The 111,635-nt window shown below is 54.9% G+C and carries 114 protein-coding genes, 1 tRNA gene and 1 riboswitch (1 of these 116 running past the window's edge); of the genes, 59 read left to right on the top strand and 56 right to left on the bottom strand.

What is annotated here, in order from left to right; translation table 11 throughout:
* From ACHUEV_RS12080 to ACHUEV_RS12055, 6 genes are all read right to left on the bottom strand, one after another.
* Positions 1–994, bottom strand: partial view of a class III lanthionine synthetase LanKC N-terminal domain-containing protein gene (locus ACHUEV_RS12080; RefSeq protein WP_394180162.1) — the 5' portion only. Its footprint begins 371 nt before the window's first position; only the first 994 of its 1,365 coding nucleotides appear in the window; the start codon lies at positions 992–994; its stop codon lies beyond the left edge, outside the window.
* Between the two features lie 55 nt (positions 995–1,049).
* Positions 1,050–1,406: a hypothetical protein gene (locus ACHUEV_RS12075; protein ID WP_394180160.1), complete on the bottom strand. Its 357-nt coding sequence runs from the start codon at positions 1,404–1,406 to the stop codon at positions 1,050–1,052.
* 810 nt (positions 1,407–2,216) lie between these two features.
* Positions 2,217–2,293 (bottom strand) — tRNA-Arg (locus ACHUEV_RS12070).
* A 61-nt stretch (positions 2,294–2,354) separates the two neighbouring features.
* The gene (locus ACHUEV_RS12065; protein WP_394180158.1) at positions 2,355–3,755 is read right to left on the bottom strand and encodes a sensor histidine kinase; all 1,401 of its coding nucleotides are present in this window, start codon (positions 3,753–3,755) and stop codon (positions 2,355–2,357) included.
* 9 nt (positions 3,756–3,764) lie between these two features.
* On the bottom strand, positions 3,765–5,183 hold the full coding sequence (locus ACHUEV_RS12060; RefSeq protein WP_394180156.1) for a dihydrolipoyl dehydrogenase family protein: 1,419 nt from the start codon (positions 5,181–5,183) through the stop codon (positions 3,765–3,767).
* A 3-nt stretch (positions 5,184–5,186) separates the two neighbouring features.
* Entirely contained in the window at positions 5,187–5,915 is a 729-nt protein-coding gene (locus ACHUEV_RS12055) for a TVP38/TMEM64 family protein (RefSeq protein WP_394180154.1), read from the bottom strand.
* Positions 5,916–6,194: 279 nt separating this feature from the next.
* On the opposite strand from ACHUEV_RS12055, the gene rpmH reads away from it, so the two are divergent.
* The 3 genes from rpmH to yidD are packed head-to-tail and all read left to right on the top strand — an operon-like array spanning position 6,195 to position 6,953.
* The gene (gene rpmH / locus ACHUEV_RS12050) at positions 6,195–6,329 is read left to right on the top strand and encodes a 50S ribosomal protein L34 (RefSeq protein ID WP_008231458.1); all 135 of its coding nucleotides are present in this window, start codon (positions 6,195–6,197) and stop codon (positions 6,327–6,329) included.
* A gap of 22 nt (positions 6,330–6,351) precedes the next feature.
* Entirely contained in the window at positions 6,352–6,735 is a 384-nt protein-coding gene (rnpA, locus tag ACHUEV_RS12045) for a ribonuclease P protein component (RefSeq protein ID WP_394180199.1), read from the top strand.
* Positions 6,732–6,953 (top strand): membrane protein insertion efficiency factor YidD, encoded by a 222-nt coding sequence (yidD, locus tag ACHUEV_RS12040; protein ID WP_106357984.1) that lies wholly within the window; start codon positions 6,732–6,734, stop codon positions 6,951–6,953. Before rnpA ends, yidD begins: the two co-directional genes overlap by 4 nt.
* Here the strand turns inward: yidD and ACHUEV_RS12035 are convergent.
* The gene (locus tag ACHUEV_RS12035) at positions 6,950–7,321 is read right to left on the bottom strand and encodes a winged helix-turn-helix transcriptional regulator (protein ID WP_394180151.1); all 372 of its coding nucleotides are present in this window, start codon (positions 7,319–7,321) and stop codon (positions 6,950–6,952) included. The two genes, yidD and ACHUEV_RS12035, sit on opposite strands and share 4 nt — an antisense overlap.
* 100 nt (positions 7,322–7,421) lie before the next feature.
* On the opposite strand from ACHUEV_RS12035, the gene ACHUEV_RS12030 reads away from it, so the two are divergent.
* The 4 genes from ACHUEV_RS12030 to ACHUEV_RS12015 all read left to right on the top strand — a co-directional run bounded on the left by ACHUEV_RS12030 (position 7,422) and on the right by ACHUEV_RS12015 (position 11,454).
* Positions 7,422–7,817 (top strand): MAPEG family protein, encoded by a 396-nt coding sequence (locus tag ACHUEV_RS12030; protein ID WP_394180149.1) that lies wholly within the window; start codon positions 7,422–7,424, stop codon positions 7,815–7,817.
* A 42-nt stretch (positions 7,818–7,859) separates the two neighbouring features.
* Positions 7,860–8,753, top strand: a complete 894-nt coding sequence (gene ttcA / locus ACHUEV_RS12025; protein WP_394180147.1) for a tRNA 2-thiocytidine(32) synthetase TtcA — start codon at positions 7,860–7,862, stop codon at positions 8,751–8,753.
* Between the two features lie 339 nt (positions 8,754–9,092).
* A complete protein-coding gene (locus ACHUEV_RS12020; RefSeq protein WP_394180146.1) occupies positions 9,093–10,685 on the top strand; it encodes a substrate-binding domain-containing protein in 1,593 nt (530 codons plus the stop codon).
* Between the two features lie 163 nt (positions 10,686–10,848).
* The gene (locus ACHUEV_RS12015; RefSeq protein ID WP_394180144.1) at positions 10,849–11,454 is read left to right on the top strand and encodes a LolA family protein; all 606 of its coding nucleotides are present in this window, start codon (positions 10,849–10,851) and stop codon (positions 11,452–11,454) included.
* Positions 11,455–11,506: 52 nt separating this feature from the next.
* Here the strand turns inward: ACHUEV_RS12015 and ACHUEV_RS12010 are convergent, their stop codons facing one another.
* Both ACHUEV_RS12010 and ACHUEV_RS12005 read right to left on the bottom strand, forming a co-directional pair.
* On the bottom strand, positions 11,507–12,094 hold the full coding sequence (locus tag ACHUEV_RS12010) for a transglycosylase SLT domain-containing protein (RefSeq protein ID WP_394180143.1): 588 nt from the start codon (positions 12,092–12,094) through the stop codon (positions 11,507–11,509).
* Between the two features lie 75 nt (positions 12,095–12,169).
* Positions 12,170–13,051: an AEC family transporter gene (locus ACHUEV_RS12005; protein ID WP_394180141.1), complete on the bottom strand. Its 882-nt coding sequence runs from the start codon at positions 13,049–13,051 to the stop codon at positions 12,170–12,172.
* A gap of 67 nt (positions 13,052–13,118) precedes the next feature.
* Here ACHUEV_RS12005 and hspQ point away from each other — a divergent pair, with 67 nt between their 5' ends.
* Together hspQ and yaaA are read left to right on the top strand one after the other, a co-directional pair.
* The gene (hspQ, locus tag ACHUEV_RS12000; protein ID WP_394180139.1) at positions 13,119–13,445 is read left to right on the top strand and encodes a heat shock protein HspQ; all 327 of its coding nucleotides are present in this window, start codon (positions 13,119–13,121) and stop codon (positions 13,443–13,445) included.
* Between the two features lie 59 nt (positions 13,446–13,504).
* Positions 13,505–14,278 carry a peroxide stress protein YaaA gene (gene yaaA, locus ACHUEV_RS11995; protein WP_394180137.1) on the top strand — a complete coding sequence of 258 codons (774 nt, stop codon included), beginning with the start codon at positions 13,505–13,507 and terminating at the stop codon, positions 14,276–14,278.
* A 55-nt stretch (positions 14,279–14,333) separates the two neighbouring features.
* On the opposite strand, the gene ACHUEV_RS11990 is transcribed toward yaaA, so the two are convergent.
* Complete coding sequence (locus ACHUEV_RS11990) at positions 14,334–15,509, bottom strand: acetyl-CoA C-acyltransferase family protein (RefSeq protein WP_394180135.1); 1,176 nt, start codon at positions 15,507–15,509, stop codon at positions 14,334–14,336.
* A 138-nt stretch (positions 15,510–15,647) separates the two neighbouring features.
* Here ACHUEV_RS11990 and ACHUEV_RS11985 point away from each other — a divergent pair, with 138 nt between their 5' ends.
* The 6 genes from ACHUEV_RS11985 to selD all read left to right on the top strand — a co-directional run bounded on the left by ACHUEV_RS11985 (position 15,648) and on the right by selD (position 22,902).
* Positions 15,648–16,142, top strand: a complete 495-nt coding sequence (locus ACHUEV_RS11985; RefSeq protein ID WP_394180133.1) for a VOC family protein — start codon at positions 15,648–15,650, stop codon at positions 16,140–16,142.
* A gap of 64 nt (positions 16,143–16,206) precedes the next feature.
* A complete protein-coding gene (locus tag ACHUEV_RS11980; RefSeq protein ID WP_394180131.1) occupies positions 16,207–16,863 on the top strand; it encodes an ABC transporter ATP-binding protein in 657 nt (218 codons plus the stop codon).
* Positions 16,860–19,244, top strand: coding sequence for an ABC transporter permease (locus ACHUEV_RS11975; RefSeq protein WP_394180129.1), 2,385 nt, complete (start codon positions 16,860–16,862; stop codon positions 19,242–19,244). The genes ACHUEV_RS11980 and ACHUEV_RS11975 overlap by 4 nt, the downstream gene beginning before the upstream one ends.
* A complete protein-coding gene (locus ACHUEV_RS11970; protein ID WP_394180127.1) occupies positions 19,234–20,259 on the top strand; it encodes a lipocalin-like domain-containing protein in 1,026 nt (341 codons plus the stop codon). The genes ACHUEV_RS11975 and ACHUEV_RS11970 overlap by 11 nt, the downstream gene beginning before the upstream one ends.
* The gene (locus tag ACHUEV_RS11965) at positions 20,252–20,809 is read left to right on the top strand and encodes a pyridoxamine 5'-phosphate oxidase family protein (protein WP_394180125.1); all 558 of its coding nucleotides are present in this window, start codon (positions 20,252–20,254) and stop codon (positions 20,807–20,809) included. Before ACHUEV_RS11970 ends, ACHUEV_RS11965 begins: the two co-directional genes overlap by 8 nt.
* Entirely contained in the window at positions 20,806–22,902 is a 2,097-nt protein-coding gene (gene selD, locus ACHUEV_RS11960; protein ID WP_394180123.1) for a selenide, water dikinase SelD, read from the top strand. Before ACHUEV_RS11965 ends, selD begins: the two co-directional genes overlap by 4 nt.
* On the opposite strand, the gene mnmH is transcribed toward selD, so the two are convergent.
* Entirely contained in the window at positions 22,889–23,941 is a 1,053-nt protein-coding gene (mnmH, locus tag ACHUEV_RS11955; protein ID WP_394180121.1) for a tRNA 2-selenouridine(34) synthase MnmH, read from the bottom strand. The genes selD and mnmH overlap by 14 nt on opposite strands.
* A gap of 100 nt (positions 23,942–24,041) precedes the next feature.
* Here mnmH and ACHUEV_RS11950 point away from each other — a divergent pair, with 100 nt between their 5' ends.
* On the top strand, positions 24,042–25,580 hold the full coding sequence (locus ACHUEV_RS11950) for a hypothetical protein (RefSeq protein ID WP_394180119.1): 1,539 nt from the start codon (positions 24,042–24,044) through the stop codon (positions 25,578–25,580).
* Here the strand turns inward: ACHUEV_RS11950 and ACHUEV_RS11945 are convergent.
* The 3 genes from ACHUEV_RS11945 to ACHUEV_RS11935 form a co-directional block, all read right to left on the bottom strand.
* Positions 25,577–26,365 (bottom strand): metallophosphoesterase family protein, encoded by a 789-nt coding sequence (locus tag ACHUEV_RS11945; protein WP_394180117.1) that lies wholly within the window; start codon positions 26,363–26,365, stop codon positions 25,577–25,579. The two genes, ACHUEV_RS11950 and ACHUEV_RS11945, sit on opposite strands and share 4 nt — an antisense overlap.
* Positions 26,366–26,423: 58 nt before the next feature.
* Positions 26,424–28,016 (bottom strand): phosphoglycerate dehydrogenase, encoded by a 1,593-nt coding sequence (gene serA, locus ACHUEV_RS11940; RefSeq protein ID WP_394180115.1) that lies wholly within the window; start codon positions 28,014–28,016, stop codon positions 26,424–26,426.
* Positions 28,017–28,093: 77 nt separating this feature from the next.
* Positions 28,094–29,236: a phosphoserine transaminase gene (locus ACHUEV_RS11935; RefSeq protein WP_394180113.1), complete on the bottom strand. Its 1,143-nt coding sequence runs from the start codon at positions 29,234–29,236 to the stop codon at positions 28,094–28,096.
* 154 nt (positions 29,237–29,390) lie between these two features.
* Between ACHUEV_RS11935 and serB the strand changes: the two genes are divergently transcribed.
* The 3 genes from serB to ACHUEV_RS11920 all read left to right on the top strand — a co-directional run bounded on the left by serB (position 29,391) and on the right by ACHUEV_RS11920 (position 31,935).
* Positions 29,391–30,266, top strand: a complete 876-nt coding sequence (gene serB / locus ACHUEV_RS11930; RefSeq protein WP_106357963.1) for a phosphoserine phosphatase SerB — start codon at positions 29,391–29,393, stop codon at positions 30,264–30,266.
* A 168-nt stretch (positions 30,267–30,434) separates the two neighbouring features.
* Positions 30,435–30,713, top strand: a complete 279-nt coding sequence (locus ACHUEV_RS11925; protein WP_394180111.1) for a glucose-6-phosphate isomerase — start codon at positions 30,435–30,437, stop codon at positions 30,711–30,713.
* A gap of 100 nt (positions 30,714–30,813) precedes the next feature.
* Positions 30,814–31,935 carry a trans-sulfuration enzyme family protein gene (locus ACHUEV_RS11920; protein WP_394180109.1) on the top strand — a complete coding sequence of 374 codons (1,122 nt, stop codon included), beginning with the start codon at positions 30,814–30,816 and terminating at the stop codon, positions 31,933–31,935.
* Between the two features lie 144 nt (positions 31,936–32,079).
* Here the strand turns inward: ACHUEV_RS11920 and ACHUEV_RS11915 are convergent, their stop codons facing one another.
* Positions 32,080–33,036, bottom strand: coding sequence for an OmpA family protein (locus ACHUEV_RS11915; protein ID WP_394180107.1), 957 nt, complete (start codon positions 33,034–33,036; stop codon positions 32,080–32,082).
* A 355-nt stretch (positions 33,037–33,391) separates the two neighbouring features.
* Positions 33,392–34,078: a response regulator transcription factor gene (locus tag ACHUEV_RS11910; RefSeq protein ID WP_106357960.1), complete on the bottom strand. Its 687-nt coding sequence runs from the start codon at positions 34,076–34,078 to the stop codon at positions 33,392–33,394.
* Positions 34,079–34,234: 156 nt separating this feature from the next.
* Between ACHUEV_RS11910 and ribA the strand changes: the two genes are divergently transcribed.
* The 5 genes from ribA (at position 34,235) to ACHUEV_RS11885 (ending at position 37,713) form a co-directional block, all read left to right on the top strand.
* Positions 34,235–35,311: a GTP cyclohydrolase II gene (gene ribA / locus ACHUEV_RS11905; RefSeq protein ID WP_394180105.1), complete on the top strand. Its 1,077-nt coding sequence runs from the start codon at positions 34,235–34,237 to the stop codon at positions 35,309–35,311.
* Between the two features lie 99 nt (positions 35,312–35,410).
* The gene (locus ACHUEV_RS11900) at positions 35,411–36,007 is read left to right on the top strand and encodes a pyridoxamine 5'-phosphate oxidase family protein (RefSeq protein WP_394180103.1); all 597 of its coding nucleotides are present in this window, start codon (positions 35,411–35,413) and stop codon (positions 36,005–36,007) included.
* Between the two features lie 79 nt (positions 36,008–36,086).
* Positions 36,087–36,581, top strand: coding sequence for a L,D-transpeptidase family protein (locus ACHUEV_RS11895; protein ID WP_394180101.1), 495 nt, complete (start codon positions 36,087–36,089; stop codon positions 36,579–36,581).
* A gap of 64 nt (positions 36,582–36,645) precedes the next feature.
* Positions 36,646–37,128 carry an RNA pyrophosphohydrolase gene (locus ACHUEV_RS11890; protein WP_394180197.1) on the top strand — a complete coding sequence of 161 codons (483 nt, stop codon included), beginning with the start codon at positions 36,646–36,648 and terminating at the stop codon, positions 37,126–37,128.
* A 99-nt stretch (positions 37,129–37,227) separates the two neighbouring features.
* Positions 37,228–37,713 (top strand): hypothetical protein, encoded by a 486-nt coding sequence (locus ACHUEV_RS11885; RefSeq protein ID WP_394180099.1) that lies wholly within the window; start codon positions 37,228–37,230, stop codon positions 37,711–37,713.
* On the opposite strand, the gene ACHUEV_RS11880 is transcribed toward ACHUEV_RS11885, so the two are convergent.
* Positions 37,693–38,835, bottom strand: coding sequence for a lytic murein transglycosylase (locus ACHUEV_RS11880; protein ID WP_394180195.1), 1,143 nt, complete (start codon positions 38,833–38,835; stop codon positions 37,693–37,695). The genes ACHUEV_RS11885 and ACHUEV_RS11880 overlap by 21 nt on opposite strands.
* A gap of 177 nt (positions 38,836–39,012) precedes the next feature.
* Here ACHUEV_RS11880 and ACHUEV_RS11875 point away from each other — a divergent pair, with 177 nt between their 5' ends.
* Positions 39,013–39,408: a DUF1801 domain-containing protein gene (locus tag ACHUEV_RS11875; protein WP_394180097.1), complete on the top strand. Its 396-nt coding sequence runs from the start codon at positions 39,013–39,015 to the stop codon at positions 39,406–39,408.
* Here ACHUEV_RS11875 and rnr read toward each other — a convergent pair.
* Entirely contained in the window at positions 39,405–41,660 is a 2,256-nt protein-coding gene (gene rnr, locus ACHUEV_RS11870) for a ribonuclease R (RefSeq protein WP_394180095.1), read from the bottom strand. The genes ACHUEV_RS11875 and rnr overlap by 4 nt on opposite strands.
* A 183-nt stretch (positions 41,661–41,843) precedes the next feature.
* Here rnr and ACHUEV_RS11865 point away from each other — a divergent pair, with 183 nt between their 5' ends.
* Positions 41,844–42,080, top strand: coding sequence for a DUF6966 domain-containing protein (locus ACHUEV_RS11865; RefSeq protein ID WP_394180093.1), 237 nt, complete (start codon positions 41,844–41,846; stop codon positions 42,078–42,080).
* Positions 42,081–42,130: 50 nt separating this feature from the next.
* Here the strand turns inward: ACHUEV_RS11865 and ACHUEV_RS11860 are convergent, their stop codons facing one another.
* From ACHUEV_RS11860 to ACHUEV_RS11845, 4 genes are all read right to left on the bottom strand, one after another.
* A complete protein-coding gene (locus ACHUEV_RS11860) occupies positions 42,131–42,784 on the bottom strand; it encodes a DUF4332 domain-containing protein (RefSeq protein ID WP_394180091.1) in 654 nt (217 codons plus the stop codon).
* A gap of 76 nt (positions 42,785–42,860) precedes the next feature.
* Positions 42,861–43,274 carry a GNAT family N-acetyltransferase gene (locus ACHUEV_RS11855; RefSeq protein WP_394180089.1) on the bottom strand — a complete coding sequence of 138 codons (414 nt, stop codon included), beginning with the start codon at positions 43,272–43,274 and terminating at the stop codon, positions 42,861–42,863.
* Positions 43,271–44,419 (bottom strand): succinyl-diaminopimelate desuccinylase, encoded by a 1,149-nt coding sequence (gene dapE, locus ACHUEV_RS11850; RefSeq protein WP_394180087.1) that lies wholly within the window; start codon positions 44,417–44,419, stop codon positions 43,271–43,273. The genes ACHUEV_RS11855 and dapE overlap by 4 nt, the downstream gene beginning before the upstream one ends.
* A gap of 15 nt (positions 44,420–44,434) precedes the next feature.
* Positions 44,435–44,887, bottom strand: coding sequence for a tellurite resistance TerB family protein (locus ACHUEV_RS11845; protein ID WP_394180085.1), 453 nt, complete (start codon positions 44,885–44,887; stop codon positions 44,435–44,437).
* A gap of 219 nt (positions 44,888–45,106) precedes the next feature.
* Between ACHUEV_RS11845 and ACHUEV_RS11840 the strand changes: the two genes are divergently transcribed.
* Positions 45,107–46,162, top strand: coding sequence for a transporter substrate-binding domain-containing protein (locus ACHUEV_RS11840; protein WP_394180083.1), 1,056 nt, complete (start codon positions 45,107–45,109; stop codon positions 46,160–46,162).
* Positions 46,163–46,176: 14 nt separating this feature from the next.
* Here the strand turns inward: ACHUEV_RS11840 and ACHUEV_RS11835 are convergent, their stop codons facing one another.
* Genes ACHUEV_RS11835 through dapD form a run of 3 tightly spaced genes read right to left on the bottom strand, consistent with a single transcriptional unit; the run spans position 46,177 to position 47,630 of the window.
* Complete coding sequence (locus ACHUEV_RS11835) at positions 46,177–46,521, bottom strand: hypothetical protein (protein WP_106357956.1); 345 nt, start codon at positions 46,519–46,521, stop codon at positions 46,177–46,179.
* Entirely contained in the window at positions 46,518–46,802 is a 285-nt protein-coding gene (locus tag ACHUEV_RS11830) for a hypothetical protein (RefSeq protein WP_106357955.1), read from the bottom strand. Before ACHUEV_RS11830 ends, ACHUEV_RS11835 begins: the two co-directional genes overlap by 4 nt.
* A complete protein-coding gene (gene dapD, locus ACHUEV_RS11825) occupies positions 46,803–47,630 on the bottom strand; it encodes a 2,3,4,5-tetrahydropyridine-2,6-dicarboxylate N-succinyltransferase (protein ID WP_394180080.1) in 828 nt (275 codons plus the stop codon).
* A gap of 84 nt (positions 47,631–47,714) precedes the next feature.
* On the opposite strand from dapD, the gene ACHUEV_RS11820 reads away from it, so the two are divergent.
* Together ACHUEV_RS11820 and ACHUEV_RS11815 are read left to right on the top strand one after the other, a co-directional pair.
* On the top strand, positions 47,715–48,560 hold the full coding sequence (locus ACHUEV_RS11820; RefSeq protein ID WP_394180078.1) for an LOG family protein: 846 nt from the start codon (positions 47,715–47,717) through the stop codon (positions 48,558–48,560).
* Between the two features lie 3 nt (positions 48,561–48,563).
* Complete coding sequence (locus tag ACHUEV_RS11815; protein WP_394180076.1) at positions 48,564–49,049, top strand: gluconokinase; 486 nt, start codon at positions 48,564–48,566, stop codon at positions 49,047–49,049.
* Here ACHUEV_RS11815 and ACHUEV_RS11810 read toward each other — a convergent pair.
* On the bottom strand, positions 49,032–50,075 hold the full coding sequence (locus tag ACHUEV_RS11810; protein WP_394180074.1) for a LacI family transcriptional regulator: 1,044 nt from the start codon (positions 50,073–50,075) through the stop codon (positions 49,032–49,034). The two genes, ACHUEV_RS11815 and ACHUEV_RS11810, sit on opposite strands and share 18 nt — an antisense overlap.
* Positions 50,076–50,280: 205 nt before the next feature.
* On the opposite strand from ACHUEV_RS11810, the gene ACHUEV_RS11805 reads away from it, so the two are divergent.
* The 7 genes from ACHUEV_RS11805 (at position 50,281) to ACHUEV_RS11775 (ending at position 58,813) form a co-directional block, all read left to right on the top strand.
* The gene (locus ACHUEV_RS11805) at positions 50,281–51,510 is read left to right on the top strand and encodes an ABC transporter substrate-binding protein (protein ID WP_394180072.1); all 1,230 of its coding nucleotides are present in this window, start codon (positions 50,281–50,283) and stop codon (positions 51,508–51,510) included.
* A gap of 197 nt (positions 51,511–51,707) precedes the next feature.
* Positions 51,708–52,535, top strand: a complete 828-nt coding sequence (locus tag ACHUEV_RS11800; protein ID WP_394180193.1) for a carbohydrate ABC transporter permease — start codon at positions 51,708–51,710, stop codon at positions 52,533–52,535.
* Complete coding sequence (locus ACHUEV_RS11795) at positions 52,528–53,469, top strand: carbohydrate ABC transporter permease (protein ID WP_394180070.1); 942 nt, start codon at positions 52,528–52,530, stop codon at positions 53,467–53,469. Before ACHUEV_RS11800 ends, ACHUEV_RS11795 begins: the two co-directional genes overlap by 8 nt.
* Before the next feature lie 6 nt (positions 53,470–53,475).
* Positions 53,476–54,555: an ABC transporter ATP-binding protein gene (locus ACHUEV_RS11790; RefSeq protein WP_394180068.1), complete on the top strand. Its 1,080-nt coding sequence runs from the start codon at positions 53,476–53,478 to the stop codon at positions 54,553–54,555.
* A complete protein-coding gene (locus tag ACHUEV_RS11785) occupies positions 54,552–56,924 on the top strand; it encodes a beta-mannosidase (protein WP_394180066.1) in 2,373 nt (790 codons plus the stop codon). Before ACHUEV_RS11790 ends, ACHUEV_RS11785 begins: the two co-directional genes overlap by 4 nt.
* Positions 56,925–56,938: 14 nt before the next feature.
* A complete protein-coding gene (locus ACHUEV_RS11780) occupies positions 56,939–57,685 on the top strand; it encodes a sugar phosphate isomerase/epimerase family protein (protein ID WP_394180064.1) in 747 nt (248 codons plus the stop codon).
* Positions 57,686–57,694: 9 nt separating this feature from the next.
* On the top strand, positions 57,695–58,813 hold the full coding sequence (locus tag ACHUEV_RS11775; RefSeq protein ID WP_394180062.1) for a Gfo/Idh/MocA family protein: 1,119 nt from the start codon (positions 57,695–57,697) through the stop codon (positions 58,811–58,813).
* A 41-nt stretch (positions 58,814–58,854) separates the two neighbouring features.
* Here the strand turns inward: ACHUEV_RS11775 and ACHUEV_RS11770 are convergent, their stop codons facing one another.
* The 3 genes from ACHUEV_RS11770 to ACHUEV_RS11760 all read right to left on the bottom strand — a co-directional run bounded on the left by ACHUEV_RS11770 (position 58,855) and on the right by ACHUEV_RS11760 (position 60,930).
* Positions 58,855–59,061, bottom strand: a complete 207-nt coding sequence (locus ACHUEV_RS11770; protein ID WP_394180060.1) for a hypothetical protein — start codon at positions 59,059–59,061, stop codon at positions 58,855–58,857.
* A 34-nt stretch (positions 59,062–59,095) separates the two neighbouring features.
* Positions 59,096–60,274 carry a dual-specificity RNA methyltransferase RlmN gene (gene rlmN / locus ACHUEV_RS11765; RefSeq protein ID WP_106357945.1) on the bottom strand — a complete coding sequence of 393 codons (1,179 nt, stop codon included), beginning with the start codon at positions 60,272–60,274 and terminating at the stop codon, positions 59,096–59,098.
* A gap of 125 nt (positions 60,275–60,399) precedes the next feature.
* Positions 60,400–60,930 (bottom strand): invasion associated locus B family protein, encoded by a 531-nt coding sequence (locus tag ACHUEV_RS11760; RefSeq protein ID WP_394180058.1) that lies wholly within the window; start codon positions 60,928–60,930, stop codon positions 60,400–60,402.
* Between the two features lie 197 nt (positions 60,931–61,127).
* On the opposite strand from ACHUEV_RS11760, the gene ACHUEV_RS11755 reads away from it, so the two are divergent.
* Positions 61,128–62,117 (top strand): asparaginase, encoded by a 990-nt coding sequence (locus ACHUEV_RS11755; protein ID WP_394180056.1) that lies wholly within the window; start codon positions 61,128–61,130, stop codon positions 62,115–62,117.
* 43 nt (positions 62,118–62,160) lie between these two features.
* Here the strand turns inward: ACHUEV_RS11755 and ACHUEV_RS11750 are convergent, their stop codons facing one another.
* Positions 62,161–63,027, bottom strand: a complete 867-nt coding sequence (locus ACHUEV_RS11750) for a delta-class carbonic anhydrase (protein WP_394180054.1) — start codon at positions 63,025–63,027, stop codon at positions 62,161–62,163.
* A gap of 265 nt (positions 63,028–63,292) precedes the next feature.
* On the opposite strand from ACHUEV_RS11750, the gene ACHUEV_RS11745 reads away from it, so the two are divergent.
* Both ACHUEV_RS11745 and ACHUEV_RS11740 read left to right on the top strand, forming a co-directional pair.
* Positions 63,293–64,081: an exodeoxyribonuclease III gene (locus ACHUEV_RS11745; protein ID WP_394180052.1), complete on the top strand. Its 789-nt coding sequence runs from the start codon at positions 63,293–63,295 to the stop codon at positions 64,079–64,081.
* Between the two features lie 9 nt (positions 64,082–64,090).
* Positions 64,091–65,116: a zinc-binding dehydrogenase gene (locus ACHUEV_RS11740; RefSeq protein ID WP_394180050.1), complete on the top strand. Its 1,026-nt coding sequence runs from the start codon at positions 64,091–64,093 to the stop codon at positions 65,114–65,116.
* Here ACHUEV_RS11740 and ACHUEV_RS11735 read toward each other — a convergent pair.
* The 3 genes from ACHUEV_RS11735 to ACHUEV_RS11725 all read right to left on the bottom strand — a co-directional run bounded on the left by ACHUEV_RS11735 (position 65,113) and on the right by ACHUEV_RS11725 (position 67,332).
* Positions 65,113–66,042, bottom strand: coding sequence for a type IV pili methyl-accepting chemotaxis transducer N-terminal domain-containing protein (locus ACHUEV_RS11735; RefSeq protein WP_394180048.1), 930 nt, complete (start codon positions 66,040–66,042; stop codon positions 65,113–65,115). The genes ACHUEV_RS11740 and ACHUEV_RS11735 overlap by 4 nt on opposite strands.
* A 61-nt stretch (positions 66,043–66,103) precedes the next feature.
* Complete coding sequence (locus ACHUEV_RS11730) at positions 66,104–67,030, bottom strand: type IV pili methyl-accepting chemotaxis transducer N-terminal domain-containing protein (RefSeq protein WP_394180046.1); 927 nt, start codon at positions 67,028–67,030, stop codon at positions 66,104–66,106.
* A gap of 89 nt (positions 67,031–67,119) precedes the next feature.
* Positions 67,120–67,332 (bottom strand): hypothetical protein, encoded by a 213-nt coding sequence (locus tag ACHUEV_RS11725; RefSeq protein WP_394180044.1) that lies wholly within the window; start codon positions 67,330–67,332, stop codon positions 67,120–67,122.
* An 86-nt stretch (positions 67,333–67,418) separates the two neighbouring features.
* On the opposite strand from ACHUEV_RS11725, the gene rsfS reads away from it, so the two are divergent.
* The 6 genes from rsfS to ACHUEV_RS11695 all read left to right on the top strand — a co-directional run bounded on the left by rsfS (position 67,419) and on the right by ACHUEV_RS11695 (position 73,718).
* Complete coding sequence (rsfS, locus tag ACHUEV_RS11720; RefSeq protein WP_394180042.1) at positions 67,419–67,874, top strand: ribosome silencing factor; 456 nt, start codon at positions 67,419–67,421, stop codon at positions 67,872–67,874.
* Positions 67,874–68,344, top strand: a complete 471-nt coding sequence (gene rlmH / locus ACHUEV_RS11715; protein WP_394180040.1) for a 23S rRNA (pseudouridine(1915)-N(3))-methyltransferase RlmH — start codon at positions 67,874–67,876, stop codon at positions 68,342–68,344. Before rsfS ends, rlmH begins: the two co-directional genes overlap by 1 nt.
* 103 nt (positions 68,345–68,447) lie before the next feature.
* The gene (gene gpmI, locus ACHUEV_RS11710; protein ID WP_394180038.1) at positions 68,448–69,962 is read left to right on the top strand and encodes a 2,3-bisphosphoglycerate-independent phosphoglycerate mutase; all 1,515 of its coding nucleotides are present in this window, start codon (positions 68,448–68,450) and stop codon (positions 69,960–69,962) included.
* Entirely contained in the window at positions 69,959–71,035 is a 1,077-nt protein-coding gene (locus ACHUEV_RS11705) for a murein hydrolase activator EnvC family protein (protein WP_394180036.1), read from the top strand. Before gpmI ends, ACHUEV_RS11705 begins: the two co-directional genes overlap by 4 nt.
* Positions 71,036–71,049: 14 nt before the next feature.
* Positions 71,050–72,396: a S41 family peptidase gene (locus ACHUEV_RS11700; protein WP_394180034.1), complete on the top strand. Its 1,347-nt coding sequence runs from the start codon at positions 71,050–71,052 to the stop codon at positions 72,394–72,396.
* A gap of 119 nt (positions 72,397–72,515) precedes the next feature.
* Positions 72,516–73,718, top strand: a complete 1,203-nt coding sequence (locus ACHUEV_RS11695; RefSeq protein WP_394180032.1) for an aminotransferase-like domain-containing protein — start codon at positions 72,516–72,518, stop codon at positions 73,716–73,718.
* Here ACHUEV_RS11695 and ACHUEV_RS11690 read toward each other — a convergent pair.
* The 4 genes from ACHUEV_RS11690 to ACHUEV_RS11675 form a co-directional block, all read right to left on the bottom strand.
* Entirely contained in the window at positions 73,715–76,159 is a 2,445-nt protein-coding gene (locus tag ACHUEV_RS11690; protein ID WP_394180030.1) for a GcvT family protein, read from the bottom strand. The genes ACHUEV_RS11695 and ACHUEV_RS11690 overlap by 4 nt on opposite strands.
* Positions 76,160–76,273: 114 nt before the next feature.
* On the bottom strand, positions 76,274–77,158 hold the full coding sequence (locus tag ACHUEV_RS11685; protein ID WP_394180029.1) for a homocysteine S-methyltransferase family protein: 885 nt from the start codon (positions 77,156–77,158) through the stop codon (positions 76,274–76,276).
* Between the two features lie 20 nt (positions 77,159–77,178).
* Positions 77,179–77,745, bottom strand: coding sequence for a helix-turn-helix domain-containing protein (locus ACHUEV_RS11680; protein ID WP_394180027.1), 567 nt, complete (start codon positions 77,743–77,745; stop codon positions 77,179–77,181).
* A 97-nt stretch (positions 77,746–77,842) separates the two neighbouring features.
* The gene (locus ACHUEV_RS11675; RefSeq protein ID WP_394180025.1) at positions 77,843–78,295 is read right to left on the bottom strand and encodes a GAF domain-containing protein; all 453 of its coding nucleotides are present in this window, start codon (positions 78,293–78,295) and stop codon (positions 77,843–77,845) included.
* A 122-nt stretch (positions 78,296–78,417) separates the two neighbouring features.
* Between ACHUEV_RS11675 and ACHUEV_RS11670 the strand changes: the two genes are divergently transcribed.
* Both ACHUEV_RS11670 and ACHUEV_RS11665 read left to right on the top strand, forming a co-directional pair.
* Positions 78,418–79,992 (top strand): gamma-glutamyltransferase family protein, encoded by a 1,575-nt coding sequence (locus ACHUEV_RS11670; protein ID WP_394180023.1) that lies wholly within the window; start codon positions 78,418–78,420, stop codon positions 79,990–79,992.
* A gap of 152 nt (positions 79,993–80,144) precedes the next feature.
* Positions 80,145–81,137, top strand: a complete 993-nt coding sequence (locus tag ACHUEV_RS11665; protein ID WP_394180021.1) for a hypothetical protein — start codon at positions 80,145–80,147, stop codon at positions 81,135–81,137.
* Between the two features lie 2 nt (positions 81,138–81,139).
* Here ACHUEV_RS11665 and ACHUEV_RS11660 read toward each other — a convergent pair whose 3' ends face one another.
* The 8 genes from ACHUEV_RS11660 to cobN all read right to left on the bottom strand — a co-directional run bounded on the left by ACHUEV_RS11660 (position 81,140) and on the right by cobN (position 88,925).
* A complete protein-coding gene (locus ACHUEV_RS11660) occupies positions 81,140–81,535 on the bottom strand; it encodes a hypothetical protein (protein ID WP_394180019.1) in 396 nt (131 codons plus the stop codon).
* Between the two features lie 76 nt (positions 81,536–81,611).
* Complete coding sequence (bluB, locus tag ACHUEV_RS11655; protein WP_394180017.1) at positions 81,612–82,235, bottom strand: 5,6-dimethylbenzimidazole synthase; 624 nt, start codon at positions 82,233–82,235, stop codon at positions 81,612–81,614.
* The gene (locus ACHUEV_RS11650; protein ID WP_394180015.1) at positions 82,236–82,598 is read right to left on the bottom strand and encodes a Lin0512 family protein; all 363 of its coding nucleotides are present in this window, start codon (positions 82,596–82,598) and stop codon (positions 82,236–82,238) included.
* Positions 82,595–82,939, bottom strand: a complete 345-nt coding sequence (locus tag ACHUEV_RS11645; protein ID WP_394180013.1) for a Lin0512 family protein — start codon at positions 82,937–82,939, stop codon at positions 82,595–82,597. The genes ACHUEV_RS11650 and ACHUEV_RS11645 overlap by 4 nt, the downstream gene beginning before the upstream one ends.
* Positions 82,940–82,984: 45 nt before the next feature.
* Positions 82,985–83,662 (bottom strand): YrbL family protein, encoded by a 678-nt coding sequence (locus tag ACHUEV_RS11640; protein WP_394180011.1) that lies wholly within the window; start codon positions 83,660–83,662, stop codon positions 82,985–82,987.
* A 109-nt stretch (positions 83,663–83,771) separates the two neighbouring features.
* Positions 83,772–84,389, bottom strand: a complete 618-nt coding sequence (gene cobO / locus ACHUEV_RS11635; RefSeq protein WP_394180009.1) for a cob(I)yrinic acid a,c-diamide adenosyltransferase — start codon at positions 84,387–84,389, stop codon at positions 83,772–83,774.
* A gap of 85 nt (positions 84,390–84,474) precedes the next feature.
* Positions 84,475–84,984: a lipoprotein gene (locus tag ACHUEV_RS11630; RefSeq protein WP_394180007.1), complete on the bottom strand. Its 510-nt coding sequence runs from the start codon at positions 84,982–84,984 to the stop codon at positions 84,475–84,477.
* 239 nt (positions 84,985–85,223) lie between these two features.
* Entirely contained in the window at positions 85,224–88,925 is a 3,702-nt protein-coding gene (gene cobN, locus ACHUEV_RS11625) for a cobaltochelatase subunit CobN (RefSeq protein WP_394180005.1), read from the bottom strand.
* 47 nt (positions 88,926–88,972) lie between these two features.
* Between cobN and ACHUEV_RS11620 the strand changes: the two genes are divergently transcribed.
* Complete coding sequence (locus ACHUEV_RS11620; RefSeq protein ID WP_165793368.1) at positions 88,973–89,128, top strand: hypothetical protein; 156 nt, start codon at positions 88,973–88,975, stop codon at positions 89,126–89,128.
* A gap of 2 nt (positions 89,129–89,130) precedes the next feature.
* Here the strand turns inward: ACHUEV_RS11620 and ACHUEV_RS11615 are convergent, their stop codons facing one another.
* From ACHUEV_RS11615 to ACHUEV_RS11605, 3 genes are all read right to left on the bottom strand, one after another.
* Complete coding sequence (locus ACHUEV_RS11615; RefSeq protein WP_394180003.1) at positions 89,131–89,580, bottom strand: GNAT family N-acetyltransferase; 450 nt, start codon at positions 89,578–89,580, stop codon at positions 89,131–89,133.
* A complete protein-coding gene (gene cobW / locus ACHUEV_RS11610) occupies positions 89,577–90,644 on the bottom strand; it encodes a cobalamin biosynthesis protein CobW (protein ID WP_394180001.1) in 1,068 nt (355 codons plus the stop codon). Before cobW ends, ACHUEV_RS11615 begins: the two co-directional genes overlap by 4 nt.
* A gap of 81 nt (positions 90,645–90,725) precedes the next feature.
* Positions 90,726–91,400 carry an energy-coupling factor ABC transporter permease gene (locus tag ACHUEV_RS11605; RefSeq protein WP_394179999.1) on the bottom strand — a complete coding sequence of 225 codons (675 nt, stop codon included), beginning with the start codon at positions 91,398–91,400 and terminating at the stop codon, positions 90,726–90,728.
* 36 nt (positions 91,401–91,436) lie between these two features.
* Positions 91,437–91,655: riboswitch (cobalamin riboswitch) on the bottom strand.
* A 201-nt stretch (positions 91,656–91,856) separates the two neighbouring features.
* Here ACHUEV_RS11605 and smc point away from each other — a divergent pair.
* Positions 91,857–95,312, top strand: a complete 3,456-nt coding sequence (smc, locus tag ACHUEV_RS11600; RefSeq protein ID WP_394179997.1) for a chromosome segregation protein SMC — start codon at positions 91,857–91,859, stop codon at positions 95,310–95,312.
* A 52-nt stretch (positions 95,313–95,364) separates the two neighbouring features.
* On the opposite strand, the gene ACHUEV_RS11595 is transcribed toward smc, so the two are convergent.
* Genes ACHUEV_RS11595 through ACHUEV_RS11565 form a run of 7 tightly spaced genes read right to left on the bottom strand, consistent with a single transcriptional unit; the run spans position 95,365 to position 100,953 of the window.
* A complete protein-coding gene (locus ACHUEV_RS11595) occupies positions 95,365–96,528 on the bottom strand; it encodes a dipeptidase (protein WP_394179995.1) in 1,164 nt (387 codons plus the stop codon).
* A 10-nt stretch (positions 96,529–96,538) separates the two neighbouring features.
* On the bottom strand, positions 96,539–97,702 hold the full coding sequence (locus ACHUEV_RS11590; protein WP_394179993.1) for a lytic murein transglycosylase: 1,164 nt from the start codon (positions 97,700–97,702) through the stop codon (positions 96,539–96,541).
* A 59-nt stretch (positions 97,703–97,761) separates the two neighbouring features.
* A complete protein-coding gene (locus ACHUEV_RS11585) occupies positions 97,762–98,346 on the bottom strand; it encodes a DedA family protein (protein WP_394179991.1) in 585 nt (194 codons plus the stop codon).
* Positions 98,339–98,704 (bottom strand): hypothetical protein, encoded by a 366-nt coding sequence (locus ACHUEV_RS11580; RefSeq protein ID WP_394179989.1) that lies wholly within the window; start codon positions 98,702–98,704, stop codon positions 98,339–98,341. The genes ACHUEV_RS11585 and ACHUEV_RS11580 overlap by 8 nt, the downstream gene beginning before the upstream one ends.
* A gap of 49 nt (positions 98,705–98,753) precedes the next feature.
* Positions 98,754–99,650, bottom strand: coding sequence for an adenosylcobinamide-phosphate synthase CbiB (gene cbiB / locus ACHUEV_RS11575; protein ID WP_394179987.1), 897 nt, complete (start codon positions 99,648–99,650; stop codon positions 98,754–98,756).
* Complete coding sequence (locus ACHUEV_RS11570) at positions 99,647–100,582, bottom strand: threonine-phosphate decarboxylase (RefSeq protein ID WP_394179985.1); 936 nt, start codon at positions 100,580–100,582, stop codon at positions 99,647–99,649. Before ACHUEV_RS11570 ends, cbiB begins: the two co-directional genes overlap by 4 nt.
* Entirely contained in the window at positions 100,579–100,953 is a 375-nt protein-coding gene (locus ACHUEV_RS11565) for a DUF1636 family protein (protein ID WP_394179983.1), read from the bottom strand. The genes ACHUEV_RS11570 and ACHUEV_RS11565 overlap by 4 nt, the downstream gene beginning before the upstream one ends.
* A 209-nt stretch (positions 100,954–101,162) precedes the next feature.
* Between ACHUEV_RS11565 and ACHUEV_RS11560 the strand changes: the two genes are divergently transcribed.
* Complete coding sequence (locus ACHUEV_RS11560) at positions 101,163–101,561, top strand: hypothetical protein (RefSeq protein ID WP_394179981.1); 399 nt, start codon at positions 101,163–101,165, stop codon at positions 101,559–101,561.
* Here ACHUEV_RS11560 and ACHUEV_RS11555 read toward each other — a convergent pair.
* Complete coding sequence (locus ACHUEV_RS11555) at positions 101,518–102,492, bottom strand: glutathione S-transferase family protein (RefSeq protein WP_394179979.1); 975 nt, start codon at positions 102,490–102,492, stop codon at positions 101,518–101,520. The genes ACHUEV_RS11560 and ACHUEV_RS11555 overlap by 44 nt on opposite strands.
* Positions 102,493–102,650: 158 nt before the next feature.
* On the opposite strand from ACHUEV_RS11555, the gene ACHUEV_RS11550 reads away from it, so the two are divergent.
* The 9 genes from ACHUEV_RS11550 (at position 102,651) to cobM (ending at position 111,547) form a co-directional block, all read left to right on the top strand.
* On the top strand, positions 102,651–103,442 hold the full coding sequence (locus ACHUEV_RS11550) for an HAD-IIB family hydrolase (protein WP_394179977.1): 792 nt from the start codon (positions 102,651–102,653) through the stop codon (positions 103,440–103,442).
* Between the two features lie 16 nt (positions 103,443–103,458).
* Complete coding sequence (locus ACHUEV_RS11545) at positions 103,459–104,679, top strand: glycosyltransferase family protein (RefSeq protein ID WP_394179975.1); 1,221 nt, start codon at positions 103,459–103,461, stop codon at positions 104,677–104,679.
* 204 nt (positions 104,680–104,883) lie between these two features.
* Entirely contained in the window at positions 104,884–105,105 is a 222-nt protein-coding gene (locus tag ACHUEV_RS11540) for a DUF6732 family protein (protein WP_394179973.1), read from the top strand.
* Positions 105,102–106,337, top strand: a complete 1,236-nt coding sequence (locus ACHUEV_RS11535) for a sirohydrochlorin chelatase (RefSeq protein ID WP_394179971.1) — start codon at positions 105,102–105,104, stop codon at positions 106,335–106,337. Before ACHUEV_RS11540 ends, ACHUEV_RS11535 begins: the two co-directional genes overlap by 4 nt.
* Before the next feature lie 65 nt (positions 106,338–106,402).
* Entirely contained in the window at positions 106,403–107,038 is a 636-nt protein-coding gene (locus tag ACHUEV_RS11530; protein ID WP_394179969.1) for a precorrin-8X methylmutase, read from the top strand.
* A complete protein-coding gene (gene cbiE / locus ACHUEV_RS11525) occupies positions 107,031–108,233 on the top strand; it encodes a precorrin-6y C5,15-methyltransferase (decarboxylating) subunit CbiE (protein WP_394179967.1) in 1,203 nt (400 codons plus the stop codon). The genes ACHUEV_RS11530 and cbiE overlap by 8 nt, the downstream gene beginning before the upstream one ends.
* A complete protein-coding gene (gene cobI / locus ACHUEV_RS11520; protein ID WP_394179965.1) occupies positions 108,230–108,931 on the top strand; it encodes a precorrin-2 C(20)-methyltransferase in 702 nt (233 codons plus the stop codon). The genes cbiE and cobI overlap by 4 nt, the downstream gene beginning before the upstream one ends.
* Positions 108,922–110,727: a precorrin-3B C(17)-methyltransferase gene (cobJ, locus tag ACHUEV_RS11515; protein WP_394179963.1), complete on the top strand. Its 1,806-nt coding sequence runs from the start codon at positions 108,922–108,924 to the stop codon at positions 110,725–110,727. The genes cobI and cobJ overlap by 10 nt, the downstream gene beginning before the upstream one ends.
* A gap of 52 nt (positions 110,728–110,779) precedes the next feature.
* Positions 110,780–111,547, top strand: a complete 768-nt coding sequence (gene cobM / locus ACHUEV_RS11510; RefSeq protein WP_394179961.1) for a precorrin-4 C(11)-methyltransferase — start codon at positions 110,780–110,782, stop codon at positions 111,545–111,547.
* Positions 111,548–111,635: the final 88 nt, after the last annotated feature.

Genomic DNA, 111,635 nt, shown 5'->3' with positions numbered 1-111,635 from the left:
TGCAGTCGCGCCATACAAGCCCGGCGCCGTGGATGTCGCGAACAGTCCCAGCGATCAACCGGCATAGCTTCAGCTCCGTTTCGAATTCCGACGGTGGATCGGACTGGATGACCGACTGCAGGGTCTCCCCGTCAACGTATTCCATAACGAGAAAGCGCGAGGTGTCAGTCTCGAAATGCGTATAGACCTCGGGAACCGCGACCGAAGCACGTCTCAGGGCCTCGTTCCGCAACCGCTCCTGTTGGATTCGCCATCGTCCGTCCCGGCCCGACCACTCGACCTCGCCTTCCGCGCGGCCTTCTTTGATGACGCAGCGGCGGGCGGTCGTGAGGGAGAGGTCGAGCCCGAGATAGGTCCCGCCCTTGCCCCTCTGGCTCAGCACGTCGTAGGCCTTGTAGGTCGTCGAAATCGGCGTTCTCGGCCTCAGCCTCTCAGAGCGGGTCTCGGACCGCTCGAAGGGGTTCGCAAGCCAATCCGGAACCGCGTGACCTGGCGCTCGGACATCGGCGACCAGCTCCCCGTCGGGCCGCTCGATCATCTGTGCCTCTTCGCCCTCTCCCGTGGGCGACGACCCGAGAAAGATACCGTATCGATAATAGATGTTGGAGCCCGGGCGCAGCCGGGCGTCGAAGGGAACGATTGGATGGGGTAACCCGTCACAGCCCCGATCTAAGAGGTGAGCGAGTTCGACGGCCTCGCCGTCCGTTTTCGGATAGACTGTCATGACCTTGCCGATCTGGGCATAACCATAAATGAGGCCGGAATTCAGCTTCTGGACGATCTCGATCGTGGCGCATGCTTTGTAGTGCACGCCTCGCGCGTCAAGGATATCCGCCGCTATTTGGAAGACCCGTTCCGCCGAGAGGATCGTGGCGGAGACATGCAGTTTCCATCCCTGGCGCGGAAGCGTGCCCGTTCCACCGAGGGAGGATCTCCAGATGCTGTCCTTCGTCGCGGCACCAAGACGGCCCTCGACCAGACGAGACCAGTCCATTTCCGCACGCGCAGCTGCGACATGGGACGGAAGGTGCGCCGATGCTGTCTCCCGGTCAGAAATCAGGGCAGAAATCACTGGTCGTGGTGGTCGTAGTGGTGGTCGTGGTGGTGGTGCAGGCGAGCGTCGAGTTCGTGGTGAACGTCAGGATCGTAGTGATCGTCCCATCGCCCTCGGTACCGCCACCGCCTCCAATCATCAGACGCAAGTCATCCTCGTTATCGGCGAAAAGGGCGACCAGTTCCTTGAACTCGGAGCTTTGGCGGCCCCGGTCCGCAGCTTCGCCAGAGAGTCTACGAAGGGTTTCACTGAACTCCCGGTCGGTCAACGCGCGATTGACGACATCGTTGACTTTGCGCGTCAAATCGGTGCGTTCAGGCCGCGCGCGGAATTCGTTTTCGTTTTCGGGCATGGCAAAACCTCTCTATAGATTGGTAAACTTGTCTAAGATCTTCGAGTCCCTACAAACGCAACGAGTTTAACATGGATAGTCGTTTCCGCATAGTGCGTGGCTTAATGTAAGATCCTACCCCTCCTACACTCCAACCCATTTGCAAAAGGGTGACCAAGGGTTGCCCTTGTCTTAATCAATACAAGCCAGTTAGCTTACCTTCCTTTGGTTGAGGGGATTTAGGCGAAAACGGTCCTTTCTTGGTCGCCGACGGTGCGATGCCCAAAAAAGCTGAACATTCGGATACCACAAACTCTTGAAAAAGCATCGTTTGGTTTTGACAGGTGTTTGACCACCTATTGAGACCCGGACGTTCGTGCGAAGCGCAGAATCAAGTAAAATGGGCTCTTTCCAGTCCTTCGCTGCATGTTAGACGAGCGGCAGCTTTGGTCCACTTATCGATCATGTAAATGAGACGCGGTTAAATCCGCGTCGCTAGATCCTCATTGGCTCAGGGGATTTGGACAAGCCAAACGCCCTTCACCGTCAGGGTGGAGGCGCAGCCTCCCCCCTCGGACAAGACAAATAGACAAGGCCGTGTCCTCGCTGCGCTGCGGGCCGCACCAACCTTGTCGATTTGTCCTGTCTCGCCCCCCCCTCCGCGTTCGCCACGTGGCAGATCAGCAGGAACAGGCGCCTACGGCGTCTGACCTGCAAATCAGCCCTGATTTTCCGGAAAGGGAAGTCAGCTCAACGGAACAGGTCAAACGGGGTTTGGGTCAAAGTCATGACGAAAAGGTCAAATTCATCTGACGTTCGACATGTGGTAAATGGCGGACTGGGGAGGATTCGAACCCCCGACCCCTTGATTCGTAGTCAAGTACTCTATCCAACTGAGCTACCAATCCGCGTTAGGGGGGATTTAGACGTGCTGGCGGTTGGGCGCAAGGCCCAATTTCGATTATTTTGTCATTCATTTACTTCCGTAAGGGCAAGGTCGGCTTTGGGCAGTTCGATGACGAATGTTGTGCCTGCCTCGCCGGTGCTTTCCAGTCGTAGCCGTCCGCCGTGTCCTCGGATCAGGTCGCCTGCGATGACAAGGCCCAGTCCGGCCCCGCCTTTTCGTACGCCGCCTTGGAAAGGTTGGAATAGGTGTTCTTGTGCCTTTGGTGGCAGGCCTGGCCCGGTGTCGGAAACTGTAAGGTGCCAGCGGTCATCGTCTTCGTGGGCGTGAAGGCCGATTTCGCCGGGTTTATTGGTGGCCATGATGGCCTGACGTGCGTTGCGGACGAGGTTCTGAATGACACGATACAATTGTTCACCGTCGGCGCGCAGTGTCATCGAGGCAGGAATATCCTCGGAGAATGATAGTGAGTAATCGCCTGCTGCTAGCCGTTCGCTGTCGATCACGTCACTTACGATTTGCGCAAGATTAACGCGTGACAGTGATGGGGCAGGTTCTTCGACGCGTCCGAAGGCAAGGGTCGTTTCGCATAGGTGCACGGCGCGTGTGATTGATCCGACCAGCTTTGGCGCCATGCGTTGAACCAGCGGGTCTTCTGACCCTTCAATCCGGTCCGTGAATAACTGCGCGGAGGTCAGGATGTTACGCAGGTCATGGCTGACCTTGGCAACGCCGCTGCCAAGCTGCGCAAGCCGTTCCTTTTGTTTCAGGGCGCTGGTCAGTTGGGTCTGCATCATCTGCAATGACTCTTCGGCGGCCCGCAGTTCCTTGATGCTGGCAGAGGGCGTAATGATCTGTCGCGCGTCTTCGGGGGATTTGGCGTAGGCTTCCATGTGGGCGACGACGCCTTTGATCGGCGTGACGAGCAATTTGCGAACGGCAAAGAACAATAGGCCAGCTGTGACCACTGAGATAAATGCCGATAGGATTAGGATGTTCCAGCCGTATTTGAGCATTGCCGCACGTAACGGCATTTCATCAATGGTGACTTCGATCAATAGTCCGCCATCGCGCACAGGGTTCCCGATGATCCGGATGACCCGTTCTTCGGCGTCTAGCAATGTTCGCAAAGCATCAGCGATCAGCGTCATGCTGGTCGGTGCGCGCATGTCATATGTTGCCGTGATTGGTGACGGTATTGGTGATGACAATGCCAGCTGTCGCATGTCATCGCGCCGCAACACGACGTTATAGACTTCGGCGTTTTCCAGCAGCTCCGCCTCGAGAGCTGGGCTGATCATATCGTCCGCTTCCAACGCGAGCGACGCAAGCTGCGCCCGTTCAAGCCGAGCAAGCAGATAGTCTTGGCGAAATCGTGCGATGGAGGGGACGAAAATGAACACTTCGGCCAACATCACGAAAACTACCGTGAGAATCAGAAATCGGCCGGAAAGTGAGTTGGTCATTATTCCTCGCTATGGCAACCACCGCTGCACAAGGCCGACGACACGTTTGACCGTCGGGTTTTCAAAAAGTCTTGGGCTAAAATAGGCACCCGCAGCCCGTTTGTTAACCTCAGTAATGGTGGGGTAGGGCAGAACGGTGTTCGCGATGGCAGACATCTTCATGTTATTGGCGATCGCCATGGCCCACATTCCAATCAATTCACCCGCTTGATGGCCCACGATTGATGCGCCAATTGGGCGTCCTTTTAACACCATGACCTTGATCAGGCCTTTGGTTTTGCGTTCTGCGATTGCGCGGTCGTTATGGTGGAATTCAAAGCGTACGACTTCGACCTTGTCGCCATGTTTTTCTTTGGCCTGTGCTTCGGTTAACCCGACTTGCGCCAATTCTGGGTCAGTGTAGGTCGCCCAAGGGATGTGATCTGTGCGTTGCTTTGATGGCAGGCCGAATAGCATCGACCGGATCAGAACACCTGCTTGGTAGCCAGCAACATGCGTGAATTGCAGCCCGCCCGCGACGTCACCGGCTGCATAGACCCTTTTATTGCTGATGGATCGCAGGTTATCGCCAACCTTTAGCCCGCGGCGGTCATGTTCGATGCCGCCCTTATCAAGGTCTAATTTATCCGTGTTCACCTTGCGCCCAACGGCCATCAACAGGTGCGATCCAGTAAAGTCACCCTTGGCCGTATGCACAGTGATCGTGTCACCTTTGCCGCTGATTTTTTCGGCTTGGGCATCTTCAATGATGTTCACGCCTTCTTCGCGTAGGGTGTCGAGAACGATTTGAGCAAGCTCTGGGTCATCATTACCTAGCGCTTTTGCGCCTTCGATGACGGTTACATTGCAACCAAGTCGACGGTGGGCTTGTGCCATTTCAATCCCGATGGGGCCGCCGCCGATAATGATTAGGTGCTTGGGTTTTTCGCGCAGATCAAAGATGTTTTCATTTGTGAAATAAGTGACGTTATCCAGCCCCGGAATGGGCGGAACCAGCGGGCCGGATCCGGTTGCCACGACAAAACGCCGCGCAGTGATGATCGTGTCGCCTGCTTGAACTTCGGTTTCTGAAATGAAGTGGCCGTATTCTTGGATGACATGAACGCCTAAACCTTCGAACCGTTCGACACTATCGACCGGGGCGATCGTGGCGATCACATCATGAACGTGGTCTTTGGCTGCGGCGTAATCGACGACAGCGTCGGTTTCAGCAACGCCCAACTGGCCACCATGCGACATCGCATAGGCTTGTTTGGCTGATGCGATCAGTGCTTTGGATGGCACGCAGCCGTAGTTCAGGCAGTCGCCGCCCATTTTGCCGCCTTCGATCAACACGACCTTTGCCCCCATCTGAACCGCGCCTGCCGCAATCGACAGCCCGCCAGAGCCGCCGCCGATGATGCAGATATCTGTTTTAATGCGCTTCATGGTCTAAAGGCCTTTCTTGCCGCGGACGGCTTTGATCGCAATGGGAAGGGCAGCAAGCGCCGACAATCCGATGATAGGGAAAAGGATAGCTGGCTCGAAGATGATGCCAAGGTTTGGGGCTTCGCCTTTGGCAAATATTTCGCCCAAGCCTCCCCCGACCGATGTGTAGATCACAGCGCCCGGGATGATCCCAAAGAACGTGGAAACAACAAATCGGTGCAGTGGGACGCCCAAGAACGATGGAATCAGGTTAGCCAAAAAGAACGGGACGACTGGAAGAAGGCGCATCAGAAACAGCATCGACCATTGGTTATCGTTGATTCCGGCTTTTACCTTTTTCACCATGCCTTCGGCGCTATCGAGCTTTTGGCTTAGGGCTTCGCCAAATCCCCAGCGCGCAGCAAGGAAGATCCCCGTCGCGCCGATTGTGGCAGCGGTCATGTTGAATAATGCACCGGGAAAGACGCCAAACAGAAAGCCCCCAGTAAGGGTCGCGATTGTTGCGCCGGGCAGGGAAAAGGCCACGATCACAACATATGCAGCCATGAACGCCATTACGGTAACAAGGTAGTTGTTGTCACGAAATGCCAGCAGGGCCTCGCGATTCTCGGCTAAGGCTTCGAATGTCAGCTTGTCACGCAAAAGATACGTACCAATTACTGCGACGATGATAATCGTGATCAACGGCAGTTTTCGGATCAGCGGGTGTGTGGCGGTGGTCGTCATGGTCATCCTATAGCGGGGCAGCGTGTCGCACCATAGATGGACATATATGGTGGCGGGCGGTACCCGCATCACGACGCGTTGATAGGAAACGTACGGTTATTTCAGTTTTCACTGGTTTGGCCGAGATCACTGAAACATTTGCGACTCTGACTTTATTGGAATTGTTGCAGTTTCAGGGGGCTTCGCGCGTTGACATGCAGTGGTCTCCTCTCTAAAGGACAGGTCTGAAATGTTGATCGGCTTCGAATCCCTTCTGGGGTTTGGCCTCGAACCGGAGAGAACGCGATGAAGCGCACGTTCCAACCATCAAACCGGGTTCGCAAGAACCGCCACGGATTCCGCGCACGGATGGCTACTAAAGCTGGCCGTAAGATCCTGAACAATCGCCGTGCCAAAGGCCGTGCGAAGCTAAGCGCGTAAGCGTTAGCACGTTTTGAGCGATTTGAAACCGCCGGTTGGGCCTGTTGACGGCACTCCGGCGGTTTCCGTTTGTCTGCACGTCCTGAAAAAGCGTGCGGATTTTGTGCGTGCGTCAAGTGCGCGTCGCCAAGGAACCCCCGGTATTCACCTGCAAGCCCGTAAACGGGCCGAGGGCGAAGCAGAGGGGATTCGCGTTGGGTACACCTGTTCAAAGAAGGTCGGCAATGCTGTCGCCCGTAACCGTGCCAAGCGCAGGTTGCGCGAAGTTGCCCGTGCCGTTTTGCCTGAAATGGGGCTTGATGGCTGGGATTACGTGCTGGTCGGTCGTAAAGATGTGACCGCGACCCTACCTTTTGATACGTTGATCGCGGATTTACGCCGCGCGTTGAAAAAGGTGCACGCATGACCCCCTTGGCTTACGTCGTTTCATTGCCCGTTCGCGCATATCGTTTGGTATTGTCGCCATGGATCGGGAATAGCTGCCGTTTCCACCCGACTTGTTCGGTCTATTCACTTGAGGCGCTGGAAAAGCACGGCGCAATCAAGGGAAGCTGGCTGACCATTCGTCGTATCGGCCGATGCCACCCTTGGGCTACTGGCGGCGTAGACAACGTACCTGATTAATCTCTGCCGGGCGCGCTGCGCCCTTCGCGGAACCAATCGGGTGTATGCCATCTGTCATCCAAATTTTCTTCTGACCAGTCGCTCATCGCAATGAGGACAGGCCGGAGCGCTTTGCCCTTATCAGTCAGATGATATTCATACCGAGGTGGGCGTTCTGAATACTGAACACGTTTCGCAACGCCGACTTCGGTTAGCTGTTTCATTCTGTTTGCAAGAATGCTGGCTGGCACCCGTTCGTTTCCGGCCTCAAGATCACTGAACCGCCGTTTCCCAACCAGCATGTCGCGGATGATGATGAGCGTCCAACGGTCACCCCATAGATCAAGGAAGCTAGAGATGGGGCAGGGGCTACGGTGATCTGTTTTCATGCCTCAGTTCTACACCTGAGCGATGACTGAATCAAACTTTCAATTTGAAAGTTACTGTTCGCATGGTAGCTTTCGATTCGAAAGTAACTGGAGGTGAAACATGGAACTTATCGCAATACTGGGAATCGGGACGCTGACATTTGTCGCGGCATTCGGGCAGCATTTGTATACTGTACGCAGCAAAGGTGTGGGCTTTGTCATGACGGATCGGTCGCAACCGCTATCCAGCGATGGGTTTGCAGGGCGATCGGGGCGGGCATTGCGCAATACCGTGGAATCGTCTGCGATGTATGTACCTGCGGCCTTAGTTGTGGTGGTCTTGTCAGGGCAAACGCAGATAACAGCAACAGCGGCGTTGGTTTATTTGATCGCGCGGGTTGGCTTCCTCGCGGCATATTGGGTTGGAGCTAGCGGTTTGCGGTCGGGGTTTTGGGGGGTCGGAATAGCGTCAATTGTCGTGACATACGTTGGGGCAATCAGTGCGTTGAGCCGTTAACAAAAGATTGGATTGCACCGCAGCATCTGGCATAGGACGCCTATGTTAGATGAAGCCGACGATATCCATCCGCTGTTCTACGGTGCGCCCAAAACCACCGAGTTCAAGAAGCTACGTAAACGCATCGTGCAGAATGTGCGCGAGGCGATAGAGCAGTACGGCATGATCGAACGCGATGCACGCGATCCTGACGCACCTCCGGTGCGATGGCTGGTCTGCCTTTCCGGCGGCAAAGATAGCTACACGCTGCTGGCCATTCTATATGAACTGAAATGGCGCGGGTTGCTGCCGGTTGAGCTTGTGGCCTGTAACCTTGATCAGGGCCAGCCTGGCTTTCCGGCGACCGTACTGCCTGAATTCTTAGAAAAGATGGGTGTACCTCATCGGATCGAATACCAAGACACCTATTCTATCGTGATGGACAAGGTACCTGCTGGTCGCACGTTCTGCGCTCTTTGTTCACGCCTGCGCCGCGGCAACCTGTACCGTATCGCGCGTGAAGAAGGGTGTTCTGCCGTTGTCTTGGGGCATCATCGCGATGATATCCTTGAAACGTTTTTCATGAACTTGTTTCACGGCGGTCGTTTGGCGACGATGCCGCCAAAACTGGTGAACGAAGAGGGTGATCTTTTCCTTTATCGCCCACTTGCCCATGTGGCCGAGGTCGATTGCGAAAAATTTGCCAATGCGATGAACTATCCGATCATTCCTTGTGACCTTTGCGGCTCACAAGACGGATTGCAGCGCCAACAGGTTAAGCAAATTCTAGATGGTTGGGAAAAGAACAGTCCCGGTCGGCGTCAGGTCATGTTCCGGTCGTTGATGAACGCAAGGCCGTCGCACCTGCTTGACCCAAAGCTGTTTGATTTTGCGGGGCTGACACTAGGCAATGGCGCAGCGGATAGAACGAAACCTAATAGAATCGACCGGTCATAGGTCGGGACTCCGCGTTCCCAAGATGCGCGGTATTCGACGCCAAGTGGTTGTTTCTGATCGAAGTTTGATCAACCAGCGAAAGCGCGAGACCAATTGCACTTGCACCTGTTCACCTATTTCTGTTGCTGATGCACCTAAGTTTGGCACAAGTGGAGCCCATACAGTTGTATCGGCGGTTTTCCGCAGGTATCAAAGAACTCAACAAGGCTAAGTGATTGTTGTGAGTACCAGCACCGTTTGTGTTTGAAGGGGTCGATCGACAAAGTCTTGCCAGCTGCGTCGATCCAAAAAGTTGCGAGTTCCACCTCTCTCGCGAACGAATGGTCACTGGAGCTAAAAATGATCACGCTGAAGAATATGACTGCTGCACTTTTGTGTGCAGTTGCACCAACTGCATTATTTGCTGAACCGGTAGAGCTTCGGTCGGTTGACGGCTTTATCAGCGTAGACGGGGAAATCGTTGGATATAACGGGACTATGGTTTCGGTCGAAACCTCTGTTGGCCGCGTCAGCGTCCCTGCGTCACAGGTCGTTTGTTACGGCGCGGGCTGTGTTCAGGTGATTTCGGACAATGATTTCGGTCTGACAAATGATGCATTCGAAGGTGTTGTTGTCGAGGAAAGTGTCGCTGTCACGGGCGGCGCCGACGAATTCGTCGTCAGCTTCACTGCGCCGATCTTTGATACAATATACCGTAGTGTCGTTGGTTCATATGCGATGACGGGCCAGTCAAGCGCCACTGTAGAAGTTGGGTCCGCTGGTAACATCGCAATGGACAGCGCGGCGACGAATGAGACCGCAAACATCCACATCGCGCAGCCCGGCGAGCCTTCGAATGCTGTCATCAGCACGGTCACAATGCGCGGATCAGCGGATGAGGCTTATTCATCTGCGACAGATTGGGCGACTGCGCCAGCGCTAAGCGATCAACTGCTCGGCGTGCGTGCCTTTGCCGTTATTGTTGCACCAGGTGTTGAGGTCGATGGCGTCTCAATGTCAGAACTCGCTGGTATTTACGCTGGAGAGATCAAAAACTGGTCTGAAATTGGTGGGCCGGATATGGCGATCTTGCCGCTGCAATTGCCAATGAATTCAACCGTCCGGACAGAGCTTGTAAAACTTGTCATGGAACCAGCAGGCAAAACCATCGCGGGTAATATCCTGACGATGGCTGACGGCATTAGCATTGCATCTTCAGTGAACCAGTTCGCTGGCGCCATAAGCGTCGTTGGTATTGAGGATTCCGAAGACAACATCACTTTGCCCGTGTCGGGGGAATGCGATGCGCCAGTTGCTTTGAACGCGTTTAACGTTGTGTCTGGCGATTACCCATTGATCCGTCCGCTTATGATCAGCTTTGATGCCGTGCCCGAGACAACACTGGTGTCCGATATGTTCGACTTTGCTGCAAGCACGACAGCGCAGCGCCTGATTTCGGCAGAAGGGTTCGACAACTTTTCGGCTGCAGGGCAGGATGAAGTTGAAAAAAACCGCCGCCTAAACCGTCTGTTGGGTGGTGATTTTGATGAAAACGAACGCCTTGCCGCTGCGCAGATGTTCCAACGCCTGTTTGAGGCCAAGCGCCTATCGCCCACTATGATTGGCGGCCCAACAAGCGGCGTCGAAGGTGGGTGGAACCGCGCGATGTTCGAAAGCCTGTCAGCAGCGCTTGCCGCGTCAGATATGGTCGGCAAAGACGTTATGTTTGTCGGCTTTACCGACAACACCAACGGATCAGAGGCGGCATTGGCTGCTTCGGCCGCCGCCGCGGCAGAGATGCAAGCAGCATTCATGAGCTACGCGCCGGATGTCGTGGTGGGTAACAACCTGACACTTTCATCGCATGGGTTTGGCGGCATTTCGTCTGCGACGTGTAATGACGGACAAGTCGAAGGCGCGAGCCACAGCCGGGTGGAAATCTGGGTTCAATAGCCTGAAATCACTGTCCTTTAAGGCGATCGGCGGCTCTCTGAACAAATCAGAGAGCCGCTGTTATTTAAAATCAGCGGGCGTGATATCGCCTAACACGGTGATAAATGCTGTCTTTGTCCTATCTGAGGCTGGAAGTTCCTGCCCAAACACATAGGTAAAGAGCATGATAAAACGTATCCTATACACCGTCCTAGCAGTGGGGCTTGCCGTTTACGCAGGCGCCGCATCCGCGCAACAACTTAGCCTTGCGCAGATTTCGCAATATCTGAACCAACTGCAAACAGCGCAGGGCGGGTTCACGCAGATTAACCAAGACGGCACGCTTTCGACCGGCCAGATCTATATTAAGCGCCCGGGCCGCATTCGGTTCGAATATAATGCGCCCGATGACACGCTCGTCATTGGTGGCGGCGGTTCGCTTGCGATCTTTGATCCGCGCTCAAATGCGGGACCAGATCGCTATCCGCTGAACCAGACCCCGCTTGGGCTGATCTTGCGTGAGAACGTAAACCTAAGCCAAGAGAACATGGTCACGGGTGTGACCTCTGACGGCACAACAACCACGGTTACGGCCCAAGACCCCGATCACCCCGAGTATGGGAACATTCAGCTTGTGTTTACAGCTAACCCGGTAGAGCTGCGTCAGTGGATCGTGACCGATGATGTTGGCACGCAAACAACAGTTATTTTGAATGATCTTGCCAAAGGTGGGCGTGTTCGGGACATCCTGTTCAACATTCAGGCTGAAACGCGTAACCGCAGTAACTAAGTCTGTTCATATAGATAAAGAAAAAGGCGGCCCGCGAAGGCCGCCTTTATTGTTACCGTTTCCGGCAGGATCGTAACTGCGCATCATACATGACAGCGCGGGCTTCGACCTCTCCGGCGATACGGATTAGCCAGCTTTTTGATTTCCAAGTTCCACGCAAATACCCGGTACGGCCATCGTGATAGGCTAAATACTGATTGCGCGTGTCGTGAATTGGAACACCTGTCGCACCAACGGTCTGTGCCATGTACCAGCCCATGAAATCCGTTGCGTGACGGATGTTTTGGCGGCTCGCACGGGAGCCACCGACAGACTCTTGGTATTCTTTCCAAGTGCCATCAAGCGCCTGACTATACCCAACTGCAGAGGACTGTCGCCCGACTGGGATCACACCCAGCGCATAGCGATGCGGCGGACGGTTGTTACTGATGAATTTGCTTTCCTGATAGATGATCGCCATCAGTGACGGCACAGGCACGCCGTATTTGCGTTCAACGGCGCGGAAAGCGCGTAAATACTCTGGGCGCTCGGACACAATACTACACGCATCGTCTAGGTTTCGCGGGGCCGAGTTATGGCTCGGTCCTCCACAGCTGCCTAGAACAAGCATCAGTGCCATAGCGCGAAAGAAACTGCTCATTTGCCTCTCGCTCATTTTGTTTTTTTAACACGATAGCGTGTTCAGACCGATCTGCAAATGCCAAAGGCAGGTAGATCAGATCACAAAAGCAAGGATAATCGGCAAATAGACGACTGACAGCAGGGTCGAGGCAACGACAAGCCCCGCAACAGGCTGCGCATCGGCCCCGTATTTTTCGGCTAACAGGTACGAAGTAACCGCCACAGGGGTCGCAATTTGAACGATAAGAACCGCCGCCGCAACAGGATCAAGCCCGAACCAAGCCGCCGCGGCCCATGATGCGGCCACGCAGATGATGACCTTGATCACTGACAGCCACATGGCTTGTGTCATTGCTTTGGTCTCAAGCCGGGCAACGGCCACGCCAAGGGTAATCAACATGATGGGAATCGCCATTTGGCCGATCAGTTCCAGCGTATTCGTCAAAACCATCGGCGTTTGCCAACCTTGCCAAAGAAATAAAGCGCCTAAAAGAGTGGCACCAACCAAAGGCTCTTGGACAACACGTTTCAGTGATCCACCACCTGAAACGATCCAAACGCCGATCGTAAATGACAAGATCGCCATGACTGCAAACACGACGACAGCGTAACCAAACCCCACCTCGCCAAATGCAAAAAGCGCGAGCGGCAGGCCCAGATTTCCGGTGTTCCCAAAGACAAGGGGAGCGAGAAACGTACGGATGTCTAGCCCTGCGATTTTGACCAGTGCGAAACTCACGGCCATTACAATGAGATAAGCTACCAGTGACGCAAGCGATAAGGCAGCCAGCGCCTCGGGCTCGATCTCGGTTTTCATTAGCGCGACAAAGATCAGGCACGGCACCGATAGCGTCATCGTAAGGCGGGTGACGAACTCAACACGGTATTCGAAACCCAGCTTCACCCATGCAAATCCAATAGCGGCCAAAATGAAAACGGGTGCTGTAATATTCAGCACTGTTAAGATCATATTCACAGTCTGTTTCCTTAAAACGTGTCGCGCACCGTGGACTTTAGGGGTCTATGGGCCATATATTCAAACTATGTTCAAGACGCGCGCGAAATATCATCTTGGCCAAGTGGTCCGCCATCGCAAGCATCCCTTCCGAGGGGTGGTTTTTGACGTGGACGCGATGTTTTCGAACACAGACGCGTGGTATAATGCCATTCCAGAGGACAGCCGGCCCAAGAAGGACCAACCGTTTTATCACCTTTTGGCTGAAAATGACCAAAGCTTTTACGTGGCTTATGTGTCCGAACAGAATTTGATCGCTGACTATTCTGGCGAGCCTGTGGATCACCCCGATGTGGATGATTTCTTTGGTCCATTTGAGGATGGGCAGTATCCGTTGCAGGTTCAATTGAACTAAGGTCTGGTCACCACGGTCCCCCGTGTTACATCTTCCGGCAATTCGAAAGGAAGATTGTCATGCTCGTCGTTGTATCCCCTGCCAAAGCTCTTGATATGGAACCGGTCGGGATTACCCCCACGCAGCCCGCGTTTCAGGAAGACGCAGTGCGTTTATCAAAAACCGCACGCAATCTGACTTTGGCAGAATTGAAAAAGCTGATGCATTTGTCTGATGATCTGGCCCGCCTGAATCGCGACCGTTTCAAAGCGTTCGCCGCAGAACCCAGCGATGATGCAGTAAAACCCGCTGCCTTGGCGTTCAATGGCGATACCTATCAGGGACTAGAAGCAAAGACCCTATCCGAGGATGACATGATCTGGGCGCAGGACCATCTGCGCATCCTGTCAGGGCTATACGGGCTGTTGCGCCCACTGGACGCGATGCAGCCCTACCGTTTGGAGATGGGTAGCAAGCTGAAAACCCGGCGCGGCAAATCTTTGTACGACTATTGGGGCGACATAATTGCCAAGGCGCTGAATGCCCAAGCTGCTGAGGTAAATGCCCAAGTGCTGGTGAATTGCGCCAGCCAAGAATACTTTGGTGCGGTTGATCTGAATGCGCTTAAGCTGCGCGTGATCACGCCGCAGTTTATGGAAGTCAAAGACGACAAGCCTCGCATCGTTAGCTTTTTCGCCAAACGCGCACGTGGTGCGATGGCGCGTTACGTTGTTGAGAACCGCCTGACCGACCCTGAAGATATCAAAGGCTTCAGCAGTGGCGGCTATGACTATGACCCCGACCTTTCCGAAGGGGATAAGTGGGTGTTCGTGCGGGACTATCCCACGAAATAAGAAAAGCCGCGCGTCCAGCAGAACGCGCGGCTATCTTTAGATCTGGAATGCTAGATCAGATACGCTCAATCGCCAGTGCGATGCCTTGACCGCCGCCGATGCACATTGTGATTAGACCGCGTTTGCCGCCCGTCCGTTCCAATTCGTACATGGTTTTGACCGTGATAATCGCACCGGTCGCACCAACAGGGTGACCTAGCGCGATTGCGCCGCCATTTGGGTTCACGCGTGCAGGGTCGAACCCAAGCTCTTTGCTGACGGCCAATGCCTGCGATGCGAAAGCCTCGTTCGATTCGATCACGTCGAAGTCGCTGGCGGATAGACCAGTTTTTTCAAGCAGGTTGCGGACAGCAGGAACAGGGCCAATCCCCATGACATCGGGCCGCACGCCTGCGTGACCGTAACCAAGAACGCGGAATTTGGGCGTCAGCCCGGCCTTTGCTGCTGCATCAGCCGTTGCCAGAACCACCGCTGCTGCACCATCGTTCAGACCAGATGCATTGCCCGCAGTAACGGTCCCGTCTTTTTGGAACACGGGACGAAGACCGCCCAGCTTTTCCATCGTGCTGGCCTTTGGGTGTTCGTCGCGTACGAAATCAACCGTGTCGCGTTTGACCCGCACCTGTACCGGCGCGATTTGACTATCAAAGTAACCGCCTTCGATCGCCGCTGCTGCCCGTTCTTGGCTAAGCATCGCGAATGCATCTTGGTCTTCACGGGTAATCCCATGCTCTGCCGCGACATTTTCAGCCGTGACGCCCATGTGGCCTGTTCCAAACGGGCAGTTAAGCGCACCCAGCATCATATCTTGGGATTTGATGTCACCCATCTTTGCGCCCCAGCGGGCATCAGAAAGGATGTAAGGTGAGCGGCTCATGTTTTCTGCACCGCCAGCAAGGCCGAACTGCGCATCACCCAGCATCAGCGACTGCACAACAGATACAATCGCCTGAATGCCCGACCCGCAAAGCCGGTTTACGTTCATCGCAGGGGTTGTTTCAGGAACGCCCGCATTCATCGCTGCGACACGGCTAAGATACATGTCGCGCGGTTCAGTGTTGATCACATGCCCAAATGCAACGTGGCCGATTTGGTCGCCTGCAACGCCAGCACGTTCCATTGCAGACTTTGCCACAACAGTACCAAGATCAATCGGCGGTGTACCCGCCAACGATCCACCAAAAGTGCCAATAGCAGTACGTGCGCCGCCAAGGATTACGATTTCAGTCATTGAAGCCTCCCGAATGATTTCGGGTACACTACAATGACGAATGTCCAAGAACACCAGAACGTCAGGTCACAACGTTGAAAATTCGGCATCCGTTCTTATGTGGTATACATTAGTATACACTGTATGGGTTTGACAAATATGAGACTAAGCTGGTTAAAAATTGCATATACCGCTCGAAAATTACTGTGGCGTGGCGGTGCTCAAGCCAAAGCAGAAGGTGGTAGTCTAAGTGCCGGATTGTTTCACGATGAATGGATTAAAAGTCCCCAGTCGTCAGCGGATAGTGGTGGGACTAAGACCAGTGTCGTTCAAATAAGGATGCGGGCCGACGAGCTGAATGAGATGCGTCACTTCTATCTCGAACTGTTAGGGTTGTCCGAGGTGGAGGGCCTCAACGATGAGGAAGAAGTAGGTGCTTTCTGGGCGTCAACCGGCTTACGCAAGGTGTATTTCGGCGAACGTGATCACGGCTTTTTGGCTGGATCAAACCTAGTAATTCCTGAACTTGATCCGGCACATACGCGATTGACGGATGCAGGTGTGACTTCCCATTGGGATAACGGCCTTAAATATGTTCGGCGCTTACAAGTGCGTGACCCCGCTGGAAACCATATCACTCTTGTTGGCGCGTAGCTGCGGAAGTCGGGCTTTCCATCGTCGTTTGACGTGCTAAGTCATGTTCAACGCGCGAGGGAATATGTTGCTTACTGTTGAGAATGTTCAGAAAACTTATGCCACTGCTGACGGCCCGTTCGAAGTCTTGCGTGGCGTGGGGCTGCAACTGGACGCGGGAGAGACGCTTGCGCTTACCGGAGAATCCGGCAGCGGTAAAAGCACGCTTTTGCACCTGATTGGTGGGCTGGATACCCCGGATCAAGGGCGTATCGTTTTAAACGGCGCCGATATTGCGGCACTTGATGATAATGGTCGTGCAGAATTGCGACGCGGTACAGTTGGTGTGGTTTTTCAGCAGTTTAACCTGATCCCAAGCCTTAAGGTGGTCGACAATATCGCCTTTCAGGCGCGTCTTGCTGGTCGCTATGACCCAACATGGGCGCAGACGCTTGCCGATCGGATGGGGTTGACGGCGCAGCTGAACAAATACCCCGAACAATTATCAGGTGGTCAGCAACAGCGGGTCGCAATTGCGCGTACGCTTGCGCCCAAGCCGCAGTTGGTTCTAGCGGATGAACCGACTGGAAACTTGGATGAAGATACCGCAACGGCTGTCATGGATTTGATCCTTGAGCTGGTCGCTGAGACTGGTGCAGGGCTACTGATGGTCACCCATTCCGAGGCCTTGGCAGGTCGCATGCAGCGTCGTTTGCATCTGCGGGCGGGTCAAATCGCATGACCCGGGCAACGCTTCATGCGTTGCTGTCGCATTGGTGGCGCAGCCCGTTGCAGTTGTTCACATTGCTTGCAGGACTAGCACTAGCCACGGCGCTTTGGTCTGGGGTGCAGGCCGTCAATGCCGAAGCCCGTGCAAGTTATTCCGCAGCAGCCACGACATTGGGCGAGGGGCGGTATGACCGCCTGTTGCGCCGTGATGGGCAACCGATTGATTTAGCGACCTATGTCGCACTTCGCCGTGCGGGTTGGTTGGTGAGCCCAGTCATCACGGGGCGCTTGAATAACGTGCGTATTGTTGGGGTCGAACCATTGACTGCACCGGGTAGTATGGGTGCGCTTGAAATGGCGGATGGCGCTGATGTTGAACGGTTCTTAGCTGGCCAAGGTCAGATGTTTGCATCGGCCGATGTCGCTGACCGTCTGCCCGAGTTCGAAGTTATCATTTCCCAAAATGCTGCGCCCAATACGGCAGTGACCGATATTGGCATTGCCCAGCAGATATTGGGCCGCCCGGGCGAAATTGATAGCCTTGTGATCGCTCCTGACCAGCCCGCATCTCAGGCGGACTTGTCCCAGATCGCGCCTGATCTTATCAGGCAACAGGCACAAGCCAGCACCGATGTGGCACAGCTTACGGATAGCTTTCACCTGAACCTAACAGCCTTTGGATTACTGTCATTTGCTGTTGGCATCTTCATCGTGAATGGCGCGATTGGCTTGGCATTTGAACAGCGGCGTCCCGTTGTGCGAACGCTGCGGGCGCTGGGCGTGCCGTTGCGCAGGTTGGTGCTGCTGATGGCGGCCGAGCTGATGTTCTTTGCTTTTATCGCGGGCGCTATTGGCGTGGTCTTGGGCTACGCAATCGCTGCGCTTTTGTTGCCAGATGTCGCGGCGACCTTGCGCGGATTATACGGCGCGGATGTATCTGGAACGCTGCAATTGCGTCCGTCTTGGTGGTTATCCGGGCTTGCGATTGCGTTGGGTGGCACGGCAGTGGCGGCTGCTGGCGCGTTGTGGAAACTGTCGCGAATGCCGCTTTTGGCCGGTGCACAACAGCGAGCACTTGCCATGGCGGCTGGACGGCGGGCATGGGCGCAAGCCTTGGGCGCGGGCGTATTGTTGGCAATCTACGCGATCCTTAGCATCACCGCCGAAGGGTTAATTGCGGGCTTTACCTTGTTGGCTTGTCTTCTGGTTGGCGCGGCATTGGCGTTGCCATTCGTGCTGGACCGCGTACTGGCATTGGCTAGCCGCGGCGTAAAATCCGTCACTGCGCAATGGTTTTGGGCAGACACGCGGCAACAGCTGCCGGGCTTATCGTTGGCGTTGATGGCGTTGTTGTTGGCGATGGCCGCAAACGTTGGTGTCTCGACGATGGTTTCTAGCTTTCGAACGACCTTTACTGGCTTTCTGGAACAGCGCCTGACATCTGAGCTATATATCAATACTGCTGACCCGGCGCAGGCTGCCGCCTTTGTAGCATACGCGACACCACGTGTTGATGCAGTCCTGCCGATCATGTTCACCCAGATCACAATCGCAGATCACCCGACCGAGATTTACGGCACGCGCGATCATGCGACCTATCGCGAAAACTGGAAGATGCTTGACGGTGCGGCGGGGCATTGGGACACAACCTTTGCCGGGAATACGATCATCATCAATGAACAGCTCGCGCGGCGGGCTGGTTTATCGATAGGTGATCCAGTGGCAGTCCAAGGTCGCCAGATGCCTGTTGCCGGTATTTATGGCGACTATGGCAACCCGATTGGCCAAGCGATCATCGGCGAACATCTGTTTGAAACGCTATACCCCAATATTACCCCTGATCGGTTTGGATTGCGTATCGACCCTGCAAAGGCACCCGATTTCGTCGCAGCACTGACACGCGATACCGACGTATCAGCCGCGCAGGTGATCAATCAGGCTGGGATAAAGGCACTCTCGCTTGAGGTTTTTGAACGGACCTTCACCGTGACCACAGCGCTGAATATCCTGACATTGGCCGTCGCTGGTTTCGCCATTTTAATGAGCCTGCTGACCCTTGCTGCAATGCGCGTGCCGCAACTGGCCCCGGCATGGGCGATGGGTATGACGCGATCCCAACTGGGGCGGCTAGAACTGCTACGCGCAGTGTTGCTGGCAATGCTGACGGCGGTGTTTGCTTTGCCGCTTGGGCTTGCGCTGGCGTGGGCGCTCTTGTCTGTGGTGAACGTCGCGGCGTTTGGGTGGAAGCTGCCGATGTACCTGTTCCCGCTTGATTACGCGCGATTGGGCGTGTTTGCGTTGCTTGCCGCGGCACTCGCGGCACTATGGCCAGCCCGGCGTTTGGCGCGCACGCCACCAGCGGATTTGCTAAAGGTGTTTTCAAATGAACGTTAAAGCGCTGCTTTTGTGTCTGTTGCCCGTCGCCAGTCATGCCCAAGGCTTTGCTGGGTTAGGAACAGTCGTTGATGGGTTTGCAGTACCGCAGCGTGGTACGCAGTTTGATTTTCCAACCGACCACGGTGCGCATGACAACTATCGCATTGAATGGTGGTATCTGACTGCGAACCTTAAGTCCGAGGATGGCACAGATTACGGCCTGCAATGGACGTTGTTCCGTTCGGCCCTTTCACCCGAAAGCGGCAGCGGATGGGCCACCCCACAATTGTGGATGGGGCACGCCGCCGTGACGACGCCAACGGCCCATTACGTGAGTGAACGGCTGGGACGTGGTGGGATCGGGCAGGCGGGCGTCAATGCCGACCCATTCACAGCTTGGATCGACGACTGGGAATTATCAGGCAATTGGAACACCATGCAAATGTCTGCCAGCGGGGCAGATTATAGCTATGATATGGGCCTGACTGCGCAGGGGCCGCTGGTGTTTCACGGGGATGATGGGTATTCTGTCAAATCCGCCGAAGGGCAGGCGTCGTATTACTATTCGCAGCCCTATTTCGACATCGCAGGCGCGTTGAACCTGCCCGACGGTAAAGTCCCCGTGACTGGCATCGCATGGCTAGACCGCGAATGGTCCAGTCAGCCGCTTGGCGCAAGTCAGACAGGGTGGGATTGGTTTTCATTGTCGTTCGATGATGGGGCGAAACTGATGGGGTTTCGGTTAAACGAAACGGATGGCACGCATTTCACGTCGGCCACATGGATCGAACCAGACGGCACCGCAACGCCGATGCCAGACGGGGCGTTTAACGCGGTACCACTTGAAGAAAACGGGCAGGGCGTCCCGGTGCATTGGCAGGTCAAGTTGCCTGAGCATGGGGTTGATGTCACAGTCGAAGCAATCAACGATAATGCTTGGATGACGACCAGCGTTCCTTATTGGGAAGGGCCCGTAACTGTCACGGGCAGCCACGAAGGGCGCGGATACCTAGAGATGACAGGCTATGAGTGAATGGTATGAAACATTGGATGGGCTGCATGCACGGGCGTGGGAAACGCTGAGGCTGGGTGTTTGCAATCAACAGCACCCTGCACGGCTACCAAACTTTGCGACCGTGTCACCTGATGGTTGGCCAGAGGCGCGGACTGTTGTGCTGCGTAGCGCAGAGGCGGCAAGTGGCGAAGTGTCGCTGCATACCGATCTGTTCTCGGGGAAGGTTCAGAGCTTGCGGGCAAACCCCAAGGCTTCGTTACATATTTGGGACAGCGAACAAGCCCTGCAATTGCGAATGAAGGCCGAGGTTTCGATTACTTCGGGGGCAGATACGCGGCAGCTTTGGGACAGGATCCCGGATCATGCGCAGCAGTCCTACGGTGTGACGCCACCGCCTGGCGCACGCATCGATGCCGCGCTTGATTATGTAAAGGAACCTGATCCTGATACCTTTGCCGTGTTGACCTGCAGGATTTCACAAATCGATGTTGTTCATTTGGGGGATGATCATCGTCGCGCGTTGTTTTCGCGGGCAAGCAATTGGGCAGGGCAGTGGCTATCACCATGATGAATCTTCCGCTTACACGTGACCTTGTGCTGATCGGCGGGGGGCATACTCACGCATTGGTGTTGCGGATGTGGGGCATGAATCCGCTGCCGGGCGTGCGGGTAACGGTTGTTAATCCGGGGCCGACTGCACCCTATTCAGGTATGCTGCCGGGCTTTGTTGCAGGACATTACAGCCGTGATGAATTGGACATTGATCTAGTGCGCCTTGCTCGGTTTGCAGGGGCGCGGCTGATTGTTGGTGCCGCCGATGGGATTGATCGCATCGCAAAGACCGTGAGCGTACCGGGGCGGCCGCCCATCGCATATGACGTGTTATCGGTTGACGTGGGGATCACATCAGACATGCCGCAGCTGCCGGGGTTCACGGATCATGCGGTATCGGCAAAGCCCTTAGGCAAATTCGCAAGCTGCTGGGAAAGCTACCGCAACACGGCCCAAGACTCGCAGCTTGCCGTCATCGGGGGTGGCGTCGCGGGGGCAGAGCTTGCCATGGCGATGGCCCATGCGTTGCGTGATCGATCACCAAAGGTCACGTTGCTGGATCGTGGCACCGTGCTTTCGGCGCTGGGCGATACGGCACAAGGAAAGATGTGCGGCGCACTGGAAACGCAAGGCGTGAAAACTGTCGAAAATGCCGAAGTCGTCGAAGTCATTGAAGATGGCGTGTTGCTTGCAGATGGGCAGCGCATTCCGAGCGACTTTACCATCGGTGCAGCAGGGGCAAAGGCGCATGACTGGATCGCGGGCACCAATTTGGACCTGCATGATGGATACATTACCGTCGGCCCTGACCTGCGATCAAATGACCCTGATATCTTTGCCGTCGGCGATTGCGCGCATTTGGGTTTCGATCCCCGCCCCAAAGCTGGGGTCTATGCTGTTCGCCAAGCACCGGTGTTATTTCAAAACCTGCGGACCGTTCTGTCTGGTGGCAAGCTAACGACTTATAAGCCGCAAAAGGATTACCTAAAGCTCATATCGCTTGGCGCGAAATCCGCCTTGGCCGAGAAGTTTGGGACCGCAAAGCAAGGTCCGCTGCTTTGGCGGCTAAAGGATCACATAGACCGCAAATTCATGCGTCAGTTCGATGATTTGCCAGAGATGGAAGCGCCAAAACTACCGCGCGTAACGGCCCTTGGCATGGCGGAGGCGCTGGGCGACAAACCGATGTGCGGTGGTTGTGGTGCTAAGGTCGGGCGGGCGGCGTTGCAGAACGTATTGGCTGGTCAGTTCGGTGATGACGCGGCTGAAATACAGCCAGGGCAGGTTATCTCGACAGATCACTTGCGGGCGTTAACCAATGATCCTGTCACCATGACAAGCATTGCCGCGACCCATGCGCTGGGCGATATCTGGGCGATGGGGGCAAAGCCCCAAGCAGCGACCGTTAGTTTGATCCTCCCGCGTATGTCGTCCGCATTGCAGGAACGGACGCTGGTCGAAATCATGGCAACTGCGACGGAAATTCTGAACAAGGCAGGTGCGAAAGTCGCAGGCGGACATTCGTCGCTGGGTGATGAGTTGACGATCGGGTTCACGATCACAGGGCTGACGGACGCGCCAATCACGCTGGCAGGGGCCAAGGTCGGTGACGCGATCATTCTAACAAAACCCATTGGAAGCGGCACGATCATGGCCGCTGAAATGGCTGGGAATGCCAAGGGCGCAGATGTGATCAGCTGCCTAGAACTGATGATGCAGGGGCAGGCACGCGCGTCAGAGATTTTGCACATTGCGCATGCGATGACGGACGTTACTGGCTTTGGCCTTGCAGGGCATTTGCGCGGGATCTGCGACATGTCGGGAACAGGCGCGGTGCTAAAGCGCGACGAAATTCCGGTGATGCAGGGCGCGCAATCGCTTTGCGATACCGGCACGCGATCGTCCTTGTTTGCAGACAATGTAGTTGGTGCAGGGCAAATCCAAGGGCCATTGTTTGATTTGCTTTATGATCCGCAAACCGCGGGTGGGTTGCTTGCCGCAGTCAGTCGCGAAAGCGCAGAACAAATCTTGGCGGACCTGAAAAAGGCAGGCTATCCAGCAGCGATTATCGGTGAAATCACCACTGGTGACACAATCAAAATCGTTTGATTTCATCCCATATCGCGTCAGCCGAACGTTCTTGGCCTGCTTCATCTAGGGTGCCAGTTGTAACGACGCTCAGCACCTTACGTTCGTCTAGGCGGCGTGACTTTGTGTAGGCTGGATCATAGTGATCAACCATCAGTGCCGCTGCGAATGCTGTTAAATCACCGGCACGCAGCAGGTTCACCCAATTATCCACGATGGCATGGCCACGCACGCGACGCAGATGCGCAAGCCGGGTTTCGATATCGTCGGGGTTATCTGCAATATCCGCATATGCGCGCGTCAGGAATTCTGCACGGGCGGTCAGCGGGGCCTCGATCACGATCCGTGGGGCTTTCAGCATCGCGGTCCATAGCGACGGCGGTACGATCAGGCGACCGATCTTGCTGCTTTCTGCCTCGACCACGACCGGTTGGGCTGGATCCAGTTTATGCAAGGCCATCGCGAGCGCGGTTTCGAACGCCTTTTGCGCGGGCTGCCCACCTGGCATCGAACCCAGCAACGATCCACGATGCGCGGCAAGCCCTTCAAGGTCCAGCACTTGCGCACCACGCGCTGCAAGGCGCGGTAAAAGGGCGGTCTTGGCCGTGCCTGTGTTCCCATCTAGCAAGATAAATCGGTGCGGCAGTTTCGCGTCATAAACAGATCGGTTCACTAGCCGTCGAAAACTTTGGTAGCCGCCTTTTATGGTGTCCGCCCGCCATCCAATTTGGGTCAGGATCGACGCAACTGACCCAGACCGCTGCCCGCCGCGCCAGCAATAAACTAAGGGACGCCAGCTTCCGTCTTTGTCAGCCAGCGGTCCCGAAATATGATCCGCAACATTGCGTGCAACCATCGCCGCACCAACTTTGCGGCCGTCAAACGGGCTGACCTGCTTATAGATCGTGCCAACCTCGGCGCGTTGTTCATTGGACAGGGCTGGCAGGTTGATAGCACCCGGAACGTGATCTTCGGCAAACTCTGCGGGTGAACGCACATCAATCACGGTGTCGTATCCGTGGTTTAAAAGCGCGGTGAGTGACGAAAATTCAATCGGCATAGAACGCGTGTATCTTAGTGCCGCAGTCTGCAAAAGGGATAACCATTGCCGCCCCCGTGTTTCGAACCTAACCTACTCAGAAATCTAATTGAGTGACCAAATGATTGAAACGCCACTTCCTCGAATTGCCCATTGGGCAGATGTTCAGCAGCTGATCGACATGAATGCGTTGACGCCAGCCGAACACCAACTGATTGAGGCGGTGAAGCAGGGCAAATGGGCCGAAGTCGGGAGTGCAGTTCCCAAATCCAAGACTGTGAGCGTCACCATGCGTGCCCCATTGCTGCAGTATTTGATCAAGGGTGGCTGCAATGAATTCGATGCAGCGGGAACAGGTGTTCAGGTCGAAGGCGCCTGGATCGTAGGTAAGGTCGATTTGAACTTTGCGTCGGCGGTTGGGTCGATTGCCTTAGTGAACTGCCACATCGAAGAGCGTCCAAGGATGCTCCAAATCAAGGCACCAAGCCTACTGTTCAAGGGAAGCACGCTGGCCAAGGGGGTGAACGCGCAGGGGGCTGATGTGGTTGGTGACGTGGTTGTCGAAGGGGCAACCGTTGAGGGTGAGCTGTGTCTTTCGGGTGCAAATATCGGCGGTCAATTGATTTGCACTAAGGCGCAGCTACTGCATGGGACAGGTAACGCCTTGAACGTCCAAGGTGCAAGGATCGACGGTGATGTCTTTCTACGTGGTGCGAATGTCGAAGGAGGCGTGCTGCTGTCAGGCGCCGAAGTTGGCGGGCAGCTAAGTTTCAAAGATGCCCGTTTGCGAAACGCTCATGGGTATGCGCTAGATATGCAGCGCACGGTCGTGAAAGAAGGGTTTTACTGGCAGCAGGTCGAAAACGTCATGGGGCGGGTTGATCTGACCTCTGCGCATTTGGCCGACCTCGCCGACGATGCAGAAAGTTGGGACAAGTGCGGTGAGTTATGCCTTGTCGGTTTGACCTATGACGTGTTGCACGGATCAGCGGATGTGGATCAACGGCTTGCGTGGTTACAAAAGGGCGCTGTCTGGGACGAAGAATTTCATCCCCAACCATATGAACAATTGGCAAAGGTTATGCGCGAAAGCGGCCATCGCACCGAGGCGACAAGCATCTTGTTCGACAAAGAACTCGCCCGGCGCAAGGCGATCCGAGGGCGTTGGTGGTCGGATCGTAAGCCGTTTCGTTGGTTCTTGCAGCTGTGTTGGGACTACATGCTGCAATTTACCATCGGGTTTGGTCACCGGCCTCAGCGCAGTTTCTACGTACTGGTTGTGCTTGTGTCGGTGGCTTGGCTATTCGCGCATTTCGCATGGAAAGAGGGCGATTTCGCCCCGAACGTCGCGGTGTTACTTATTTCAGACGATTGGCAGGCGTTGGCGCAAGGGCCAGATGCGGTATCCAATCCTGCGATGGTGTGGGGTGACGCTGATCATGCTGGTAAGGATTACGAGACATTCCATTCTGTCGCCTACGCCGTCGACGTCGTCGTGCCGCTCGTGTCGCTTGGCCAAGATGCGGCATGGGCACCGTCAACAAATCGCGGCCCTTGGGGCTGGCATTTATGGTGGTTGCGCTGGGTGCTGACCGTGTTGGGTTGGATTGTTACGGCCATCGGTGCGGCAGCCGTAACTGGGGTAATCCGCAAGGATTAAACGGTGAGCGGGACGCGGCCCTGATCGGTTAGCGTCCAGCAGTGGCGGCCTTCGAATACGGCGGGCACTAGTGGGCGGCCATAGCCTGCGCCGCCATCCAGATCGACACGGTTGCCGAAATGCTGCGGGTGATCCAATGCTGTGTGGCCGTGCACAACAAGCTGTCCGAAGTGGTGATTGGTATCAAGAAACCCGTCGCGGATCCAAATCAGGTCTTCGGGGTCTTGATGTTCAAGCGAAATATGCGGGCGCAAACCGGCGTGGACGCATAGCAGGTGGTCCGTTTCGTGCCACAACGGCAGGCTTTCGATAAACGCGATATGGTCTTCGGGAATGCTGGCCTGCGCTGCTGCGATCAGGGCCTCGGGGGTGATCCACCCGGCTTCTGTTTCGCAATGCACAAGCTTTTCTTCATCGCCGAACTTCTGTTCAGCGAAATGCATCTGCCCAACGACACCATACGATTGCAACGTCTGTGCACCTCCAAGACGTGGGTTCAGCCAGTTTAGGCCAGACTTCACACGAGGGTCATGTTGCCGCCCTTCACGTATGAAGCGGGCAAAGAACCTGTCATGGTTTCCAAGCAAGAATGTCCAAGGACGCCCCGCAGCTTGTCCTTGCATGAGCGTATCAATGACACCACGGCTATCGGGGCCACGATCAACATAGTCACCCAAGAATACGATTTGCGCATCTTCACCGCCATCCGCCGCAATAAGGGATAGCGCGTTGTCGAGCATTTCTTTCTGCCCGTGAATGTCGCCAATGGCATAAATCGGGGGCATGAAAATTCCTTTGGTAGAAAAGAAAAAGGCGCGTGAAGTCTCACGCGCCTTGGTCGTCTTATACGTCGAAGGTCAGCGGTTTGACCTGTTGGAAAAGGCCGGTGCCTTTTAGGTCTTCGATGGCCTGCGGCGGCAACGGCGCATCGACATAAAGCAGCGCGATGGCTTCGCCTTTGGCTTCTGAGCGGCCAAGGGTAAAGTTTGCGATGTTGACGTCGTTCTTGCCTAGCAGCGTACCAAGTGTACCGATGATGCCTGGAACGTCTTTGTTCGTGGTGTAAAGCATGTGCTCACCGACTTCTGCGTCGATGTTGATGCCTTTGATCTGGATAAAGCGCGGTTTGCCGTCGCTAAACACAGTACCAGCGATTGAACGTTCGCGTGTGTCAGTCACGATGGTCACTTTGACATAACCTTCGAACGCACCGGACTGGTCTTGCTTGGTCGTCGAAATCTTGACGCCGCGCTCTTTGGCAACCACTGGGGCAGAAACCATGTTCACGTCAGGGTTTGACGCTTTCATAATGCCCGCGATTGTTGCCGCAGTCAGTGCTTTGAGGTTCATCGCGCTGACTTCGCCGTCAAACAAGATGTTGACTGCTTTGATCGGCTCGTCTGTCATTTGACCGATGTAGTTGCCAAGGTGACCAGATAGTTTGATCCACGGGCCCATGATCTTCGCTTCTTCGGCGGTGACCGAAGGCATGTTCAGCGCGTTCTGCACAGCACCAGTCAGCAGGTAGTCTGACATCTGTTCTGCAACTTGCAGGGCCACGTTTTCTTGGGCTTCGGTTGTTGCTGCGCCAAGGTGCGGTGTGACCACAACGTTTGGCAGGTTGAACAGTGGGTTTTCTTTGGCAGGCTCTTCGGCGAACACGTCAAATGCGGCACCAGCAACGTGGCCGGATTTCAGCAGGGCTGCCAGTGCTTCTTCGTCAACCAGACCGCCACGGGCACAGTTGATGATGCGCACGCCAACCTTGGTCTTCATCAGGTTTTCACGGCTCAGGATGTTTTTCGTGTCTGCTGTCAGCGGAACGTGCAGCGTGATAAAATCAGCGCGCTTGAGCAGTTCGTCCAGTTCAACCTTTTCAACACCGATTTCTGTCGCGCGTTCTTCGGACAGGAATGGGTCCATGGCGATGACCTTCATCTTCAGGCCACGGGCACGATCACAAACGATCGAACCAATGTTGCCTGCGCCGATGACGCCCAGTGTTTTGCCTGTCAGCTCAACACCCATGAATTTGGATTTTTCCCATTTGCCAGCATGTGTAGAAGCAGAGGCCTCTGGGATTTGACGCGCCACAGCAAACATCATTGCAATCGCGTGTTCCGCTGTTGTGATCATGTTGCCGAAAGGCGTGTTCATCACGATGATACCCTTGCGGGATGCTGCTTCGCGGTCAACGTTGTCTACACCGATACCAGCGCGGCCGATAACCTTTAGGTTGGTCGCAGCTTCGATGATTTTCTCAGTCGCTTTTGTCGCGGAACGGATCGCCAGACCATCGTATTGGCCGATGACTTCAAGCAATTTGTCCTTGTCTTTGCCAAGGTCAGGCTGGAAATCAACGTCAATGCCGCGATCTTTGAAAATCTGTACGGCGGCTTCGGAAAGTTTGTCAGAGATAAGTACTTTAGGTGCCATTGTAAGCTATCCTTCTCGGGTGGCGAGGCAGATCAAATTTAGCTAAATTTGATCGCCGTCACCGAATTTCTAGAAATTTACTGTGCTTCGATTTCGGTCTCGAATGCCCATGCCAACCAAGGCAACATGGCTTCGATGTCGGAAGTTTCGACCGTTGCACCACACCAGATCCGCAGACCGGCAGGGGCGTCACGATACGCACCGATATCAAGCGCGACGTTCTCGGCTTCTAGACGCTTTGCAACCGCTTTTGCGAATGCAGCGCCGTCTTTGATCCGGTCGTCCGTGAACTTGAGACAAACAGAAGTGTTCGAGCGCGTCGCAGGATCAACAGCTAGGTTGTCGATCCAGTCATTCGCAGCGCAGAAGTTCCAAATTGCACGTGCGTTAGCATCTGCACGGTGGATCAGCGCATCAAGGCCACCGATTGAGCGGCCCCATTTCAAAGAAATAAGGTAATCCTCAACGGCCAGCATAGAAGGCGTGTTGATGGTTTCACCGCGGAAGATACCTTCGATCAGCTTGCCGCCTTTGGTCAGACGGAAGATTTTCGGCAAAGGCCATGCAGGTGTGTAGCTTTCCAGACGCTCAACAGCGCGCGGTGAAAGAACAAGGATACCGTGTGCAGCTTCGCCGCCCATTACTTTCTGCCAAGAGAAAGTTGTCACGTCCAATTTGTCCCAAGGCAGGTCTTGGGCGAATGCAGCAGAGGTCGCATCGCACAATGTCAGACCAGCACGGTCACCGGGGATCACGTCGCCATTTGCAACGCGCACGCCAGAAGTGGTGCCGTTCCAAGTAAAGCAAACGTCGTTGTCATAGTTCAATGCCGCCATGTCGACGATCTCGCCGTATTCGGCGGTGTGAACTGTGGCTTCGATTTTCAGCTGTTTGACCACGTCAGTGACCCAGCCTGCGCCGAATGATTCCCAAGCAACCATTTCCGCAGGGCGTTCGCCTAGCAGTGACCACATCGCCATCTCAAAGGCACCAGTGTCCGACGCAGGCACGATGCCAATGCGGTAATCGGCTGGGATACCAAGAATGTCGCGGGTCAGGTCGATGGCTTCGGCAAGCTTGGCTTTGCCGACGGATGCACGGTGTGAACGGCCCAATGGCGCATCACGTAGTGCTTCTAGATTCCAGACGGGGGGTTTGGCACATGGGCCAGAAGAAAAACGCGGATTACCCGGCCGCGTTGCCGGTTTGGTCATGACCATTGCTGGTACCCTCTCAGATATATGCCCTTCGTTGGGGAAGGGTGTCCCACCGCCGGACATAGAGCGTGTCCGGCTCTTTCACAATGGACAAAATGACGCTAGACCGCCGCTTAAGCCGCTTTTTGCGACACCCTTTGACGCGGATAGGAAATCTATGTTCACGGTCACTCTTTTGACGAACCCAACAGAACGTACTCTCGATTTGGCGCTGGTCGATAGCCTGCGTAATGCTTGGGGTGGAGGCGATGCAATCTGGTTGGCCATCGACGAGGCTGCAGAATTTGCTATGCCACAGATGCCCGATAACCGCTGGGATGTGTGGGCGGATTTGCAAAAGAATGGCGTCGATCTAATTGTGCAACCTACTGAAAATCGCCAGAAAAAGATGCTGCTGGCCGATATGGACAGCACAATGATCCGCCAAGAATGCATTGATGAGCTTGCCGCCGAAGCGGGCGTTGGTCCGCGCGTTGCTGACATCACCGCGCGTGCGATGAACGGTGAGCTGGATTTTAACGAGGCGCTGACCGAACGTGTTGGTCTGCTCAAGGGCTTGCCAGAATCTGTAATCGAAAAGGTACTGGACGAGCGGATTACGCTGATGCCCGGCGGTTATGAGCTGGTCAGTACGATGAAAGCAAATGGCGGCTACGCTGCGCTGGTTTCTGGTGGGTTCACCGCCTTTACAACGCGAATCGCCGACACATTGGGATTTGACGAAAACCGGGCCAACACACTGCTTGTCGAAGACGGTAAACTGACTGGCGCACCGGGCCTGCCAATCTTAGGCAAAGCCGCCAAAGTCACAGCGCTGGAAGAAATCACAGCAAAACTGAATATCTCAGAGGCCGACGTGCTGGCCGTGGGCGATGGGGCCAATGATCTTGGGATGCTGAACCGTGCCGGCACGGGCGTTGCGCTTCACGCTAAACCCAGCGTGCAAAAAGAATGTAGCGTGCGGGTGAACCACGGCGACCTGACGGCGCTACTTTTCATTCAAGGTTATGCGCGGGATCAGTTTGTGACCTAACGCTTCTCAAGATGTTGACCTAGACTCACTGACTAAGTTCAGCTGCGTCAGTTGAATTGACCCAAGTCAATCTTGCGCATGCAGCCTGTGGTTTTGTGTCAGGGCCGCTTGGTCGTTCCAGTTTTCGGTCGACCAGAGTGTGCGGTTAAATGGCTTAGGAGAACTGATATGAAACGCGTGATTCCAATGACCATCGCTGCAGCTAGCCTCGTGTTTGTGCAAGGTTGCGAAAATCTGACACCTGAACAACGGACTGTTGTAGGGGTGACCGGTGGGGCCGCTGCTGGACTAATTACTGCTGACATTTTGGGCGCTGATCGCAACTGGCGTCTTATTGCGGCCCTTGCAGGGGCTGCGGCTGGAACGATCGTGGCGCAAAATGACGCGACCGACCAATGCGCATACGCAAGAGGTGACGGGACATATTACACTGCCCCATGCCCATAGGCACTTTGCTGAAAATGAACCGCTCAAGATCGGCGTAATCTCCCTTGCATCCCCTGTCATTCTCACGCGACAAATGGCGTGAATATCGGGGATGCAAATAATGACGAAAAACCACAAACCTGCGACGATTGCAGCGCATGCTGCGGGTGCCATTGATCCGCAGTCTGGGGGCGTTGTCCCTGCGCTTCAGCCGTCGACGACATTTATGCGTGACGAAAACTACGACTTGGTTCGTCCCGACAACATTTATTCACGCGATAATTCCGATAACCTGCGCCAAGCCGAGGCGGTGTTGCAGCGTCTAGAAGGCGCGGCTGACACGTTGTTGTTCCCGTCGGGTATGGCGGCGATTGCGGCTGTTTTTCGGACCCTACCCAATCGCGCGACCGCAGTTGTTCAATCTGGCATCTATTGGGGCACGACGGCGTGGATTCGTGATTTCACGACACGCCGCGATATCACATTGGTTGAAGTAGATGTGTCTGAACTAGCGGCAGCCTGTGAAGCGCACAGTCCTGCATTAGTGTTTGTAGAGACACCTTCAAACCCCTGGCTCAAAACCGTCGATATCCAGGCCCTAGCTGATGCTACCGATGCGACACTTGTGGTCGATGCGACCGCCGCGACGCCGATCCTGATGCAGCCTTTGGCTCTTGGCGCTGATATCGTGATGCATTCCGCGACGAAAGGGATCAACGGCCATTCGGATGTTTTGGCGGGGGTGTTGTCGACAGGTAATGCTGACGCGAAGATCTGGGATGATATCCGTGCAGACCGCAAAGGTGCAGGCGCGATTTTGGGGCCGTTCGAGGCTTGGCTGCTCACGCGTGCAATGCGGACATTGCCGCTGCGGGTCGAACGTATGACGCAAAATGCGCAGGAGCTGGCAGAACATCTGATGGCCCATCCCAAGGTCGCTGATGTCTTTTATCCGGGATTACCGCATCATCCGGGCCACGACATTGCGAAACGGCAAATGACCGGTGGGTTTGGCGGGCTTTTGTCGGTGTTGCTTAACGGCAGCAAAGAAGACGCGCTGCGCGTTGTTGGCAGTCTGAAGCTGTTCTTGCGGGCGACATCATTGGGCGGAGTCGAAAGCCTTGTTGAACATCGACACACAATTGAGCCCCATACAGGCATCCCCGAAAGCTTGATCCGGGTTTCAGTCGGGATCGAAGACATCGGGGATCTGATTGCCGATTGGGATCAAGCGCTGGGGTAGTACAATCATCGGGAAACGCGGCTTGCGGCGCTCTGCATGCGCAGGGGCTTATGGTGGAATCGTTTCCTGCCCTTCGAGGTTCGATGGGGTATTAGAGATAGGCTGTCGGGCCTATCTCTCGCGAGGCTCAATTGACGTTATTTCTTATTCTCGTAGAACAAGCTCCACCCTGCGATTGATCGCACGACCAGTTTCGTCAGCGTTGTTTGCAACTGGTGCGACAGGGCCAATTCCTACGCTAGTCAATCGATCCTCTTCTATTCCTCGTTCCGTCAACGCATCAACTACGCTCGCGGCGCGGTCTTCTGACAGTGATAAGTTGAAATCATAGCTGCCCACCCAATCCGTGTGTCCAACGATATAGAACGATAGATCAGGGTTCTCTGCTAGATAGGCGCCGGTTGTATCAAGCGTTTCGTTGGAAAGATCCGTTAAATCTGACGTGCCGCTCTCGAAATAGATACCTTCCAGAACGACTGTGCCGGTTTCTTCGATTGCTGCAGTGACGTTCTCAATGGTGCCGATGCCAATCTTCTCGGTATCCAAGGAGGCAGTTGAAACGATGGTTTGATGGACGCGGCGATCGTCGTTTCTACTTGCAGCGGTGACAATAGAAATATGTGCCGCTTGCCCATATTGTTCGAATTTCGCGCTCAGAATGCCGAATTCCTCCATGAAATCGACGCGATCACCACCAAAAAGCGCCGTGTGCCGAATGCTATAGTTATAGAAGTCATTCCCTTTTGCTCCGCATTCCGCCTCACCAAAGCATGAAAAAATGATCTCTGCGTCGAGAGATTCTAGCGCCTTTTGATAGTTCGCAAAAAGCTGAAAGCCGGAAATGCTTGCATCGCTCGCGCGATATTCGATGTTTGTGACCTGACCTTCGGCGGTCATGGTTTCATAGTCGTCGTCGATCATTGGGGATACGATGAGTTGAGCTCGATCAAAGTCACGAACTTTATATGTGTCGATATAGAAACCAGGGTAACGAGACAGTAGAGGATGGTCAGAAGATCCCTCTTTGTCTGTTTCTGCAATCGCTGGCGTCGAAACGGACAGAAGAATGGAAACTGGCAAGGCGGCGTTAAGCACTTTCATATGTTTATCCCTTTAATTAATCAGGCCAATTTTCTGTTTCGAATTCTTCTACAAATTATTGGCGTGCGCAAATTGGATCGGCGTTATTTCGCCTTTATCACGATGGTAAATGGAGGCGAATTATGCGTAGTCGGATAGTAACTTTTCGGGCGCCCTTGTGCTGGGAAATTCGTTGGTTGGAGAACCGCGGCTCTGCTTTTTTTCGACTGATAGCGAACAGCACCCTGCAAAAAAAATGCCGGGCACGAGGCCCGGCAAGTCCAACAGGGAGGTGGTGATTAGACCCGATCACCGTCGGTATTCTTGGGCCCGATAGCTTGGGGAGGGAGGAGAACCAAACTACCGGGTTGGAGTACTACGCCACTAATCTATAACCTCCAGATTCGGTCACAAGAAGGCGAGCATTTGACGGATCTGGTTCTATTTTTTGGCGAAGACGGTAAATATGTGTCTCTAATGTGTGTGTCGTAACACCCGCATTATAGCCCCATACCTCATGCAAAAGGACGTCTCGCGCTACTACACCTTCGGTTGAACGGTATAGGAACTTAAGGATGTTCGTCTCTTTCTCGGTCAGGCGTACCTTCTTATCGTCTTCTGTTATCAGCATTTTTTGCGCAGGCTTAAAAGTATACGGCCCAAGCTGGAAAATCGCGTCCTCGGATTGCTCGTGCGCGCGCAGCTGGCTGCGGATGCGTGCAAGCAGAACGGGAAACTTAAATGGCTTGCTGACATAATCGTTCGCGCCCGCGTCGAGCCCTAGAATTGTGTCAGCGTCACTATCTTGCGCCGTCAGCATGAGAATCGGGCATTTCACGCCCTGCTTACGCATGACACGGCACAGTTCACGGCCGTCTGTGTCAGGCAATCCGACGTCCAGAATCATAAGATCGTAAAGACCCTCTTTGGCTTTCACCATTGCGCTCGCGCCGTCATCGGCCTCGAACACATCAAAGTCTTCGGTCATCAGCAGCTGTTCACCCAGCGCTTCGCGCAGGTCATCATCATCGTCGACCAGCAAAATTTTCTTGAGTTGTCCCATGACAGCCTCCTTCGTTACCCACTAGAAATGTGTCTTTGATACGGACAGGACAAGGATTTCCGTCAAACTTTCACACGCTCGTGTGATTAATCGTGCAAATGTTTCACTTTGCTTCAGAACAGGGTATCGGTTTGTAACAAAGACAGGGCAGGGCGCATGGTATTTTCTCCGGATATTACAGAACGACTGGCGCGTGCGCGGGCTGATCTGCGGATGGGCGTGCCTGTTGTGCTTGATGGCGGTGCGGTGGTGCTGGCCGCCGAGACATTGGATGCCGCCCGACTTGCCCATCTGCGCAGCCTTGGTGGCGATCCTGTCCTTGCCGTCACCAGTTGGCGTGCCGAGACGCTAAAGGCTCGTGCATACGATGGCGACATTGCCCGGATTACCTTGCCCGAAGATGTCACGCTGAACTGGGTTCGGTCGATTGCGGACCCCGCTGATGATTTGCGCGCACCAATGAAGGGGCCGTTGCAAACCCAACGCGATGGGCCAGCTGATCTGCATCGCGCTGCCATCGCCCTGACAAAAGCCGCGCGGCTGTTGCCTGCGGCTATTGTTCTTCCCGTTAGCGATCCGTCCGGGTTTGCCGCAAGCCATAACCTTACGCTCATTCCTGCAGACGCTGCATTAGACGACGGCCTAAGCCCGCTGCATCCAATCATTAGTGCACGCTTGCCGTTAGAAGTATCTGAGGCCGGGCGTTTGCATATTTTTCGCCCCGACGACGGCGCCGAAGAGCATTATGCCGTTGAAATTGGTCAACCAGACCGGTCAAAGCCCGTACTGTCACGACTTCATTCCGCCTGCTTTACCGGCGATCTGCTGGGGTCGCTAAAATGCGACTGTGGCCCGCAATTGCGCGGCGCGCTGGCGCAAATGGGTGAAGAAGGGGCAGGTGTTCTTTTATACCTGAACCAAGAGGGTCGCGGCATCGGCCTTGCCAACAAAATGCGCGCATATTCTTTGCAGGATCAAGGGTTTGATACGGTGGAAGCCAATCACCGGCTAGGGTTTGAGGACGATGAGCGCGATTTTCGGATCGGTGCCGAAATCCTCAAACGCATGGGGTTTTCTGAAACGCGCCTGATGACCAATAACCCTGCCAAAGTCGCACGGATGGAAAGCTGCGGCATCGACGTCACCGAACGGGTCCCGCTGCGGGTCGGAGAAAATGCGCATAACCAAGCATATCTCAAGACAAAGGCCGCGAAATCAGGACATTTGTTGTAGCCCGATTTCATTGTCGCGCTGTGGCATCGTGTATGATGGTCTCAGTAGACCATGCGTCTATCACGGCTATGAATGATAAAGCACAATTGGATTTAGACTATGAGACCTGAAAAGCTCCGCGAAATTTATGGCAATCCTTCTGCACGGGTAGAAGCGAAAGTAATTTCGACTTTCGACAAGCATTGCAGGGCTTTCATAGAACACGCGACGTTTCTTGTGCTGGCGACTTCGGATGGGCGGAATTTGGATGTGTCGCCCAAGGGTGATCCGGCGGGTTTTGTCAAAGTTGAGACAGACAACACCCTGCTTATCCCAGACCGCCTTGGTAACAACCGCATTGACGGGTTGATGAACATATTGGCGCATCCGAACGTTGCGCTGCTCTTTATGATCCCAACTGTGGGCGAAACGCTGCGCGTCAATGGCGTCGCAGAGATTATCGATGATAAGGCGCTTTGTGATCAGTTTCAGGTGAACGGGCGCAGCCCCAAGACTGTCACGCGCATCACAGCCGAGGAAATCTACACTCACTGTGGCAAAGCCCCCATGCGATCAGGGTTGTGGAAGCCCGACACTTGGCCGGTCGAAAGGCCAGTTGCGACATTGTACGAGATGCTGAGAGATCATGCGGAAATGGCGGTGGACTCAACTGAGCAGGCCGCGGTCGAAGAGTTATATCAAAAGACGCTGTACTGAAATTATAGGGGGCACGCGCCCAGATGCACCGGCAAATTTGGGCGCTGACACGCAGCATCTGCAAGGTTATCACTGCCGCATGAGCCACATCGACCTAACCCTCACCCCGACCCACGTTCGTTTTATGAACCGGCGCTTTCCCTGCACTATCGGGCGCGGTGGTTTGACTGCTGACAAGGTCGAGGGCGATGGCGCGACGCCACGCGGCTCCCATCAGATTGTCGAAATGCTCTATCGGGCGGATCGCATGGCGCAGCCTGTGCCTTGGGCACGGCCGATTGGCTCTGCCGATTTGTGGTCAGATGATGTGAATGATCGTGCCTACAACAGTCAGGTCCGCGCTCCACACGCGTTTAGCCACGAACATTTACGCCGGTCGGATCCGATGTATGACCTTATCCTGATCACAGATTGGAATTATCCGGATGCTGTGCCCGGCAAAGGGTCTGCCATATTTATCCATCAATGGCGTGGGCCGGGCCGCCCGACAGCTGGTTGCGTTGCGTTTCGGCGTGACCACCTGCGCTGGATTGCACAGCGTATCACACCGCATTCACGGCTTGTTATCGCATAACCGCTGGACCTTATGTCATGTTCGGGCCAAACCCATGGTAGCTAACAAGAAAGACCAGAACCAAATGACACCCGAAGATATTGCAAAGCTCCCTTATCGTCCTTGTGTAGGGGTTATGCTTGCCAACACGCGCGGGCATGTATTTGTAGGCCAGCGGATCGACCGCGATACGGACGCTTGGCAGATGCCCCAAGGTGGTGTTGATAAAGGTGAAAAGACCTATGATGCGGCACTTCGCGAACTGGAAGAAGAAACAGGTGTGACGTCCAATCTGGTCAGCCTAGAGGCCGAAAGCGAAGGCCTGATCCCTTATGATCTGCCGCATGACCTTGTGCCTAACATCTGGAAGGGCCGCTACCGTGGTCAGGAACAGAAATGGTATTTGTTTCGCTTTCATGGCACCGATGACCAGATCGACATCGTGACCAAACACCCAGAGTTTTCGTCGTGGAAATGGATTCCATCTGACGAATTGGTCGAAGCCATTGTTCCGTTTAAACGTGCTGTTTACGCACGCGTCTTGGAAGAATTTCAAAGCAAACTGTAAGCGTCGGAAATAAATCCTTGTCCGCACCAAGGAACCCGCGCCCCAAAACGTCATTATTATAAGAGGCTGCAAACGCGGCCCTCATAAATGGAGATGCTGATGAAACCAATTTTCCTAGCTGCGGTATGTGCAATGATCGCGGGCCAAGCACAGGCGCTAAGCTGCATGCGCCCCGATCCAATTTCGACATTCAATCAAGTCGCCGAAGCGCCTGAAAGCTATTACGTCTTGTACGGCAAATTGACGTTTGACGAAGATGCCCTGCCGCCAACCTTTATCGACCGGCCGGGTGCGGACCCCGCGCCAATTCCAGCCCGTTTCAACGGCAAAGGGCTGACCCGTGATGGATTTACGTCAGACTACATCAGCCCTGCGTTCTTACAGGTCGATTGCGTGGCAAACTACTGCGGCACCGCCCAAAGCGGGGTAGAAGCGCTGTATTTCGTGCGGGCCGATAACAGCCCAGTCGTGATGACCGCAGGTGCATGTGGTGGGATGATCTTTGCAGAACCGCCGCAGGCCGTGCTTGATCAGCTCACGACCTGCATGCAAGGCGGTTCCTGTTCAGCGCAGCCGCTCAAGTAACCCATACGACGGGTGCCCATCTTGGGGCAGCCCGCGTGATGCTTGATAAGCCTTGATGGCGGCACGCGTGTTCGGGCCAATTTGCCCGTCCACGCCGCCTGTTGAAAACCCTGCGTTGGTCAGCCGCTGCTGTAATTCGGTCCGTTCAGAGCGACGAAGGCGACGTTCACCTGCAGGCCATTGCGACCGTAGTTTGTCCATACCCCGAATACGATCGCCAAGATGGCCGACCCCGATGATGTAAGCCTCTGCGTTGTTATAACGCGAGATCACATCGAAATTGCGGAAGACAAGGAAGGCCGGACCACCTGCACCTGTCGGCGTAATCAGTGATGCATTGCCATAGTTCGGAACGGCCCGCCCGTTGACGTCACCAACACCGACCTGCGCCCAAGCCGCAGGGCTGCGCGTCACACTACGCCCGGTTTGGCTAAAATCAAACCCGCGCGGCAATAGCACCTCAACACCCCAAGGCTGGCCCTTTTGCCAGCCAAACCGCCGGAAATAGGCAGCAGTCGACGCCAATGCATCGCTTGGATCATCGGCCCAAATGTCGCGACGACCATCGCCTGTGAAATCAACGGCGTATGCCTCGTAGGATGTTGGAATAAACTGGGTGTGGCCCATCGCGCCAGCCCATGACCCGGTCATATTGCGCGGAGCAACATCACCGTTTTGCAAGATTTTCAACGCAGCGATCAATTGGCTTTCAAAGAAGCGCCCACGCCGACCATCATAGGCAAGGGTCGCAAGGGTCGAAATCAGCGGCGTATTCCCGCGCCTTTGGCCATAGTTGCTCTCCATCCCCCACACGGCCAGCACGACATGTGGTTCTACGTTATAGGTCGCCTCTATGCGTGACAGCAAACGGCTGTGCTGTTGCAACATCGCACGGCCATTGCGCACCCGGTCATCCGATGCAGCTGTCGCCATGTAATCCGCCAGCGGCTTTACGAATTCGGACTGATTCCGATCTCGGTCGATGCTGTCTTGCAGATACTGTGCACCTTGAAATGCAGCATTGAACGTCCGGTCTGAAATGCCTGCTGCATTGGCCCGTGACCGAAAATTAGCAATCCAATTGCTAAAACCGCGCGCGTCAGCATTCGCTGGGCTGCTCATTCCCAAGGCAGCAATACTCGCCGCGATGAAGTGCCTACGATACATTCCACTCATCCTCATTATTTTGATCACAACTTAATGCAGGTACGTTCGGTTCGACAATCAACTTAATGCTATCTGTCAGTTATGGTCAGCAATCTGCTGTCCACGGACTAATCCTGCCGCTAGGCTTTGGACATGAAACCGATCACCGATCCCAAAGTGCAGGCCGCCTTTGATGGCTTTCCAAAGGAAGCGCAGGACATGGCGATGGCCTTGCGCAGCTTGATTTTCGAGGTCGCAGAAACGACGCCAAATGTCGGGGTACTCACTGAGACATTAAAGTGGGGGCAGCCATCCTATCTGACCGCGCAAAGCAAGTCAGGAACAACCCTACGCATCGGGGCGCCAAAGAACGGCGGCTGCGCGATCTACGCCCACTGCGCCACGAACGTCATTAGCACCTACGCCGAGACATTTCCGGGGCTAGATCAAATCGAAGGCAACCGCGCAGTGCATTTCAAACACAGCGAAGAAATCGTGCCGGAGCGCCTAAAGCTACTGATCCAGCACGCGCTGACCTATCATCTTTAGCGTCGCGTGCGTTTTACCTTACGCGCTGTTTTGGCGGCCTTTTTGCGTGCTGAACCTACCTTGCGTCGTGCTGGTTTTCCACGCCCGCGTGATGGGCCGCGTGGCATGGCCCGGTCGTCGATTGTCAGTAGTTCTACAATCAATCCACCAGTGACGGGAGCTGCCTCTGTCAGTTTGACGGTGACGCGTTGTCCCAAGGTGATGAGCAACCCCGTATCAGACCCCATCAAGGTTTGGCTTTCAGGGTCAAAATGGAAAAACTCGCGGCCAAGCGTCCGGATCGGCACCATTCCGTCAGCACCTGTTTCATCCAGCCTAACAAACACGCCAAACTTTGCGATGCCACTGATGCGTCCGGTCATTTCGACGCCGACGCGATCAGATAAAAACGCAGCGAGATAGCGATCTGTTGTATCACGTTCAGCCATCATCGACCGGCGCTCTGTGTCCGAAATCAGCTTAGCTGTATCGGGTAGATGCTCAACGTCCCAAGCACTAAGCCCGTCATCACCCCACCCATGCGACGCAATCAACGCGCGGTGCACGATCAAATCTGAATAGCGGCGGATAGGAGACGTGAAATGCGCGTAGGCCCGCAGTGCCAGCCCAAAGTGACCAAAGTTTTCAGGGTTATAATAGGCCTGCGTCATGGCCCGCAGCGTGGCCATGTTGATTAGCTCATCATTCTCCGTGCCCTCTGCTTGGTTCAGTAGACGGTTCAAATGTGCCGTTTTCAGCACCTGCCCCTTGGCCAAAACCAGGCCCGATGCATGCGCAACCTCGCGCAATGCATCAAGCTTTTCAGGGCTGGGTTCTTCGTGCACGCGGAACAAAAGAGGAGACTTCTTAGAAATCAAGGTTTCGGCGGCAGCAACGTTCGCCAAGACCATGAATTCTTCGATCAGCTTATGGGCATCCAGTCGCGCCTTGAAGTTGACAGAGGTCACTTTGCCATTTTCATCCAAGATAATCTGGCGTTCTGGCAGTTCCAAATCCAATGGCTGACGCGCATTCCGTGCTTTGGCAAGCGCCTCATAAGCGGCATAAATCGGGCGGATGATGTCATCCATCAACGGCGCAACCTTTTCGTTCGGCTGGCCGTCCATCCCTGCCTGTACTTCTTGATAGTTCAGCGACGCGACTGATTTCATCAGGCCCCGGTGGAATTCATGGCCGATCTTTTGACCATGGCTATCTATGCGCATCGCTACCGCCATACAGGCCCGTTCGACGCCTTCATGCAGCGAACATAAATCGCCGGACAGACGGTCAGGCAACATTGGCACAACGCGATCCGGGAAATAGGTTGAATTCCCACGCTTGCGCGCCTCAATGTCTAATTCAGAACCGGGCGTGACATAGTGGGCGACGTCGGCAATCGCGACCCAGATGATAAACCCACCTTCGTTCTTGGGGTCCGGGTCGGGTTGAACATAACATGCATCATCGCGGTCACGGGCATCGAAAGGGTCAATGGTGATCAACGGCAAATCGCGCAGGTCTTTGCGGCCTTTCACGCCAGCCGGGGTTGCCGCATCGGCTTCGGCGATTGCACCGTCAGGGAAATGATCCGGGATACCATGCTGGTGGATCGCGATCAGCGACACCGCACGTGGTTCGGTCGGATCCCCCAAACGTGCAACGATACGCGCCTTGGGAAGCCCCATGCGGCCCTTTGGTCCGGCTTGTTCAGCCTCAACCAATTCACCATCTTTCGCACCGCCGGTTGCACCCGCAGCGACAGTCCACTGCTTATCCGCACCCTTGTCGATCGGCAGGATACGACCACCTTCGGAACCGGCACGAAATACGCCCAATATGCGCAGCGGATTAGTACCAATCCGGCGGATCATACGGGCTGTGTGGCTATGGTGCTCTGTCTTATCAACGGTCAGACGCCCCAAGATGCGGTCGCCTTTACCAAGGGCCGGATCACTTGACCGTAGCATCATAAGGATGACGGGTTCAGGGCCTTTGCCTGTCCACTCAAGTGGACGTGCAAATAGGTCGCCGTCTTCGTCTGGCCCGATGATTTCAAGCACTGAAACAGGCGGCAAATCCTCGGCATCGCGGTAACTGCTACGACGTTTCGTCAGCTTACCTTCGTCCTCAAGTTCTTTGAGTAAACGTTTAAGATCAATACGGGCAGCACCCTTAATACCAAACGCCTTCGCGATATCGCGCTTGGCAGCTTTGGTCGGGTTCTGGGCGATCCATTCAAGGATCTCGGACTTTGAGGGAATACGTGTCATGCGCCAGCCCTAGCACGGAAAAATAAGGGCGTCACGGGGATTGAGGCCAGCAAGTTGTACTACGGCGACAAAGGGCCAGCGGTACAGTTTGCCTCGGATTGACAGCGGTAGGTTTTCTAACCATGCTTTCGTTCACTGTCACAAAAGCCACCCAACCCCGAGCTAGATGAGTTCGTCTGCTTATTGTCAGCGCTTCAGGACACACTTCACGAACATCAAGCCTCGTTCTGGGCAAATAATATTCAAAACATTCAAGTGATGGCCCATAATTCGGACGGAGCATGCATCGATAGGTTTTTGCGGCTGTTTGGCAGAATGGGAAGTCTCAATGACGTCATTTTGGACGCACCAGATACGACGCGAGAGCGGTTTCAAAAACAGCTGGCACGTGCCTATGACCTCGCCCTGAAGCTCAAGTGAGCCTCCAAAGCATGCACCAATACAAGCATGAATCCAAAGTCAGACGATGGTTAAGGCACATATTTCGCGGCAGCGACCAGACGCGCCACATCTCTTAATCCGACTTTGCCTTTATAGTACCGCGCTCCTTTGTTCGCTTCTTCCATCGCATTGAAAACAGCCTCTGGGTCTGCGGAGGCGATTGCGTGGGCGTTGTCAAAACCGGCTGCAACCAGCACTCGTGCGAAGGTCGGGCTTACCCATTGAATACGGCACAAGTCAGCGATGGCGCTCAATTCATTGAATTTCGCTTGGTCAACGCCGGTTTCCTTGATGAGGTCGGCCTTGTTGTCAGAAGTAAGCTCAAAGAGGTGTTTGGTGTTCTTAAGCCCAGCTTTGTTCAGCTTGGCGATGAGGTCGTCACCAAGCCAATCTACTTCCTTCAAAGATTTTGGTTTGGGAAAGAACCCGTTGATCGCGCGCCTAAGCAACTGAAGATACCCGACTTCAACATCGGACTTCTTTGCGAGTTCTTCCAGTGACTTGGTTATCTTTAGAGCGAGACGAAGGTCAGCTAACGACTGAATGCCAGCCCCAGTAAGCGACGACATGTTTTCTGATAGCCGATCCAGTAAAGGTTCTTGGCTTGGTATCAGGTCTGTGCTTTGCAAGCGGTCCTGCAACGCGTCTAAGTCGATTGAGTTCTCATCAAGATAGTAATTCATCGCCAATCATCTCCGTTGGAGCCACCGGGATTTTAAACAATTAGCACTGACATTTATATTCTTTGCACGCTGCGGATCACAGCTGCCGGACCATATCCTTATGCGGAATCCCGGCATCATCATAAAACGGCCCCTCGGCGACAAAGCCAAGCCTTTCGTAAAAACTAATCGCGTGGTCTTGGGCACTTAGTTTCGCGCGGATGACGCTCGGGATCGTGCGCAGGTGGTCCATCGCGGCTACCACGAGCTTCGCCCCAAGCCCCGTTCCGCGTTGGTCTTTCAAGACACATATCCGGCCGATTTTTCCTGTTTCGCCATTAATCAGCAGACGGGCGGTGCCGACGGGACGCCCATCGACAGTGGCGAGAAGATGGATGGCGCTGTCATCTAAGTCATCCATTTCCTCGGCTTCAGATATGCCTTGTTCGTCCATAAACACCGAACGACGGAGCGCGATGCAGGGGGCGTAATCTGTGACGACTTTGATCATGCAAAATAGTCCGTCAGGATGCGCTTATAGATCGCCTTAAGCTGGCCGATCTGTTCGATCGAAACGCATTCATCCACTTGGTGCATCGTCTTTCCGACAAGGCCAAATTCGACAACAGGGCAGTGATCTTTGACAAAACGCGCATCCGACGTGCCACCCGATGTGGATAGCTCTGGCGTACGCCCAGTCTCGGACGCAACGGCCTTGGCAACCAGATCAGACAGATCGCCGGGAGGCGTCACAAAGCTTTCGCCAGACACTTTAACTTTTGTATCTACCTCAACTCCGAAGGTGTCTTTGATCTGTGCTACTTCTGTTTCAAACCAATCAATGATCGACTGACTACTATGCGCGTCATTGAAACGAACGTTCACTGCGGCGGTACAGGTCGCAGGGATGACGTTGGTTGCAGGGTTCCCAGTATCAATCGTCACTACAGCCAATGTCGATGGGTCGAAATGCTCTGTCCCTTCGTCCAGCACATGCGACGACAACCGATCAACCAGCCGCGCCATGGCGGGTAGCGGGTTGTTGGCACGGTGTGGATAGGCCGAATGCCCCTGCTCACCGCGCACGGTAAGCCACGCCGTCAATGACCCACGCCGCCCGATTTTCATCGTTTCGCCCATTTCATTTGGGCAAGTCGGTTCGCCGACCAGACAAACGGACATGGATTCATTATTCGCCGCCATCCAATCAAGCAGCGCGGTCGTGCCATCCAACGCGTCGGCCTCTTCATCGCCGGTGATTGCCAGAACCACTGCACCATCTGGCGGGGTGTCTTGCACAAATTCAATGGCCGCCGCTGCAAAGGCCGCAACGCCGGATTTCATATCCGTGGCACCACGCCCATACATAAGCCCGTCTTTGACTTCTGCACCGAACGGATCAACCGTCCAATCATCGCGGTTACCAATCGGCACGACATCCGTATGGCCATTAAAACCAAACGTCCGGTTCGCACCCTGACGCCCCCATCGGGCATAAAGGTTGGCGATGCCACCACGATCAACCCGCGTGCATGTAAAACCACCCTCCGACAACAGCTTTTCCAAAAGCACCAAAGCCCCCCCTTCGGCAGGCGTCACAGAAGGGCACCGGATAAGATCAGCAGTCAGGGCAACGGGGTCGATATGGGCAGGCATGTGGTGGCTTTCGTGTTAGGCGTTATTCGTCGCTTGGGTTTGTAGCTGCTGCGCCCTTTCGCGGGATACTCCGAGGATTTCTTCAATTTGGTGCAGCACGAGGTCTTCTTCTTCGCGCTTAATGCCATCGGCAAAGACGACGCGCCAGAGCGCAAGCAATGTCGCCTCTTTTTCATCGACGCTGACCGCGTCCTTTAGGATGTCGGCGATGTCTTGCGTCGCGGGCATGTTCTTTTCGAGCTTTTCACAAGCGGCACGCATTTTGGCTGCTTCAACTGGGTTTAGTCCGTTACGCTCGGCTAGGACTTTGTCGATAAGGGTGATCTCTTCGAACAGGTAGGAGTGGTCCGCTTTGGCCGCGCGAACGAGCAAGGCACCTATTGCATGACGGGCATCGGCCTGTGGCAATGGCGTTTTGTATTTGGCATCAGCCGGATTGCGAAAAAATGCGAGAAGGTTTTCAAACATAGTGGCCCCATATAGCTGCTTGCAAGTAAGGTAGCTGTTTCAATCCGACACGCAATAAACTGTTGGTAGTATTTTACCATTTGCGTTTGAAAAGCGTTGATATCGCAGGATTTCGCAACACAACCATGCAAAGTTGCATTTGTCGGGACGTTAGTTCTGATCAGCGATTGAAACCTCGCGCGGGCTTGTGCCATATGAAAATCAGATGAAGGGGACATCATGATCGCACTATTCCGTATTTTGGCGCTGTATTTCTTGCTCACTGCTCCAATCGCGAGCTGGGCGCAGGATCTTAAGATCATGACTGTCACCCGTGAGCCGTTTTCGATGCAGGAACGGGGCGATGAGACCGGGTTCTCAATGGATCTGTGGAACGAAGTCGCCGAGGATCTGGGCTGGTCTTACGATATCATTCGGGTCGATAGCTTTTCAGAAATGTTAGACGCCGTCAGTTCTGGTGAAGCCGATGCTGCGGTGGCCAATATTTCGATCACCTCCAGCCGCGAAACTATTATGGATTTTTCACAGCCCATATTTGAATCGGGCCTTCAAATCATGGCCTCTGCGGAGGGTGGCAATGTCAGCATCTGGAATGCGGTTTTATCGTTAGACCTGTTGCTTGCTATTGCGGCAGCGTTTGCAATCTTGTTTGGCGGCGGCATGTTGATGTGGCACTTTGAGCGGCGCTATCAAGAATATTTCGACCTGACCGCAAGGGATGCGATGTTCCCGGCGTTCTGGTGGGCGCTTAACCTTGTCGTGAACGGCGGGTTTGAAGAACGTCAGCCGCGATCACCCATGGGGCGTGTCTTTGGCGTGTTCATGGTGATTTCATCGCTGTTCGTCGTATCGATCTTTGTTGCGAGGATTACTGCGGTTTTGACAGTTGATGCGATCCAATCGCAGGTCACAAACATTGGTGACCTTTATGGGAAAACAATCGGCACTGTCGAAAACTCGACCGCTGCGGATTTCTTGGATCGGCGTGATTTGAACTTTGTGGACTACCCAAACCCGACAGAGTTGATTGAAGCGTTTGAGCAAAAAGAAATCGATGTCGTCGTCTTTGACGCGCCTATCCTTGCCTATTACGCTGCGAACGACGGCAAAGGGAAGGCACGTGTTGTTGGTAACCTATTTGTCCCTGAAAACTATGGCATTGCGCTGCAGTCTGGGTCTCAGTTGGCTGAGCCAATCAACCAAAGCCTGCTTCGACTACGCGAGGATGGCACCTATGATGCGATCCACCGCAAGTGGTTCGGGTCATCAAACTAAATAGAGATTGGGCGTTAGTGGCGGGTGCCGTCATCGCCTTCAAAGAACGGGGTCATCTGTGCGACAATGACGCTGTTTTCCTCAAGCGCGCGCTGCATCAGCTCTTTTTCGTCGTCGGCAATATCGTGGCCTTCGGCGATCCGTTCTTCAAGCGTGCCGTATCCAGATACGTCCAGCGGCGCGAGGTCGGCTTGCTTTAGGATCGCAACAGTCTCGCGAACCGCTTCTGCCTCGTCAATGCCACTGGCATAGCACATCAGGGCTGCACCAGTGGAACCTTCGGGCAGGCCGTCGTTATCGTTGCGGCCCACTTCGACCAGCAAGGTAAATACCTTTTGGCGGCTTTCTTTCTTGGTCATTCTGGGCCTTTCTCGTCTTCCCAGCGGGATTTGACGGCCCACATGGAAGAAATGATAATCACGATTTGTGCGGGCACATAGATGACCAGCATCAAGAATAGAATGGTCCATATCAGCGAAAATTGCATGACATAGATAAAGGTCAGTGCTGGCTGCCATAGGGCGGCCAGCACCAAACCGATAATGATAGTGTCAGCCAGCACCGGCAGCCACGCACCACGGCGCGAGGGGCGTTCCCCCGCGGCGATGCGCTTGCGCGCCAGCGTCCGGCTGATCAGCATTTAGTCGCGCAGCAGTTCATTGATGCCAGTCTTGGAACGTGTCTTTGCATCAACACGTTTCACGATGACTGCACAGTATAGGTTCACGCCGTTCTTTGACGGCATGGAGCCGGACACAACAACAGAGTAGGGCGGTACTTCGCCGTACATGACTTCACCAGTTTCGCGATCAACGATTTTCGTGGATTGGCCGATGAATACGCCCATTCCCAGAACTGCGCCTTCGCGGACGATACAGCCTTCGACGACTTCGGAACGCGCACCGATGAAACAGTTGTCTTCGATGATTGTTGGGCCAGCCTGCATTGGTTCAAGAACGCCACCGATACCAACGCCACCGGACAAGTGTACGTTTTTACCGATCTGTGCGCAGGAGCCAACAGTGGCCCAAGTGTCGACCATAGTGCCTTCGCCGACATATGCACCAAGGTTCACAAAGGATGGCATCAGTACTACGCCGGGTGCGATGAATGCGGATTTGCGGACAACTGCGTTTGGCACGGCGCGGAAACCAGCAGCTTTCCACTGGTTTTCGTCCCAGCCTTTGAACTTGCTGTCAACTTTGTCCCACCAGCCGCTGCCCTGCGGGCCGCCGGACTGTTCTTCCATGTCCTTGATACGGAAACCAAGCAATACGGCTTTTTTGGCCCACTGGTTTACGTGCCAGCTGCCATCGGCCAGCTTCTCGGCAACCCGAAGGCTACCGCTGTCCAGCGCGTTCAGCGTGTCTTCGATCGCTTCGCGCGTTTCACCTGTTGTTGCAGGCGTGATAGTGTCGCGCGCTTCCCACGCGGCTTCGATTGCGGTCTCAAGGGCGGCGTTGGACATCGGTGTCTCCGGTTTTTTCTGGTCACTTCTTTCTATGGGCTATAGACCGGAAAAGCCCAAAAGCGCAATGCGAGGAAAAGCAGTATGACAGAAGACCGACGCCATCCGCTCCGCCACAGTTCACAGGACCGCGAAGCCGCCAGCCAAATACCAGATACGCCACAGACGCGTGCGCCATCTTATGCGCTGGCATTTGCTGACGAAGACTTCTTGTGCCGTGAAGAGCTGCGCCCGGTGCGATTGCAGTTGGAACTGCTAAAGCCCGAGATGTTGATGAACGAAGCGGGCATTGATTCAACTATCGTATTGTTCGGTGGTGCGCGGATCCCTTCGCCTGCAAACAAAGACACAGCGCGGACTAAAACGCTGTCAGACCTGTCGGCGTTCTATGCAGAGGCGCAAAAGTTTTCGCGGATTATGACAGAGCGTTCGTTAAAAACGGGTGGCAAAGAAGACGTGATCGTCACCGGCGGTGGCCCCGGTGTGATGGAGGCGGGCAACCGCGGTGCGCAGGAAGCGGGTGGCAAGTCGATTGGCCTAAATATCGTGCTTCCGCATGAGCAAGCGCCGAACGAGTACGTCACGCCTGATCTTTGCTTTAACTTCCACTACTTTGCGATCCGCAAGATGCACTTCCTTATGCGGGCTTCTGCGGTTTGTATCTTCCCAGGTGGCTTTGGCACATTGGATGAAATGTTCGAGGCGCTGACCTTGATCCAGACAGGCCGCATGGCGCGTGTGCCATTCCTGCTGTTCGGCAAGGAATTCTGGCAAAAGATCATCAACTGGGAAGCACTGTCTGATGCAGGCACGATTTCGGCTGACGATCTGGACCTGTTCCGCTTTGTTGACACGGCAGAAGAGGCCGTAGCAGCCATCGAGAGCTGGGAAGGCAAAGGCGAAAAGCGCGGCCTGATCCCGGGGCGTTAATTGATGCACAAGGCAATCATGGTCATGGGTGTGTCGGGTGCTGGTAAATCCACCATTGCGGCAGGATTGGCCAGTGCATTGGGGGGCGTGTTTTTGGATGGTGATGACTATCACCCCAAAGGCAACGTCGACCATATGGCAGCTGGCTACCCGTTGACGGATGATATGCGTTGGCCTTGGCTTGACCAACTTGCTGCGGCGGTAAACGCGTCGCGGCAAGATCAGATTACCGTGTTTGCCTGTTCGGCGCTGAAACGTAGCTATCGTGACTATTTGCGTGCGGCAGTGCCAGACCTGCAAATTGCCTATTTAGACGCACCATACGAAGTTGTGTCTGCTAGGCTTTCTGTGCGGCAAAATCACTATATGCCGACCAGCCTGTTGGACAGTCAGTTTGCGGCACTTGAGATCCCAGCGACGCCCGACGCCTGTGTGTCGATTGACCAGCCAGTCCCCGACATTATTGGGGCGCTAGTTTCCGTTCTCTGACGGGATTTCAAGATGCTGCATCGGTGGGTCGTTTGGCGCACGGATTGCTTGTATCGCCGCTTTCGCCAAAAACTCGCCGGCTGCGCCAACTTGTTCGGCCGTGGTCAGAATATCGGCGCGGAACAGTTTTAGAAACGGTACTGCCTCTTTGGTAAAAACGTCGATTTCTTTACCAACTTGCGCACCGTTTTGTTCAAGGCCGGCAACAGCGGCCATTGCCGATGCGGTTGACGCCGAAATAATCGCATCGATGTCAGGATTGGCCGCCAGTGTTTCACTGACATATGCGACGATATCTTTGATATAACTGTCACTGGTGACGGTTTCGGCAACGATCAGTTCCGCGCCGCATTCTGCGGCTGCTTTACGCGTCCCCAAGATCATATGTTGTGCATAGTTGTGTGCCGCAGGGGGGGCGATCAGCAAGATTTTCTTGCGCCCGCGCGAAGCAAGCTTGTGCACTGCCTGTTCGCCAAATGCGCAATTGTCAAAATCGTAATAGGCGTGGCGATCTGCCCATTCCGATCGACCGTGGGTAGCGAAGGGAAAGCGCCGCTCCATCAGGTATTGGACGCGCGGATCTTTTGGCTGGATCTGATTGATAATCACAGCATCCGCTGATCCCGTTTCAACGATGTAGCGCACCGGCTCCATCGGGTCTTGGTCCGGAAAGAACGGTGTTACGACCAAGTGGAAAGGCGTATTGCGCAGGCCGCTTGCCACCGATGAAATCAGTCGCGCGGTGTGCGCCATCATGTCGTGCTCTGTCGACATAACAAGGCTGATGACGTTCGTTCGCCCCGTCCGCAGGCGCACGCCAGCGCGGTTTGGAACATACCCAATCTCGCTCGCGATCGCGCGGACCAGCTTCTTGGTTTCGTTGCCAATATCGGGGGCGTCGTTCAACGCACGTGATACTGTTGGGACAGCAAGACCGCTTATGCGTGCGATGGTTTTAAGCGTCGGCTTACCGCCTTCGGGTGTTGCATCAGCCGCCGTTTCAGGCGTTGCCTTGTTCCGTGGCATGATGTTTTTCCTCCCATTCTTGAGGTGACGTCCAGCGAAATCTCCTCCCAGAAACTGCTGGTTTACTCTTTAAACCTGTTTAGATTCAGGCTGTTGTTCTTATCGCCATCGCGTTTTGCAGACAATGTCTTAATTTTTCTTGCGAGGTCAATCTAAAACGATATAGGCTTTTCTACAACGATTTAGAACCAGGGAGGAGAGAATCGTGAAACTGACAACCAAATTGATGGCGTTTTCGGCTATCGTCAGTGCATCTTCCGCGTCAGCGGTCGAATTGGAGGTTATGCACTGGTGGACGTCCGGCGGAGAAGCAGCAGCTGTTGCTAAATTTGCCGAGGCTTGGGACGCTTCTGGAAACAAATGGATTGATGGGGCAATCGCTGGTGGAGGCGATACTGCGCGTCCGATTATGGTCAGCCGCATCATCGGTGGCGATCCACCCGCAGCGTTTCAATTTAACCACGGTCGTCAGGCTGAAGAATTGATCGAAGCAGGTCTGCTTCTTGATCTTACAGATGTTGCCGAAGCTGAAGGCTGGGCTGACATTGTAAACCCACCAACCCTTTTGGATGCGTGTACAGTTGACGGTCGCATTTACTGCGCGCCTGTGAACATTCACTCTTGGCAGTGGATGTGGCTGTCGAACGGTGCCTATGAAAAAGCTGGCGTGCCGGTTCCAACAAACTGGACTGAGTTCACTGAAACTGCACCAACATTGCAAGCTGCGGGAATTACACCGCTGGCAATGGGCGGTCAGTCTTGGCAGCAGAACGGCGCGTTTGGCGTGATGGCTGTTGCACTGGCTGGTGAAGAAGCATGGCTTGCTGTGAACCGCGACAAAAACGCTGACGTCGTGATGGGCCCAGAATACGCACGCGTCTTCGAAGCTTTTGGCGCAGCACGTGAACTATCTTCTGGCCTGAACGTTCAGGACTGGAACCAAGCGACAGCTGCAGTGATCAACGACACTGCTGGTGCGCAGATCATGGGTGACTGGGCGCAGGGCGAATTCGCTGTTGCCGGTGAAGTTGCTGGAACAGACTATTCATGTCTGCCTGGTCTGGGTGAGGTTGCTATCCTGTCAACTGGCGGTGATGCATTCTACTTCCCAGTTGTTGACGATGCAGAAATCACTGCTGGCCAAAAAGAACTGGCTGCAATGCTGCTGTCTCCACCTGTTCAAGTTTCATTCAACTCTGCCAAGGGCTCGCTGCCAATTCGTGGTGACGTTGACCTGACAACAGTGAACGAATGTACACAAAAGGGTCTAGATCTGTTGGCTGCAGGTAACATTCTGCCTGCTGGTGAAACACTGATTTCACCTGACACAACGACACAGCTGAACGATCTGATGACTGAGTTCTGGAATACTCCTTCCATGACACCTGCCGAAGTGCAGGAGCAGTACGCAGCTATCATCGCTGACGCTGACTAAAATCGTCACATGCTAAAAGTGCATGGGCCCTCCTTTTTTGGGGGGCCTGTGTCGCAGTGTAGCCATTCCAATCTAGGGAGGAGAAGATGGCGCTTTCCGAAGCCACGCATGCCGGTGCACAAACCGAGCAGGGTGGGCCAAGCCATAAACCCGTACGCGCTTTCAAGAACATTTCGGCCAAGCTTGCATCGCTGCCGATGGTGTTTACCGCACTCATTGTTTTCTTGGGGGGTACGATTTGGACCATTGTCTATTCATTCACAGACTCGGGTCTGCTTCCGCGTTTACGCTGGGATGGTCTTGATCAATACGAACGCCTTTGGAACAGCCGAAAGTGGCTTGTTTCTATCGAGAACCTTGCGATTTACGGGGTTTGCTCGCTGATAGGGACACTTGTGATCGGCTTTACGCTGGCTGCATTACTTGACCGCAAGGTCCGTGGCGAAGGCGTTCTTCGTACCATCTTTCTTTATCCCTTTGCGCTGTCGTTCATTGTGACGGGGCTTGTCTGGCAATGGATTTTGAACCCTCAATTGGGCCTGCAAAGTGTTGTTCGCGGGATGGGTTGGGAAAGCTTTACGTTTGATCCTTTGAATAACTCAAAAATCGTCATGTTTGGCCTGCTGATTGCGGGGCTATGGCAGGGAACCGGGCTGATCATGTGTATCATGCTCGCTGGCCTGCGCGGCATCGACGAAGACATCTGGAAAGCCGCCCGTGTTGACGGGATCGGCACCGTAAAAACTTATATCCGCGTGATCATTCCAATGATGCGTCCCGTCTTTGTGACGTCGCTTGTGTTGATCGCTTCGGGGATTGTGAAGCTCTATGACCTTGTTGTGGCCCAGACCTCTGGAGGGCCGGGTATTAGTTCTGAGGTGCCAGCAAAATACGTCATGACCGCAATGTTTGGTGGTCAGAATCTTGGTCAGGGTTTCGCCGCATCCACGATGATGCTGGTGACTGTGGTCATCATCCTTGTGCCTTGGGCAATCCTTGAATTCGGAGGGAAGAAGCGTGGCTAATCCCGGAACACTTGCTACGACTGTCGCGTTAGACGCAGTCAAAAACGAACTAAGCGAACCACGCGGGCCAAAGCCACGCAAGGCGCTAAGCCGCACGAATATCATGCTGTATGGCACATTGATCGTTGTTGCGATTTATTATGCGCTTCCGCTGTACGTGATGATCGTGACGTCCCTAAAGGGGATGCCTGAAATTCAGGTCGGCAACATCTTTGCCCCACCATTGGAGATCACTTTTCAGCCCTGGGTCAAAGCTTGGGCAGAAGCCTGTACAGGCATCAACTGTGACGGCCTGTCCCGCGGTTTCTGGAACTCAGTACGTATTCTGATCCCTTCGGTGATTATCTCGGTCGCTGTGGCCAGTGTGAATGGCTACGCCCTGTCGATGTGGAAATTCAAAGGATCAGAGGTGTTCTTTAGCATCCTGATGATCGGCGCGTTCATTCCATATCAGGTCATGCTGTACCCAATCGTGATCATGCTGCGCGAGGCTGGTCTGTACGGTTCACTGACAGGTCTGGTGCTTGTGCACGTGGCCTTTGGGATGCCGATCAACACGCTATTGTTCCGCAACTACTTTGCTTCGATTCCCGAAGAGTTATTCAAAGCCGCCCGCGTTGATGGCGCTGGTTTTTGGGCGATCTTCTTTCGGATCATGTTGCCCATGTCGCTACCGATCTTTGTCGTGTCCTTGATCATTCAGGTGACAGGTATCTGGAACGACTTCTTGTTCGGTGTGACGTATATTTCTTCGCCTGATCGGTATCCGATGACCGTGCAGCTGAACAATATCGTGAACTCTGTGCAGGGCGTGAAGGAATACAATGTGAACATGGCAGCCACGTTGCTGACCGGACTTGTTCCTCTCGTCATTTACTTTGCCTCTGGCAAACTTTTCGTACGCGGCATCGCTGCCGGCGCTGTCAAAGGCTGATAAAACATGACTAACTCTGTAGAAATCAAAAACCTCGACCTGTCATTTGGCGCCGTTAAGGTGCTGCAAAACCTGAACCTAGACATCGACGAGGGTGAATTCCTTGTGCTGCTAGGTTCATCCGGCTGTGGTAAGTCAACGCTGCTGAATTGCATCGCCGGCTTGCTAGAAGTCACCGATGGGCAGATTTTCATCAAAGGCAAGAACGTCACTTGGGCAGAGCCGTCAGAGCGGGGCATCGGCATGGTGTTCCAATCCTACGCGCTTTACCCGCAGATGAGTGTGAAAGGGAACCTCTCGTTCGGTCTGAAAAACGCAAAGGTCCCAAAGGACGAGATCGAAAAGCGTGTCGCGCGGGCGGCTGAAATCTTGCAGATTGAGCCGTTGCTTGACCGCAAGCCGGGAGCCTTGTCCGGTGGTCAGCGGCAGCGTGTTGCCATTGGCCGTGCTTTGGTCCGCGATGTTGATGTGTTCTTGTTCGATGAACCTTTGTCAAACCTTGATGCCAAACTGCGTGTTGACCTGCGGGTCGAGCTAAAGCGCCTGCATAACCAACTGCAAAACACTATGATCTACGTGACCCACGATCAGGTCGAAGCCATGACACTGGCCGACCGTATTGCCGTCATGAAGGGCGGTAAGATCATGCAGTTGGGCAGTCCTGATGAGATCTATAACCAACCACGCAACCTGTATGTGGCGGATTTTATCGGCAGCCCGTCGATGAACTTCTTGGAAGGCCGGCTTGAGGCTGGAGAATTCAAAGTCGACGATATGGTTATGCCGATGAATGGCTATGAATTTGGTGCGCCGCAGACGGCTGACCGACCAGCGATCATCGGTATCCGTCCAGAGCATGTTGTGACGGGTGAATTGGTTCGCAACGCGCCACTGCAATTCGAAGTCGACGTTGATCTGGTCGAACCGATGGGCTCTGACACGCTTGTTTACGCGAAACTGGGCAAGCACAGTTTCCGTATTCGGATGGATGGTCAGGCACGCGTTCGTGACGGCGAAAAAATCTCTATCGGGATCGACCCATCGCGCGCGTCGCTCTTTGACAAAGCATCAGAGGATCGTCTGTGACACATCTAAACTTGGCTGGTGAATGGTCGCTGTCGGATGACAGCGGCGATTACACCTGTGCAATGCATCTGCCCACCGATGGGATCACCGCGCTGCATGAGGCAGGGCTCATTGTTGATCCGTATTGGGGGCGCAACGAATATGAACTGCGTTGGATTTGCGAGCGTGACTGGACGATCACGCGAAATTTCGACGTTTCCGAAATCGATATAGATTTGGTGCTGTCCGAGGTCGACACTGTTGTGACGGTCAGCGTCAACGATCAAGTCGTGCTAGAGGCAGAGAACGCGTTTCGAACCTATCGCGTGCCATTGTCAGAGGTCGCAAGGGTAGGGACAAACACGATCAGCATCACCTTCCATTCGCCAGTTGTGGCGGGTGGGCAAAAGCAGGCTGCGCATCCTTTCCCGCTGCCCATCAGCAAGAACTGCCCAATCCCGGATGGGAATATGCTACGCAAACCAGCCTGTGATTTCGGTTGGGATTGGAACATCGCGCTAGCACCATTCGGCATATACGGCACTATGGCGATTGAGCGATCGCAAACCGCGCGAATTGACCGGTTAGCGATTACCCAAGAACACGCTGATGGTGCGGTGATGCTCGGTGTGACCGTTCATACGGCAAATTATACTGGCGAAGTGTCGGCCACGATTTCCGGGCAAACTGTGACAGGTGTCGCCGAAAATGGCAGTTGCACGTTGACGGTCCAGATCGAAGATCCAAATCTGTGGTGGCCCGCCGATCAGGGCGACCAACCCCTATACGATCTGACCGTGACAGCAGGTACCGCTACGGCGCATCGTCGGATCGGTTTGCGTAAGATGGAGCTTGTGACCGAAACGGATGAGGCGGGGCTGGCATTTAAGTTCCGCATCAACGGTCGCGACGTGTTCTGCAAAGGTGCCAACTGGATTCCGGCTGACGCATTGCCCGGCCAGATTACCGAAGAAAAGACACGCGACTTGCTGCAGTCGGCAGTCGATGCGAATATGAACATGGTCCGTATTTGGGGCGGCGGTCGGTATGAGCCGACTTCGTTCTATGATACGTGCGATGAACTGGGCCTTCTAGTTTGGCAGGACTTTATGTTCGCCTGCAACCTTTACCCATCCGATAACGACTATCTGGATGAGGTCCGCGCCGAGATCAAAGACAACGTCGCGCGGATGCATCATCACGCGTGCATCGCGGTCTGGTGTGGCGACAATGAACTGATCGGCGCGCTGGGTTGGTATGACTGCAGCATCAACGACCGCGATCGATATTTGGTCAACTACGACCGGCTAAACCGCGCCATCGAAACACAACTTTTGGAAACTGATCCAACGGCGATCTGGTGGCCGTCTTCGCCTTCACCGGGGCCAATGAACTTTGGCGATGCTTGGCACGATGATGGATCAGGCGACATGCATTTCTGGTCGGTCTGGCACGAAGGGCGCGATTTTGAACACTACCGCGATGTAAGCCCGCGCTTCTGCTCCGAATTCGGTTTCCAAAGCTATCCGTCAATGAACGCCGTGCGTAAATTCGCGGGTGAGGCGGACCAGAACATCGCAGCACCCGTCTTGGAAAGCCATCAAAAGAACGAAGGCGGCAATGCGCGTATTGCGGAAACGATGTTCCGCTACTTCCGTTGGCCGAAGAACTTTGACGACTTTGTCTATATGTCCCAAGTCCAGCAGGGACTGGCGATTAAGACTGCCGTCACACATTGGCGTAGCTTGAAACCGCGCTGCATGGGGACGCTAATCTGGCAGCTAAACGACACATGGCCAGTTTGTTCATGGGCGTCGTTGGACCATGGCGGCGATTGGAAGCTGCTTCACCACATGGCGCGCGACTTCTATGCGCCCGTTCTGGTGACGGCAGTACCGCAGGAGGGGGAATTCGTACTGCGTGCGATAAACGACATGCCAGAGGCCTGCGATGTGACCGTAACAGTCTACGGGGTTGATATGACCGGGGCTTTGCGTGAACTGGGCGCAGGTGGTGCGTCAGTCGCGCAAACCGCTGTCGATGTCCTGACCGTGTCGGCCAGTGATCTGCGCGCAGACGAAATGCTGCACTATGAATGGGAAGTATCGGACGGCACCAAGGGCAGCGATACCTTCGCGCCTAAACCCTACAAGGACTATGATCTGCCTGCGGCCAACCTGCTGTACAGCGTGGATGGCAATATGATTACGATCACTGCGGATACCCTCGCGCTGTTCGTCGCGGTCGAGGCGGACGTGCCGGGGCGTTGTGATGACAACGCTTTCACGTTGCTACCGGGGCAAACCAAGGTGGTTCAGTTCACGCCAAGCAACCCAGATGACAAACCAAATTTCACGCTACGCGACCTGCATAGCGCGACCTACGCCTAAACAAGGAACTCAAGATGACACAGATTTCTTATCAACTCTTCTGCTCACGGAATTTCCCGCCGCTGGGTGATACGCTTACGATGCTTGCTGAAACGGGCTTTAAAGAGGTCGAAGGCTATGGTGGTCTATTTGGTGATATTGACGGTCTAAAGGCCGGTTTGGACGCGACTGGTCTGAAAATGACCAGTACCCATATCGGGCTGGATATGGCCGAAGATGACGCCGCGAACATGATCGCGGTTGCCAAGGACTTAGGTACGACCAAGGTTATCGTGCCATTTGTTATGCCCGATGATCGCCCCAAGGATGCCGCTGGTTGGGCTGCGTTTGGTGCGCGTTTGGCCGAAGCGGGCAAGCCGTTTCAAGACGCAGGGCTTGTGTTTGGTTGGCACAACCATGACTTTGAATTTGTCGGTACAGAAACAGGCGACCTGCCTCTTGATCTGATTGCTGCGGCATCTGACGATCTGATGCTTGAACTTGATCTTGGCTGGGTTCTGCGCGCTGGGCATAGCCCGGTTGAATGGATCAACAAATACGCGGGCCGCATTACCGCAGCACATATCAAAGATATCGCGCCAGCAGGTGAAAACGCTGACGAAGATGGCTGGGCCGACGTGGGCCATGGCGTTCAAGATTGGGCGCCGATTCACGCTGCGCTGCAAGAAACTGGCGTTGATCACTACGTCGTTGAACATGACAATCCCAAAGACCACGCGCGCTTTGCACGGCGCAGCTTGGCCACCATCCAAAAATTCTAAGAGGTTACCATGACAAAACTTGGCGTAGGCATCATTGGATGCGGCAACATCTCAACCTCCTACTTGAAACTGGCCCCACTGTTTAAGTCGCTGGACGTGAAGGCCGTGGCCGACATCAACATGGACGCAGCCAACGCACGTGCAGAAGAATTCGGCGTACGTGCAGAAACTGTCGATGATTTGCTAAAGGCAGATGACATTGACGTTGTCGTGAACCTAACCATCCCTGACGTGCATTTTGCGGTCACAAAACAGATCCTTGAGGCAGGCAAACATGCCTATTCTGAAAAGCCGCTAGTGCTGTCATTGGACGAGGGCAAGCAGTTACGCGATCTGGCGGCGTCAAAAGGTCTGCGCGTTGGTTCGGCCCCCGATACGTTCCTTGGCGGTGCACATCAGCTGGCGCGCGCGCAGATTGATGCTGGCAAGGTCGGGCGCATCATCGGTGGTACTTGCCACGTGATGGGGCATGGCATGGAAGCATGGCACCCGAACCCGGACTTTTTCTTTAAACCGGGCGGTGGTCCGGTTTTGGACATGGGTCCGTATTACATCACCAACCTGATCCAGCTGATTGGACCGGTAAAGTCGGTCACTGCGCTTGCCACGGCAACCTTTGCGACACGGACCATCGGTAACGGTGATCGCCTTGGTGAAACAGTACCGGTTGAAACGCCGACGAACATTCAGGCGCTGCTTGAATTCGAAAACGGTGCTGTTGTGACATTGGGCGCAAGCTGGGATGTTTGGGCGCATCGTCATGACCACATGGAAATCTATGGTGAAAACGGTTCGATTTTCCTTCCTGATCCAAACTTCTTTGGCGGTGCCGTCGAAATCAGTGGCGAAGACAAAGAAATCAGCACCGTAGAGCCGTGGGATCACCCGTTCAGCGTGGCGAACCAAGACGAACGCGCAAACTATCGCTGTGCGGGGCTGGCGGATATGGCGACTGCGATTGCCGAAGGACGTGAGCATCGCTGCAATATCGACGTCGCTGTGCATGCGGTGGACGTGATGACCAGCATCCTTAAGGCAGGTGAAGAACGTAGGTTTGTCGAAATGACAACGACGTGTGAACGCCCGGCGGCACTATCACCGGATGAAGCGCGCGCGTTGCTTGCATAAAGTTATGCCCGCCATTCGAAAGCGAATGGCGGGCATATTGATTAGATCGCGTGTGCCGTTGACTGCTGCGCAGGCTGTGCATGTATCGGCATCCGCAGCGACCTATTCGTTAGCGCGGATGCGCGTTGTTTCAGATCATTGCGCACAGCGTCCCGGACAAGGCTGGCAATCGCAACCTCATCGCGGCCTGCCACATGTTCAAGTGCATCAAGAAGTTCGGGCGGTAAATCGAGCATAATATGTTTCATGCGTTATGCTTAATGAAACACGATGAATATCTCGTTAAAGCCCTGTCTCTTGTGCGATTTGTGCGCGACTTTTTCGCTGTCTTTCGGTCGCTGACTTTAGCTGACCACATGCTGCCATAATGTCTTCGCCGCGTGGTTTTCGCACTGGCGATGAATATCCAGCGTTATAAACGATATCAGCAAACGCACGAATGCGATTGTTTGACGAACGTTTGTAGGGTGCACCGGGCCATTCGTTGAATGGGATGAGGTTGATTTTTGCTGGGATGCCTTCGATCAGTTTAACCAAGCGCCGCGCGTCTTCGTCAGAATCGTTCACGCCATCCAGCATCACATATTCAAACGTGATCCGTTCGGAATTTGATGCCTTAGGGTAAACGCGTAGCGCATCGAGTAGATCGGCGATGGGCCAGCGTTTGTTAATTGGGACCAGCTTGTCGCGGACTTCGTCTGTTGTCGCGTGGAATGATACCGCCAACTGACAGCCGATTTCTTCGGCAGTGCGGGCGATTTCAGGAACGACACCAGAAGTAGACAGCGTAATGCGACGACGCGATAGCGCGATGCCTTCGGGATCAAGCGCGATCTTCATCGCGTCACGCACGTTTTCAAAGTTATAAAGCGGCTCGCCCATGCCCATCAGAACGATGTTCGACAAAAGACGGGGGGCGGCAGTGTTGCGCGCACCCTGTTCTGGCCATTCGCCCAAATCATCGCGTGCCAACATGACTTGGCCGATGATTTCGCCGGGGGTCAGGTTGCGGACGAGTTTTTGCGTGCCCGTGTGGCAGAATGAACAAGTTAACGTGCAGCCGACTTGGCTAGAGATACAAAGCGTCCCGCGATCAGTTTCCGGGATATAAACGACCTCTACCTCGTGGCCACCCGCGATGCGGACCAGATATTTGCGGGTACCGTCATCGGATATTTGGCGGGTCACGACCTCTGGTAGGGAAATCACGAATGTTTCGGCCAGCATCGCGCGATAGTCTTTTGACAGATTGGTCATCTGATCAAAATCGCGAACACCCCAATGGTAGAGCCACTGCCAAATTTGGCCGGCACGCATCTTGGCTTGCTTTTCCTTTGTGCCCGCGGCGATCAACGCGTCGCGCAGGGCAGGGCGGGTCAGGCCAACAATGTTTTGCGGACCATCCGGCAGCTTGCGCGGGATCGTCAGGACGTCCTGGGTGATGGGGGCCTTGGGGTCCATTGGGTGCTCCAAATCGGGTTCAAGCGTTGCATATAAGAGCAACGGGCCGCTTTCACAAGAAAAGCAGCCCGTTTCTTAAGAACATATTTATCCCTGCCATAGGCACGGATTTTAGTGCAATGGGTTTAGCCAGCGCACTGGGATGCGGCCTCTTCCACGGCGGCAGTGAAACCTAGTAGGCTAAAGGTATCTTGTGTCTGCGTGCCACGGCCAGAGCGGCCAGTTACAACAGCATCGGCACCGCGCTTCATAGCTGCAACAAATTTTGCGTCATCTTCGGCGCTGGCAGGCCATGCAAATTCACCTTCGGTGAACATTTCAAGGGTCGTATCGCCAACTTTCATTGAGACAGTCGATCCGCTTGCGAATGGATAGCCACCGGCGAACATCACTTGGCCGCTTACGCCGCCAGATGGGCGATAGAATACGATTAGCTGAATTTCGCCGCGGCGCACGGATACTACGTTACCGTCACGCGAGTTTACAGTTTCGACAGGCGCAGACACAGCCCAGCACTCCTTAGGGTCGCTTTCGACGTAAACGGCCCAGTCGGTGTTCGCTGCGACGCGGTTCTCGCTCGATTCCTGTGCGGTTGCAGCGTTTGCACAAACCAGTGCCGCTACAACGCCAAACGTGCGTGCAATATTTAAAATCATCTCGCAGCCTCCAAGCTGTCTTTGCCTCTTGTCGGTCCATTGGCTACCTTGGCACAAAGTTGGCACCTTTGGGCTGGTAGGACCTTTATTAACCCGATAGCCTAAGCTCTAACAAAAAAACTAGCTGGGGGGAAAGCCCCCAAAACTGCGATGCGCGCGCTATCGCTCTGACATTTACAATCCAAAAAGGCAAAAGAATGGCAAATCCTGTTGATCTGGTAGAAGTTTGGCGTGGGGAACTGCTAGAATGCGTGCATCAGGGGCATGCTGTCATTTGTGATGACACTGGCGAAATTGTGAACGCATGGGGCGATCCGTCGGCTGTCATCTTTCCGCGTTCGTCATGCAAAATGATCCAAGCATTGCCATTGCTGGAAAGCGGCGCAGGCGCACATCTTTCGCAAGAACAGCTGGCGCTGGCCTGTGCGTCGCACCAAGGTGCGGCCATTCATACAGACCGCGTTGGCGCGTGGTTAAAAGACCTTGGGATGACGGATGATGATTTTCGCTGTGGCCCACAAGTGCCCGGCGACAAACCCGCGCGTGAGGCGTTGATCCGCGCGAATGAACAGCCCTGCCAAATCCACAATAACTGTTCGGGTAAACATGCTGGGTTCCTGACCCTGAATAAACATCTGGGCGGCGGTGCCGATTACGAAAAAATCGACCATCCCGTTCAGCAGGCAGGCAAAGCCGCATTCGAGGAAACAACACAAGAAATAAGCCCGACCTATGGTATTGATGGCTGTTCAGCACCGAACCATGCCAGCACGGTACATGGGCTTGCACGCGCAATGGCGTTTTTCGCAAGTGCGCATGATCGGTCCGATCTGCGCAGCACATCAGCAGTAAAACTGCGTGACGCGATGATGGCCTACCCAGAGCTGGTCGCAGGCGAAACACGTGCCTGCACTGATCTGATGCGGGCGATGGATGGGCGTGTCGCGATCAAGACAGGCGCAGACGGTGTGTTTGTCGCAATTATCCCGGAAAAGCGTCTTGGCGTCGCGCTGAAAATCCGTGACGGGGCGACCCGTGCGAGCGAATGCGCGATTGCAACGATATTGGTAAACTTGGGTGTGCTAGACGCGAAACACCCTGCTGCGATTGCGCGGATGTCGCCGGTACTGAAAAACTGGCGCGGCATTGAAGTAGGGCAGGTCCGCCCCGCCGCTGCACTCGATTAGGCATGCTGGGGCGCTGGTCAGACCAACGCCCCGACGCTTAATTTTACTGCGCGATTTCTGACAGCAGGTCAGTGTTCACAACAAGGTTACGCACGCCGTGTGCGTGATCTTCTTCAAAGACGTTGCCTTCGAACCATGTGCCAACTGTGTTGATGTCAACGCGAGCGACGTTCGGGCGAACGTTCCAAGTCACTTGGAAAGGTGATCCGTTTTCGTTGTAGCCCGGACCCGTGGTAGAACCGGCATATGTGACGGCTGTACCAGTGTTCGTTGGGATGTTCGGTGCTTGGAACAAGCCGTCGATTGTTTCAACCTTTGCCAGCTCGTTAAAGTCCAGCGCATCGGCGTCGTTCACTAGAACAAACACCTGTGCCTCTACGCGCAGTTGTGGATTGTTGATCGCGTCGGACAGGCAGGTGCCCAATGTTGGGCCGGGCTGCGCTTGGGCAGTCGAGAAAACATAGTGCACTTCGATTGTATCGCCGGGCTGCAGGTCGCCATGTTCAGTCGCGCCAATAGGGCTGTCGATTGGGGCCAGTTCGGCGTCTGACAGTTCACCAGTGTATTTGTAGCCTGTGCCATAACCGTGGCCGTCGCCATTACCAGCATATTCGGTGAATTCGCCGCCGCGGTGTTCAGCGTTTTCATGAAAGTGAATGTCGCAAAGGTTCATTTCAGAAAAGGCCGGTGCCGCCTGAAATGCGCGAGTGTTTGTACCAGCTACCTGTTCAATATCGCGTGGTGACTGCGGACCAAAGCCGACGCCATTTGTATTTTCAGCAAGTGCAGCGCGTTGCGTCGCGATGATGTCATCCACGACGGGTGCTTGTGCTGCACTCTCTGCAAATGCGGTGTTCTGAATTGCGAAAAGCGACGCAAAAGCGACGAGCGTAGCTGATTTCATTTTCATGATGTAGTTCCTTACCTGTTGTTCAGATCGACTGGTTTGTGCCAGCGGTCTTTGCGCAACCAGCCGTTTGGGGCGGGGGAAGTAAAGTCGATTGCCGGTCTTTGCGAAAAGCGTGCGAAATCTTGCGCAAATCCGATGATGTCGGATCTGAGATTAGCGAACGACCTAATGGTTGAATGTGGCACCGATGACGTGCACATATGGTGCCTAAATATACAATCTGCACGATGTCTTAATCGGAACGCCAAAGAAAGAGCGGAACGCCATGTCCTTTACCCTTGCTACTTGGAACATCAACTCTGTTCGCCTGCGCGAAGACATTGTCGCAAAGCTGATGCGCGACGAAGCACCCGACGTGCTGTGTTTGCAAGAATGCAAAAGCCCGGTCGATAAAATCCCGCTCGAACAGTTTCAGTCGCTTGGATACACTCACATGGTTGCACGTGGCCAAAAGGGCTATAATGGCGTTGCGATTTTCTCAAAAATTCCAATGGTCGAGGCCGCAGCCGAGGACTACGCAACCCTTGGCCACGCCCGCCACATCGCGGGACGTTTGGAAAACGGCGTGACGATCCATAACCATTATGTACCTGCTGGTGGCGATGTCGCTGATCGCGAGGTGAACGAAAAATTCGGCCAGAAGTTGGATTACCTGACTGATATGCGTGACGCGTACCATGCTGCCAAGCCCGAGAAATCTATTCTTGTTGGTGACCTGAATATCGCGCCGCGTGAAGATGATGTTTGGGACCACAAAAAACTGCTCAAGGTCGTTAGCCACACCCCGATCGAGGTCGAACACTTCGCAGAGGTCATGGATGCTGGCCATTGGGCCGACGTGACGCGCAATGATGTTCCCGAAGGCAAGCTGTACAGCTGGTGGTCCTATCGTGCCAAAGACTGGGACGCTGCCGACAAAGGCCGCCGTTTGGACCACATCTGGGCGACTTCAGATATTAAAAATGCCGGGCATTCGAGCCGCGTTTTACGCGATGCGCGCGGCTGGGAAAAGCCAAGCGATCACGCCCCTGTATTCGCAACCTTTGATTTGTAGTACGACAAAATGACCGTACCTGAAAACATGCAAGCGCTGACCCAGCTACTTAATGGTTATTCAGGTACGCAGACGGGGCCGAACATTTCGGACCTTACGCCTTTCGTAAAACATTCAACGGTACCTGTGCCGACACCTGGGGCAGGCCAAGCGTTAATCAAGGTGAGTTTGGCGGCAGTAAATCCGTCCGATGTCCATTTCATCAAAGGTGAATATGGCCAGCCTTGCGTCAAAGACGCGCCCGCAGGTTTCGAAGGCGTGGGCGAGGTGATTGCTGGCGATACGCCACTCGTCGGGCAACGCGTCAGCTTTTATGCGCGCGGTGCTGGGACTTGGGCGGAATACGCGCTGGCAGATGTTGCTGGCTTGGTCCCTTGTCGTCCTGATCTGGCCGAAGTCGACGCAGCAGGGCAGCTTGTGAACCCGTTAACCGCCATCGCGATGTTCGACCTTGTTAAGGACAGCGGCGCCGACAGTTTCGTTCTGAACGCCGCTGGGTCGCAATTGGGCAAGCTGTTGATCGCTATGGGCCGTGACTATGGGATTAAACCAATCGCTGTCGTGCGACGCGAAAATCAGGCTGCAGCACTTAAGGAACTGGGCGCGGCAGAGGTTATCGTAACCAGCGCAGATGATCCGCTGTCACAGGCGCAGAAGGTTTTTGAAACCCTGTCTCCGCGCATACTGCTGGATGCGGTTGGTGACCAGTTTACGGCTGATCTGTTTTTCGCAATGCCGCCGCGTGCGCGCTGGGTGAACTATGGAAAACTGTCGACCGATGCACCGGTGTTAAAGCAATTGCCGCAGTTCATTTTCCAACACAAAGAGATCGGTGGCTTTTGGCTGACTGAATGGATGAAACAGGTCGATCCTGCCCGTATCCCGCAGGCGTTCGGCGAAATTCAGGGACGGTTCACCAGTGGCAAATGGAAGACAGATGTCGCGGGCATCGTTCCACTGTCTGAAGCAATGGACAAACTACCAGCGGTCTTGGCCCTGCCTGATGGCAAGGCCTTTATTGATCCGCGCGCTTAGCGTTTATGCGTGCGCTCTGCGTATTCTTTGTAATCGTCTAATAGGTGGTCTAGCTCAGCGAGTTCGACCTCTAGGTCATGGAATACTGCGGTCTTTTGGTCGGTCGTCAGTTCGCCGCCATCGATCAGGATTTGTTCGTTGGCTTTTATGGTATCCCAACGGGCCAAAAGGTGATCCAGATCGTCACGGATTTTATCTGTCGGTGCTTCTTGAAGACCCGCTTCGGGCATACCAAAACGCAGTGCCTTTAAAGATGTCTCGAATACAGTGACTGTCTGGGCAAGATCCGCGCGGGCCTCTTCGGCGTGATAGCCTGTCCAGACTTCGCAGGCGTCCTTGGCCATCTTTTGGGTCAACATGCGCTGACGGCCCGCGATTTCAATCATCATCGCGTCGGCAGCTGTGATTTCAAAAGGGTGGGCGTACTGACCTGCGATATCAGCGGCAAGAACAGTTGTTAGCTCAAGCAGGGGCATGTTGTGGTCGTCGATGACATGGGCACTTTCGATGTCATGTCCATCAACCAAAATCGCATCGACTGCGCCGTGCACCGTGCTCCATTCTTCGTAGACATGCGCAATATCTTCAAGCGTACGCCGGCGCGTCTCGGGGTGAAGGATATGCAGCGCGTCATCGCCATCACGCAGCGCAAAGATATATTGATCAAACTGTTCAGTGGCGTGTGTCAGAACCTTATGGGCTTCTTCAGTGCTGATGTCGGATGAAAGCGCGCAGGATGCCGCGGCGACCTGTTGGGTAAGGGTGCGCAATTGGCCAGCGACGCGAATGCGATCCGCACCATCCGATTCAATGTCGTATTGAACGTCGATCAAGGTCGCGTCAGGGGTGAAATCGTCCGCGACCAATGTCGTCGCTGTGGACAGTAAAATAGCGAGCGCCGCGCCTTTATGAATTGGGCCGAGCATGTCAGTTTCCTTTCGAAGGATATGTTTTGAATTGCGCTATGGCAAAAGTGCAAAAGCGGCCCTAGTGGGCGCGCTCTGCATAATCTTTGTAATCGAGGAGAAGGTGATCCAGCTCGGCAAGTTCGACTTCGAGATCATGGAAGATTTCGGTCTTCTGTTCGTCGTTTAGGGTGCCGCCATCAACCAAAATCTGTTCGTTGACTTTGATGGTTTCCCAGCGCTCTAGCAGGTGGTCAAGGTCCTCGCGGATCGCAGCGTTGGGTGCCTCTTGAATTCCCGCCTCTGGCATCCCGAACCGTAGCGCACGAAGCGATGTTTCAAAGATCTTCATTGTCTGTTCAAGATCTTCTTTGGCTTCTTCAGCGTGATAGCCTGTCCAAATTTCACAGGCATCCTTGGCCATCTTTTGTGTAAGCATGCGTTGGCGGCCCGCGATTTCGATCATCATTGCGTCGGCTGCGCTAATCTCAAAGGGGTGCGTGTATTGGCTGGTGATATCGGACGAAAGGATCGATGTGAGCTCAAGCAGTTTTAGATTGTGATCGTCGATGATGTGGGCGCTTTCGACATCGTGGCCATCTGCCAAAATGGATTCGATTGCACCGTGGATCAGCTCCCACTCTTCACGAACATGGTCGATATCGGCGATGGTCAGGCGACGGGTTTCTGGGTGCAAAATGTGCAGGCCTTCGTCGCCGTCTTTCAGTGCTACGATATAGCGATCAAACTGAGCAGTCGCATGCTCCAAGACATCATGCGCTTCTTCGACTGCAATATCAGAAGTGAGCGCGCAGGATGCGGCAGCGACCTGTTGGGTCAGTGTGCGAAGCTGTCCAGCGATACGAATGCGATCAGCACCATCAGATTCGATATCGTATTGTGCTTCGATAATTTTGGCTTGATCGGTGTTTTCTTGTGCGGCGCTTGTCGTTGCCGAAAGTGCGGCCATAGAGATAAGCGTAAACAACGCGTGACGGGTACGAGACATGAAGATGGTCCAGTTATTTTGAGATGAATAATAAGGAATTTCGTGGCGTAACTTTGCGCGAAAAATAAGACCGAAAAATGATATATTTTTCACAATTGCAGCGAGTTATGCATCAAGCGCAAAGCGGCTTTTATTTGGCTGCAGGCCAAGGTCCCCACTGGTTGTGGCTTGTTCTTTGGTTGCCTAGGATTTCTGGCTTTGAAAAACGTGAATCTGACATGATTGGCGGGGCTGTGGGTGCTGTTTCCGCCATTTTCCGCATAAAATAGGGTATTCTTGCCTGTTTTGACGCTTTCAGCCATTGCATGCCCCGCGCGAATCCGCGACATGGGCGTCTGTCTTTCGTAGTTTTGTTGAAAAATGCGTGGGGCGTTGCTAGTTTTATAGCATGCCCGGCGCCGGGGCCATGACGGCGTATATTAAGGAGGACAATGTTCTGTCTCTTTCTACATCGGCAGCCGATGCTGCCAACGCAGGGGCCAAAGCGATGAGCGCCCCAAAAACTGCGACCAGCGATGCGCTTTTGGCTGCTGTTCTCAAGTCACTTGACGACGACAAAGGTGAAGACATCGTGCAGATCAATCTGCGCGGTAAATCAGAGATGGGTGACTATATGGTTATCGCCTCTGGCCGTTCATCCCGCCAAGTTACCGCCATGGCGGAAAAGCTGGCTGAACGTGTAAAGCAAGAATTCGGCGTCTTTTCAAAAATCGAAGGTAAAGACACTGGCGATTGGGTTCTGATCGATACGGGCGATATCATCGTTCACATCTTCCGTCCCGAAGTGCGCGAATTCTACCAGCTTGAAAAGATGTGGCAGCCCGGGTCCGCAACGGCAAGCTGATGCGTGTTCAAATTTGTGCAGTGGGCCGGCTTCGGCAGGGCCCAGAGCGCGACCTTTACGACGACTACCTGACCCGGTTTGACCGGACGGGCCGGGCGCTTGCACTTGGCCCTGCACAACTGATCGAGGTCGAAGATAAAAAGGGCGGCGGTATGCCCGCCGAGGCCCAGTTGCTGCAAAAAGCCATCCCTACCGGATCGTTAATCTGCACGATGGATGAACGCGGCAAGGTCATGTCATCCCCTGATTTTGCGAAAATGCTGGCTGGCTGGCGTGACCAAGGCCGCCAAGACGTGTCCTTTGTGATTGGTGGCGCCGACGGCATCGACCCCAGTTTGCGTGCCCAAGCGGATTCGTCACTTAGCTTTGGCAAAATGGTGTGGCCGCACATGCTCGTTCGGGTGATGCTGGCCGAGCAACTGTATCGTGCCGCATCCATACTATCCGGCGGTCCTTACCACCGGGCGTAGTTCCGCCTTCGGCGAGAGTATTTTGACCAAAGCGAGGATGTGGCGTTTTGTTTGTCATCGACCTGCGCTAGACCTGCCCTAAAGCTTTTACGGAGATTGTCTGATGTCTGCACCGAAACCTGTTGTCTTGTGTATTCTTGATGGTTGGGGCCTGCGTGAAGACGCCACGGGCAACGCGCCGAAACTTGCGAATACCCCGAATTTTGATGCGGTCATGCAAGGACCGCACGCGCAGCTTTTGACCCATGGCCGCGATGCGGGGTTGCCGGGTGGCCAGATGGGTAACTCTGAGGTCGGGCATACCAATATCGGTGCAGGCCGCGTCGTCGCGATGGATCTGGGGCAAATCGAGCTGGCAATCGAAGACGGGACCTTTGCAACCGCCGAAGCCTTGCAAGCCTTTATCACCAAGATGAAAGCCAGCGGCGGGCGTGCACATCTGATGGGTGTTGTGTCTGACGGTGGTGTGCACGGTCACGTCCACCACATCATTGCTGCAGCACAGGCCCTTGCGGACGCAGGCGTTCCTGTTGTGATCCACGCCATTACCGATGGGCGCGATGTAAGTCCTTCGTCTGCAAAAGAATTCATGCAAGAACTAGAGGACGGCCTGCCAGCAACTGCGCAGATCGTGACCGTGATTGGCCGCTATTACGCCATGGACCGTGATAACCGCTGGGAACGCGTTCAGACTGCATATGATGCGATGGCAACCGGGCAGGGTGGCAAAGCCGCGACCCCGCAAGACGCCATTGCCGCTGCTTATGCTGAGGGCAAGACGGATGAATTCATTCCTGCGACTGTAATCGGTGACTATACTGGGTTTGCCGAAGGCGACGGCTATTTCTGCCTGAACTTTCGGTCTGACCGCGCGCGTGAAATCCTCGCGGTGATTGCGGACCCTGAATTTGATGGCTTTGAGCGTCAGCAGCCACAGATGGCCGCCCTTCTGGGTATGGTCAGCTATTCGGACCGGCATGATGTCTGGTTCGAAACTGTGTTCCCCAAACGCGATATCCAAAACACTTTGGGTGCGTGGGTTGCGAAACACGGGCTTCGTCAGTTCCGTCTGGCCGAAACCGAGAAATACCCGCATGTGACGTTCTTTTTGAACGGGGGCATCGAAGAACCTGCGCCGGGCGAAGATCGCTTTATGCCGAAATCGCCAAAGGTCGCGACCTATGACCTCCAGCCAGAAATGTCGGCGGGCGAAGTGACCGAAGCTTTCGTAAAGGCGATTGGTGATGGATATGATCTAATCGTTACGAACTACGCGAACCCTGACATGGTTGGGCACACTGGTGATCTGAACGCTGGGATCAAAGCCTGCGAAGCTGTGGACGAAGGTCTGGGGCAGGTGCTGTCGGCACTTAAGGCTGCAGGTGGCGCGATGATTGTGACTGCAGACCACGGCAACTGTGAAACTATGATTGATCCAGAAACAGGTGGGCCTCACACAGCACATACGCTGAACCCCGTGCCTGTTGCGCTTGTCGGTGGGCCAGAGGGCGTGACGCTGCGCGACGGCCGTCTTGCTGATCTCGCGCCGACTGTGCTTGACCTGATGGGGCTAGAGCTGCCATCCGAAATGACCGGCCGCAGCCTGATTGAGAAATGAGACTCGCGGTAGTTTTGATCTGTCTGGCTCTGCCAGCTTTTGGTCAATCGGCTGATGACGCCGCACGCGACGCAATTGTTCAACTGCAAGAGGCCCAAGGTCGTCTCGAAGCAGCTGGCAGCGCGCGTGATCAAATTCGGGCGCTGACGGAAACGGTGCAGGCCTATGAAGCAGGCTTGGCCGCCGTCCGATCAGGTCTGCGGCAAGTAACGTCCCAAGAGGCCGACCTAGCGGAAGACCTATCAGCACGCCGTGCGGATTTGGGGCATCTGTTGGGCACGCTTTCGACGATCTCGAACACGCCGGAGCCCGTCGCAAGACGCAAATCACAGCGGCCTATTGATGCTGTGCGTGCGGGCATGTTGGTCGCTGACGTGACCGAAGGTTTGCAGTCCGAAGCAGAAGCATTACGCACGGAGCTTTTGCAGCTTGAAGAGTTGCGCGTGCTACGGGCCGAGGCGGCTGAGAATTTAGAAGAAGGTCTAACTGGGGCCCAAACAGCGCGTGCCGCATTGGGGCAGGCCGTGTCCGAACGTCGTGATCTTCCGACCCGGTTCGAAGACGACCCAATTCAAACAGCGTTGATTATGGCCAGTTCGGATACGCTTGGGGCGTTCGCTGATGGGTTGGCTGCGAACTTGCCCGATCCAGAAGCAGGCTTAAAGCGACAAGGCAATCTGCCGTTGCCCGTTGAAGGTATTATTCAATCGGCGGGCGGCGGCAAAGAAGGGGTCTATATCGCCGCGGCACCGCAGGCGCTGGTGACCTCTCCGGTTGCTGCCACGCTCTTGTATCGCGGTCCACTGCTGGGCGACGTGAACGTTGTCATATTGGAACCTGCTCCCGATGTTCTGTTTGTGTTTGCGGGGCTTGAAACGCTTTATGGCGCTGTTGGCGAAATCATCCCTGCCGGTGCTCCTTTGGGGCTGATGGGGGGCGATGCGACAAAAGTTAACGGTATTTTGACCGAAAACGAGACTGATGAGAGCGATGAAGCCGCTCAGCCCCTTTATCTTGAGGTCAGGGAAGGGCAAAGTCCGGTAAATCCGGATGCATGGTTTGCACTGGAATAGACATAGGACGTGGAATGAAAAAGTTGATATTAGCCGCCGCAGGTGGCGCAGCGCTTGGCCTTGTAACAACGATTCAAGTTGCCGGACCTTTGGTCGCGCAAGATGTGCAAGATTCAGGTAGCGTCTATGAACAGCTTGATCTGTTCGGTGACATCTTTGAACGTATTCGCACCGACTATGTCCAAGATGTCGACGATAAGGAACTGATCGAAGCTGCGATCAACGGCATGCTGACGTCACTTGACCCTCACTCAAGCTATATGTCCGCAGAAGACGCGGCCAAGATGCGTGTTAGCACCCGTGGCGAGTTTGGCGGATTGGGGATCGAAGTCACCCAAGAAGAAGGCTGGGTCAAAGTCGTGTCCCCTATGGATGGCACCCCGGCCGAGGCTGCAGGTATTCTGGCAGGTGACTTTATCACTGCCGTTGATGGCGAAAGCGTCATGGGCCTGACCCTTGATGAAGCCGTCAACCTAATGCGTGGTCCTGTTGGCGCGGAAATCATCATCACAGTTGTTCGCGAAGGTGAAGTAGAGCCATTTGACGTTTCAATCATTCGCGACACGATCAAGCTAACAGCAGTGCGGAGCCGCACCGAAGGCAGCGCAGTCGTATTGCGTGTGACGACCTTTAACGAACAGACTTTCCCAAACCTAAGCGAAGGCATCGACGAACAGGTCGAAGCAGCGGGTGGTATCGATAATGTGGATGGTTTCATTCTTGACCTGCGCAACAACCCGGGTGGTTTGCTAAACCAAGCTGTGTTTGTTTCTGACGCGTTCCTAGACGCGGGTGAAATCGTATCTACGCGTGGCCGTGACGCAGCCGATGGTGATCGGTTTAACGCGACAGCTGGCGATTTGGCACAGGGTAAACCAATTGTCGTGCTGATCAACGGCGGCTCCGCTTCGGCGTCTGAAATCGTCGCTGGTGCGTTGCAAGATCACCGCCGCGCGATTGTGGTTGGGACGAATTCATTCGGGAAAGGCTCCGTGCAAACGGTTATCCCGCTTAGCAGCGATGGCGCGATGCGCCTGACCACGGCGCGCTACTATACGCCGTCTGGCCGATCTATTCAGGCACTGGGCATCTCGCCCGACATCATCGTTGAACAGCCACGCCCACAGCCAGCTGATGAGGATACAGAAGAGAACGCGGGCAACACACGCTCCGAAGCATCCCTGCGCGGTGCGCTGGACAACGACAGCCTGACCGAAGATGAAATTCGCCAGATCGAAGAAGATCGTGCACGTGCTGCCGCCGCAGCCGAGCTGCGCGAGGACGACTATCAATTGGCCTATGCAATCGACATCCTTAAGGGTCTGAATGCCCTTGGCCCAATGGCGCAGGCTAGCGAGTAATCGAAAACTACGCCCGTTCGTTAATCCGAGCGGGCGTTTTCTATTTAGGTCAGTATTGTTGACTTAGTATTAGCTTCTGCCATGATGTTGCTCTACGCAGCCTCATGGAGATTCGGCAGATGTGGGATCAGATATTTTCGTCACGCATGTCACGTATGACCGCTTCGGAAATCCGAGAGCTTTTGAAACTGCTCGACCAGCCCGATATCATCTCATTCGCAGGCGGCATTCCTGACCCCAAACTGTTTCCGATTGCCGCGTTCCAAGATGCATTTGCTGAAACGCTTGGCCCCGATACCCAGAATGAGGCGCTGCAATATTCCGCAAGCGAAGGCTATCCGCCGCTGCGTGATTGGATTGCGGCGCAGATGGCAAAGCTGGGAATACCCTGCACGCGCGACAATATCCTGATCACGTCAGGGTCGCAGCAGGCACTGGATTATCTGGGCAAGCTTTTCCTTTCGCCAAATGACACGGCGCTAGTTTCATGGCCGACCTATCTGGGCGCGCTTGGTGCATTCAACGCCTATGAACCGCATTACGACCGCCTGATGCCCCACGCGAACCGGACGCCTGCGGACTATGCTGCACGCGCTGCTGACAAGGGCGGCAAGGTTAAATTTGCCTACGCGTCAGTCGATTTTGCGAACCCAACGGGTGAAACCATCGACCGGGCTGGACGCGAGTCCTTGCTGGACTTGGCTGATGAATTGAACATCGCAGTAATCGAAGACGCGGCCTATCAGTCACTGCGGTATGACGGCGACGCGATCCCGCCCGTGCTAGCGCTAGAAATCGCAAGGAAAGGCAGCATCGAAAACTGCCGCACGATCTACTGCGGAAGTTTTTCGAAAACACTGTCACCGGGCCTGCGGGTTGGGTGGGTCTGTGCCGCAAAGCCTGTGATCTCTCGTTTGGTATTGATGAAGCAAGCCGCTGATCTGCATTCAGCGACGATCAACCAGATTGCGATCACGAAGGTAGCAAAAGCCTGCTTTGATGATCATGTCTCAAACTTACGGAATGCCTATAAAAAGCGCCGAGATTATATGTTAAACGCGCTTTCAAAGCATATGCCTGACGGTGTGACATGGACCCAGCCCGAAGGAGGTATGTTCATCTGGCTGACGCTTCCTGATCATATGGATGGGGCGACAATGCTGGCCAAGTCGCTTGAAACGCAGCGTGTAGCGTTTGTACCGGGCCGAGCGTTCCACGCTGACGGATCGTGTGGCAACACAATCCGGCTGAATTTCTCATTACCTGATAAAGCAACGATTGAAGAGGGCATCAAACGCTTGGGCGCGTTGCTGCGCAGTTAAACTTTCGTGCGCTCACCTTTGGGATCATAGAACGGGCGCAGCTGCGGCTCTGCCTTGACCCGCGTGCCCATCACGTCGATCTCATAGGTGCTACCCAGCATGTCGGCGACAGTTTCGTCCTTGCAAGGAACATATCCCATACCAACAGCCGCGCCCAAGTGATGGCCATAACCACCCGACGACAAATATCCGACGGTTTTGCCATCCCTGATGATTGGTTCATTGTGATAAAGCAGGGGTTCGGGATCAGTGAGTTTGAACTGCACCAAACGCCTGTCCAGCCCAGCCTCGCGTTTGCGCAGAACCGCATCGCGTCCGATGAAAGCGGGCTTGTCGGTTTTGACGGCGAAGCCCAACCCGGCTTCTAGCACATGGTCTTCGCATGTGATGTCGTGCCCGAAGTGGCGGAAACCTTTTTCCAGACGGGCCGCGTCCATCATATGCATGCCGCACAGTTTTAGCCCCATGTCCTGTCCCGCAGTGTGCAGCGTTTCAAACACATGGGCGGCCATGTCGGTCGATACGTAGACCTCCCACCCCAGTTCGCCAACGTAAGTAACACGGTGCACACGGGCGAGGCCCATGCCGATCTCGATCTCTTGCGCAGTGCCAAACGGGTTCGTCGCGTTCGTAAAGTCATTGGGCGACACCGCCTGCAGCAGCTTGCGACTGTTCGGTCCCATCACTGCTAGAACGGCCTCCGAGGCGGTCATGTCAGTGATCACCACATTGAATTCGCCAGCGTTTCGCTGCATCCAGGTTTGATCTGCCAGACGCGTCGCAGCCGGGGTGACCACCAGATAGGCCGTTTCAGATAAACGTGTGACGGTAATGTCGGCTTCGATCCCGCCATGTTGGTTAAGGAATTGTGAATAAACGATCTTCCCTGCGGGGACGTCCATTTCGCCGCCGCAGATATGGTTCATAAATGCGGTTGCATCGCGGCCTTCGACCCGAATTTTGCCAAAGGATGACATGTCGTACATACCGACATTATTGCGGATCGCGCTGAGTTCATCCGCGACATTGCCAAAGAAGTTTTGGCGTTTCCATGAATATTCATAAACAGGCGTTTGCCCCGGCTGCGCGAACCAATTCGCACGTTCCCATCCTGCCAATTCACCCATCACCGCCCCTTGATCCATCAGGTGTTGGTGAAAAGGGCTGCGCCGAATGCCACGCGCTGTCGCCTTTTGGCGGAACGGAAAATGGTCGGCATACAGCAGGCCAAGCGTTTCCTTGGATCGTTCAAACAGGTAGGTTTTGTTGCCCTGAAACGGCTGCATGCGCGATATATCGACATCACCCAGATCGAACGGTTTTTCTCCCGCATCCATCCATTGCGACAGCGCCATACCTGCGCCGCCAGCCGATTGGATCCCAATAGAGTTAAACCCAGCCGCAACCCAAACATTGTCCATCTCAGGTGCTTGCCCAAGGTGATACGCATCATCCGGGGTAAAGCTTTCTGGCCCGTTAAAGAAAGTATGGATACCTGCCTCGGCCAGCATTGGCAGGCGGTTCACCGCAGCCTCTAGGATTGGTTCAAAGTGATCAAAATCTTCGGGCAGTTGGTCGAATTCGAAATCATCCGGGATGCCGTTCATGGCCCAAGGTTTGGCGTTTGGTTCGAACGCACCCAGCAGGATTTTACCTGCGTCTTCTTTATAATAGGCGCATTCGTCCGGCACACGAAGAACAGGCAATTGCGCGAGATCAGGAATGTTTTCGGTGACGATATAGAAATGCTCGCAGGCATGAAGCGGAACATTCGTTCCCATCATCTTACCCACCTCATGGCCCCACATGCCCGCGCAGTTGACGACCATATCGCAAGCGATCGTGCCGTTATCGTCAGCGGTCTGCCAATCGACAGAGGTAACACGACGCCCGGTGCGGTTGATGTTCGTGACCTTTGTGCGCTCCGCAATGACTGCGCCATTCATACGGGCGCCCTTGGCCAATGCGAGCGCAATGTTCGCAGGATCGCCTTGGCCGTCGCGGGGCAGGTAGACACCAGCCTTAACCCCGTCAATGTTCAAATGACCGTAGCGTGATTTGACCTCCGCCGGGGAAATCTCCTCGACATCGACGCCAAAGGCCCGGGCCATGGCAGCTTGGCGAAAAATCTCTTCTTTGCGTTCATCGGTGAGGGCGACAGTGATGGACCCGTTGCGTTTAAAGCCAGTTGCGACACGTGTTTTCGTCTCGAGGTTTCCATATAACTCTTGGGAATAGCGCGCGAGCTTGGTCATGTTCGCCGTTGCGCGTAGTTGCGCGATTAGCCCTGCCGCATGCCAAGTGGTTCCAGACGTCAGTTGTTTGCGTTCAAGCAGAACAACATCTTTCCAACCAAGTTTGGTTAGGTGGTAAGCAACAGAACAGCCAATGACGCCACCGCCAACGATGACCACACGTGCATAGTTCGGAAGCTTTGGCATGACGCGTCGTTCCTAAATCATGAAATTAGTTCGTACAATTTCATGATTTACGGATTGCGTCACGAAATATCTGCAGCCGCGACGTGAATAGCATGCGCGAAGCTACGCGTTTTTTTAGATGATAGTGTGTCCCGCCGCGTGGATTGCAGTGGCAAGTGCGGCGATATGGGCAGGCCCAACTTCGCAGCAGCCACCAACAATTGTTGCGCCTTTCGCGATCCAGCTCATCGCGTGTTTTGCATATTCCTCTGGTGTCAGATCGGCACGGGCCGAAAGGCTGTCCACAGTCGGCTTGTCTTTTAGAAATTCACTACTGATTTCCCGAAATCCATTTGCATAGCCACCAAAGGGCAGGTCGCTTTGCGCAAGAACGTCCATGGCAGTACTGATCGCCTCTGGGGATGCGCAATTGGCAAGAAGGGCAGAGGCACCCTTGGTATGAGGGAGGACGTCAGCAAGTGCCTCGCCTGACCGCAGCTTTGTGCCATCTTTATCGTCGACTGTCATGGCAAGCCAAACGGGTTTGCCCGCCTTTTTCGCCCCGGCGAGCGCCGAACAGGCATGATCAATAGAGGCAATCGTTTCGCAAATGATCAGATCGACACGTGGGGCAAGCAGCATTGCTGCCTCGGCATAAAGCGGAATGGCCTCCGACTGATCTGGGTGGATGTCGGGTCGATAAGACGCTCGCAGTGGCCCGATAGCCCCGGCAATGCGACCGTGACCCGCGCAGGCTGCTTCGGCTTCGGTGAGCGCTGTCTTAAAAAGCGCCTCAAACCGATCTTCGTAGGGGGTGCCTGCCAGCCGATCCCGGTGCAATGCATAGGTGTTCGTCAGAGCCACAGTTGCACCTGCATCACGATAGGACCGATGAACCCCTGACACTAATCCGGGATGGTCTATCATCACCTGTGTTGCCCAAAGTGGTGTCGCGGCATCGCCAGCGCGCTTGATGAGCTCTTGGCCCATGCCGCCATCAAGTAACGTAATCTCTACCATGTAATTATCACACTATTCACTTAGTAAATGGGAGGGGAAATGATCCAGATTATCTCGCAAGGTTTGTTGCCGGGGTTGGCCCAGCGAAAGGTTTCACCACGTAGTCGAAAGCTGTCACCAGTGTTTAGCTTAAAGTGTTTACCGTCGACCCAAATCTCAAAAATACCGGTTATGACATAGCCGATTTCTTGGGTTTCGCGCACCAAGGCTTCTTCGAGCACCGAGCCCGGATCAAACTTTGAATGAATTACCTCAAAATCGTCTGTGAGGTCAGGAGAAAGCAACCCCTCGGTAAGGCCCGGTGTACGGCTTCCGATTGGGCGGCGCGCGTTGGACCGGACAACCAATCCTTCCTCTGCAGGATTGACGCTCGTTTGTAGGAGGCTGGATATAGAAACATCCAGAACGGCGGCCATTTCCCCAAGATCTGAAATCGCGGGTACTGAAATGTCACGTTCGACTTGGCTTAGCCAGCCGACCGATCGGTTCAGGCTTTCCGCCAATGAGACAAGCGTCATGCCACGTGCCTTGCGCAATGCGCGAATGTCGGCGCCCAGTGTCTGAGCTGATTTTTCCAATTGTGACATGGTGTCCTAGAAAGCAAAAGTGTCGTAAGAATTACCGCTTAGGTTGCTAATCGCACTGCCATATTGGACAAAAATCACTTTTAATCAACCATAGGTATTATCTGCTGAACACATTTGCCAGTATCTGTGTCAGTGCCGCAGCATCGGTTTCGCTGAATGCGTCGGGTTGGTTGCTATCAATATCAAAGACAGCAATCACGTCACCGTTGCGGTCAAACACGGGAAGAACAAGTTCGGACCTTGTGCTGCTGGCACAGGCAATATGGCCTTCGAATGCTTCGACATCTGGAACAAGCTGTACTTCTTTTGTGCGGGCTGCTGCGCCGCAGACACCACGTGAAAATGGGATCGTCAGGCACCCATGCCCACCTTGGTACGGCCCAATTTTAAGAAGTTCAGGTTCTGTGACGCGATAGAACCCTGTCCAATCAAAGCGATCATCGCTGTGATGTACTTCGCAAGCGAGCGTTGCCATCAATGCAACCGAGTCTGTTTCGCCCTCGGTAAGGGATGCAATGGTTTTGCTAAGGGTGTCGTAGTCTACGCGCATCTGTCGTGCTCCTGTCGGGCTAGTCTCGCCAAGGTCTAGCGACAGCTAAGAAAACCAACAAGCCCCCGTTGCACTTGGCCTGTAATCCCGTACCGTAGCTTGGCAATTATCCAGAGGTCACCATGCGCGATTTTCACAAACCGGGCCGTTCGGCAGTTTACGCAACCAACGGGATGGCCGCGACATCGCACCCTTTGGCGGCAAAGGTCGCAGTTCAGATGTTAGAGGCAGGTGGCAACGCGGTGGATGCGGCGATTGCAGGCGCTGTGCTGCTTGGCATTTGTGAACCACAGATGACCGGTATCGGTGGTGACTGCTTTGTCCTGCTGACCCCACCGGGCGAGGACCGCGTTGTTGCGCTGAACGGATCAGGGCGTGCACCTGCCGGGATCGATTCAGATGCTCTACGCGCAAAAGGCCCAGTTATCGCGCCTTATAGCGTTGATGCGGTGACCACACCTGGCGCGATTGATGCATTTTGTTGGTTGTCTAAAGACTGGGGAAAACTCGGCCTTAAGGCTGCGCTGGCCCCTGCGATCTATTATGCCGAGGCTGGCGTGCCTGTCGCGCCACGCGTCGCGTTTGATTGGGCGCTGGGCGAAAAGAACCTATCGGGACGTGCCCGTGATCTGTTCCTGCTGGATGGAAAAGTCCCAACACCGGGCCAAATGTTCCGCGCTCCGGGACAAGCTAAGGTGCTGCGCGAAATTGCGATGGAGGGGCGCGCTGGCTTTTATGAGGGCGAAGTCGCAGAGGATATGGTTGCCAGCCTGAACGCATTGGGCGGTACACATACGTTGGATGATTTCGCGGCGACGGCCTGTGATTACACTGACCCCATTTCTGGCGGCTATGGCGGGCTTGAGCTATGCGAGCATCCCCCGAACGGGCAGGGAGCAACAGCAATTCTGCTACTCAATATCCTAAAACATTTTGACATTGCCGGAATGGACCCATGGGGTGCAGAACGCGCGCATATCGAGGCCGAAGCGACGAAACTGGCCTATGACGCCCGCAACCGTTTCATCGCGGATCCAGATCATACGACGCGTGTGGATCATATGATGGCGCCCGAAACAGCTGCCAAAATGGCTGCGTTGATCGACCCCGCTAAAACGATGCCCGCCGCCGCACCTCTGGCGGAATCTATACACAAAGACACGATCTATATCACTGTCGTCGATAAGGACCGCATGTGCGTGTCACTGATCTATTCGGTCTTCCATTCATTCGGATCCGGCATCGCATCGGACAAATACGGTGTACTGTTCCAGAACCGCGGAGCAGGTTTTACGCTCGAACAAGGGCACCCGAACGAGGCCGGCGGCGGCAAGCGCCCAATGCACACGATCATTCCGGGGCTGCTGAAAAAAGACGGAAAGCCGTTCATGCCCTTTGGGGTCATGGGCGGTGCCTATCAATCAACGGGACACGCGAGGTTCGTCAGCAACGTGACAGACTTTGGGCTGTCCCCCCAAGAGGCGATGGACGCGCCACGCTGCTTTTCTGATGGGGACGTGCTGAATGTGGAGAACGGTTATTCAGACATCGTCAAAGCAACACTGCGCGACATGGGGCATAACGTGCAAACGCCAGAAACCGCGATTGGTGGTTCACAATCTATCATGCTTCGTGACGATGGCGTTCTTGAGGGCGGCAGCGACCCACGCAAAGATGGTTGTGCGTTAGGCTATTAACAACGCAAGTCGTTGTGTTGCGAATGAAATTCACCATAGTTATTTTTGCATTATGCAATTGACGGTTGAGATCGGCTTGCGGATAAGGTTTCCCAAAATATGCGGCGGTATGTTGCGCGTTTTATAATTTATTTATTCTAGTCAGGATCGCTATGCTGATATTGCGTTCAATTCCATTTTCATTCGCGATCCTGTGGCGCATGGCCTTGGTCATGCCCTTTGTAGTTTTGGCGTTGGCCGTATTCTCGGCCATGTTTGTCATATGGTTTCTGACCTCAATGCTGTTCTTTCCGTCTGTCGCGTTGTTGGTCATCACCACTGTGCTCTTATTCCCAATGGCCGCGTTCCTTGTGATGCTTGCTGTGATGTCGGCCATGATGTCGGTTGTGCCGACGATGGTTGGCGCACGACTTGGCCTTCAGGCACGTGGTGTCATTGTAAAAGATGGCTACGGCAAGATGGTATTGCCCGCATTGGGTTATGGGCTTTTCGAAAGCTTATTGGGCATCATTTTGATGTCAGCCGGTTTCGGATTGTTCCTGCTCATGTCGCCATTGTCGCTTGCTGATCTCAGTCAACTAGCTGACGAAGATTCCCAACAAGTTATAGTCGAGGCATTTGCCGGTAGCGCGCAATATGCATTGCCCATCATATTTGGCGTCAGCATGATCATGATTGCCGTACGTGCGCTTCTACTCGTGCCGCTTGCTGGCGCTTCGATCGGCCAAGATGCAAACGGTAGCATGCATACGCCGTTCATGGGGGCCGGCACTCGGTATTTGTCGGTACTCTGCGTTGTCATACTAGCCGGGGTGGCCAGTTTCTTTATCGCTCCTTTCTTAGCCTTTGTGGGTGAGTTTATCGGTGTTGGCGATGCGCAATTGACAGCGCTTGAAACAGCGGGGGAAGGCGAAGATTTCACCTTGTCGTCAATCTGGACGTGGCAACTTGGGGTGCTTTTTGCTTTGGCAATTCTATCGTGGATTTGGATTTTTTGTCTGCAATGTGCCGTTGCTGTATTGGCCTATCTGGATAAGAAAGACGAATACGACGAAATCCGAAATGCCGAAGTCGAAGTGAAACGTATGGCCGCTGAAGAAGTACGTGGCCTATGGAAAGAGCGTATGCCGCCGGGGCGCAGGTGACCTTAGCCTGCCCGCAAAGATCGCAGGAATAACCCAACTCCGCCGACCAGCAGCACCAGAATAACGATGAGATCAAAGGCGCTCATGCGTTCGAGTTGCAGAGTCATGTTGGCGATGACGCCAAAGACCAAGGCGACCATTGATCCGCCCGCAAGCAGCCAGCCGATCCAGTTTTTTGAGTTGTAAAAGATCATGCCGACCCCGAACATAAAGGGGATCAGCACCATGCCGGATGTGATCGATACGCCGCCGATCCCAAACACGCGTGATCCCATGCCAAAGTTGGGTCGTACAACAATGCCGTCAAGCAAAAGATAACCGCCGCCGATCATCATGATCACGCCGATCAGAAAACTTCCGGTTCCGCCGTCTGTGCCGCCTGCGCCACGTGTTGCCATGGGTTTCTCACTTTCATCTTGCTCGTTGTAATGGTTCTAGTGAAGCAACATGCGCTTGGCTAGGGTTTGGTCGGTGCTAGACCTGTTCCCACCTAGTAGGCGTGTTTTCTTGCCATTTCTTTTCATGAAGCAGCGGGGTGTCGTTATCGAATGCGGCTTTGCCCAGACATAGATAACCCGTCAGTTGCCAGTGATCCGGAACGCCCAAGGTCTGCGCAACGGACGCAGGATCAAGGATAGACACCCAGCCAAGCCCTAGGTTTTCGGCGCGTGCCGCCAGCCACAGTGTATAGATCGCTGTGACGCTCGAATAACACAGCATTTCGGGCATGGTTTGCCGCCCTAATCCGCGCCCCTCAATGGGTTGGTTTTCGGTGAACACAGCAAGATGAACGGGTGCTTCGCGTAGGCCAGCAAGCTTTAGGCTGGCGTAGGACGCCCGTGTTTCATCATCGTAGATCTGGCCAGCGGTTTCATTGGCCGCTTCGAAGTTTTCAATAATCTTAGTACGCAGAGCGGGCGTCGTCACCTGTAGCACGCGCCAAGGCCGTGCATTGCCAACCGATGGCGCCAAGTCCATCGCGGTGCGTAGACGAGCGAGTGTTTCGTCGGGGATCGCGTCGGGCAGGAAATGGCGGACATCGCGGCGCCAGCGCAATACATCATGGAGCGCGTCGCGGTGGGCTTGGGTTAGTTCCATCTAGCTGCGTTTCCATTTGGCACTTTGATCGGGCAAAAATGCCTCGACCGCGGCTGTGGCCACAACTGCAGTGTCGCCGGTTTCAGGGTTCGGGACATTCATACCACCCGTGGTGGCAGTTACGGTCGCACGCCCACGTGGCAGGTTTTTTGCAAGCGCCTCAGTGTCGATTTTATCCGGTTCTTGAACGCCTACTGTGACTTGCACCCGCATCGTGTCATGATCAATTCCGGTACTTTGAAAAATCGGCAGGGTCGAATGGCGGATCGCATCTTCGATCGCGCGCGCGGCGGCTTTTTGGTAATCCATCCCGTACAGGTCGTTACCCATGCCCATTTCAATAATGATGCGCTGGTCGGTCATGCTGGCTCCATATCGAAACTGACGTTGATCGCGACATTCGCGATGACCGTCGGATTGCCGTCAGGGCGCGGGACATCCAGCCCGCCGTGAGTGACGTTGATTGTGGGTTGGCCGTAAGGAAAGATATCCAGCAATACGCCAACGTCTACCTGGTCTGGCTGTTGTACCGCGATCTGTACGTCGATCAGCATTGCTTCCTTTGGGAAGCCAAACAGCTCTGCCATGTTAATCGAATTATGCCAAAGCGCGTCCTGTAATCCGCGACGTGCGGCTTGTGTATAGTCTTGGCGGCGTAGGCTGGTGCCCATGCCAAATTCAGTGAGGACGCGGTGGATTGGCATTTGTCGTTCCTAGGGCTGTATCGTTATCGCAAGGTTAACTGAACCTTAGCTAAGATACGAGAACCGTCGTTGGACCGCGTTCCATTCGATGGATTTATTGCGACCCAGCCGCTTCATGCTGTCGTCTAGGCCTAAACGGTTTGTCCAATTTGCCATGGTCCGAACCGGGACGGCGTGAATATCGCCAAACCCATCGACCAGAACACATTCTTTCGGTCCGAGCCCTTCGGCATTGCGGCGTTGCCCAAATACAAAATTACGGGCGGTCAGGTCGCTTGCGCGGATGTTGTGGGCGTAGATCCGTTGCACGGTGTCGTTCAGCATCTCAACGTGTTCAGGCGTAAGACTACCAGACTGTATTAAGTCATACAGCGTATCGCCCAGCACATTACTCGATGATTGTACCCGTTCAGTCAGGCAACCCAGACCGAGCTGGGTGCTAACGAAGCCGAACATATGTGTGATGGGTGGCCGAAACTGCGCACCTTGATTTGACAGCATCAACCGCAAGTATTCGAGATACTCTTTGCGGATTTGACGATCGCGTGTGGAGGGTATCCAGCGTTCTAGCGCGAGGCTGAATTTTGATCTGCCGGCGGTATCAGCATCGTTAAGCAAGACCTTTACAAGCTTGCTGTCGTCAAATGGATGCAGATAGACAGCCCGCTGCTTACCGCTCGCGAGGAGGTTCTTTGGATCAAGAGCGAGTGTCGTGCGCGTCATAATATGGTTACATATATATGTTTTCGCGCCGTTCAATGGTTTGATTTCTGCAGCCGCCTGCAATCCCTATTGGGATGCAGTGTATTGGCGCAGTGTTGCATCGTTGGGGTTAGTACTCGACCCCAATCTGTGCTTTGATCCCGGACCGGAACGGGTGCTTGACCAGCTCCATTTCAGTAACAAGATCTGCGATCTCGATCAGGTCTTCGTGCGCATTGCGGCCAGTTAGGACAACATGTGTCATCGCAGGCTTATGGTCGCGTAGGAACTCTACAACATCAGCGATATCGACGTACCCGTAACGGATTGCGATGTTGATCTCGTCCAAGAGGACCATGTGGTTGGTTTCATCTAAGATGAGCTCTTTGGCCTTGGCCCATGCGGCCTGCGCCATTTCAGTATCGCGCGACTTGTCTTGGGTTTCCCAAGTAAAGCCTTCGCCCATTGTGTGGAACGCACAGATGTCAGTGAACTTTGCAAGGATCAGATCGCGTTCGCCAGTCGACATGCCACCTTTGATGAATTGCACGACAGCGCATTTCATATCATGTGCGATGCAACGAAAAATCATGCCGAACGCGGCGGATGATTTGCCCTTACCCTTACCGGTGTGGACGATGATCAGACCTTTTTGGTCGGTCTTGGTTGCCATGATCTTATCGCGCGCGGCCTTCTTCTTGGCCATTTTCATCGCGTGGCGGTCTGTGTCGTCGGTGGGTGTGGTCATTTTCTGGTTTCCTATTTGTCACCAAAATGACCGTGGGATCCTAATCTTGCAATGGGCGAACAGAATTTTTCACCAAAGCCGCCGATTACTGAAGCGTAAGAGTGATCGGGTTATAGCCGAAATCATCTTTCTCAGTATTGCGCACCGTTCCAAACAGCCCTGCTGTCAACGACGATGGCCCACGCCGTTGCTTGGTCAAATTCGTAACGTCAGAAGTTGTGGTTGCCGTGCGACCTTCGTTATCCGTACAGGTGACAACAATCGCAGGGGAATCCGGGCCGTAATCTGGCACGATGATGTTTGCTGGCGTCTGGAATGACGCAACAAAAAGACCGGCATCAAGGTTACAGGACGCGCCTGTCACTTCGCTGTACGCTATGCCGCTACGGCTTGCTGTTGTACGTACTTTTAGAAACCCCGTTCCACGAAAACGTGGTGCGGTGTTGCCGTTCGCACGGGCGTAGCCGTAGACATCCAAACCTGTTGCAGTAAGAGAATCTGTTGGGGTTACTGGAATGGACCGCTGAGTAACCGGCGTCTCGCTACACGCAGCAAGCAATGCCACGGCAGTAGCCAATAATATCGACTTTTTCATAACTTCCACTCACTTTTGTGCCCCAGCGCGTTTATAAATCGCCGGAGCAACTGCGTAAGCTGAAATGCCTTTAACGTAACGGCGTTTAGGCGGTTTTGGTTAAAAGTGCCATTTTTGTCTCTGAAATTAAACCGTTACGTGTGTGTGGTCTCGCTAGGGTTGCTGCCTCGCGACATCTGGTCGTGGTGTTTTTGCATTGCACCACGACTTTCCATTCACTTTGGCTTTTGCAAACGGCGTTAACCAAGCAGTTCGGAAATCCTAGCACGAGCAGAGTTAGACTTAGGTTGCCATAGGTTCCTATCAATCGCTTCTTGCAGTCGCTGTGCGATCTCACGCAGGGCGGGGGCGTTCGCATCTGCGATGAAGTCTCGGGTGTCGTCGTCTTTGATAAACGCTTCCTCAACGAGGTCGAAGTGGTGGTTCTGAACCGCACCCGTAGTGGCCGCGAAGGCGAACAAGTAGTCGACTGTTGCCGCGATTTCGAACGCGCCTTTATAGCCATGACGCTTTACACCATCGATCCATTTTGGGTTTACCACGCGGCTACGCACGACCCGCCCAATTTCGTCATCAAGTGTGCGAATGACGGGTCGTTCAGGGCGCGAATGATCGTTGTGATAAATGGGTTTGTCTTGGCCTTGCAGCGTGCTGACCGCTGCGGCAGCACCACCTTCGAACTGGTAATAGTCGTCGCTGTCCAAAATATCGTGTTCGCGGTTGTCTTGATTTTGAACGATGGCGTCGGCTTGCGATAGGCGCGTTTCAAATGCCTTGCGGTCTTTGCGGCCTTCGGCCCCAGCACCATAGGCGTAGCTGCCCCATTCAAGGTATGCATCAGCGAAATCGGATTTATCGGCCCAAATTCGTTCGTCAATTAGGGCTTGAAGGCCAGCGCCATAAGCGCCGGGCTTGGAACCAAACACGCGGGTTTGATCTTCGCCTGCTTTGGCGCGTGCGGCAGCTGGGTTAATTTCCTCTGCTTCGTCGAGCTCTTGAACAGCGCGCGCGGCACTGTCGACAAGCGCGATCAATTGCGGGAATGCATCGCGAAAAAAGCCTGAGATGCGCAAAGTAACGTCAACACGGGGCCGACCAAGGATCGACTGTGGCAGTATTTCAAACCCGGTGACGCGGCGGTTTGCGCTGTCCCACTTTGGCTTAACACCCATCAAGGCAAGGGCCTGAGCGATGTCATCGCCACCCGTACGCATGTTCGCGGTGCCCCATGCAGTGACCAGCATGCTACGCGGCCAGTCGCCGTGGTCTTGCAGGTGTTTTTCGATTAGCAGGCTCGCAGATTTCCACCCAAGCGCCCAAGCTGTCGGTGTGGGTACGGCCCGGCTATCGACACTATAGAAATTGCGGCCAGTTGGCAGCACATCAAGCCGCCCGCGGGTTGGCGCGCCGGACGGGCCCGGGTTGACGAAGTGCCCTGATAGGGCGCTGAGGAGACCCGCCCCTTCGTCAGGTCCGCAGGCCTGAATTGTCGGAAGTATAGTCTCTAAGATTTCATCTAGAACGGCTTGTGCCGCTCGCGGGGTGAACCCCGCATCGCCCCACCCGCCGTCCCGAAGGCCGCGTTGGCACAGTGCTTCGAGACGTTCGACCGTATCGCCATTGGTACGCCAAGTGGTACTATCTTCTAGAGCGGCGGGTTTTTCAGGTGGGGGCGCTGCCATATCGCAATCAAGCGGATCGATACTCAGGTTCAGGTCCTCTGCCAGCGCACGCAGGAGCGACGCATTTCTACCCTTGCCATCACCACGTGGCACGCGTGCCAAAGCAATCGCCAAGTCCCGTTTTTGTTGCCCCTCGGGTGATTGCCCAAAGATATGCAGCCCGTCCCGTATTTGTGCTTCTTTTAACTCACATAGGTATGCGTCTAGCTTACCTAGATCGCTGTCGTTATCGCCGGTGAAGCCCGCGTCCTTTGACAGGCCAGTGACTTCGGACAAGGACAGGATTTCTTTGCGTAAGTGGTCTATACGGCGGGGGTCAACGCCGGCGGCTTCGTAATATTCATCGACGAGCGCCTCTAGGTCGCGCATCGGGCCATAGCTTTCTGCGCGGGTTAGTGGAGGGGTTAGGTGGTCAATGATGGCCGCAGATGTACGTCGTTTTGCTTGCGTACCTTCACCCGGATCGTTGACGATGAACGGATAGACATGCGGCGTCGGGCCAAAGACGGCCTCGGGCCAGCAGGTTTCAGACAGCGCCACTGCTTTGCCGGGAAGCCATTCAAGATTTCCGTGTTTGCCCATGTGAACGATCGCGTCAGCACCCCAGTGGTGCCGCAGCCAAAAGTAGAATGCGAGGTAGTTATGTGGTGGGACGAGATCAGGCGAATGATATGTATCTGTGGGGTCAATGTTATATCCGCGTGCCGGTTGCAGCCCAACCACGGCGTTGCCGTAGCTGTGGATCGAAAGGGCAAAGCCCTTGTTTGCCTCCGGCGGGAGTATTTCTGACAAGGTGAGGAACGGATCATCCACGGGTTGGCCCCAGCGCGCCGTGATTTGCTCTTTGACCTCCCAAGGGAGGGCGTCAAAATACTGTTGATAGATGTCGAGTGGTAGGAATTCGCCGCCTTCTTTGTCCGCACGATCCGTGAGCCAATTGGTTGGGCCTTCCATGACCGTTTGCATCAGTGTTGCGCTGTCTGTGGGCGGTGTAACCGTGTGGCCTGTCGATTTCAGCAGGTTGAGCACATGTACTGTCGCGGCTGGCGTATCCAGCCCAACGCCGTTAGCGAGCCGCCCGTCTTTGTTTGGGTAGTTAGCAAGGATCAGCGCGACCTTTTTGTCGCTGGCTTGTGTCCGCCGCAGGTGCGCCCAGTTGCGGGCAAGCTGGCTGGTAAAGTCGATCCGGTCGCCTAATGCCTGATAGGTTGCGATGGGGCATTCGGTGGCGTCGTCAAAGAATGCTTCGCCTTTGAAGCTGACCGCGCGGGATAGGATGCGCCCGTCGACCTCTGGCAGGGCGACGTTCATCGCGATGTCGCGGGCGGTTAGCCCGTGCAGGCCTTCGCGCCATGTGGCCTCTGACGCGCCAGATAGGATGACCTGAAAGATTGGTGCGTTGTTGGCAAGCAGTGGGTTTGTTGGGCTGTCGTCGCCGTCATGCGGGCTGCCGACCGCGAAGGCGGTACAGTTTAGGATTACTTCGGGCGGGGCTGCGGTGAACAAAGTGTCGAGTGTTGCGCGGCTGACCGGGTCTTTGAGTGACGCGACAAAGACGGGCAGCGGGTTAAGACCCGCGCGCGACAGGCTGCGCACCAGACGGTTGATTGGGTTTAACCCGCCGCCTTGGACAAGTGCGCGGTAGAAGATGATCGGGACAATTGGCGCGTCGTCCGTCCACGCTGCCTTTGCGGCATCAAGGTCAGCAATACCTGAACCGGGCCAGTATACACCCGCGCGTAGCAGGGGGCTGGCTGCAGCGGGTCTTTCGCTACCCTCGAGCATGGAGCGCGCGTAACCTAACAGATTGGTGCTGTTTTTCGGGCCGCCTTCGACGAAATAGGACCACAGCGCGTCGTAGTCTTCGCCTGAAACGGTAGACAGTTCACGTAGTTCTTGGTCCGGCTTATCGTCGCCGGGCAGGGCGACAAAGGGGATGCCTGCCTCGTGCAAACGTGCGGCGTATTGCGTCAGCCCGTATTTCCAATACCCAGCGCCGCCTAAGATGCGCGCAATCACTAGCCGTGATTTAGTGGCACAATCATCAAGGTGGAGATCGACCGACATCGGGTGTTGCAGGTGCATCATATTGGCAAGACGCAGTCCGGGTGGGTGATCCATTTGTGACCGGGCGTCGGACAGTGCGGCCAATTCCGTGTCAGCGGCGGAAATAATCACCACGTCGGCCGGTGTTTGGCCAAGATCAACAGGCTCTGATCCGTCAGAGATTGCGCCGGGTGTCGCTGCGAGCAGGTGCATTAGGTATATTCCCGTGGTAGTGGATGCCCAAACATGAGGTCAAAACGATGGATTACAAAGCAGCAGGCGCACCCAAATTGGGTAAGAATGCCCCGAAACATGCCGAACATAACGCGCATGGGTCGAAGAAAAAGCCATTTGGCACACGTGAAGATAAGGCCGCTTTGTTGGCCCGGATGAAGAAGGCGGCTGAGAAGAAGTAGCTTCAAAGCGCCTTTTCCATAAAGATTGAACTGTTCGCTTCGGTGTAATCGCCGAAGCGGCCGCATGGGGTGAACCCATGTCTCGCATATAGTTTGTGCGCGGCCTGCAGCAGATTACCTGTTTCAAGCTTTATTATCGGAAGTTTGACTTCGCGTGCTTGGTCTTCGAGTTGACGCATAAGCGCATCGGCGATCCCTTTGCCCCTTGCGTCAGGATCGACAAACATGGACTTGATTTCGCCGTAGCCGTCTTTGATAGCCAGCGCGCCAGTACCCAAAATTTGGGTGCCGATGCGGGCCGTAAAGAAATGGATATTCGGTGAAACCAGATCGTCGATTTCAAGGTAATAATTGTCTTCGGGCGGAAAGAGTGACGCCATCAGGGCGTGGCTTTGTTTGAGCAAAGCCGTCGCCTGAGGATGGTGTGGGTCTGTCCGCTCGACGATAATCATGCTTGTAGGGCGGCTGTGATGGTTGCTTGATCAAGACCTGCTTCGCCAATGACCACAAGCCGCGTTTCGCGTGGCGCGTCGCCAAAGGGTTGGTCAAAGTAGGTATCAACGCGAGGGCCGACGGCCTGTAGGGTCTGGCGCATAGGCTTGCCTGTTACCGCAACAAACCCTTTCAGACGCAGAATGTTGTTGGCGCGGATGACATCGGCGACTTGGGCTGCGAATGCGGTTGGGTCCTCGATCTCACCACGGGTGACGATGAAGGATTCGAATTCATCGTGGCCATGTTCGTGTTCATGATCGTGGTGGTGATCGTCGTCGTCATCATGGTGATGATGATGGTGGTGGATTTCGTGACGAGAAGACAGATCAGATTCAGCGCCGACACCTTGGCCAAGCAGAACATCGACGGGTAGGGCGCCCATGGATGCTTTGATGACCTGAACGCCGTCGCGGCTTTCGGATTTTAGCTTTGTTGTTAGTGCGTCTGCTTCTTCGGCCGACAGTAGGTCCGCTTTGTTCACAACGATCATATCGGCGCAGGCGACTTGGTCTTCGAACAATTCAGACAGTGGCGTTTCGTGATCAAGGTTTTCATCTTGGGCACGCAGCGCATCGACTGCGGCGACGTTATGGGCGAACTGGCCGTCATGAACAGCGCGGCCATCAACCACGGTCACAACGCCGTCGACTGTCACCTTGGTTGAAATACCCGGCCAGTTGAACGCGCGGATAAGAGGCTGCGGCAGTGCAAGACCCGACGTTTCGATCACGATGTGATCAGGTTTGTCTTCGCGTGCGAGCAGGGCTTCCATCGTGGGGATGAAGTCGTCGGCGACGGTGCAGCAGATGCAGCCGTTTGACAGTTCAACAATATCGTCTTCGGTGCAGGTTTCGATCCCGCAACCTTTTAGGATGTCGCCGTCAACGCCAAGGTCACCAAATTCATTGATGATCAGCGCGATGCGCTTGCCTTGGGCGTTTTGTAGCATGTGGCGGATGAGGGTGGTTTTCCCGGCACCAAGAAAGCCGGTGACAACGGTCGCGGGTATTTTTGCGGGCATGGGTATGTTCCTGCTGCAGATGTTTCCAAACGGAATGACGGCCCCAAGGGACCGTCATACAACATGTTTTGTTTGGCGCGCTTAAGCGGCGTAGAGGCGTGGTGTGACCAGACCGCTGTTTTCGAGGCCGCGCATTGCTTTGGCGCCAGCAAGAACAGCCAGATCAACAAGTGGCTCTAGCAGTAGAACAGTCATGTAAGCCGCACCGAATGTACCAACAGAAGCGAGGGTTTCTGCGCCAAAACCTTGGCCGTAGAATGCCCAGAATGCGACCCAAGCAACGATACCGCCTTGGTATGTCGCGGACATTGCAAGCGCTTGTTTGTAGCTAAGGTCAACGTAAGCTGTGCCTTTGGCGATGACGTTTTTGGTCAGCGCGTGTAGACCAAACAGTGGGACCAGCAGTGTTGTCAGGTTCATGCCGTACTGTGGCAGGTCGAAAGGCGAAAGCAATGTACCTTGGATCAGCAGGCCAGCGGCAAGGCCGATAGCAGCAGGCGCAGTGCCCAGCATCAATAGTAGGGTTGAGCCCATGATCAGGTGTACTTCGGACACGCCGACGGACATGTGTGGCAGAAGCTCAAAGAAAACCAACACGGCAAGTGTCGCCATCGTTGCACGTGCGATCAATGAGACAGCACCGCGATCACGCAGGCTTTCCCAGATCAGTTTCGCGGAATAAGCAGTTGCGCCAGCAGCGGTGGCGTAAGAAAGCGCGATTTTTGCGCCTGTGACGATTCCGGGTTCGATATGCATTTTTCTATCCTTGTTTCACCGTCATCCCCGACGGCCGTTACGACATTTTGCATGGCTGGTCTCCTGGCTTGCGGGTCGCGGTACCTTGTTTACCTTCCCAGGTTTCCCCAGTGGCGTCGTTAACAAGGCACTCACCGCATACAGTCGCGGGGGCGGCTGTGGCACCGGGCCTCCTGTTAGGATCGGCCTTTCCACATTCCCATTTCATCCCCAGATGCTTGGCATCAGCGGGGAACCGTGCGCTGTTGTTGTGCGCTGTCGGGTATGGCCACGTCAAGGAAGAATACGACATTTGCAGGCCAAAGCGCGGCGTCAGTTGGTTAAGCCGGTAAGGATGCCGCAATATCTTGTGGATAACTGGGCGGAACACAGCACATGCTGCGTCTGCGACGTTGACAGGTTGCCGCATCGGGGGACATGGTTTTGATTACGAAGGAATCATGAGGTCCGAAACCCTTGCGTTTTAGCAAACTGCGTCTGAATGGCTTTAAAAGCTTTGTTGACCCTACTGATCTGATCATCGCCGATGGTTTGACTGGTGTTGTGGGGCCAAACGGCTGTGGTAAATCCAATTTGCTAGAAGCTCTGCGTTGGGTCATGGGCGAGAATCGCGCGAAATCCATGCGCGGTAGCGGCATGGAGGACGTGATCTTTGCTGGGGCGTCGACGCGTCCTGCCCGTAACTTTGCCGAAGTGTCATTGATTATCGACAATGGTGAACGTCTGGCGCCCGCGTCATTTAACGATAACGACCAGCTAGAGGTGATCCGGCGCATTACGCGTGACGCGGGGTCTGCCTATAAGGTTGGTGCAAAAGACGTCCGTGCGCGTGACGTGCAAATGCTGTTTGCTGATGCCTCGACCGGGGCGCATTCGCCTGCGCTGGTCCGGCAGGGCATGATTTCTGAACTGATTAACGCGAAGCCAAAGGCTCGTCGCCGCATCCTAGAAGAAGCTGCTGGTATTTCTGGTCTGTATCAGCGCCGTCACGAGGCGGAATTGAAGCTAAGAGGTGCGGAGACCAATCTGACGCGCGTCGATGATGTGATTGAACAGCTAGCCGCGCAGTTGGGGCAGTTGGCCCGGCAAGCCCGCCAAGCTGCCCGCTATCGCGAAATTGGTGATAACCTGCGCCGTTCCGAAGGGATGCTGTTGTTTCGTCGCTGGAAAGAAGCGGATGAGGCGATGCTTGCCGCGTCAGAACAACTACGCGAACGGACAACTGCTGCCGCCCAAGCCGAGAAGACAGCGCGCGAGGCTGCAAAGTCACGCGCGGAATATGAAGATGCTCTGCCGCCACTGCGCGAGGAAGAGGCGATTGCGTCAGCTGTGTTGCAGCGTTTGCAGGTGCAGCGGGATACGTTGAAAGATCAAGAAGATCGTGCGCTTGAAATGATCGAGACCTTGCGGTCACGCATCGATCAACTTGGCCGCGATATGGAGCGCGAAGGTGGTCTAAATAAAGACGCTGGGGAGACAATTGAGCGGCTCGAATGGGAAGCCCGTGAGATTGCCAAGGCCGGTGAAGGGCATGATGATCGACTAGAAGAGGCCCAAGACGCGGCCCGCGAAGCTGCAAGTGTGCTGGAAGAACGTGAGGCCGATCTTGCGCAGCTGACCGAAGATGTTGCCCGGCTTGCCGCACGTCACCAATCGGCGCAGCGTTTGGTGGCTGACAACCGTACCACTATGGAAAAGAACGAGGCTGAAGCGGAGCGGGCCAAGTCAGCTATGCAAGAGGCTGCGACCGCGCTGGCCAAGGCTGAAGAAGATTTCGCTGCAGCAGGAGAGGCCGAAGCGGCTGCCGTGGCTGCGGCAGAGGCTGCAGATATTGCACTGTCAGAGGCCGAAGAGGCGCGTGCGGAAACCCAGACCCGAGAAAGCGATGCGCGCGCGTTGCGATCAGAAGCTGAAGGCGAGGCAAACGCCTTACGTGCAGAGGTGGCCGCGCTAGCCAAACTCGTCGAGCGTGACACCGCCGAAGGTGGGCAGGTTCTTGACCTGCTACGCGTGCAAGGTGGCTACGAAAAAGCGCTGGGTGCTGCGCTGGCTGATGATCTGCGTGCGCCAGAGATTGGGGCAGATGCGAAGTCTGGCTGGGCGTTGCTGCCGGGATATAATACGCCGCAAACGCTACCCGAGGGAGTAAAGGCGCTTACGAACTATGTCGGTGTACCAGAGGTGTTGGCCCGCCGTATGAGCCAAGTGGGTTTTGTCGACGCCGCCGATGGCCCGCGCCTGCAGGCAGAGCTGAAACCGGGTCAGCGCCTTGTCTCCGTCGAGGGTGATTTGTGGCGTTGGGATGGGTTCCGTGCCGGTGCAGAGGATGCTCCGTCGGCCGCGGCGTTGCGTCTGCAACAGTTGAACCGCCTCACAGAGCTGAAGCGTGATCTGGAAGAGGCTTCGGCCACAGCAGTTGGCGCGGCGCAGGCCCACGACACCCTGACGATGCTATTGAAGCAGCAGACCGAGGCAGATCAGGCGGCACGTAATGCACGCCGAGATGCTGATCGGATGGTCGCAGAAGCAAACCGTGCGGCTAGCCGCGCAGAGGCCGACCGGAACCTGAGCCAAGGCAAGCAAGAAAGCCTTGGGCTTGCGCTCAAGCGCCACGAAGAAGAAGCGATGAGCGCGCGCAAAGCGTTGGCAGAGGCAGAAGCAGCAGCGAACGCGCTAGGCAATCTGGATGACGCACGTGCCGCTGTTGAAGACGTGAAAATGACTGTTGAAGCGGCCCGTATCACGATGATGTCGCATCGTTCGGCCCATGACGAAGTTCGGCGTGAAGGCGAAAGCCGTCTAAAACGTTCGCAACAAATCACTAAAGAGGTAAGCGGCTGGAAACACCGCCTTGAGACCGCAAATAAGCGTACTGCTGAATTGGCAGAGCGCAAGGCGATGTCAGAAGCTGAGCTTGAAGAGGCAACCGCCGCACCCGAAGAAATTGCCGCCAAACGGTCAGAATTGGCCGACGCCATTGATGAGGCCGAAGAGCGTCGGAAAGAAGCGTCCGATAAGCTGGCAGAGGCTGATGCCGCGCTGCGCGAGGCGGGCCATCAAGAGCGCGATGCCGAGCGTTTAGCATCTGAAGCACGCGAGGCGCGTGCGCGCTCAGAAGCCCGTTCGGATGCAGCCCGCGAAACGTTGTCCTATGCCGCAGAACGCATCAAGGAAGCGCAAGAAGTCACGCCCGATAAGCTGCTTGAGACGCTTGAAATGGCGGTCGAAGATATGCCTGCATCCGATGTGGTCGAGACGCAGGTCAACGCACTGAAACGTCAGCGTGACAGCCTTGGTGCTGTAAACTTGCGCGCCGAAGAAGACGCAAAAGAGGTGCAGGTTGAACACGATGGATTGGTCACTGAAAAGGCTGATCTTGAGGAAGCGATTGCAGCGCTACGTTCCGGGATTGCCAGCCTGAACAAAGAGGGTCGTGAACGCCTGCTGACGGCGTTTGAGCAGGTGAACGAGAACTTTGGTTTGCTGTTCACCCACTTGTTTGGTGGTGGTGAAGCCAAGCTGGTGTTGGTCGAATCCGATGACCCGCTTGAGGCTGGTTTGGAAATCATGTGTCAGCCGCCGGGCAAAAAGCTGAGCACTTTGTCATTGCTGTCGGGTGGTGAACAAACCCTTACGGCGCTGGCGCTGATCTTTGCGGTATTCCTTGCGAACCCGGCCCCAATCTGTGTGCTGGACGAGGTCGATGCGCCGCTAGACGACGCCAACGTCACGCGTTTCTGTGACCTGCTGGACGAGATGTGCCGCCGGACCGACACGCGGTTCCTGATCATCACGCACCATGCCGTCACGATGAGCCGAATGGACCGATTGTTCGGTGTTACAATGGGCGAACAAGGCGTATCGCAGCTTGTGTCAGTTGACCTGAAAAAGGCGGCTGCAATGGTGGCGTGATGCTTGGCGTCGCTGTTGCTACGCAATGCGCCGCCCACCACATCCCACAACTTTAAGGCAGCCGTTCGCGGAGTACCCTGACCATATTGCCGCCCATGACCTTGCCGATTTGTTCGTCGCTTAGTCCCGCGTCTAGTAGGGCTTGGGTCAGTGCGGCGAGTTCTGAGGTGTCGAAGCTGGTCGGGACCGATCCGTCGAAGTCGGAGCCTAACGACACGTGGTCATCGCCGAGCAATTCCACCGCTGCTTTGATGGTCGCGGCGATCCCGGCTGGGCTGTCGTCACAGGTCACGTCCGCCCAATAGCCGATAGCGATGACACCGCCGGTCGCTGCGATTGCTTGCATTAGGTCATCGGTGAAATTCCGTTTGACGGGGCAGGCAGAATGGATGCCGGTGTGGCTGACGACTAAGGGGATGTCAGTCATGGCTAGGACATCGCGAGCGACTTGGGGCGATGAATGGGCAAGGTCGAGGATGAGGTTGCGTGCGGCGACTTCGCTGACTACCTGCCGACCGAAGTCGGTTAGCCCATGATCACCAGTGCCGTGGAGTGATCCACCCAGTTCATTATCGAAAAAGTGTTGGAGGGCGATCATACGGTGGCCAGCGGTTTCGATTTTATCGAGGTTGGCGATATCACCTTCTAGAGGATGTGAACCTTCAATCCCGAGTAATCCGCCGACGACTTGTTGTCCGTTGGCTCGGTCTGCAAGAATTTGATCAAGATCGGCGCGTGTTTTGATAACGCGGAGACGACCGTCTGAGGCATCGGCATAGGAATGCAGCCGCTTCGCCTGATAAAGCGCACGTTCAAGCAGGCTGTTCCATGTGCGCGGAGGCCAGAGCTGACCAACCGCAAGCGGGGTGATGTTGTCGAACGCTTCTGCCGAATTTTCATGATAGTTCTGTCCCGCTGGGCTTTTGGTGACGGCGGTGAACATTTGTAGGGTGACGTTGCCTTCGATCAGGCGGGGTAGATCGACTTGGCCGCGATTAGCACGGTTGAGCAGGCTGCGTTTCCACAGCAGTGTATCAGCGTGCCAATCACCAATGATCAATCGGTTGTGAAGCGCTTGGGCCTGTGGGCTGATGGGGTAGGGTTCATGATCAGCAACGGCGTTGCGCCCTTTTTCGACATAGCCGGGGCCAAAGGTCAAAAAGGCGGTGACGCCCAAGATGAGCAACACCAATAAGGCTTTGAGGAACCGCCGCATCGCAACCGACCTATAGCCGGCTTAGAAGGTCTAGGGTTGGCCATGCATCAGCGGGCAAGCCCATGCGTTGCTGTTCGACTTGGACGGCCTCGCGGGTTTTTGCGCCAAGGATACCGTCTATTCCACCGACATCATGTCCGCGTGCGGTTAGCTTTTGTTGCAGTTGTTGCATCTGCGGTCCGCTAAGTGGTGCGGATGGGTTGCCTGCGTCGTAGACCGAAGCGCCAGATAGGCGTGTGGCGAAATAGGCGGCTGTTGTGACGTAGACAAAGCTCTTGTTCCACTCGAAATAGACGTCAAAGTTTGGGTAAGCGAGAAATGCTGGCCCGTTGCGGCCCATTGGAAGCAGGACGGAAGCCTGCAAATTCGACGGCCCAAGTGACCCTTGCCGCGCGGTGATACCTGCATTCGCCCAATCTCGGACGCGGAATTTGTGGTTTAGCCCGGTTTGCGACCAATCAAGGTTGGCGGGTACATTGATTTCTTGCAGCCACGGTTCGTTGGGCCGCCAGCCAAGCGAGGACAGAACATTCGCACCTGACATTAGCGCATCGGGTGCGGATGTTTTTAGGGTAACATGCCCGTCACCGTCGCCGTCCATCCCGCGTTCGATGATATCAAGCGGTAACATTTGAACTTGGCCGATTTCGCCAGCCCATGCACCTGTGGTGTTGCTGGGGTCCATATCGCCACGCTGAAACAGCTCCATCGCAGCGATAAGCTGAGGACGGAACAGTTCTGGGCGGCGGCAATCATGCGCAAGGGTTAGCAGCGCGTTGCGAGTGTTAAAGCTACCCTGCACTTGGCCATAGTCGGTTTCAAACGCCCAAAATGCCAAAAGTACGCCGCGTGGAATACCGAAGCGGGATTCAATGCGATCAAACGTGCTGTCATACCGCTGGCTATAGACCCGCCCGTTGTCGATCCGGTTTTGCGAAATAAGAGCACGTGAGAAGCTGATAAAGTCTTTCTGAAAGACACCTTGCGAGCGGTCCGCATTTAGGACGCTTTGTTCGATCCGCGCACCTTGGAAAAACCGATCGGCATTGGCTGCAGAAATGCCGTTGGCGCGGGCTTCGGCCTTTACCCCATCGATAAAGCTGTTCACGGGGCCGCCGCATGTTTGGGCAGTGGCAGTGCTTGCAATCAGGCTTAGGGCAAGGGCGAGGCGCATGGCAATTCTCCTATTGGCTGAAGTCACGTTAACAGTCGATCAATAAGGTGCAAGCCTTGTCACTGTTTAGAGCGCAATAGGAAGAAGCTTGCCGCGACGGCGAGGCTAATTGCTGTCAGTAGCCATGCCCAATCGGCGACCAACACAGTTAGCGCATCGAGGTTTGCAGCAAAGTAATAGCCAAGCATTACGTAGCCCATGACCCAGATAGCTTCGCCCATTGCGTCCCAGATGATGAACCGCCATGTGCTTAGCCCAGCGGCACCTGCCGCGAAGTTGACCCATGGCCCAAGCGGTGCTGCAGCCCAAGTGCTAAAGAAAACCCCGGTGCTGCCCCAGCGGTCCACGACAACTTGTGCACGTGCAAAAAGGGCGGCGCGGCTTGGGCGTGTCGCAAGAAACTTATCTAGCCATTTGCCGCCAAGGCGCCCAAGCTGAAACCCTGTTTGGTCCCCTGCTAGTGCGGCAACATAGGCGACCGTCAATACTTGCCAAAGTACGAGATCACCCGCCGCCGCAAATGCCCCGCCCGATAGCATGACAGCAAAGGTTGGCACCGGAACCGCAAGGCAAGAGAAATACGCCGAAGCGGCCACGATAATCAGCCCCCAAGTGGCGACGAGCCCAAAGAAGAAATCAATCACGTTTAGATTCCTTGAAATCAGCGATGGCCATTTCAAGGGCGATAATCAGTGCTTCGACGTCGGTGTCTTGTGCGAAGGCGATATCATCCAGCGTCGTTTTTCGGTGCATCAGGTCTTGGCCGGGCGTGATTGCGTCTTCGATAACGTACGGCGGAACGTGCTGGGTCATTGCGATATAGCGCGGGGACATCCAGCCTTCGATTTGTTCGGGCGGGGCGTTGTACCAGGCACGCGAGGAAATTGCCGCGCGCACGCCGAAAACAACAGTACCGACGATAGCGAGCGCCATGAGCCCAAGCAGAATACGTCGTAACAGCCGCATGTGCCGTTCAGATATCTTGTGTTTGCGGTCAGGCATTTTGCTCGGTTCCGTTTTGGGGCGGTGGATTGAAATCCACCCTACGCGGTCAGAGAATAGCGATGATGAGGGCAAGGCAAAGCCCCATCGCCCATGTTTTCCAAAGCGTCGTAACAGCGCGGTCAATATCGGTTGGCGTAAGATCACGTTCCCCGTCGCCATTTACATACGGGAAATCTTGCATTTGCCCGTCGTAACTGCGCGGCCCGCTCAGCGCGATATCAAGCCCGTGGGCCATCGCCGCTTCGGGCCAGCCTGCGTTAGGGGATCTATGGCGCGGTGCTTCTTGCAAGATTGGCCGAACGCGCGGACGATTGGTGACTGCCCAGATCATCAGTGCCGTTAGCCGCGCAGGGATCAGGTTGAGAAGATCGTCCAACCGTGCCGCTGCCCAGCCGAATTGTTCGTGCCGTTCGGTGCGATAGCCGATCATGCTATCTGCCGTGTTGGTGATTTTGTAGATTAGCAAACCCGGCAGCCCGCCGACCGCGAACCAGAAAGCTGGTGCAATGACGCCGTCTGATAGGTTTTCAGCGGCGCTTTCGATGGCGGATCGTGCGACCGCACTTTGATCCATGTCTTTTGTGTCGCGCCCGACAATCATTGCAACGGCCATGCGTCCATCACCAACCGATAGGCGCAATGCGTCGGCCACGGCCTTTACATGCTGAACCAACGATTTTTGCGCGAGCAACACGGCGATGAGCACAACATCGACGATTGCCGTTGGCAATGCCTGCAACACGCACCCCAGCAATCCAGCCGCAATACAAAGGGCTGCGATCACGGTGAAGCCCTTGAGGCGCCTATTGTTACCTTTGTTAAATGTTTGGTCGCACCAGCCGATGAGCTTGCCCATCAAAATCGCAGGATGCGGAACGCGTGACCAAAGCAATTTTGGCTCGCCTATTGCCGCGTCAAGCAGCATGCCAGCGAACAGGATCAAAACGCGGCTTCCAATTGCGCCCAGCGGTCAGTCGCGGGCAGCCCAAGGCGGAGCCAATCGGGCGCGTATGGGAACACCCGTGACCAGACCCGGTGCTGTGCAAGCTGGTGCTGTGTGGCTTTGGCGCCTTTGACTTTGTAGAGCCTAAACAGGGTGGTACCCCCGATCAGATCAGCCCCATTGCGCGTAAGTAGCGTATCAAGCCGCGCAGCATCCGCCGCGATGCGCGTACGTGTTTCATCGGCCCATTGCGGATCGGCGAGCGCCTTTGCCCCGATGGTCAGTGCTGGGCCAGACACCTGCCATGGCCCCAGTAGATCGGTTAGCTTGGCAATAATCGTGGGGTCCCCAATGGCGAACCCAAGGCGCAAGCCTGCAAGGCCCCAGAACTTACCAAAGCTTTTCAGGACGACTGTGCCGGGACGGCTAGCCAGATGGATGAGTGACTGATCTGGCGCGACATCACCAAAGCTTTCGTCGATGATTGTGAACGGGGCGTTTAGGTCTGCCTCGTTCCACAGACGACCATCTGGGTTGTTTGGGTGAACGACAACCATCGTGCTTTGGGCACTGTCGCTGACTTGCCAGCCCGAGGCCTGAAATGCAGCGCCGTGTTCATTGTAAGTTGGGCCGGAAATCTGCACCTGCGCAGGCTTTGCGGTGCGAGGAAGCGCTGCAATGATCGCTGATGCCCCGGTCGCGGCGATGATGGCAGCATCCGAAGGAACATTCCAAAAGCAACGAGCGCATTTGTATAGCCGATCAAATGCAGCCTGATCAGGAAGCGCAGTCCAAGCATCGCCGGGCAGTGCGGGCATGGGGTAGGGCACCGGGTTTATACCGGTCGAAAGGTCCAGCCAATCGGCCCGCGTGCCGCCGTATTTGTTTATCGCGGCATCAAGCCCGCCGCCATGATCGCGTTTTTGGGTCATTCGTCTTTGGGCAGAGGCGGGTGACGGGTTACAAAATGCCCCTTCACGGCTTGTGGCCAGTCGCGGTAGGGGACTTGCCCGGTTTCGCTTTTGTTATGTGACATCGCATAAGCAACGATGCCGGAGGCGGCCTCTGTCGTCGCTTCGAAGTTGCCCAAGGTGTAGTTAAGTTTGCCTTCGCCTTGGATTGTGATGTTGCAACCTTGTTTGCAGCCCATCAGGCAAGACACACGCCGGGTTTTGACGCCAGACAGCCCGGTGGCGGCGGCTTCAATAAGCCTAGCAAGCGACTCACCATCGGTTTGGGACATATCGCCTTGGTCCCAGCCCTCTCGTTTGCAGGTGTCGCAGATGGTGATCCAAGTGGTCATAGGTCTTGCCTGTTGATTGTTTGGCGTGGTTCAAGCGGATTCTCGCCAGAACCGCAAGGTTTAGCGGAGTAACCTGTCTTTTGGTATAGGCTATAGGCGAACATTAACTATTCGTTAGGGATTTGGGCGGACTTGTGAATAAGCGATGTTCATTTTTCGGACAATTTTCTCGCCAAGTGATATTAGATAACCAAATAACCGGAGCAAAAATGCACGTCTTAATCGTCCAAAGCAATGCAAACCTAGGAGATCTGTGGAAGCGGCATCTGGAACGTTTGCGTGCGCGGGTGACTTTGGTGCAAACGGGTGCCGAGGCGCTGCAAGCGCTAGAAGGTGACACGTTCGAAGTGATTGTGCTTGATCTCGTCTTGCGCGAAGGCAGCGCATTGGCGGTTGCCGATGTGGCCCAATATAGGCAGCCCAACGCGAACGTCGTGTTCGTGACAGACACGACGTTCTTTTCTGATGGATCGATCTTTAACCACAGCCCTAATGCACGCGCCTTTATCGAAAGCACGACGCCCCCCAAGGATCTAGCCGCGATTGTCGAACATTATGGCCAACCTACCCCCGACCGTGCGGAGCGTCGAAGTCGATCTGGGGGTTAACTGGGATGATCCGGTTAGGGTTAATCGTGTCGTGGCTATAGTGATAGTGACGCACGATATGGTCCATGTTCACTGTCTCGGCCACGCGGGGGAACTGATATAGTTCGCGCGTAAAACCCATAAGGTTCGGATAATCGGCGATCCGCTTGCGGTTACATTTAAAGTGCAGGTGGTATACGTTGTCGAACCGGATCAGCGTTGTCCAAAGGCGCCAGTCGGCCTCGGTTATTGTGTCGCCCATAAGATAGCGATTTTCGCCAAGCCGTTGCTCGAGCCAATCAAGGCTTTCAAACAGTGGATATACGCCATCTTCGTAAGCCGACTGCGTTGTCGCAAAGCCGGATTTGTAGACACCGTTGTTGACCGTGTCGTAGATGCGTTCGTTCACTGTCTCGATGTCGCCGCGCATGTCTTTTGGCCAATAGTCATCGGTATTGCCGGTGATGTCATTAAAGGCGCTGTTAAACATGCGTATGATTTCAGCGGATTCATTGGAAACGATGGTTTCGCGCTTCTTGTCCCACAGAATAGGAACAGTGACCCGCCCCGATATGTTTGGATCAGCTTTGGTGTAGATGTCGCGAACGAAGGGAAGACCGAATAGTTTATCGCCGGTGGCACCTTCGAAGTCGGTCCCAAAAGTCCAACCGTCCGACAGCATGTCAGGGTGCACGACCGACACGTCGATATGATCTGTCAAATCCTTGATCGCCCGAAAGATCAGGGTGCGGTGCGCCCATGGGCATGCGTAGGATACATATAGGTGGTATCGCCCACTTTCAGCCTCGAACCCGTCTTTGCCTGATGGACCAGAGCTGCCATCTGGGGTGATCCAATTGCGGAATGCCGTGGTCGAGCGCACGAATTTTCCGCCAGATTTCTTTGTGTCGTACCATGCGTCATCCCAGACACCGTCGATCAACTGACCCATTGTGGCCTCCTTTAATTTGCTTGTCGCATAGGTAGCCTATGTTCAAATTATGACAAATGCCGTTTCGGGCGCAGTTATCGTGCGTGTATGCACAGAATGAAAATGCTGCACCTGCAAAAAGAATTTTCTTCAAAGGGTTGCATCCCGCTGGGCGACATATGAACCTGTTAAATATGAAAGCATGTTCTTCGCTTGTCGTTTTCTCTGATCTCGACGGGACATTATTGGATCATCACACTTATTCATGGTCCGCTGCGCGGCCAGCGCTGGATATGCTGCGCCGGATCAAGGCCACGCTAGTTCTATCAAGTAGTAAAACAGCGGTTGAGATCGCTGAAATTCAGGCGGAAATAGGGATTTCTGGGTCGCCCGCCATCGTTGAAAACGGCGCAGGATTGTTGACAGATCAAGCTAACGACCCCGCCACATATCATCAGCTTTTGGAGGTTCTAAATAACCTACCTGATGAGCTGCGGAGCAGGTTCGAAGGCTTTGGCAACATGGATGTTGCCCGTGTTGGTGAAATAACCGGGCTTGATGCTGCACGTGCAAAACACGCAAAAGCGCGCGCGTTTTCGGAACCGGGCCTTTGGTCTGGCACTGATGAAGGTCGGGCAGAATTCATCGCGGCACTTGCTGCGCATGGCGTGTTCGCACGTGAAGGCGGCCGTTTCTTAACGCTGTCATTTGGCGCAACAAAGGCGGACGGCATGGCGCAGATTGTGGCCAGCGTCAAACCACATCATACCATTGCGCTGGGCGATGCGCCCAATGATGTCGAAATGCTAAATGCCGCTGATTTTGGCGTGATCGTCGCAAACCCAACACGCCAGCCGCTACCCCAATTACCCGGCGAATCCACGGGCCGCATATTTCGCACCACACTGCCGGGGCCGGCCGGATGGAACGAAGCGGTCCTTAGATTGGTTGAACAACTAGATCTACATTAAGAAAGAGAGCAAGCTCATGGTCGATTTTCATCAGAACGGTAATATCGCAACGCTGCACAATTTGCGCACGCGGTCGCTCTCGGAAATGACATATGAGCTAGAGACATTTGCGCAGTCGCGCAAAATGTCTTTGATCTTGCCTTGCCTCTATTCTGAACTTGAGACCGACGCGATGCCAAACATCTTGGCCGAGCTGTCAAAGGTTACTTATCTCCACCGCATCATTATTGGCCTTGATCGCGCGACCGAGGAACAGTTTCGGCATGCCAAGAAATTCTTCGAAGGACTGAACCAGAACCACGTTGTGATCTGGAACGATAGTCCCCGTATGAAAGCGCTTGAGTCGCGTTTGGACGCGCTGGGCCTTGCCCCGACAGAGCAGGGCAAAGGCAAGAACGTTTGGTCTTCTCTGGGGTATTTGATTGGCTGCGAGGATAGCGCGGTCATGGCGATCCATGATTGCGATATTTTGACCTATACGAACGATATGCTGGCGCGGTTGGTCTATCCGGTCGCGAACCCGACTTTCCCGTATCAGGTCGCCAAAGGGTATTATGCGCGGATTGGTAATGAGAAACTAAACGGTCGCGTGACGCGTCTGCTGGTTAGCCCGCTGTTGATCGCACTCAAACGCGTGATCGGGGACCGCGATTACCTCGATTACCTACGCAGCTTTCGGTATCCGCTCTCGGGTGAATTCGCGATGCGTACGAATATCTTGCCGGACCTACGCATTCCATCAGACTGGGGGCTAGAGATCGGCGTGCTATCCGAAGCATGGCGTAACCTTGCGCCCAAAGCAGTCTGTCAGGTCGAGATTGCAGATGCATACGACCACAAGCATCAGGAACTAAGTCCCGAAGATGCAGCTGCAGGGTTGAACCGTATGTCCACTGACATTTGCAAGGCGATCTTTCGCAAATTGGCGGCAGATGGCACGATCTTTACGGGCAACGTATTCCGTACGCTCAAAGCGACCTATTACCGCAGCGCGCTGGATTTGTTGGATGCTTATTACAACGATGCGCAGATGAACGGGCTGACGATTGACCGCCATTCCGAGGAACGCTCGATTGAGATGTTCGCCGAAAATATCATGCGGGCAGGGCAGTTTTTCTTGGAAAACCCGCATGAAACGCCTTTTATCCCGACGTGGAACCGGGTCAATTCTGCCGATCCAGATTTTCTGCGTGATATGCAAGAAGCGGTCGCCGCCGACACTGCGGAATACAAATGAGGCCGCGGACTGACCATTAACCGCCGCTTATCTGTTTGCTCCGAAGCGGTTGGCGCTTTATACGAATCCTCAGACGAAGCCCCTTTCAGGGCCAGAACGGTTGGAGGCGCAGCGGTTGACCCAAAACGGGGACCAAAGCACCACGTCGTCGAATCCCGCGCAGCGCGTGGGACTTCTGGTCGTGAACCGAAACGGAGAGACCAGATGCGCGTATTACTCACACTGACCATGGTTATGACCGGTTCTGCCGCCGCCGCACATCCCGGCCATTGGGCCGAAGCTGCAGGCCACGATCACTGGATCGCTGGTGTGGCAATTGGTCTGGCAGGTTTGGCCGCAATCTGGGGTGCGATCAAAGGCAAAAAGGCCGACGAAGACTCTGAAGAAGTCGAAGACGAAGAAGAGATCGAAGGCGAAGCAGCATGAAAACTGGCGTTATGATCTGCGGCCACGGTTCGCGTAGCCAGTCCGCCGTCGATGAATTTGCGACTTTGGCGGAAAAGCTGCCCGCGTATCTGCCCGACGACTGGCTAACAGATTACGGCTATCTTGAATTTGCAAACCCGGTGATCCGCGACGGCCTGGACCGTTTGCGTGAAGCTGGGTGCGAACAGATTTTGGCAGTGCCGGGCATGCTGTTCGCCGCGATGCACGCCAAGAATGACATTCCTACGGTGTTGAACACATACGCGACCAAGCATGGCGTCAACGTGAGCTACGGTCGTGAATTGGGCGTTGATCCCAAGATGATTGCCGCTGCAGCCGGGCGTATCCAAGAGGCCGTCGATAAGGCGAATGCTGAACACGGTGCAATGCCGCTTGCTGAGACATGTTTGGTTGTCATCGGTCGCGGTGCATCTGACCCCGATGCGAACGGAAACGTGTCCAAAGTCGCGCGTATGCTTCAAGAGGGCATGGGCTTTGGCTGGTGCGAGGTCGGGTATTCCGGCGTGACTTTCCCGCTGGTCGAACCTTGCCTACAGCACGTTGCGATGCTGCCCTACAAGCGTGTGATCGTGTTCCCATACTTTTTGTTCTCGGGCATTTTGATCGACCGTATCTACGGGTTCACCGATCAAGTTGCTGAAGAACATACCGGTATCCAGTTCATCAAAGCAGGCTACTTGGGGGATCACCCAAAAGTGCTGGAAACCTTTGCCGAACGGATCATGGAACAAAACAGCGATACCCCGCCGCCTAACTGCGGTATCTGCGGTTATCGTAGCCAAGTTCTGGCACTGGAAGACGGCCACACACACAGCATTAGTGTCGAAGAACGCAGCCATCCGGCCTTTGGCGCGGTGCCGCCGCCGACCTGCGTGCTCTGTAAATACAGGACACAAGTCCTTGGGTTCGAGGGCGAGGTCGGTGCGGTGCAAGAAAGCCACCACCACCACGTCGAAGGGCAGGGTGCCAATGCGCCCGGTTCCAATGTCGAAGACTGTCAAATGTGCGATAAGTTCTGCACGGGTATGTGCCGTTTGGACATGGGCCACCACCACCATCACCACCATGATGATCACCATCATCACGATCATGACCACGGTCATGGGCACCACCATCATCATGACCACGACCATGATCACCACCACGCGCCTTATCCACATGCTGACCACCCGCATGGGCCAGAAAGTGCGCGAAAAATGCGGAAAAACTGACCTCGCTTTGGTCAAAATACTCCGGCCAGAGGCTCTGGCCTATCCACGATAATGAAAGCCTGATTTTGCGTCCCTACGAAAAAGACCCAAGCGCTATCTACGCGCAAAGCTTTGCGACTGTCCGTGCCGAGGCACGGCTAGAACGCTTTGCCCCTGACATGCGCCCGCTGATTACGCGCGTTATTCACGCGTGCGGTATGGTCGAAGTTGCCGATCGGCTGGCGTTTTCGCCCAACGCCTATGCCGCTGGACATGCGGCATTGCAGGCGGGTGCGCCAATCCTTTGCGATTGTGAAATGGTTGGGGCAGGTATTATCCGGCGGTATCTGCCTGCGGAAAACAATGTCATCGTGACGTTGAATGATGCAACGGTTCCTGCACGCGCCGCTGAAATCGGGAACACCCGCTCTGCCGCCGCAGTTGAACTGTGGAAGGATCACTTGGAGGGGGCGGTTGTTGCCGTTGGGAATGCACCGACAGCGTTGTTTCACTTGCTTGAACTGATTGATGCGGGCGGACCGAAACCTGCCGTGATCCTTGGCTTTCCAGTCGGGTTTGTTGGCGCGGCCGAGAGCAAAGCAGAGCTGGCCGCCAATCCACGCGGCTGTGAATTCGTTGCATTACGTGGGCGGCGCGGCGGGTCGGCGATTGCGTCGGCCGCAGTAAATGCACTGGCAGCGGGGCTACCGGAAGATGTCTGATCCATGGCTACACATTGTTGGTATCGGTGAAGATGGGCTTGATGGGCTTGTCCCGGCGACACGCGCCGTCATCGAGGCCGCAGAGGTTATCATCGGCGGTGAGCGTCACCATTCGCTTGCGGGAAACGTTAATGCTGAACGGCTTGCCTGGCCGTCGCCATTCGACGCAATGGTTGAAACGATAAAAACGCTGCGTGGTCGCTGCGCTGTGATTTTGGTTACTGGCGACCCGCTTTGGTTTTCGGTAGGTGCGCGAATTGGTCGTGCAATCGATCCGTCCGAAATCATCTATCACCCGCAGCTTTCAGCATTTCAGTTGGCAGCCGCGCGGATGGGATGGTCTTTGCCGGATGTCGAAACGCTAACCGTGCATGGACGCCCAGTCGAACAAATGATTGCCTTTATCCAGCCCGACGCACGGCTTTTAGTGCTGACGACTGGTGCAGAAACGCCGGGACAAATCGCACAGTTCCTGTCTGATCGTGGCTTTGGTAAATCACGTATGACAGTGCTTGCCGCGATGGGCGGCAAGGACGAGGCGCGCTTTGATGGGGTTGCAGAAAGTTGGGATCATGTCGTCCCGGCGTTCAACACACTGGCGGTTGAATGTGTCGCCGCACCCGATGCCGCGCTTTTACCACGCGTTCCGGGCCTTGCGGACAACCTGTTTCAATCTGACGGCACCATGACCAAGCAAGAGGTCCGCGCAGCGACTGTCGCTAAGTTGATGCCGATGCGTGGTGCGTTGTTGTGGGACATCGGCTGTGGTTGTGGATCAGTCGCGATCGAATGGATGCGTGCCGCACGTTACGCTCGGGCCATTGGGATTGAACCTCGCGCAGATCGCCGGGCGATGGCAGCCGCAAACGCGCTCGCGTTGGGTGCGCCAAAGCTGTCTATCGTTGAAGGCGCCGTACCAGAAGCACTGGATGGTCTAGAAGCCCCCGACGCGATCTTTATTGGTGGCGGATTAAGCCGCCCAACGTTCGAGGCAGCGTGGGCTGCCTTGCGTCCGCTGGGCCGCTTGGTCGCGAATGCTGTTACGTTAGAAAGCGAAGCCGAACTGATCGCGTTGCATAAAGAGTACGGTGGTGACCTCGTGAAAATCTCGACCCACCGGGCTGAACCAGTCGGCCGTTTGACCGGATGGCGCCCCGCGATGCCAGTCACGCAGTGGAGCCTTGTGAAGCGATGACCGGTGTTTTGTACGGTGTGGGGCTTGGCCCCGGTGCGCCTGATTTGATCACGCTACGCGCCGCGCGTTTGATCGAAGACGCAAAGGTCGTTGCCTATCCATCTTTGGCTGGCGGTGACAGTTTCGCCCGTGCAATTGCCGCTGATCTAATCGCGCCAGACGCGCAGGAAATTGTCATGGATGTTCCGATGACGGTTGAACGTGCACCGGCGCAGGCGGCCTATGATACTGGTGCCGCGCAAATAGCGGCGGCGCTGGATGCGGGACGTGATGTCGTTTGCCTATGCGAAGGTGATCCGTTCTTTTACGGGTCTTTCATGTATCTCTATGCCCGCCTATCCGACAAGTATCAGGTCGAGATCGTGCCAGGTGTGACCTCTATCACCGCTTGTGCAGCGCGTGCCGGAATGCCGCTGGCTGCACGTAATGAACGGCTGACTGTACTGCCGGGGCCATTGCCCGAGGGTGAATTGCGCACGCGTATCGAAGGTGCGGAAAGCGTGGTGATCATGAAGGTTGGTCGCCATCTTGCTAAAATTCGTGCTGTGATCGATGACCTTGGTCTGACTGACACGGCGATGTATGTCGAACGCGCGACACTTCCCCAAGAGGTCGTGTTGCCGTTAGCGGAGGCCCCAGAAAAGGCTCCGTATTTTTCAATGATTTTGCTGACAAAGGGGGCCGATCCATGGCTTTGAAACCTGTAGTTTTGGCGTTGTCCCGGTCAGGAGAGGCAACTGCGCACCGCGTTGCCGCTGCAATTGGCGCACAAGTGCATGGCCGCGACGGCCGTGTTGAAAAGGCTGATGCCTTTTTCCCGAATGCACTGGATCACGCGCGTGATTTGTTCGCGGCGGGCGTGCCAATTGTGGGGGTCTGTGCGTCAGGTATTTTGATCCGCGCCGTTGCGCCGTTGCTGTCTGATAAAACGACCGAGCCACCTGTTGTGTCGGTGTCCGATGATGGTGGCGTTGTTGTTCCCCTATTGGGTGGACATCGCGGTGCGAACCGTCTGGCGCGTCAGATTGCCGGTGCTTTGGGCGGTGATGCTGCTGTCACGACAGCCGGTGATGTCGCAATCGGCGTGGCCTTGGATGAACCGCCTGCAGGGTATCGTTTGCACAACCCCGAAGACGCCAAAGGCGTTATGGCCGCTTTGCTGGCTGGTGGCGGCGTGACGTTCACCGATGAAGAACTGTTTGATGTCACATTGCCCGAAGGTGGGGATGTTGAAATCCTTGTGACCGAGGCCGCGAGCGAAGGAAACGCGAGCAAGCTTGTCTACCATCCCCAGCGTTTCACGCTTGGGCTTGGCTGTGCGCGCAATGCAGATACCGAAGAAATGTGGGAACATGTCCAAGGTGCGCTGCATGCCGCTGATGTGGCACCGGGTGCTGTGGCCTGTGTGGCGTCGATTGATCTTAAGGCTGATGAGCCTGCGATTATCGCTGTTGCTGCCCGACTTGGTGTACCTTTGCGTGTGTTCACAGCTGCTGAACTTGAGGCAGAGGCTGGCCGCTTGGCGAACCCATCTGAAGTGGTCTTTGCCGAAGTAGGTTGTCACGGCGTCTCTGAAGGGGCGGCACTTGCTGCGGCAGGTTCTGATGCGGAGCTGTCTGTTGCGAAAAGCAAAACCGCAAATACGACCTGCGCTTTGGCACGGTCGGATGACCCTATCGTAAATATGCGGGGTCGCGCACGTGGAACGCTTTCGATTGTGGGGATTGGACCGGGGCAGGCGACTTGGCGCACGCCTGAGGTTTCGAAACTCGTGTCCGAGGCGGAAGAACTGGTCGGTTACGGTCTTTATATTGATCTGCTGGGACCGCTGGCCATTGGCAAAGAGCGGTCTGATTTCCCGCTGGGCGGCGAAGAAGACCGTTGCCGTTATGCGTTAGAGCAAGCGGGTAAAGGTAAGAACGTCGCCTTGGTTTGTTCGGGCGATGCCGGGATTTATGCGATGGGTGCTCTGGTGTTCGAATTGCTAGATCGCGGCCCAGATCAGATGGGTGTTTCGGACGCAGCCCGCCGGGTAGAAGTGATTTGTTCTCCCGGTGTCAGCGCATTGCAAGGTGCCGCTGCACGTGCAGGCGCGCCTCTTGGGCATGACTTCTGCGCGATTTCGCTGTCAGATCTGCTGACCCCGCGTGAGGATATAGTGAAGCGTTTGAATGCTGCGGCTGAGGGTGATTTTGTGATTGCCTTCTATAATCCGGTGTCGATGCGTCGCCGGACGTTATTGGCCGAGGCGCGTGATATTTTGTTGCAGCACCGCCCTGCTGATACGCCTGTGATGCTCGCGTCATCACTTGGCCGACCAGAGGAACATGTGCGTTATCGTCGTTTGGATGAATTGCAGGTGGATGAGGTCGATATGCTGACCGTTGTGTTGGTGGGATCGTCACATTCACGTCTGGCGCAGTTGGGAACTGGCCCGCGTATGTACACACCACGTGGTTATGCCCGTAAAATTGATGGGGATCTGGCTGGGTGACGCGCTTTCGCTAATACGAAAGACGCCCCACCCGCCATCCCAAGGAGACAAGATGACAGTATTTTTTATCGGCGCCGGTCCGGGTGATCCGGAGTTGTTGACGCTTAAGGCAGCACGGCTGATCGGCGAATGCCCGGTTTGTCTATATGCCGGGTCTTTGGTGCCAGAGGCCGTTGTGGCCTGCGCACCTGACGATGCGCATGTGATGGACACCGCCCCAATGACGCTGGATGAAACCCATGCTGAAATTCTGGCGGCCCATGCAAAGGGGCTGAACGTTGCGCGTGTGCATTCGGGCGATCCATCGCTATACGGTGCGATTGCAGAGCAAATACGCCGGCTAAAGGCTGACGGAATTGACTATCAGATTGTTCCCGGTGTGCCAGCCTATGCCGCAGCTGCTGCGGCGCTGGGGACTGAGTTAACGGTGCCAGAGGTTGCGCAGTCTATCATCCTGACGCGGATGTCGATGAAATCGACAGGTATGCCCGAAGGCGAGACGCTAGAAAATTTTGCCCGGACCGGTGCCACCTTGGCGATCCACCTTGGTATTCGTGCGTTACGTGAGATCGAGCGCCAGCTTGCGCCATACTATGGCGAGGACTGCCCTGTTGCGGTGGTATACCGTGTTGGTTGGCCGGATCAGCTGATTATTCGCGGCACGCTGATGGATGTCCGCGAAAAAGTGCGCGCCGCAAAAATTACGCGTACAGCACTGATTATGGTCGGTCCTGCGCTGTCGGATTCCAATGGTTTTCCGGATTCCGCGCTTTATGACGCGGCTAAACCGCATGTGTTGAGGCCAGTTCGAAAGGCGTAACTAATACCAATTTCCTACCTCTTGGGGAAATTCGTTACTTGATGTTTACAGTTCTGTGGGCATGCTAGTGCGTATTAGGAGGGGGAAG

The sequence above is a fragment of the Yoonia maritima genome, assembly GCF_043641945.1.
GTDB classification, from domain to species: Bacteria; Pseudomonadota; Alphaproteobacteria; order Rhodobacterales; family Rhodobacteraceae; genus Yoonia; species Yoonia maritima_B.
The sequence above is the reverse complement of the archived record's forward strand: the minus strand, read 5'-3'. Positions and strand labels throughout refer to the sequence as shown.

Excerpts from the sequence above, each read along its gene's own strand:
- ACHUEV_RS11935 (WP_394180113.1), bottom strand. The coding sequence starts at position 29,236 with ATGGTCATGACCAAACCGGCAACGCGGCCGGGTAATCCGCGTTTTTCT.
- ACHUEV_RS11775 (WP_394180062.1), top strand. The coding sequence starts at position 57,695 with ATGACAAAACTTGGCGTAGGCATCATTGGATGCGGCAACATCTCAACC.
- ACHUEV_RS12055 (WP_394180154.1), bottom strand. The coding sequence starts at position 5,915 with ATGACCATGACGACCACCGCCACACACCCGCTGATCCGAAAACTGCCG.
- ACHUEV_RS11665 (WP_394180021.1), top strand. The coding sequence starts at position 80,145 with ATGCTGATATTGCGTTCAATTCCATTTTCATTCGCGATCCTGTGGCGC.
- ACHUEV_RS11885 (WP_394180099.1), top strand. The coding sequence starts at position 37,228 with ATGAAACCAATTTTCCTAGCTGCGGTATGTGCAATGATCGCGGGCCAA.
- dapD (WP_394180080.1), bottom strand. The coding sequence starts at position 47,630 with ATGTCCAACGCCGCCCTTGAGACCGCAATCGAAGCCGCGTGGGAAGCG.
- ACHUEV_RS11700 (WP_394180034.1), top strand. The coding sequence starts at position 71,050 with ATGAAAAAGTTGATATTAGCCGCCGCAGGTGGCGCAGCGCTTGGCCTT.
- ACHUEV_RS11675 (WP_394180025.1), bottom strand. The coding sequence starts at position 78,295 with ATGCGCGTAGACTACGACACCCTTAGCAAAACCATTGCATCCCTTACC.
- rsfS (WP_394180042.1), top strand. The coding sequence starts at position 67,419 with ATGCCCGGCGCCGGGGCCATGACGGCGTATATTAAGGAGGACAATGTT.
- ACHUEV_RS11615 (WP_394180003.1), bottom strand. The coding sequence starts at position 89,580 with ATGATTATCGTCGAGCGGACAGACCCACACCATCCTCAGGCGACGGCT.
- ACHUEV_RS11735 (WP_394180048.1), bottom strand. The coding sequence starts at position 66,042 with ATGCTCGGCCCAATTCATAAAGGCGCGGCGCTCGCTATTTTACTGTCC.
- ACHUEV_RS11540 (WP_394179973.1), top strand. The coding sequence starts at position 104,884 with ATGCGCGTATTACTCACACTGACCATGGTTATGACCGGTTCTGCCGCC.
- ACHUEV_RS11630 (WP_394180007.1), bottom strand. The coding sequence starts at position 84,984 with ATGAAAAAGTCGATATTATTGGCTACTGCCGTGGCATTGCTTGCTGCG.
- ACHUEV_RS11770 (WP_394180060.1), bottom strand. The coding sequence starts at position 59,061 with ATGAAACATATTATGCTCGATTTACCGCCCGAACTTCTTGATGCACTT.
- cobJ (WP_394179963.1), top strand. The coding sequence starts at position 108,922 with ATGGCTTTGAAACCTGTAGTTTTGGCGTTGTCCCGGTCAGGAGAGGCA.
- ACHUEV_RS11800 (WP_394180193.1), top strand. The coding sequence starts at position 51,708 with ATGGTGTTTACCGCACTCATTGTTTTCTTGGGGGGTACGATTTGGACC.
- ACHUEV_RS11605 (WP_394179999.1), bottom strand. The coding sequence starts at position 91,400 with ATGCATATCGAACCCGGAATCGTCACAGGCGCAAAAATCGCGCTTTCT.
- ttcA (WP_394180147.1), top strand. The coding sequence starts at position 7,860 with ATGTTAGATGAAGCCGACGATATCCATCCGCTGTTCTACGGTGCGCCC.
- cobI (WP_394179965.1), top strand. The coding sequence starts at position 108,230 with ATGACCGGTGTTTTGTACGGTGTGGGGCTTGGCCCCGGTGCGCCTGAT.
- ACHUEV_RS11820 (WP_394180078.1), top strand. The coding sequence starts at position 47,715 with ATGACAGAAGACCGACGCCATCCGCTCCGCCACAGTTCACAGGACCGC.
- ACHUEV_RS11855 (WP_394180089.1), bottom strand. The coding sequence starts at position 43,274 with ATGATCAAAGTCGTCACAGATTACGCCCCCTGCATCGCGCTCCGTCGT.
- ACHUEV_RS11945 (WP_394180117.1), bottom strand. The coding sequence starts at position 26,365 with ATGCCCCCGATTTATGCCATTGGCGACATTCACGGGCAGAAAGAAATG.
- ACHUEV_RS11570 (WP_394179985.1), bottom strand. The coding sequence starts at position 100,582 with ATGACCCAAAAACGCGATCATGGCGGCGGGCTTGATGCCGCGATAAAC.
- ACHUEV_RS11880 (WP_394180195.1), bottom strand. The coding sequence starts at position 38,835 with ATGAGCAGCCCAGCGAATGCTGACGCGCGCGGTTTTAGCAATTGGATT.
- cobN (WP_394180005.1), bottom strand. The coding sequence starts at position 88,925 with ATGCACCTGCTCGCAGCGACACCCGGCGCAATCTCTGACGGATCAGAG.
- ACHUEV_RS11755 (WP_394180056.1), top strand. The coding sequence starts at position 61,128 with ATGGCAAATCCTGTTGATCTGGTAGAAGTTTGGCGTGGGGAACTGCTA.
- ACHUEV_RS11740 (WP_394180050.1), top strand. The coding sequence starts at position 64,091 with ATGACCGTACCTGAAAACATGCAAGCGCTGACCCAGCTACTTAATGGT.
- ACHUEV_RS11965 (WP_394180125.1), top strand. The coding sequence starts at position 20,252 with ATGAGTGAATGGTATGAAACATTGGATGGGCTGCATGCACGGGCGTGG.
- ACHUEV_RS12060 (WP_394180156.1), bottom strand. The coding sequence starts at position 5,183 with ATGAAGCGCATTAAAACAGATATCTGCATCATCGGCGGCGGCTCTGGC.
- ribA (WP_394180105.1), top strand. The coding sequence starts at position 34,235 with ATGGTATTTTCTCCGGATATTACAGAACGACTGGCGCGTGCGCGGGCT.
- ACHUEV_RS11815 (WP_394180076.1), top strand. The coding sequence starts at position 48,564 with ATGCACAAGGCAATCATGGTCATGGGTGTGTCGGGTGCTGGTAAATCC.
- ACHUEV_RS11745 (WP_394180052.1), top strand. The coding sequence starts at position 63,293 with ATGTCCTTTACCCTTGCTACTTGGAACATCAACTCTGTTCGCCTGCGC.
- ACHUEV_RS11750 (WP_394180054.1), bottom strand. The coding sequence starts at position 63,027 with ATGAAAATGAAATCAGCTACGCTCGTCGCTTTTGCGTCGCTTTTCGCA.
- ACHUEV_RS11725 (WP_394180044.1), bottom strand. The coding sequence starts at position 67,332 with ATGGCTGAAAGCGTCAAAACAGGCAAGAATACCCTATTTTATGCGGAA.
- ACHUEV_RS12010 (WP_394180143.1), bottom strand. The coding sequence starts at position 12,094 with ATGAGCAGTTTCTTTCGCGCTATGGCACTGATGCTTGTTCTAGGCAGC.
- ACHUEV_RS11970 (WP_394180127.1), top strand. The coding sequence starts at position 19,234 with ATGAACGTTAAAGCGCTGCTTTTGTGTCTGTTGCCCGTCGCCAGTCAT.
- ACHUEV_RS11560 (WP_394179981.1), top strand. The coding sequence starts at position 101,163 with ATGCACGTCTTAATCGTCCAAAGCAATGCAAACCTAGGAGATCTGTGG.
- ACHUEV_RS11690 (WP_394180030.1), bottom strand. The coding sequence starts at position 76,159 with ATGCCAAAGCTTCCGAACTATGCACGTGTGGTCATCGTTGGCGGTGGC.
- gpmI (WP_394180038.1), top strand. The coding sequence starts at position 68,448 with ATGTCTGCACCGAAACCTGTTGTCTTGTGTATTCTTGATGGTTGGGGC.
- ACHUEV_RS11730 (WP_394180046.1), bottom strand. The coding sequence starts at position 67,030 with ATGTCTCGTACCCGTCACGCGTTGTTTACGCTTATCTCTATGGCCGCA.
- dapE (WP_394180087.1), bottom strand. The coding sequence starts at position 44,419 with ATGCCTGCCCATATCGACCCCGTTGCCCTGACTGCTGATCTTATCCGG.
- ACHUEV_RS11985 (WP_394180133.1), top strand. The coding sequence starts at position 15,648 with ATGAGACTAAGCTGGTTAAAAATTGCATATACCGCTCGAAAATTACTG.
- yaaA (WP_394180137.1), top strand. The coding sequence starts at position 13,505 with ATGCTCGTCGTTGTATCCCCTGCCAAAGCTCTTGATATGGAACCGGTC.
- ACHUEV_RS11680 (WP_394180027.1), bottom strand. The coding sequence starts at position 77,745 with ATGTCACAATTGGAAAAATCAGCTCAGACACTGGGCGCCGACATTCGC.
- ACHUEV_RS11565 (WP_394179983.1), bottom strand. The coding sequence starts at position 100,953 with ATGACCACTTGGATCACCATCTGCGACACCTGCAAACGAGAGGGCTGG.
- rlmH (WP_394180040.1), top strand. The coding sequence starts at position 67,874 with ATGCGTGTTCAAATTTGTGCAGTGGGCCGGCTTCGGCAGGGCCCAGAG.
- cbiE (WP_394179967.1), top strand. The coding sequence starts at position 107,031 with ATGTCTGATCCATGGCTACACATTGTTGGTATCGGTGAAGATGGGCTT.
- ACHUEV_RS11590 (WP_394179993.1), bottom strand. The coding sequence starts at position 97,702 with ATGCGCCTCGCCCTTGCCCTAAGCCTGATTGCAAGCACTGCCACTGCC.
- ACHUEV_RS11990 (WP_394180135.1), bottom strand. The coding sequence starts at position 15,509 with ATGACTGAAATCGTAATCCTTGGCGGCGCACGTACTGCTATTGGCACT.
- ACHUEV_RS11925 (WP_394180111.1), top strand. The coding sequence starts at position 30,435 with ATGAAACGCGTGATTCCAATGACCATCGCTGCAGCTAGCCTCGTGTTT.
- selD (WP_394180123.1), top strand. The coding sequence starts at position 20,806 with ATGATGAATCTTCCGCTTACACGTGACCTTGTGCTGATCGGCGGGGGG.
- ACHUEV_RS12075 (WP_394180160.1), bottom strand. The coding sequence starts at position 1,406 with ATGCCCGAAAACGAAAACGAATTCCGCGCGCGGCCTGAACGCACCGAT.
- ACHUEV_RS11950 (WP_394180119.1), top strand. The coding sequence starts at position 24,042 with ATGATTGAAACGCCACTTCCTCGAATTGCCCATTGGGCAGATGTTCAG.
- ACHUEV_RS11780 (WP_394180064.1), top strand. The coding sequence starts at position 56,939 with ATGACACAGATTTCTTATCAACTCTTCTGCTCACGGAATTTCCCGCCG.
- hspQ (WP_394180139.1), top strand. The coding sequence starts at position 13,119 with ATGTTCAAGACGCGCGCGAAATATCATCTTGGCCAAGTGGTCCGCCAT.
- ACHUEV_RS12015 (WP_394180144.1), top strand. The coding sequence starts at position 10,849 with ATGATAAAACGTATCCTATACACCGTCCTAGCAGTGGGGCTTGCCGTT.
- ACHUEV_RS11845 (WP_394180085.1), bottom strand. The coding sequence starts at position 44,887 with ATGTTTGAAAACCTTCTCGCATTTTTTCGCAATCCGGCTGATGCCAAA.
- ACHUEV_RS11920 (WP_394180109.1), top strand. The coding sequence starts at position 30,814 with ATGACGAAAAACCACAAACCTGCGACGATTGCAGCGCATGCTGCGGGT.
- serA (WP_394180115.1), bottom strand. The coding sequence starts at position 28,016 with ATGGCACCTAAAGTACTTATCTCTGACAAACTTTCCGAAGCCGCCGTA.
- rnr (WP_394180095.1), bottom strand. The coding sequence starts at position 41,660 with ATGACACGTATTCCCTCAAAGTCCGAGATCCTTGAATGGATCGCCCAG.
- ACHUEV_RS11545 (WP_394179975.1), top strand. The coding sequence starts at position 103,459 with ATGGTCGATTTTCATCAGAACGGTAATATCGCAACGCTGCACAATTTG.
- ACHUEV_RS11890 (WP_394180197.1), top strand. The coding sequence starts at position 36,646 with ATGACACCCGAAGATATTGCAAAGCTCCCTTATCGTCCTTGTGTAGGG.
- ACHUEV_RS11695 (WP_394180032.1), top strand. The coding sequence starts at position 72,516 with ATGTGGGATCAGATATTTTCGTCACGCATGTCACGTATGACCGCTTCG.
- ACHUEV_RS11580 (WP_394179989.1), bottom strand. The coding sequence starts at position 98,704 with ATGCCTGACCGCAAACACAAGATATCTGAACGGCACATGCGGCTGTTA.
- ACHUEV_RS11790 (WP_394180068.1), top strand. The coding sequence starts at position 53,476 with ATGACTAACTCTGTAGAAATCAAAAACCTCGACCTGTCATTTGGCGCC.
- ACHUEV_RS11900 (WP_394180103.1), top strand. The coding sequence starts at position 35,411 with ATGAGACCTGAAAAGCTCCGCGAAATTTATGGCAATCCTTCTGCACGG.
- ACHUEV_RS11620 (WP_165793368.1), top strand. The coding sequence starts at position 88,973 with ATGGATTACAAAGCAGCAGGCGCACCCAAATTGGGTAAGAATGCCCCG.
- ACHUEV_RS12030 (WP_394180149.1), top strand. The coding sequence starts at position 7,422 with ATGGAACTTATCGCAATACTGGGAATCGGGACGCTGACATTTGTCGCG.
- ACHUEV_RS11555 (WP_394179979.1), bottom strand. The coding sequence starts at position 102,492 with ATGGGTCAGTTGATCGACGGTGTCTGGGATGACGCATGGTACGACACA.
- ACHUEV_RS11910 (WP_106357960.1), bottom strand. The coding sequence starts at position 34,078 with ATGGGACAACTCAAGAAAATTTTGCTGGTCGACGATGATGATGACCTG.
- ACHUEV_RS11840 (WP_394180083.1), top strand. The coding sequence starts at position 45,107 with ATGATCGCACTATTCCGTATTTTGGCGCTGTATTTCTTGCTCACTGCT.
- ACHUEV_RS11895 (WP_394180101.1), top strand. The coding sequence starts at position 36,087 with ATGAGCCACATCGACCTAACCCTCACCCCGACCCACGTTCGTTTTATG.
- ACHUEV_RS11640 (WP_394180011.1), bottom strand. The coding sequence starts at position 83,662 with ATGACGCGCACGACACTCGCTCTTGATCCAAAGAACCTCCTCGCGAGC.
- rpmH (WP_008231458.1), top strand. The coding sequence starts at position 6,195 with ATGAAGCGCACGTTCCAACCATCAAACCGGGTTCGCAAGAACCGCCAC.
- serB (WP_106357963.1), top strand. The coding sequence starts at position 29,391 with ATGTTCACGGTCACTCTTTTGACGAACCCAACAGAACGTACTCTCGAT.
- yidD (WP_106357984.1), top strand. The coding sequence starts at position 6,732 with ATGACCCCCTTGGCTTACGTCGTTTCATTGCCCGTTCGCGCATATCGT.
- ACHUEV_RS11650 (WP_394180015.1), bottom strand. The coding sequence starts at position 82,598 with ATGACCGACCAGCGCATCATTATTGAAATGGGCATGGGTAACGACCTG.
- ACHUEV_RS11915 (WP_394180107.1), bottom strand. The coding sequence starts at position 33,036 with ATGAAAGTGCTTAACGCCGCCTTGCCAGTTTCCATTCTTCTGTCCGTT.
- ACHUEV_RS11705 (WP_394180036.1), top strand. The coding sequence starts at position 69,959 with ATGAGACTCGCGGTAGTTTTGATCTGTCTGGCTCTGCCAGCTTTTGGT.
- ACHUEV_RS12020 (WP_394180146.1), top strand. The coding sequence starts at position 9,093 with ATGATCACGCTGAAGAATATGACTGCTGCACTTTTGTGTGCAGTTGCA.
- ACHUEV_RS11830 (WP_106357955.1), bottom strand. The coding sequence starts at position 46,802 with ATGCTGATCAGCCGGACGCTGGCGCGCAAGCGCATCGCCGCGGGGGAA.
- mnmH (WP_394180121.1), bottom strand. The coding sequence starts at position 23,941 with ATGCCGATTGAATTTTCGTCACTCACCGCGCTTTTAAACCACGGATAC.
- bluB (WP_394180017.1), bottom strand. The coding sequence starts at position 82,235 with ATGGAACTAACCCAAGCCCACCGCGACGCGCTCCATGATGTATTGCGC.
- cobO (WP_394180009.1), bottom strand. The coding sequence starts at position 84,389 with ATGACCACACCCACCGACGACACAGACCGCCACGCGATGAAAATGGCC.
- cobM (WP_394179961.1), top strand. The coding sequence starts at position 110,780 with ATGACAGTATTTTTTATCGGCGCCGGTCCGGGTGATCCGGAGTTGTTG.
- ACHUEV_RS11860 (WP_394180091.1), bottom strand. The coding sequence starts at position 42,784 with ATGAATTACTATCTTGATGAGAACTCAATCGACTTAGACGCGTTGCAG.
- ACHUEV_RS11670 (WP_394180023.1), top strand. The coding sequence starts at position 78,418 with ATGCGCGATTTTCACAAACCGGGCCGTTCGGCAGTTTACGCAACCAAC.
- ACHUEV_RS11535 (WP_394179971.1), top strand. The coding sequence starts at position 105,102 with ATGAAAACTGGCGTTATGATCTGCGGCCACGGTTCGCGTAGCCAGTCC.
- ACHUEV_RS11810 (WP_394180074.1), bottom strand. The coding sequence starts at position 50,075 with ATGCCACGGAACAAGGCAACGCCTGAAACGGCGGCTGATGCAACACCC.
- rlmN (WP_106357945.1), bottom strand. The coding sequence starts at position 60,274 with ATGGACCCCAAGGCCCCCATCACCCAGGACGTCCTGACGATCCCGCGC.
- ACHUEV_RS11595 (WP_394179995.1), bottom strand. The coding sequence starts at position 96,528 with ATGCGGCGGTTCCTCAAAGCCTTATTGGTGTTGCTCATCTTGGGCGTC.
- ACHUEV_RS11975 (WP_394180129.1), top strand. The coding sequence starts at position 16,860 with ATGACCCGGGCAACGCTTCATGCGTTGCTGTCGCATTGGTGGCGCAGC.
- ACHUEV_RS11980 (WP_394180131.1), top strand. The coding sequence starts at position 16,207 with ATGTTGCTTACTGTTGAGAATGTTCAGAAAACTTATGCCACTGCTGAC.
- ACHUEV_RS11660 (WP_394180019.1), bottom strand. The coding sequence starts at position 81,535 with ATGGCAACACGTGGCGCAGGCGGCACAGACGGCGGAACCGGAAGTTTT.
- ACHUEV_RS11645 (WP_394180013.1), bottom strand. The coding sequence starts at position 82,939 with ATGCCAATCCACCGCGTCCTCACTGAATTTGGCATGGGCACCAGCCTA.
- ACHUEV_RS11550 (WP_394179977.1), top strand. The coding sequence starts at position 102,651 with ATGAACCTGTTAAATATGAAAGCATGTTCTTCGCTTGTCGTTTTCTCT.
- cobW (WP_394180001.1), bottom strand. The coding sequence starts at position 90,644 with ATGCCCGCAAAAATACCCGCGACCGTTGTCACCGGCTTTCTTGGTGCC.
- ACHUEV_RS11685 (WP_394180029.1), bottom strand. The coding sequence starts at position 77,158 with ATGGTAGAGATTACGTTACTTGATGGCGGCATGGGCCAAGAGCTCATC.
- ACHUEV_RS12035 (WP_394180151.1), bottom strand. The coding sequence starts at position 7,321 with ATGAAAACAGATCACCGTAGCCCCTGCCCCATCTCTAGCTTCCTTGAT.
- ACHUEV_RS11875 (WP_394180097.1), top strand. The coding sequence starts at position 39,013 with ATGAAACCGATCACCGATCCCAAAGTGCAGGCCGCCTTTGATGGCTTT.
- ACHUEV_RS11760 (WP_394180058.1), bottom strand. The coding sequence starts at position 60,930 with ATGATTTTAAATATTGCACGCACGTTTGGCGTTGTAGCGGCACTGGTT.
- ACHUEV_RS11835 (WP_106357956.1), bottom strand. The coding sequence starts at position 46,521 with ATGACCAAGAAAGAAAGCCGCCAAAAGGTATTTACCTTGCTGGTCGAA.
- ACHUEV_RS12065 (WP_394180158.1), bottom strand. The coding sequence starts at position 3,755 with ATGACCAACTCACTTTCCGGCCGATTTCTGATTCTCACGGTAGTTTTC.